Source organism: Nocardia sp. NPDC051052, assembly GCF_044456045.1.
In the GTDB taxonomy this organism is placed as follows: domain Bacteria; phylum Actinomycetota; class Actinomycetes; order Mycobacteriales; family Mycobacteriaceae; genus Nocardia.
On record NZ_JBITFL010000003.1, the window covers coordinates 54,860 to 164,406 of the forward strand.

120 protein-coding genes, 5 tRNA genes and 2 pseudogenes (2 of these 127 running past the window's edge) are annotated in these 109,547 nt (G+C 67.3%); 44 read left to right on the forward strand and 83 right to left on the reverse strand.

The features are described from left to right. Positions 1-318 carry the 3' portion of a SixA phosphatase family protein gene (locus ACIBCN_RS10365; RefSeq protein ID WP_396991242.1) on the forward strand. Its footprint begins 174 nt before the window's first position, so 318 of the gene's 492 nt are visible here — the last part of the coding sequence; its start codon lies off the left edge, out of view; its stop codon occupies positions 316-318. An 8-nt stretch (positions 319-326) separates the two neighbouring features. Here the strand turns inward: ACIBCN_RS10365 and ACIBCN_RS10370 are convergent, their stop codons facing one another. Then, positions 327-530 (reverse strand): hypothetical protein, encoded by a 204-nt coding sequence (locus ACIBCN_RS10370; protein WP_396991243.1) that lies wholly within the window; start codon positions 528-530, stop codon positions 327-329. A gap of 58 nt (positions 531-588) precedes the next feature. On the opposite strand from ACIBCN_RS10370, the gene ACIBCN_RS10375 reads away from it, so the two are divergent. Then, positions 589-957, forward strand: coding sequence for a glyoxalase superfamily protein (locus ACIBCN_RS10375; RefSeq protein ID WP_396991244.1), 369 nt, complete (start codon positions 589-591; stop codon positions 955-957). A gap of 74 nt (positions 958-1,031) precedes the next feature. Here the strand turns inward: ACIBCN_RS10375 and ACIBCN_RS10380 are convergent, their stop codons facing one another. Continuing rightward, positions 1,032-1,619, reverse strand: coding sequence for a Uma2 family endonuclease (locus ACIBCN_RS10380; RefSeq protein WP_396991245.1), 588 nt, complete (start codon positions 1,617-1,619; stop codon positions 1,032-1,034). Between the two features lie 161 nt (positions 1,620-1,780). On the opposite strand from ACIBCN_RS10380, the gene ACIBCN_RS10385 reads away from it, so the two are divergent. From ACIBCN_RS10385 to ACIBCN_RS10395, 3 genes are read left to right on the forward strand one after another with little or no spacing between them, the layout of a single operon-like run. Next, entirely contained in the window at positions 1,781-2,236 is a 456-nt protein-coding gene (locus ACIBCN_RS10385) for a MerR family transcriptional regulator (protein ID WP_396991246.1), read from the forward strand. Beyond that, positions 2,233-3,240: an aldo/keto reductase gene (locus ACIBCN_RS10390; RefSeq protein WP_396991247.1), complete on the forward strand. Its 1,008-nt coding sequence runs from the start codon at positions 2,233-2,235 to the stop codon at positions 3,238-3,240. The genes ACIBCN_RS10385 and ACIBCN_RS10390 overlap by 4 nt, the downstream gene beginning before the upstream one ends. Positions 3,241-3,269: 29 nt before the next feature. Further along, positions 3,270-3,560 carry a putative quinol monooxygenase gene (locus tag ACIBCN_RS10395; RefSeq protein ID WP_396991248.1) on the forward strand — a complete coding sequence of 97 codons (291 nt, stop codon included), beginning with the start codon at positions 3,270-3,272 and terminating at the stop codon, positions 3,558-3,560. Positions 3,561-3,636: 76 nt separating this feature from the next. On the opposite strand, the gene ACIBCN_RS10400 is transcribed toward ACIBCN_RS10395, so the two are convergent. After that, a complete protein-coding gene (locus tag ACIBCN_RS10400) occupies positions 3,637-3,807 on the reverse strand; it encodes a hypothetical protein (protein WP_375912535.1) in 171 nt (56 codons plus the stop codon). Positions 3,808-3,980: 173 nt separating this feature from the next. On the opposite strand from ACIBCN_RS10400, the pseudogene ACIBCN_RS10405 reads away from it, so the two are divergent. The 3 genes and pseudogenes from ACIBCN_RS10405 to ACIBCN_RS10415 all read left to right on the forward strand — a co-directional run. Then, positions 3,981-4,454 (forward strand): annotated as a pseudogene (locus tag ACIBCN_RS10405) (carboxymuconolactone decarboxylase family protein); the annotation flags it as partial. 9 nt (positions 4,455-4,463) lie between these two features. Beyond that, a complete protein-coding gene (locus ACIBCN_RS10410; protein ID WP_396991855.1) occupies positions 4,464-4,775 on the forward strand; it encodes a GNAT family N-acetyltransferase in 312 nt (103 codons plus the stop codon). A gap of 73 nt (positions 4,776-4,848) precedes the next feature. Continuing rightward, positions 4,849-5,835, forward strand: a complete 987-nt coding sequence (locus ACIBCN_RS10415; RefSeq protein WP_396991249.1) for a pirin family protein — start codon at positions 4,849-4,851, stop codon at positions 5,833-5,835. 12 nt (positions 5,836-5,847) lie between these two features. On the opposite strand, the gene ACIBCN_RS10420 is transcribed toward ACIBCN_RS10415, so the two are convergent. After that, a complete protein-coding gene (locus ACIBCN_RS10420; protein WP_396991250.1) occupies positions 5,848-6,219 on the reverse strand; it encodes a VOC family protein in 372 nt (123 codons plus the stop codon). Between the two features lie 84 nt (positions 6,220-6,303). Between ACIBCN_RS10420 and ACIBCN_RS10425 the strand changes: the two genes are divergently transcribed. Together ACIBCN_RS10425 and ACIBCN_RS10430 are read left to right on the forward strand one after the other, a co-directional pair. After that, on the forward strand, positions 6,304-6,774 hold the full coding sequence (locus ACIBCN_RS10425) for a MarR family winged helix-turn-helix transcriptional regulator (RefSeq protein ID WP_396991251.1): 471 nt from the start codon (positions 6,304-6,306) through the stop codon (positions 6,772-6,774). 101 nt (positions 6,775-6,875) lie between these two features. Further along, positions 6,876-7,505: a hypothetical protein gene (locus ACIBCN_RS10430; protein WP_396991252.1), complete on the forward strand. Its 630-nt coding sequence runs from the start codon at positions 6,876-6,878 to the stop codon at positions 7,503-7,505. 152 nt (positions 7,506-7,657) lie between these two features. Here the strand turns inward: ACIBCN_RS10430 and ACIBCN_RS10435 are convergent, their stop codons facing one another. Continuing rightward, a complete protein-coding gene (locus tag ACIBCN_RS10435; RefSeq protein WP_396991253.1) occupies positions 7,658-8,542 on the reverse strand; it encodes a helix-turn-helix transcriptional regulator in 885 nt (294 codons plus the stop codon). A 100-nt stretch (positions 8,543-8,642) separates the two neighbouring features. Between ACIBCN_RS10435 and ACIBCN_RS10440 the strand changes: the two genes are divergently transcribed. Next, positions 8,643-9,653 carry an aldo/keto reductase gene (locus ACIBCN_RS10440; protein WP_396991254.1) on the forward strand — a complete coding sequence of 337 codons (1,011 nt, stop codon included), beginning with the start codon at positions 8,643-8,645 and terminating at the stop codon, positions 9,651-9,653. Positions 9,654-9,692: 39 nt separating this feature from the next. Here ACIBCN_RS10440 and ACIBCN_RS10445 read toward each other — a convergent pair whose 3' ends face one another. The 5 genes from ACIBCN_RS10445 to ACIBCN_RS10465 all read right to left on the reverse strand — a co-directional run bounded on the left by ACIBCN_RS10445 (position 9,693) and on the right by ACIBCN_RS10465 (position 13,052). Next, the gene (locus ACIBCN_RS10445; protein ID WP_396991255.1) at positions 9,693-10,160 is read right to left on the reverse strand and encodes a PaaI family thioesterase; all 468 of its coding nucleotides are present in this window, start codon (positions 10,158-10,160) and stop codon (positions 9,693-9,695) included. Between the two features lie 252 nt (positions 10,161-10,412). Then, positions 10,413-10,488 (reverse strand) — tRNA-Glu (locus ACIBCN_RS10450). 262 nt (positions 10,489-10,750) lie between these two features. Next, complete coding sequence (locus ACIBCN_RS10455) at positions 10,751-11,815, reverse strand: glycerophosphodiester phosphodiesterase family protein (protein ID WP_396991256.1); 1,065 nt, start codon at positions 11,813-11,815, stop codon at positions 10,751-10,753. A gap of 49 nt (positions 11,816-11,864) precedes the next feature. After that, a complete protein-coding gene (locus tag ACIBCN_RS10460; protein ID WP_396991257.1) occupies positions 11,865-12,008 on the reverse strand; it encodes a hypothetical protein in 144 nt (47 codons plus the stop codon). 9 nt (positions 12,009-12,017) lie between these two features. Then, entirely contained in the window at positions 12,018-13,052 is a 1,035-nt protein-coding gene (locus ACIBCN_RS10465; protein WP_396991258.1) for an alpha/beta fold hydrolase, read from the reverse strand. A gap of 224 nt (positions 13,053-13,276) precedes the next feature. On the opposite strand from ACIBCN_RS10465, the gene ACIBCN_RS10470 reads away from it, so the two are divergent. Further along, positions 13,277-13,477, forward strand: a complete 201-nt coding sequence (locus ACIBCN_RS10470) for a hypothetical protein (protein ID WP_396991259.1) — start codon at positions 13,277-13,279, stop codon at positions 13,475-13,477. 72 nt (positions 13,478-13,549) lie between these two features. Here the strand turns inward: ACIBCN_RS10470 and ACIBCN_RS10475 are convergent, their stop codons facing one another. The 15 genes from ACIBCN_RS10475 to rplJ all read right to left on the reverse strand — a co-directional run bounded on the left by ACIBCN_RS10475 (position 13,550) and on the right by rplJ (position 34,168). Then, positions 13,550-17,503, reverse strand: coding sequence for a DNA-directed RNA polymerase subunit beta' (locus ACIBCN_RS10475; RefSeq protein ID WP_396991260.1), 3,954 nt, complete (start codon positions 17,501-17,503; stop codon positions 13,550-13,552). A 142-nt stretch (positions 17,504-17,645) separates the two neighbouring features. Continuing rightward, entirely contained in the window at positions 17,646-21,152 is a 3,507-nt protein-coding gene (locus tag ACIBCN_RS10480; RefSeq protein ID WP_396991261.1) for a DNA-directed RNA polymerase subunit beta, read from the reverse strand. A gap of 387 nt (positions 21,153-21,539) precedes the next feature. Beyond that, complete coding sequence (locus ACIBCN_RS10485; RefSeq protein ID WP_396991262.1) at positions 21,540-22,259, reverse strand: hypothetical protein; 720 nt, start codon at positions 22,257-22,259, stop codon at positions 21,540-21,542. A gap of 11 nt (positions 22,260-22,270) precedes the next feature. Further along, the gene (locus tag ACIBCN_RS10490) at positions 22,271-22,990 is read right to left on the reverse strand and encodes a hypothetical protein (RefSeq protein WP_396991263.1); all 720 of its coding nucleotides are present in this window, start codon (positions 22,988-22,990) and stop codon (positions 22,271-22,273) included. A 29-nt stretch (positions 22,991-23,019) separates the two neighbouring features. Then, on the reverse strand, positions 23,020-24,261 hold the full coding sequence (locus ACIBCN_RS10495; RefSeq protein ID WP_396991264.1) for an MCE family protein: 1,242 nt from the start codon (positions 24,259-24,261) through the stop codon (positions 23,020-23,022). Then, positions 24,258-25,451: an MCE family protein gene (locus tag ACIBCN_RS10500; RefSeq protein WP_396991856.1), complete on the reverse strand. Its 1,194-nt coding sequence runs from the start codon at positions 25,449-25,451 to the stop codon at positions 24,258-24,260. Before ACIBCN_RS10500 ends, ACIBCN_RS10495 begins: the two co-directional genes overlap by 4 nt. A gap of 41 nt (positions 25,452-25,492) precedes the next feature. Next, entirely contained in the window at positions 25,493-26,746 is a 1,254-nt protein-coding gene (locus ACIBCN_RS10505; RefSeq protein ID WP_396991265.1) for an MCE family protein, read from the reverse strand. A gap of 1 nt (position 26,747) precedes the next feature. Then, on the reverse strand, positions 26,748-27,758 hold the full coding sequence (locus ACIBCN_RS10510) for an MCE family protein (protein ID WP_396991266.1): 1,011 nt from the start codon (positions 27,756-27,758) through the stop codon (positions 26,748-26,750). Further along, positions 27,758-28,834 (reverse strand): MCE family protein, encoded by a 1,077-nt coding sequence (locus ACIBCN_RS10515; RefSeq protein WP_396991267.1) that lies wholly within the window; start codon positions 28,832-28,834, stop codon positions 27,758-27,760. The genes ACIBCN_RS10510 and ACIBCN_RS10515 overlap by 1 nt, the downstream gene beginning before the upstream one ends. Continuing rightward, complete coding sequence (locus ACIBCN_RS10520; protein ID WP_396991268.1) at positions 28,831-30,183, reverse strand: MCE family protein; 1,353 nt, start codon at positions 30,181-30,183, stop codon at positions 28,831-28,833. The genes ACIBCN_RS10515 and ACIBCN_RS10520 overlap by 4 nt, the downstream gene beginning before the upstream one ends. Continuing rightward, entirely contained in the window at positions 30,180-30,944 is a 765-nt protein-coding gene (locus ACIBCN_RS10525) for an ABC transporter permease (protein ID WP_396991857.1), read from the reverse strand. Before ACIBCN_RS10525 ends, ACIBCN_RS10520 begins: the two co-directional genes overlap by 4 nt. 105 nt (positions 30,945-31,049) lie before the next feature. Then, complete coding sequence (locus ACIBCN_RS10530; protein WP_150399750.1) at positions 31,050-31,844, reverse strand: ABC transporter permease; 795 nt, start codon at positions 31,842-31,844, stop codon at positions 31,050-31,052. A gap of 11 nt (positions 31,845-31,855) precedes the next feature. Further along, positions 31,856-32,932 carry an ABC transporter ATP-binding protein gene (locus ACIBCN_RS10535; RefSeq protein WP_396991269.1) on the reverse strand — a complete coding sequence of 359 codons (1,077 nt, stop codon included), beginning with the start codon at positions 32,930-32,932 and terminating at the stop codon, positions 31,856-31,858. 241 nt (positions 32,933-33,173) lie between these two features. Continuing rightward, positions 33,174-33,554 carry a 50S ribosomal protein L7/L12 gene (gene rplL / locus ACIBCN_RS10540; protein WP_396991270.1) on the reverse strand — a complete coding sequence of 127 codons (381 nt, stop codon included), beginning with the start codon at positions 33,552-33,554 and terminating at the stop codon, positions 33,174-33,176. A gap of 65 nt (positions 33,555-33,619) precedes the next feature. Further along, positions 33,620-34,168 (reverse strand): 50S ribosomal protein L10, encoded by a 549-nt coding sequence (gene rplJ, locus ACIBCN_RS10545; RefSeq protein WP_396991271.1) that lies wholly within the window; start codon positions 34,166-34,168, stop codon positions 33,620-33,622. Positions 34,169-34,579: 411 nt separating this feature from the next. Between rplJ and ACIBCN_RS10550 the strand changes: the two genes are divergently transcribed. Further along, on the forward strand, positions 34,580-36,202 hold the full coding sequence (locus ACIBCN_RS10550) for an MFS transporter (RefSeq protein WP_396991272.1): 1,623 nt from the start codon (positions 34,580-34,582) through the stop codon (positions 36,200-36,202). 52 nt (positions 36,203-36,254) lie between these two features. Here ACIBCN_RS10550 and ACIBCN_RS10555 read toward each other — a convergent pair whose 3' ends face one another. The 11 genes from ACIBCN_RS10555 to ACIBCN_RS10605 all read right to left on the reverse strand — a co-directional run bounded on the left by ACIBCN_RS10555 (position 36,255) and on the right by ACIBCN_RS10605 (position 42,009). Next, complete coding sequence (locus ACIBCN_RS10555) at positions 36,255-36,785, reverse strand: NADPH-dependent FMN reductase (RefSeq protein WP_396991273.1); 531 nt, start codon at positions 36,783-36,785, stop codon at positions 36,255-36,257. 105 nt (positions 36,786-36,890) lie between these two features. Continuing rightward, a complete protein-coding gene (rplA, locus tag ACIBCN_RS10560) occupies positions 36,891-37,607 on the reverse strand; it encodes a 50S ribosomal protein L1 (RefSeq protein WP_396991274.1) in 717 nt (238 codons plus the stop codon). 82 nt (positions 37,608-37,689) lie between these two features. After that, on the reverse strand, positions 37,690-38,124 hold the full coding sequence (rplK, locus tag ACIBCN_RS10565) for a 50S ribosomal protein L11 (protein ID WP_396991275.1): 435 nt from the start codon (positions 38,122-38,124) through the stop codon (positions 37,690-37,692). A gap of 96 nt (positions 38,125-38,220) precedes the next feature. Then, entirely contained in the window at positions 38,221-39,054 is an 834-nt protein-coding gene (nusG, locus tag ACIBCN_RS10570; RefSeq protein WP_396991858.1) for a transcription termination/antitermination protein NusG, read from the reverse strand. A gap of 187 nt (positions 39,055-39,241) precedes the next feature. Next, positions 39,242-39,490 carry a preprotein translocase subunit SecE gene (gene secE, locus ACIBCN_RS10575; protein WP_396991276.1) on the reverse strand — a complete coding sequence of 83 codons (249 nt, stop codon included), beginning with the start codon at positions 39,488-39,490 and terminating at the stop codon, positions 39,242-39,244. 203 nt (positions 39,491-39,693) lie between these two features. Continuing rightward, positions 39,694-39,766: transfer RNA gene (locus tag ACIBCN_RS10580), tRNA-Trp, on the reverse strand. Between the two features lie 246 nt (positions 39,767-40,012). Further along, entirely contained in the window at positions 40,013-41,071 is a 1,059-nt protein-coding gene (locus ACIBCN_RS10585; RefSeq protein WP_396991859.1) for a fused (3R)-hydroxyacyl-ACP dehydratase subunits HadA/HadB, read from the reverse strand. A 188-nt stretch (positions 41,072-41,259) separates the two neighbouring features. Then, positions 41,260-41,430 carry a 50S ribosomal protein L33 gene (rpmG, locus tag ACIBCN_RS10590; protein ID WP_014988500.1) on the reverse strand — a complete coding sequence of 57 codons (171 nt, stop codon included), beginning with the start codon at positions 41,428-41,430 and terminating at the stop codon, positions 41,260-41,262. A 41-nt stretch (positions 41,431-41,471) separates the two neighbouring features. Continuing rightward, a tRNA-Met gene (locus tag ACIBCN_RS10595) sits at positions 41,472-41,547 on the reverse strand. A 90-nt stretch (positions 41,548-41,637) separates the two neighbouring features. Next, positions 41,638-41,710: transfer RNA gene (locus tag ACIBCN_RS10600), tRNA-Thr, on the reverse strand. A gap of 216 nt (positions 41,711-41,926) precedes the next feature. Then, positions 41,927-42,009, reverse strand: a tRNA-Tyr gene (locus ACIBCN_RS10605). A gap of 166 nt (positions 42,010-42,175) precedes the next feature. On the opposite strand from ACIBCN_RS10605, the gene ACIBCN_RS10610 reads away from it, so the two are divergent. Both ACIBCN_RS10610 and ACIBCN_RS10615 read left to right on the forward strand, forming a co-directional pair. After that, the gene (locus tag ACIBCN_RS10610) at positions 42,176-42,667 is read left to right on the forward strand and encodes a YajQ family cyclic di-GMP-binding protein (protein WP_357385561.1); all 492 of its coding nucleotides are present in this window, start codon (positions 42,176-42,178) and stop codon (positions 42,665-42,667) included. 19 nt (positions 42,668-42,686) lie between these two features. Then, the gene (locus tag ACIBCN_RS10615) at positions 42,687-43,178 is read left to right on the forward strand and encodes a MarR family transcriptional regulator (RefSeq protein ID WP_396991277.1); all 492 of its coding nucleotides are present in this window, start codon (positions 42,687-42,689) and stop codon (positions 43,176-43,178) included. On the opposite strand, the gene htpX is transcribed toward ACIBCN_RS10615, so the two are convergent. Then, positions 43,175-44,047: a zinc metalloprotease HtpX gene (gene htpX, locus ACIBCN_RS10620; RefSeq protein ID WP_396991278.1), complete on the reverse strand. Its 873-nt coding sequence runs from the start codon at positions 44,045-44,047 to the stop codon at positions 43,175-43,177. The genes ACIBCN_RS10615 and htpX overlap by 4 nt on opposite strands. A gap of 203 nt (positions 44,048-44,250) precedes the next feature. Further along, positions 44,251-45,273: a polyprenyl synthetase family protein gene (locus tag ACIBCN_RS10625; RefSeq protein ID WP_396991279.1), complete on the reverse strand. Its 1,023-nt coding sequence runs from the start codon at positions 45,271-45,273 to the stop codon at positions 44,251-44,253. Between the two features lie 194 nt (positions 45,274-45,467). Between ACIBCN_RS10625 and ACIBCN_RS10630 the strand changes: the two genes are divergently transcribed. The 3 genes and pseudogenes from ACIBCN_RS10630 (at position 45,468) to ACIBCN_RS10640 (ending at position 47,272) form a co-directional block, all read left to right on the forward strand. Further along, entirely contained in the window at positions 45,468-46,733 is a 1,266-nt protein-coding gene (locus tag ACIBCN_RS10630) for a geranylgeranyl reductase family protein (RefSeq protein WP_396991280.1), read from the forward strand. Between the two features lie 85 nt (positions 46,734-46,818). Further along, positions 46,819-46,980, forward strand: a pseudogene (locus ACIBCN_RS10635) (AraC family transcriptional regulator); the annotation flags it as partial. Further along, positions 46,937-47,272 carry a VOC family protein gene (locus tag ACIBCN_RS10640; protein ID WP_396991281.1) on the forward strand — a complete coding sequence of 112 codons (336 nt, stop codon included), beginning with the start codon at positions 46,937-46,939 and terminating at the stop codon, positions 47,270-47,272. The pseudogene ACIBCN_RS10635 and the gene ACIBCN_RS10640, both read left to right, overlap by 44 nt. Before the next feature lie 51 nt (positions 47,273-47,323). Here the strand turns inward: ACIBCN_RS10640 and ACIBCN_RS10645 are convergent, their stop codons facing one another. Further along, a complete protein-coding gene (locus tag ACIBCN_RS10645) occupies positions 47,324-47,830 on the reverse strand; it encodes a DUF2505 domain-containing protein (RefSeq protein ID WP_396991282.1) in 507 nt (168 codons plus the stop codon). Here ACIBCN_RS10645 and ACIBCN_RS10650 point away from each other — a divergent pair. Next, positions 47,829-48,323 carry a DUF3592 domain-containing protein gene (locus ACIBCN_RS10650; protein WP_396991283.1) on the forward strand — a complete coding sequence of 165 codons (495 nt, stop codon included), beginning with the start codon at positions 47,829-47,831 and terminating at the stop codon, positions 48,321-48,323. The genes ACIBCN_RS10645 and ACIBCN_RS10650 overlap by 2 nt on opposite strands. A gap of 1 nt (position 48,324) precedes the next feature. On the opposite strand, the gene ACIBCN_RS10655 is transcribed toward ACIBCN_RS10650, so the two are convergent. After that, complete coding sequence (locus ACIBCN_RS10655) at positions 48,325-48,690, reverse strand: cupin domain-containing protein (protein ID WP_396991284.1); 366 nt, start codon at positions 48,688-48,690, stop codon at positions 48,325-48,327. Positions 48,691-48,746: 56 nt separating this feature from the next. On the opposite strand from ACIBCN_RS10655, the gene ACIBCN_RS10660 reads away from it, so the two are divergent. The 4 genes from ACIBCN_RS10660 to ACIBCN_RS10675 all read left to right on the forward strand — a co-directional run bounded on the left by ACIBCN_RS10660 (position 48,747) and on the right by ACIBCN_RS10675 (position 55,601). Beyond that, complete coding sequence (locus ACIBCN_RS10660) at positions 48,747-49,214, forward strand: MarR family winged helix-turn-helix transcriptional regulator (RefSeq protein ID WP_396991285.1); 468 nt, start codon at positions 48,747-48,749, stop codon at positions 49,212-49,214. Positions 49,215-49,306: 92 nt separating this feature from the next. Further along, positions 49,307-50,446 carry a glycosyltransferase family 4 protein gene (locus ACIBCN_RS10665; RefSeq protein WP_396991286.1) on the forward strand — a complete coding sequence of 380 codons (1,140 nt, stop codon included), beginning with the start codon at positions 49,307-49,309 and terminating at the stop codon, positions 50,444-50,446. Positions 50,447-50,590: 144 nt separating this feature from the next. Continuing rightward, positions 50,591-51,301, forward strand: a complete 711-nt coding sequence (locus ACIBCN_RS10670; protein ID WP_396991287.1) for a demethylmenaquinone methyltransferase — start codon at positions 50,591-50,593, stop codon at positions 51,299-51,301. A gap of 112 nt (positions 51,302-51,413) precedes the next feature. Further along, positions 51,414-55,601 carry a molybdopterin-dependent oxidoreductase gene (locus ACIBCN_RS10675; RefSeq protein ID WP_396991288.1) on the forward strand — a complete coding sequence of 1,396 codons (4,188 nt, stop codon included), beginning with the start codon at positions 51,414-51,416 and terminating at the stop codon, positions 55,599-55,601. 62 nt (positions 55,602-55,663) lie between these two features. On the opposite strand, the gene ACIBCN_RS10680 is transcribed toward ACIBCN_RS10675, so the two are convergent. Continuing rightward, positions 55,664-56,698, reverse strand: coding sequence for an aldo/keto reductase (locus ACIBCN_RS10680; protein WP_396991289.1), 1,035 nt, complete (start codon positions 56,696-56,698; stop codon positions 55,664-55,666). Between the two features lie 82 nt (positions 56,699-56,780). Between ACIBCN_RS10680 and ACIBCN_RS10685 the strand changes: the two genes are divergently transcribed. Beyond that, a complete protein-coding gene (locus ACIBCN_RS10685; RefSeq protein ID WP_396991290.1) occupies positions 56,781-57,398 on the forward strand; it encodes a TetR-like C-terminal domain-containing protein in 618 nt (205 codons plus the stop codon). Here the strand turns inward: ACIBCN_RS10685 and ACIBCN_RS10690 are convergent. Further along, a complete protein-coding gene (locus tag ACIBCN_RS10690; RefSeq protein ID WP_396991291.1) occupies positions 57,395-57,973 on the reverse strand; it encodes a TIGR03086 family metal-binding protein in 579 nt (192 codons plus the stop codon). The genes ACIBCN_RS10685 and ACIBCN_RS10690 overlap by 4 nt on opposite strands. Positions 57,974-58,004: 31 nt before the next feature. On the opposite strand from ACIBCN_RS10690, the gene ACIBCN_RS10695 reads away from it, so the two are divergent. The 3 genes from ACIBCN_RS10695 to ACIBCN_RS10705 all read left to right on the forward strand — a co-directional run bounded on the left by ACIBCN_RS10695 (position 58,005) and on the right by ACIBCN_RS10705 (position 58,769). Beyond that, positions 58,005-58,130 (forward strand): hypothetical protein, encoded by a 126-nt coding sequence (locus tag ACIBCN_RS10695; protein ID WP_396991292.1) that lies wholly within the window; start codon positions 58,005-58,007, stop codon positions 58,128-58,130. 35 nt (positions 58,131-58,165) lie between these two features. After that, entirely contained in the window at positions 58,166-58,402 is a 237-nt protein-coding gene (locus ACIBCN_RS10700) for a hypothetical protein (RefSeq protein WP_396991293.1), read from the forward strand. 133 nt (positions 58,403-58,535) lie between these two features. After that, positions 58,536-58,769 carry a hypothetical protein gene (locus ACIBCN_RS10705; RefSeq protein ID WP_396991294.1) on the forward strand — a complete coding sequence of 78 codons (234 nt, stop codon included), beginning with the start codon at positions 58,536-58,538 and terminating at the stop codon, positions 58,767-58,769. Between the two features lie 34 nt (positions 58,770-58,803). Here ACIBCN_RS10705 and menD read toward each other — a convergent pair whose 3' ends face one another. The 3 genes from menD to ACIBCN_RS10720 all read right to left on the reverse strand — a co-directional run bounded on the left by menD (position 58,804) and on the right by ACIBCN_RS10720 (position 61,929). Further along, on the reverse strand, positions 58,804-60,447 hold the full coding sequence (menD, locus tag ACIBCN_RS10710; RefSeq protein WP_396991295.1) for a 2-succinyl-5-enolpyruvyl-6-hydroxy-3-cyclohexene-1-carboxylic-acid synthase: 1,644 nt from the start codon (positions 60,445-60,447) through the stop codon (positions 58,804-58,806). A gap of 293 nt (positions 60,448-60,740) precedes the next feature. Next, on the reverse strand, positions 60,741-61,187 hold the full coding sequence (locus tag ACIBCN_RS10715) for a DUF6918 family protein (protein ID WP_396991860.1): 447 nt from the start codon (positions 61,185-61,187) through the stop codon (positions 60,741-60,743). Between the two features lie 85 nt (positions 61,188-61,272). Beyond that, complete coding sequence (locus ACIBCN_RS10720; protein ID WP_396991296.1) at positions 61,273-61,929, reverse strand: PaaI family thioesterase; 657 nt, start codon at positions 61,927-61,929, stop codon at positions 61,273-61,275. A 94-nt stretch (positions 61,930-62,023) separates the two neighbouring features. On the opposite strand from ACIBCN_RS10720, the gene ACIBCN_RS10725 reads away from it, so the two are divergent. The 5 genes from ACIBCN_RS10725 (at position 62,024) to ACIBCN_RS10745 (ending at position 66,831) form a co-directional block, all read left to right on the forward strand. Further along, positions 62,024-62,917 (forward strand): 1,4-dihydroxy-2-naphthoyl-CoA synthase, encoded by an 894-nt coding sequence (locus tag ACIBCN_RS10725; RefSeq protein WP_396991297.1) that lies wholly within the window; start codon positions 62,024-62,026, stop codon positions 62,915-62,917. A gap of 1 nt (position 62,918) precedes the next feature. Further along, entirely contained in the window at positions 62,919-63,311 is a 393-nt protein-coding gene (locus ACIBCN_RS10730; protein WP_396991298.1) for a VOC family protein, read from the forward strand. 491 nt (positions 63,312-63,802) lie between these two features. Further along, positions 63,803-64,936, forward strand: a complete 1,134-nt coding sequence (gene menE / locus ACIBCN_RS10735; RefSeq protein WP_396991861.1) for an o-succinylbenzoate--CoA ligase — start codon at positions 63,803-63,805, stop codon at positions 64,934-64,936. A 78-nt stretch (positions 64,937-65,014) separates the two neighbouring features. Continuing rightward, entirely contained in the window at positions 65,015-65,998 is a 984-nt protein-coding gene (locus ACIBCN_RS10740) for an ATP-binding cassette domain-containing protein (RefSeq protein WP_396991299.1), read from the forward strand. Then, positions 65,995-66,831: an ABC transporter permease gene (locus ACIBCN_RS10745; RefSeq protein WP_396991300.1), complete on the forward strand. Its 837-nt coding sequence runs from the start codon at positions 65,995-65,997 to the stop codon at positions 66,829-66,831. Before ACIBCN_RS10740 ends, ACIBCN_RS10745 begins: the two co-directional genes overlap by 4 nt. 127 nt (positions 66,832-66,958) lie before the next feature. Here the strand turns inward: ACIBCN_RS10745 and ACIBCN_RS10750 are convergent, their stop codons facing one another. Next, a complete protein-coding gene (locus ACIBCN_RS10750) occupies positions 66,959-70,375 on the reverse strand; it encodes a BTAD domain-containing putative transcriptional regulator (RefSeq protein WP_396991301.1) in 3,417 nt (1,138 codons plus the stop codon). A gap of 45 nt (positions 70,376-70,420) precedes the next feature. Between ACIBCN_RS10750 and ACIBCN_RS10755 the strand changes: the two genes are divergently transcribed. Continuing rightward, the gene (locus ACIBCN_RS10755) at positions 70,421-70,888 is read left to right on the forward strand and encodes an SRPBCC family protein (protein WP_396991302.1); all 468 of its coding nucleotides are present in this window, start codon (positions 70,421-70,423) and stop codon (positions 70,886-70,888) included. A gap of 72 nt (positions 70,889-70,960) precedes the next feature. Next, a complete protein-coding gene (locus ACIBCN_RS10760; protein WP_396991303.1) occupies positions 70,961-71,830 on the forward strand; it encodes a 1,4-dihydroxy-2-naphthoate polyprenyltransferase in 870 nt (289 codons plus the stop codon). A 137-nt stretch (positions 71,831-71,967) separates the two neighbouring features. On the opposite strand, the gene ACIBCN_RS10765 is transcribed toward ACIBCN_RS10760, so the two are convergent. From ACIBCN_RS10765 to ACIBCN_RS10785, 5 genes are all read right to left on the reverse strand, one after another. Continuing rightward, positions 71,968-72,351, reverse strand: coding sequence for a phage holin family protein (locus ACIBCN_RS10765; RefSeq protein ID WP_396991304.1), 384 nt, complete (start codon positions 72,349-72,351; stop codon positions 71,968-71,970). A gap of 187 nt (positions 72,352-72,538) precedes the next feature. Beyond that, complete coding sequence (locus ACIBCN_RS10770; protein ID WP_396991305.1) at positions 72,539-73,132, reverse strand: Clp protease N-terminal domain-containing protein; 594 nt, start codon at positions 73,130-73,132, stop codon at positions 72,539-72,541. After that, complete coding sequence (locus ACIBCN_RS10775; RefSeq protein ID WP_396991306.1) at positions 73,132-73,353, reverse strand: helix-turn-helix domain-containing protein; 222 nt, start codon at positions 73,351-73,353, stop codon at positions 73,132-73,134. Before ACIBCN_RS10775 ends, ACIBCN_RS10770 begins: the two co-directional genes overlap by 1 nt. Before the next feature lie 148 nt (positions 73,354-73,501). Continuing rightward, entirely contained in the window at positions 73,502-74,587 is a 1,086-nt protein-coding gene (locus tag ACIBCN_RS10780) for a PLP-dependent cysteine synthase family protein (protein ID WP_396991307.1), read from the reverse strand. Continuing rightward, complete coding sequence (locus ACIBCN_RS10785) at positions 74,584-74,937, reverse strand: DUF4229 domain-containing protein (protein WP_396991308.1); 354 nt, start codon at positions 74,935-74,937, stop codon at positions 74,584-74,586. Before ACIBCN_RS10785 ends, ACIBCN_RS10780 begins: the two co-directional genes overlap by 4 nt. A 183-nt stretch (positions 74,938-75,120) precedes the next feature. Between ACIBCN_RS10785 and ACIBCN_RS10790 the strand changes: the two genes are divergently transcribed. Both ACIBCN_RS10790 and ACIBCN_RS10795 read left to right on the forward strand, forming a co-directional pair. Further along, on the forward strand, positions 75,121-75,330 hold the full coding sequence (locus tag ACIBCN_RS10790; RefSeq protein ID WP_040739417.1) for a BldC family transcriptional regulator: 210 nt from the start codon (positions 75,121-75,123) through the stop codon (positions 75,328-75,330). A gap of 118 nt (positions 75,331-75,448) precedes the next feature. Further along, positions 75,449-75,658, forward strand: coding sequence for a hypothetical protein (locus tag ACIBCN_RS10795; protein ID WP_396991309.1), 210 nt, complete (start codon positions 75,449-75,451; stop codon positions 75,656-75,658). Between the two features lie 28 nt (positions 75,659-75,686). Here the strand turns inward: ACIBCN_RS10795 and ACIBCN_RS10800 are convergent, their stop codons facing one another. From ACIBCN_RS10800 to ACIBCN_RS10810, 3 genes are all read right to left on the reverse strand, one after another. Then, the gene (locus tag ACIBCN_RS10800; protein ID WP_396991310.1) at positions 75,687-75,899 is read right to left on the reverse strand and encodes a hypothetical protein; all 213 of its coding nucleotides are present in this window, start codon (positions 75,897-75,899) and stop codon (positions 75,687-75,689) included. A 223-nt stretch (positions 75,900-76,122) separates the two neighbouring features. Then, on the reverse strand, positions 76,123-76,671 hold the full coding sequence (locus tag ACIBCN_RS10805) for a hypothetical protein (protein WP_396991311.1): 549 nt from the start codon (positions 76,669-76,671) through the stop codon (positions 76,123-76,125). A 242-nt stretch (positions 76,672-76,913) separates the two neighbouring features. Beyond that, entirely contained in the window at positions 76,914-77,201 is a 288-nt protein-coding gene (locus tag ACIBCN_RS10810) for a hypothetical protein (protein WP_396991312.1), read from the reverse strand. A 309-nt stretch (positions 77,202-77,510) separates the two neighbouring features. Here ACIBCN_RS10810 and ACIBCN_RS10815 point away from each other — a divergent pair, with 309 nt between their 5' ends. Next, positions 77,511-77,687, forward strand: a complete 177-nt coding sequence (locus tag ACIBCN_RS10815; protein ID WP_396991313.1) for a hypothetical protein — start codon at positions 77,511-77,513, stop codon at positions 77,685-77,687. A 25-nt stretch (positions 77,688-77,712) separates the two neighbouring features. Here ACIBCN_RS10815 and ccsB read toward each other — a convergent pair whose 3' ends face one another. The 7 genes from ccsB to hemL all read right to left on the reverse strand — a co-directional run bounded on the left by ccsB (position 77,713) and on the right by hemL (position 84,437). Next, positions 77,713-78,696: a c-type cytochrome biogenesis protein CcsB gene (gene ccsB, locus ACIBCN_RS10820; RefSeq protein WP_396991314.1), complete on the reverse strand. Its 984-nt coding sequence runs from the start codon at positions 78,694-78,696 to the stop codon at positions 77,713-77,715. A gap of 2 nt (positions 78,697-78,698) precedes the next feature. Then, the gene (locus ACIBCN_RS10825) at positions 78,699-80,360 is read right to left on the reverse strand and encodes a cytochrome c biogenesis protein ResB (protein ID WP_396991315.1); all 1,662 of its coding nucleotides are present in this window, start codon (positions 80,358-80,360) and stop codon (positions 78,699-78,701) included. Next, positions 80,357-81,199 (reverse strand): cytochrome c biogenesis CcdA family protein, encoded by an 843-nt coding sequence (locus tag ACIBCN_RS10830; protein ID WP_396991862.1) that lies wholly within the window; start codon positions 81,197-81,199, stop codon positions 80,357-80,359. The genes ACIBCN_RS10825 and ACIBCN_RS10830 overlap by 4 nt, the downstream gene beginning before the upstream one ends. A 28-nt stretch (positions 81,200-81,227) precedes the next feature. Beyond that, on the reverse strand, positions 81,228-81,479 hold the full coding sequence (locus ACIBCN_RS10835) for a hypothetical protein (protein ID WP_396991316.1): 252 nt from the start codon (positions 81,477-81,479) through the stop codon (positions 81,228-81,230). Beyond that, on the reverse strand, positions 81,476-82,117 hold the full coding sequence (locus ACIBCN_RS10840; RefSeq protein WP_396991317.1) for a TlpA disulfide reductase family protein: 642 nt from the start codon (positions 82,115-82,117) through the stop codon (positions 81,476-81,478). Before ACIBCN_RS10840 ends, ACIBCN_RS10835 begins: the two co-directional genes overlap by 4 nt. Then, a complete protein-coding gene (locus ACIBCN_RS10845) occupies positions 82,114-82,764 on the reverse strand; it encodes a histidine phosphatase family protein (protein WP_396991863.1) in 651 nt (216 codons plus the stop codon). Before ACIBCN_RS10845 ends, ACIBCN_RS10840 begins: the two co-directional genes overlap by 4 nt. Before the next feature lie 335 nt (positions 82,765-83,099). Then, complete coding sequence (gene hemL, locus ACIBCN_RS10850) at positions 83,100-84,437, reverse strand: glutamate-1-semialdehyde 2,1-aminomutase (protein WP_396991318.1); 1,338 nt, start codon at positions 84,435-84,437, stop codon at positions 83,100-83,102. 164 nt (positions 84,438-84,601) lie between these two features. Between hemL and ACIBCN_RS10855 the strand changes: the two genes are divergently transcribed. Then, positions 84,602-84,985: a hypothetical protein gene (locus ACIBCN_RS10855; RefSeq protein WP_396991319.1), complete on the forward strand. Its 384-nt coding sequence runs from the start codon at positions 84,602-84,604 to the stop codon at positions 84,983-84,985. Positions 84,986-84,992: 7 nt separating this feature from the next. Here ACIBCN_RS10855 and ACIBCN_RS10860 read toward each other — a convergent pair whose 3' ends face one another. The 6 genes from ACIBCN_RS10860 to hemB form a co-directional block, all read right to left on the reverse strand. Then, positions 84,993-85,235 carry a hypothetical protein gene (locus tag ACIBCN_RS10860; RefSeq protein ID WP_396991320.1) on the reverse strand — a complete coding sequence of 81 codons (243 nt, stop codon included), beginning with the start codon at positions 85,233-85,235 and terminating at the stop codon, positions 84,993-84,995. Between the two features lie 180 nt (positions 85,236-85,415). Then, the gene (locus tag ACIBCN_RS10865; RefSeq protein ID WP_396991321.1) at positions 85,416-85,655 is read right to left on the reverse strand and encodes a hypothetical protein; all 240 of its coding nucleotides are present in this window, start codon (positions 85,653-85,655) and stop codon (positions 85,416-85,418) included. 59 nt (positions 85,656-85,714) lie between these two features. Continuing rightward, positions 85,715-85,963 (reverse strand): hypothetical protein, encoded by a 249-nt coding sequence (locus tag ACIBCN_RS10870; RefSeq protein WP_396991322.1) that lies wholly within the window; start codon positions 85,961-85,963, stop codon positions 85,715-85,717. After that, positions 85,960-86,502, reverse strand: a complete 543-nt coding sequence (locus ACIBCN_RS10875; RefSeq protein WP_396991323.1) for a hypothetical protein — start codon at positions 86,500-86,502, stop codon at positions 85,960-85,962. The genes ACIBCN_RS10870 and ACIBCN_RS10875 overlap by 4 nt, the downstream gene beginning before the upstream one ends. Before the next feature lie 306 nt (positions 86,503-86,808). Then, positions 86,809-87,345: a hypothetical protein gene (locus tag ACIBCN_RS10880; RefSeq protein WP_396991324.1), complete on the reverse strand. Its 537-nt coding sequence runs from the start codon at positions 87,343-87,345 to the stop codon at positions 86,809-86,811. Next, positions 87,342-88,319: a porphobilinogen synthase gene (gene hemB / locus ACIBCN_RS10885; RefSeq protein ID WP_396991325.1), complete on the reverse strand. Its 978-nt coding sequence runs from the start codon at positions 88,317-88,319 to the stop codon at positions 87,342-87,344. The genes ACIBCN_RS10880 and hemB overlap by 4 nt, the downstream gene beginning before the upstream one ends. A 245-nt stretch (positions 88,320-88,564) precedes the next feature. Between hemB and ACIBCN_RS10890 the strand changes: the two genes are divergently transcribed. The 3 genes from ACIBCN_RS10890 (at position 88,565) to ACIBCN_RS10900 (ending at position 90,869) form a co-directional block, all read left to right on the forward strand. After that, the gene (locus ACIBCN_RS10890; protein WP_396991326.1) at positions 88,565-89,350 is read left to right on the forward strand and encodes a hypothetical protein; all 786 of its coding nucleotides are present in this window, start codon (positions 88,565-88,567) and stop codon (positions 89,348-89,350) included. Between the two features lie 10 nt (positions 89,351-89,360). Next, a complete protein-coding gene (locus ACIBCN_RS10895; protein WP_396991327.1) occupies positions 89,361-90,443 on the forward strand; it encodes a tetratricopeptide repeat protein in 1,083 nt (360 codons plus the stop codon). 156 nt (positions 90,444-90,599) lie between these two features. Then, positions 90,600-90,869 (forward strand): hypothetical protein, encoded by a 270-nt coding sequence (locus ACIBCN_RS10900; RefSeq protein ID WP_396991328.1) that lies wholly within the window; start codon positions 90,600-90,602, stop codon positions 90,867-90,869. A gap of 67 nt (positions 90,870-90,936) precedes the next feature. Here the strand turns inward: ACIBCN_RS10900 and ACIBCN_RS10905 are convergent, their stop codons facing one another. The 6 genes from ACIBCN_RS10905 to ACIBCN_RS10930 form a co-directional block, all read right to left on the reverse strand. Next, positions 90,937-91,170 (reverse strand): hypothetical protein, encoded by a 234-nt coding sequence (locus tag ACIBCN_RS10905; protein ID WP_396991329.1) that lies wholly within the window; start codon positions 91,168-91,170, stop codon positions 90,937-90,939. Positions 91,171-91,381: 211 nt separating this feature from the next. After that, positions 91,382-92,947: a uroporphyrinogen-III synthase gene (locus ACIBCN_RS10910; RefSeq protein WP_379291175.1), complete on the reverse strand. Its 1,566-nt coding sequence runs from the start codon at positions 92,945-92,947 to the stop codon at positions 91,382-91,384. Next, positions 92,944-94,023: a hydroxymethylbilane synthase gene (gene hemC, locus ACIBCN_RS10915; RefSeq protein ID WP_396991330.1), complete on the reverse strand. Its 1,080-nt coding sequence runs from the start codon at positions 94,021-94,023 to the stop codon at positions 92,944-92,946. The genes ACIBCN_RS10910 and hemC overlap by 4 nt, the downstream gene beginning before the upstream one ends. Before the next feature lie 49 nt (positions 94,024-94,072). Further along, positions 94,073-95,512 (reverse strand): glutamyl-tRNA reductase, encoded by a 1,440-nt coding sequence (locus ACIBCN_RS10920; protein ID WP_396991331.1) that lies wholly within the window; start codon positions 95,510-95,512, stop codon positions 94,073-94,075. After that, a complete protein-coding gene (locus ACIBCN_RS10925) occupies positions 95,509-96,369 on the reverse strand; it encodes a redox-sensing transcriptional repressor Rex (protein WP_396991332.1) in 861 nt (286 codons plus the stop codon). Before ACIBCN_RS10925 ends, ACIBCN_RS10920 begins: the two co-directional genes overlap by 4 nt. Before the next feature lie 406 nt (positions 96,370-96,775). Further along, entirely contained in the window at positions 96,776-97,036 is a 261-nt protein-coding gene (locus tag ACIBCN_RS10930) for a glutaredoxin family protein (RefSeq protein ID WP_396991333.1), read from the reverse strand. 129 nt (positions 97,037-97,165) lie between these two features. On the opposite strand from ACIBCN_RS10930, the gene ACIBCN_RS10935 reads away from it, so the two are divergent. Then, positions 97,166-98,176 carry an HAD family hydrolase gene (locus ACIBCN_RS10935; RefSeq protein WP_396991864.1) on the forward strand — a complete coding sequence of 337 codons (1,011 nt, stop codon included), beginning with the start codon at positions 97,166-97,168 and terminating at the stop codon, positions 98,174-98,176. Positions 98,177-98,458: 282 nt separating this feature from the next. Here the strand turns inward: ACIBCN_RS10935 and ACIBCN_RS10940 are convergent, their stop codons facing one another. The 9 genes from ACIBCN_RS10940 to ACIBCN_RS10980 form a co-directional block, all read right to left on the reverse strand. Continuing rightward, positions 98,459-99,484, reverse strand: a complete 1,026-nt coding sequence (locus ACIBCN_RS10940) for a lysophospholipid acyltransferase family protein (RefSeq protein ID WP_396991334.1) — start codon at positions 99,482-99,484, stop codon at positions 98,459-98,461. After that, complete coding sequence (locus ACIBCN_RS10945) at positions 99,481-100,554, reverse strand: NAD-dependent epimerase/dehydratase family protein (protein ID WP_396991335.1); 1,074 nt, start codon at positions 100,552-100,554, stop codon at positions 99,481-99,483. The genes ACIBCN_RS10940 and ACIBCN_RS10945 overlap by 4 nt, the downstream gene beginning before the upstream one ends. A 174-nt stretch (positions 100,555-100,728) precedes the next feature. Continuing rightward, positions 100,729-100,830: a 30S ribosomal protein bS22 gene (locus ACIBCN_RS10950; protein WP_003402602.1), complete on the reverse strand. Its 102-nt coding sequence runs from the start codon at positions 100,828-100,830 to the stop codon at positions 100,729-100,731. 263 nt (positions 100,831-101,093) lie between these two features. Beyond that, complete coding sequence (locus ACIBCN_RS10955; RefSeq protein WP_014988570.1) at positions 101,094-101,279, reverse strand: helix-turn-helix domain-containing protein; 186 nt, start codon at positions 101,277-101,279, stop codon at positions 101,094-101,096. Positions 101,280-101,613: 334 nt separating this feature from the next. Further along, positions 101,614-102,471: a pyrroline-5-carboxylate reductase gene (gene proC, locus ACIBCN_RS10960; RefSeq protein ID WP_396991336.1), complete on the reverse strand. Its 858-nt coding sequence runs from the start codon at positions 102,469-102,471 to the stop codon at positions 101,614-101,616. A 183-nt stretch (positions 102,472-102,654) separates the two neighbouring features. After that, on the reverse strand, positions 102,655-103,536 hold the full coding sequence (locus tag ACIBCN_RS10965) for a thioesterase family protein (protein ID WP_396991337.1): 882 nt from the start codon (positions 103,534-103,536) through the stop codon (positions 102,655-102,657). 266 nt (positions 103,537-103,802) lie between these two features. After that, positions 103,803-104,669 carry a sugar phosphate isomerase/epimerase family protein gene (locus ACIBCN_RS10970; protein ID WP_396991865.1) on the reverse strand — a complete coding sequence of 289 codons (867 nt, stop codon included), beginning with the start codon at positions 104,667-104,669 and terminating at the stop codon, positions 103,803-103,805. Positions 104,670-104,797: 128 nt separating this feature from the next. After that, entirely contained in the window at positions 104,798-106,342 is a 1,545-nt protein-coding gene (locus ACIBCN_RS10975) for a hypothetical protein (RefSeq protein ID WP_396991338.1), read from the reverse strand. A 37-nt stretch (positions 106,343-106,379) separates the two neighbouring features. Further along, the gene (locus ACIBCN_RS10980) at positions 106,380-107,414 is read right to left on the reverse strand and encodes a hypothetical protein (protein WP_396991339.1); all 1,035 of its coding nucleotides are present in this window, start codon (positions 107,412-107,414) and stop codon (positions 106,380-106,382) included. 143 nt (positions 107,415-107,557) lie between these two features. Here ACIBCN_RS10980 and ACIBCN_RS10985 point away from each other — a divergent pair, with 143 nt between their 5' ends. Together ACIBCN_RS10985 and ACIBCN_RS10990 are read left to right on the forward strand one after the other, a co-directional pair. Next, a complete protein-coding gene (locus ACIBCN_RS10985) occupies positions 107,558-108,355 on the forward strand; it encodes a hypothetical protein (protein WP_396991866.1) in 798 nt (265 codons plus the stop codon). 79 nt (positions 108,356-108,434) lie between these two features. Next, entirely contained in the window at positions 108,435-108,767 is a 333-nt protein-coding gene (locus tag ACIBCN_RS10990; protein ID WP_396991340.1) for a hypothetical protein, read from the forward strand. Between the two features lie 206 nt (positions 108,768-108,973). Here the strand turns inward: ACIBCN_RS10990 and ACIBCN_RS10995 are convergent, their stop codons facing one another. Then, positions 108,974-109,547: the 3' portion of a response regulator transcription factor gene (locus ACIBCN_RS10995; protein ID WP_069160635.1), read on the reverse strand. The gene runs 116 nt beyond the window's last position; only the last 574 of its 690 coding nucleotides appear in the window; its start codon lies off the right edge, out of view; its stop codon occupies positions 108,974-108,976.

Consider the following 109,547-nt stretch of genomic DNA (forward strand, 5'->3'; position numbering starts at 1 on the left):
ACCAGGGAAACGCTGGCGGCCACCGGTATCGACGCGCCGGTGGTCTACGAGGCGGGGATCTACGAGGCCTCCCCGCAAAGCCTCATCGAGCTGGTGCAGCTCAGCGACGACGACGTGTCGACGCTGCTGGTGATCGGGCACGCGCCCGGAATGCCGTGGACGGCATGGGAGTTGGCGAGCAATCGGAGTTCGACGCCCGCTGTCGAGCTCAGCCGCAAGTTCCCCACCTCGGCGCTGGCCGTGCTGGAATTCGACCGGCCATGGACGCAGGTCGATCCGGGAACCGGTGAGCTGGTGCGTTTCCACATCCCCCGCTGAGCGGCCGGTCAGTTCAGCAACTTGCCGCCGACCACCACGACCACGCCGAGGACGACCAGCAGCACGAACGCGGCGAACCCGCCGAGCAGCCACCACACGACGGCGAGAGCGAGCACCACCGGTGCCACCGCGATGGCGGTGATCACCGGGCTTTCCTTGACCGTTGCCAGGGCCGAGCGGGCCCTGATCCGGTTGACGTCCTTACCAGGCATGTCCCCAGGGTAGGCCGGAAGGCCGGACTTTGTCGGTGACCGATGAGATGCTCGGGCGATGGATTGGAAAATCGAGCTCATCGCGATTCCCGTGACCGACGTCGATCGCGCGAAGGACTTCTACACCAAGATCGGATTCAACGCGGATCACGACCACCGGGTCACCGAGAACCTGCGATTCGTGCAGCTCACACCGCCCGGGTCCGGGTGCTCGATCTGCATCGGCGAGGGGATCACCGAAGCCGCGCCGGGAAGCGTGCGCGGGATGCAGATCGTGGTTTCCAGCGCCGAGGACGCGTACAAGGAGCTGGTGGCTGCCGGGGTGGACGCGACGCCGGTGGAGACGCTCGACTGGGGCAAGTTCACGTACTTCGCCGACCCGGATGGGAATCGGTGGGCGATACAGGAATTGCCGAAGTACAACTGAGCGTGGGGTTTTGATCCAAAGCGACGGTACGATTCCCTTCCAGGGCTAGCAGCGGCGTCCTCCGACGACGCTGTTCAGTCCAATTGGTCCAACTGATCCAAATGGATGGTCAGCGGGCACGGCGAGGTGGTCATGAACACGTCGGTCACCTCGCCGTCGTCGACGTAGCCGAGTTCTTCGGTCAGCCGGAACGCCGCCAAACTGAGCGGCGGATTCAGGTCGATGATCCAGTAGTGCGGTATTCCAGCGTCGGCGTACTCGCTGCGCTTCGTGACGTAATCCGTTCGCCGGGAGCCCGGCGAGACGATTTCGACGACAAGACGGGCAGCGTGCGCTCGCAGAATCCCACCTTCGGAACGGACTCGTTTGCGCTCGCTCCGTTCGACCACAACTAGATCCGGCCGACGGACCGTGGCGGGCCCATCCTCAGGTACCAACTGCAGGTTGAGGTCGACATCGGGCACGGCGACCAAGTCAGGTGGAAGCTGAGGTTTCACCTGGACATAGAGATCGCCACTGACAATGTTGTGGTCCGGCGTGGGCGACGGCGAAATATTGAGTACCCCCTCTTGCAGCTCCCTACGGCAACGCTCGTCGTCTTCTCCGAGCGCCATGTAGTCGGCAATCGTCAGCAGCTGCCCTGGCTCCGGAAGTGCCGTCACCCTCGCTCCTCAGCTCGTCCCACCCCTGGTCAGCTCCCAGTGTCCCACGCAAGGTACACAGTCGGCCGGAACCCGACGACGGTTTCTGCGTACATTGGACTTGCTTGGAGTGCACTCCAGGTGAGTAGCGTCGACGGGGTTCTATGAGAAAGGCGAGTGTCGTGGGTGAAGCCGCATTGCAGGGGCGAGGTAGCGACTGGGAACTTCCTCGGTTTTCGATCGGGGAGGTGGCCGAGCGGTCGGGGCTCAGCCGGGACACGCTGCGCTGGTACGAGCGGATCGGACTGATGGATTACATCGGCCGGGACCATGCCGGTAAGCGGCGGTTCAGCAATCGGGACCTGGAATGGCTCGCGTTGATCGGCCGGCTGCGCACCACGGGAATGTCGGTGGCGGACATGGTCCGCTACGCCGAGCTGGTGCGTGCCGGGGAATCGACGTTCCCCGAGCGGCTGGCGATGTTCCGCAATACCCGCGCCGAGGTGCTCGCCAAGATCGATGAACTTCAGCAGACCGTGGCCGTATTGGATTACAAGATCGACATCTACGAGGGCAAGGCACAGCTCGCCCGCCCGGCCACGATCACGGTGCGTGACACTGAAGGGATCACCGTATGACGACCGCCGAAAAATTGCCGACGACCACACTGGGCGCCAACGGCATCGAGGTGAGCGTGCAGGGCCTGGGCTGCATGGGGATCAGCGAGTTCTACGGGAGCTCCGACTTCACCGAGTCACGGGCGACGCTGGACCGGGCGCTGGAACTGGGCGTCACGCTGTTCGACACCGCCGACGTTTACGGCGCGGGGCACAACGAGGAGTTCCTCAGCGAGTTCGTGCGGGCCAACCGCGACCGGGTGGTGCTGGCCACCAAGTTCGGCATCGTCCGCAAGGCCGACGACCCGGCCTACCGCGGCATCGACAACACGGCGGATTACATCCGCAAGGCGGTGGAGGGCAGTCTGCGCAGGCTCGGCATCGACACCATCGACCTGTACTACATGCACCGGCGCAGTCCGCAGGTGCCGATCGAGGACACCGTCGGCGTGCTGGCAGAGCTGTTGCAGCAGGGCAAGATTCGCGCGATCGGCCTGTCCGAGGTGACCGGGCCCGAGCTGCGCGCGGCGCAGGCCGTGCATCCGATCGCGGCCGTGCAGTCCGAATGGTCGATCTTCTCCAGGGATGTCGAGCAGACCGTGGTGCCCACCGCGTCCGAGCTCGGCGTGACCTTTGTGCCGTACTCGCCGCTCGGCCGTGGCTTCCTGACCGGCGCGGTCCCGACCCTCGCGGAAGGCGATGTGCGGCGGTCGTTTCCGCGCTTCGCCGAGGACAACGCGGCCCGTAACGCCGAGCTGCTCGCTCCGCTGCGCGCCATCGCCGAGGCGCACGGCGGTACCCTGGCACAGGTCGCGCTGGCCTGGCTGCACGCACAGGCCCGGGTGCGCGACCTGTCGGTGGTTCCGATTCCCGGTACCCGCAGCAGGACTCGGCTCGCCGAGAATGTCGCGGCCGCGACCATCGAGCTGACCGCCGACGAACTGGCGACGCTGGAGCCGATCGCGGACCAGGTGGCCGGGAACCGGGCCGCGGACCTGTCTTTCGTCTCCGCGGGCCGGGAATAGCAAGCACCACAACAGATCAGGAGTTCACCGTGTCCACGCTGACGCTCAATGTCCGCTTCACCGCGAAGCAAGGTCACGAAGCCGAGTTGCACGAGGTGTTGCGGAACATGATCGAGCCGACCATCGCCGAGAAAGGTTGCCTCGGTTATGAGTTGTACCTGCACCCGACCGATCCGAGCCGGGTGGTGCTGCTGGAGGAATGGGTCGACGCCGACGCCTTGGCGGCACACTTCGAGACCCCGCATCTGAAGCAGTGCGCCGCGGCACTGGACCAGATCCTGGTCGAGCCGTTCCAGCTGCGGCGCTTCACCGAGATCTAGGCACAACCAGACGGCCCCGGCGACCCGGGTTCGGATCGCCGGGGCCGCGTTGTCTCGATCGCCGGGCCGCGCTGTGTCAGTGAAACGTTCGCCCGCCGAGCGAGGCGCTGATGATCGCGGGCGGGGTCCACCCGACCATGAGGTTCGCCCGCTCCTGGGGCGTGAGATCCTGCCTGGCCCAGATTCGGTGCGCGCTGCGGCGGCAGGCGGCGACCAGGGTGGGGGCGGTGCGGTTGCGGAACCTCATGACGTTTCTCCTTCGCTGAACCCTCAATATTTGTCCGGTTCAGCGGGCCGGGCGAGAGGCGGCGAACGATCTCTACGAGTTCTGTATGCCGGTGTAAATGAACCCGGACCTCAGTCCGTTTGAACGTGCCCCTGCCGGGCACCCGGTGCCGCGGGCTACTAACATCCAGTGGAGTGAAGCCCGATGTACCGCATGACCGCGTCTGGATCGACAAGCAGACGCCCACCGCATTCCGCGCACTGAGCACGGTCGCGAGCGAAGTACGCGCCGCGGGCGCCGCTGTCGGCTTGGATCGCAAACTCATCGAGCTGATCAATGTGCGGGTTTCCCAGATCAACGGCTGCGCCTTCTGCCTGGACACGCACCAGCGCGCCGCGCTCGCCGCCGGGAACACCGACCAGGAACTCGCCGTGCTGCCCGCCTGGCGGCGCACCGAGCTGTATTCGCCGATGGAACAGGCCGCGCTCGCGCTGGCCGAAATCACCGCCACGCTGCCCGACGAGCACACGATGGAACGTGAGTACGCTTTCGCTCGCAAATATCTGACCGACGACCAGCTGTCCGTCATCGTCTGGGCCGCCACCACGATCGGCGCGTTCAATCGCGTGTCGATACTCAGCAGACATCCGGTACACGCACCGAAGGAGAAGTCGACCATGACCGCAGCCGCCTCGGAATCCAAGGTTGTCCGCAACGACGAGAAGCACCGGTACGAGGTGTTCTACGGCGGCGATCTCGCCGGGTTCGCCGAGTACGAGGAGCGCGACGACGAGATGGTGTTCACGCACACCGAGGTCGACGGCGCGTTCTCCGGCAAGGGGCTCGGCAGCACGTTGGCCAAGCACGCGGTCGAGGATGTGGTCGAGCGCGGCCGGGTGATCCGGCCGCTGTGCCCGTTCATCAAGGCTTACCTGGAGAAGCACCCGCAGTACGACGCGCATGTCATCGGTAAGGGCGTCAAGAGGTGAGTGAGCGCAGCGAGCGAACCAACAACACAGCGTCTGCAGGAACGGCGGAGCCGAGCGCCAGCGAGGCGCAGTCGTGAGTGATCTCGATCCACATCCCGCGGAGGCGCTGTGCGAGCCCGCGCCCGGTCCCGGCCGGGTCGCCGAGCTGTACCCGTCGCGTGAGGTACCACTCGGCGGCGTGCGTGGCGTTTTCGTGGAACGGGTGCTGCCGCAACGGGATCTGCCGACCGTCGGGGCGTGGTGCTTCCTCGATCACTTCGGATCGCCGACGGTGACCGATACCGGCGCGTCGCCGGATATCGATCCGCACCCGCACATCGGGCTGCAGACGGTGACCTGGCCGTTCGACGGCCGGATCCGGCATCGCGACTCGGTCGGCTCGGACGTGCAGATCGAGCCGGGTCAGCTGAATCTGATGACCTCGGGACGCGGCATCGCGCATTCCGAGTACGGCGTGGCCGGCGCGCACACCGGGCACGGCCTGCAGCTGTGGATCGCCTTGCCCGGCAACAAAACCGGGATCGACCCGCACTTCGAGCAGCATCGCGAGTTGCCGGAGTATCAGGCGCCAGGACTTCGAGCCATCGTGCTGATCGGCTCGCTGGCCGGAGTCACCTCGCCCGCCACCGCCTACACGCCGATCGTCGGGGCGGATGTGCGGCTGGCACCGGGCGAGGTCACCCTCCCGCTGGAGCGCGGGTTCGAGCACGCGCTGATGGTGATCGAGGGCGAGGTGACCGTCGATGGCACCTCGCTGACCGCCGGACCGCTGCTGTACCTCGGCACCGATCGCGACGAGGTCGTGCTGACCAGTACGGCCGGTGCGCATTTCGCGTTGATCGGCGGCGAGCCGTTCGGCGAGGAACTGGTGATGTGGTGGAATTTCGTCGGCCGCAGCCATGACGAGATCGTGGCGGCCCGAAACGATTGGGAGAACCACGATCTCGGCCGTTTCGCCGACATCGCGGGCCATCCGCCCGAGCAGCGCATCCCGGCCCCGCCGCTGCCCGGCCTGCACCTCAAGCCTCGCAAACGCCGAATCGGTACGGCCAGAACCTGATCCGTCGTTGGACTAGGGGACCGCGGTGAACAGCTCGTAGCTGTGACCGTCGGGCGCGTGCACGTAGACACCGCGGCCGCCGCCGAGATGATTGACGGCTCGGTCCCACCCGTACTGCGGGCCCGAGCCGTAATCGACACCGGGCCACTGCGCCAGTCGCGCCAGCACCCCGTCGAAGGTCTCGTCGTCGACGAGAAATCCGTAGTGGCCCGGTTCGACCTGCCCGCGGTCGTCGAAATCGAGGGTGAGGTCGGCATTGACCTGGACCGGCGCGAAGGGGCCGCTCGGCGCGCCCACCGTCAGTCCCAGCAATTCGGCGAAAAACGTTGCGGCGGTGTGCCGGTCCGCCGCGGGCACGATCGTGTGATTCAAGACTATGGTCACGACTACCTCCTAGAAGCATGCGATACACATACAAATATACATGCGGATCGCATGTGATTGCTAGCGGCGGGTTAGGCTGGCACCATGAGCAGACGGGCGACCGCCAGGCCTGGGACCGCCGCCGACGGCGGGCCCGCACTGTTTCGGCTGGTCCGCTTCTGGTCCCGGCGCTGGATCAACCGGACGTCCGCGGACCTGCCCGACGCACTGCGGCACGCCCAGCACGTCCAGGTGGTCGAGGCGGTGGCCGCCACCGTCGAGCAAGGCGCCGAGGCCACCATCACCTCGGTGGCCCATCAACTCGGACTCGACCATTCGGGGGCGAGCCGGATGGTGCGCGATGCCACGGCGGCAGGCCACCTCTCGCGCGCCGAGTCCGAACACGACCGGCGCCGAACAGCATTGGCGCTGACGGCCAGCGGCGAGCGTCTGCTCGCGGACGCCCGCGACTGGCAGCGGCAGGTCTTCATCGAACTCACCGCCGACTGGGACGAGCTCGACCGGCAGCGGTTCGCCGGGTACCTGCGCAGGTTGAGCGGCGAACTGCAGCTCTGAGCCGAGTTGCGTTGTGCCCGAACGACAGGCGCCGCCCGGCCGCGCCTGATACTGTCGCCGACTAACACACTGCGCAGGGGCAGCGCTACCGAAAGAGCACGATGAGAGTTTCCAGAATCTCCGCGACGGCACTGCTGGCCCTGGTGGCCACCGTCATCAGCACGAGCGCCACACACGCGGATCCCGCCACCACCCCCGACACCGCGCTCGACGTGCGCGGATCCTTCGCCGAAATCGCCTACCAGGTCGCGGCATCCGAGGATCGGCGCGCCGCGGTGACGACGATCCAGGACGGCCAGTTCGACCTGATCCACGACGGCCGGGTGGTCACACTGACCGATCACGCCGGAAACGTGGTCGCCGCCCTGCCGATGGCGTTGCGGGTCGGCGACAAACGGGTGGCGCTGAACCCGGTCATCGAGGAGGCGGGCCACCGCCTCACCCTCGTCCCCGACCACATGTCGCAGGCGCCGTTGCGCGAGGTGGCCGGTCAGGAACGTTTCTTCGCCGAGGTCGAGAAGGCCATGCCGATCGTGTTGGCGGGCGCGGGAATCGGCGCCGGGATCGGCTTCGTACTCGGCTTTCCGCTCGGCCTGTTCGTCATCGACTTCATCACGGTGCCGATCACCACGGTGCTCGGTGCCGCGATCGGTGCCGCGGCCGGACTCGCGATGGCCGGTGGCCAGCCCGCGATCGACGCGGCACTCGACTACGTCTCCGGCGCACCCTGATCCGGCACTGGCGGCGCGGGCGCAAGCACCACACGAATTCGCGGAGCGGTGGTGGGTTGCCGCGCTCGTCGCCTATCTCACCGCTGGCCTCCAGCATCGACGGCGGCGCGATCAAGATCGCGTGACTTCGTGCCCGCGGCAGGGGCTGCCACTCACCCCGCGGCGGAGGGGCGGTGCGCGCGATCCTCGACTTCGCCGGTGGAACCCAAGGTTTGCGTGCCGATGACCCGCAGTAGATCCAGCTTCTCGGCGGCATCCGTGCCGGGACGCGGGAGGTAGACCAGCAGGCGCTGGGCGGCGTTCGGGGTGAGCAGCGTTTCGCAGATCGTGTCGATCAGGCCGACCTGAGGGTGCTGGATCCGTTTGGTATCCGAAAGGCGTACCGCCACTTCGTGTTCGTCCCAGAGGCGATCGAATTCCGCGTTCTCCGAACGCAACTTGCCGATGAACTCGGCGACATCGGCGTCGCCCGATCGGCGGGCCGCGGTCGCGCGGAGATCCGCGACGTGCTTGCGGCCCAGACGATCCCAGTCCTCCTCGGGGAAGATCGCACGTGACCCGATGTCGGTGAACCAGCGGTAGGCGTAGTAGCGATCCCAGCCGCGACGATTACCGTGGTCGCCGACCAGCAGGGTGTGCATGCGGTTCTGCACCAGCACCTCGCCGAGGTCGGTGATCACGGTGGCCGCGGTGTCGTCCAGCTTGGCCAGCAGATGCATCAATCCAGGACCGACGTGCTTGTCGCCGAGTTCGCGTCCCGGCGCCGCGTGGTCGCACAGATGGTAGAGGTGGTCGCGTTCGTCGCTGCTGAAGCGCAGCGCGCGGGCCAGCGACGCGAGCACCTGGGTGGACGGCCGCGGCCCGCGCGACTGTTCCAGCCGGGTGTAGTAGTCCGTGGACATGCCCGCTAGCAGCGCTACCTCGTCTCGACGAAGGCCGGGGGTGCGACGCCGGACACCCGGCGGCAAACCTACCTCCGCGGGCGTCAGCTGCTCACGACGGCGACGCAGGAAGTCGGCTAGCTCGGTGCGATCCATACCTCTACTGTCCCCCGGAACGGGCCGCGCAGCCAGGGATCGGGAATCCCTTGATAAGCAATCTCTGCCGCGATCCGTGCCGGCGGGTCAGGCTTATCTCATGACGACATCGAAGATTCCCACAGTTCAGCTCGGCCGGACCGGGCCGGACGTCAGCCGCATCGGCCTCGGCGCGATGGGTATGTCCGGCATGTACGGCGCCGCGGACGACGCCGAATCCACCGCCACCATCCACGCCGCGCTCGATGCAGGCGCGAACCTCATCGACACCGGCGACTTCTACGGGGCCGGGCACAACGAGCTACTGATCGGCAACGCGATCGCCGGACGCCCTCGCGAGGACGTGCTGCTCAGCGTGAAGTTCGGCGCGCTGCGCGGACCCGGCGGCACCTGGGGCGGCGTGGACAACCGGCCCGAGGCCTTGCGCAACTTCCTCGTGTACAGCATGCAGCGGCTCGGCGTCGACTACGTCGACATCTACCGGCCGGCCAGGCTCGACCCGAACGTCCCGATCGAGGACACCGTCGGCGCGATCGGCGAGCTGATCGAGGCGGGGTATGTCCGGCACATCGGGTTGTCCGAGGTCGGCGCCGACACCATCCGCCGGGCCGCGGCCGTGCATCCGATCGCCGACCTGCAGATCGAGTACTCGCTGGTCTCGCGCGGCATCGAGGCCGAGATTCTGCCGTTGTGCCGCGAACTCGGCATCGGCATCACCGCGTACGGCGTGTTGTCACGTGGGCTGCTGAGCAGCTCGGTTCAGGCCGGAACCACGTTCGCCGCCACCGATTTCCGTGCGCACAGCCCACGATTCCAGGGCGAAAACCTCAGCCAGAACCTGAAATTGGTCGACGCGCTGGCCGAAATCGCCGCGGGCAAGGATGTTTCGGTCGCCCAGCTCGCCATCGCCTGGGTGCTGACCCGTGGCACGGATATCGTGCCGATCATCGGCGCCCGGCGGCGCGAGCGCTGGGCCGAAGCCACAGGCGCACTGGATGTCTCGCTGACCGGGGCCGAGTTGGCCACCATCGAGGCCGCGGTGCCCGCCGATCAGATCGCCGGTGAGCGCTACGCCACCGCGCAGATGGCGATGCTCGACAGCGAGCGCTGAGCTGGCCGGTGCGCTCGTCTTCCGAGCGCACCGCGATCCCTACCTGCGTGGCCGGATGACCGCGGTGAATGTCGCTGCCGCCACCGACTTTCCGGTGCCGTCGGTGATGTTCACTGGCACTTCCAGTTCGATCGGTGTGCGGGCCGCGATATCCGCCCGGACCTGCTGCAGGATGTCCCCGGAGACCTCGGACGTCGCGAGATAGGGCCCCGCATCGCCTTTCGCGCGCGCTCGATACTCGATCCGCCCATCCCTGGCCACGATGAAGGTCTCCCCCATCAGGTCCACGATGCCCGAGACCGACGCGCCCATCGCCGCGGTCTCGGCCAGGCCGAACAACACCGCCGCGTGCAGATCGCCGTTGTGGTTCAGATGCTCGGCTCGCGGCGCCATCCGCACCACATTCCGGCCGGCATCGAACTCCACCCCTTCGATCCCGGTGTACTGGATGAAGCCCAGCTTCTGGAACCCAGCCATCACCAACTCCCCCATGGCCGCGCTGTCCATCGCATCTCCCACCGCATAACTGAAACGTGTTCTATTTACTTACCCTGTGGAGTGCGGGTTGTCCATGCGGAGGGGCCGCACGACGTGCTCGGTGGCGGAAAGTTGAGGTGTCGATCCCCATCTCACTCCCGTGAGACCAGCCGTTTTCGAAACGGTGACGGACGCCGGTCCGCGTAACTTTCCCGGATAGTGCTGGTTGCCTTTCCACCGTGACCCCGGCGCGAATCGAACCCGCAGCCCGAGGCCTTGGCGTGACGCAGATCGGAATCGAACCGACTTGGTACCTGAATGAAAGTCAGGGTGCCCATGCCAACAGGGCAACTGCGCCTTGGATTCAGTGCGAAACGAAAAAGGGCCGCTCCGTAGGGATTCCCCGGATGCGGCCCGTGTGGCTCGGCTTTATGCCCGTACTCACCAATCGGGACGTTCACCCGTCGACACGCAACTGGATTCCTCAGTCGTCGCGAATTCACGCTGCACCAGCGATGATTCGAGGTGGCTGATCATGTCCGTTACCTTTCGTCGTTCTCGATTAGTCGACGGTAACACCGCCGCCGCGACCATCGAAACCGATTATTCCAGTGACGCGATCAGGGCCGGTGATATGCCTTCGGCAGCTGATAACCGCGTTCGGCGAGAATGGCGCGCAGCAGATCCGGGCGATTGGTGATGAGGCCGTCCACGCCGAGGTCGATCAGCGCGGTCATGGTTGCCCGGTCGTCGACCGTCCATGGCACCACCCGCATTCCACGCTGATGGGCGGCTTGGACCAGATCACCGGTGGTGAAGGGTTGATAGCCGGAATCTTCGATGCTGCCGTCCTGCGGATCGCCGTGCACCGGCGAGACCGCGTCGGCACCGAACGACGCCGCGGCGCTGACGAATTTCTCCTGGAGCGAGCCGGGGAAGTCATCGATGTCGATGCCGCCCAACCACGGTGACGCACCGGGCTGGCCTTCCTGCAGGAATTGTTGCCCATTGGTCAAGGCGACGAGCGGCAATTCCGGCGCGACCTCACGCATGCGCATCAGGGAACCCCAGTCGAAACTTTGGATGGTGACCTGATTTTCGAGATGCGCGCGCCGCACTTCCGCGGCAATCACCTGTACGAATTGCTCGCGTGGCGCGGTTTGTTCCGGCGCTCCCGCTTCGACCTTGGACTCGACGTTCAGCATGACCTCATCGGCGTGATAAGCGTGCACGAGGTCGAAAACCTCAGAGAGCAAAGGCATTCGGGCGCCCGGCACCGTGCGCTGCTCCGGAAATGCGGCCAACCGTTTCGATCCGCAGTCGATGGTGCGAACCTGAGCCAATGTCAGGTCGCGAATGAACCTGGTACCCGGCACATAGGGAAACTTCGGATCGCCGGGAAAGGCGGGTGCGGTGTCGACGCACTTGTCCGGACTCGGATCACGGTCGTGGGTGACCACCGGATACCCGTCCTCGGTGATCTGCACGTCCAGCTCGAGTGTGCGCACGCCGAGCTCGAGCGCGTTCGTGAACGAGGCCAGCGTGTTCTCCACCACCAGGGCCGCCCCACCCCGATGCGCCTGCAGATCGAACTGCGCGGGTGGCCCGTCCGCCGACGCGGCACCCGCGTTCAGGACACCGCCGAGCAGGATCGCCGCGACGCCCACCGCATACGTTCTGCGCATGCCTCCATTGTGACGGCCGCCGCCGACGCGGCGGTGACGCCTGAATGAATCAATGACGGTTTGTGTCGATGCGCTTGGCTTCGGGTCGTCCGGTTCGGTCCTCGCCTCGGTCGCGCAGGTCGTCCCAGACCGCGAGGACGACGATGCCGATGAGGAACACTGCGCCGAGTGCGACAACGAGTGTGTAGTTCACGGCCCGAAATCAGGCCAGGCCACCGGGTTTGCTTAGTAGATCGGCTAGGGCGGCGTCGATGAACCGGGTGTCCTCGGGATTCGTGCCGTGGCCGGCGAAGTGGCCCCAAATGCCGGGTATCACACGGAGTTCGGCGCCGGGGATGTGCGAGACGGCCCAGGCCTCGTCCTCCGGCGGGAAGTAGAGGTCCTTCTCGGCGGGCAGCACCAGGGCGGTGGCCTTGATCGATGCGAGGGCGGCCTCGGTGTCACCGCCGAAGCCGGGTGTGCGGCCGACGTCGCCGTGCTGCCAGGTCCAGATCATGGCGAGCAGGTTGTTCGGGTCGCGGCCGTCGAGGAAGAAGCCCTCCCAGAAGCCGATGAGGAAATCCTCGAGGGAGGTGTAACCGAGCGTCTCGTACTCCTGCTGCCAGTAGAAGGCCTGGGAGAAGCCCCAGCCCGCGTAAACCCTTGCCATGGCGCGCAATCCGGTGGTCGGCCAGTTCTCGCCGTACCAGCCGCCCGCGAAAGCCGAGTCGGCGGTCAGCGCCGCCTTGACGCCCTCCAGGAAAACCTTGTTGTGCGGGCTGGTTCGCGCGGAACCGCAGAACGGGGCGATCCGCTCGACCATCTCCGGATGACTCACCGCCCACTGGTAGGTCTGTCCGGCGCCCATCGACCAGCCGGTCACCAAGGCGAGCCGCTCGATGCCGAATTTCTCTGTCACCAAACGGTATTGCGCCGCCACCTGGTCGTAGACGGTGATGTCGGGGAAGCGCGCGCGATCGTAGGGCTGGAGGGTGTTGCTCGGCGAGCTGGATAGGCCGTTGCCGAGCATGTTCGGCACGATGATGAAGTATTCGGCCGGATCGAGCGCCATCCCCGCGCCGATCAGCCACTCGTTGTCCCAATGTCGCCCCGAGTACCACGTCGGATAGACGATGGCATTGCTCTTCTCGGCGTTGAGCTCACCGTAGGTGGCGTACGCCAGGAAGGCACCGCGCAGCGTGGCACCATGCTGCGTGGTGAAGTCACCGAGATCGAAGATCTGGTGGTACTCGGACATGAAGTGTCTCGCTTTCGCAACGGGCGGAACAGGATTCGGCAGGCCCAAGCCGCGCTAGCGCACCACCGACCAAACTCCTTCAATTGAAAATATTCTGGCAGAAATCAATCGCCCCAAAGTAAATTTCCCATCACTCTTTCCACACCCCGAACAGACGGGGCGCTTGCCCAAGCCGAACGGCACGCATCATTCCCCTAGCTGATCAGCGAGCGACGCCCCTTCGGGTGTCCCGCAACACGTGGAACGTGGACACGCTGTTCGTGCTGACCGAGAGCCTGGACCAGGCAAGACAACTGGCACGGGTGGCGGACGAAGAGCGTTGGCTGGCAGACGAAGTGATCGTGCAGGACAACGCGGACGAGATGGGTGCCGCTCTCGGAAGTTGGCCATACACCGGGGGTGTGCTGACGGCCTGGTGGGATTAGCGCCTCGGCGGATACGCAAACGGCCCCCGCTCCGAGGGGAGCGGGGGCCGGATGTTCTTGCGCGGTACCGGGTTAGCGGTAGTCGCTGAAACCGTAGTCGTCGAGCGGGACTGCGGCGCCGGTGGTTTGGCCGAAGCTGTCCGGGCTGTAGTAGGTGTCGTCGTAGGACGGCACCGCGTACGCGGCGGCACGGGCTTCTTCGGTCGGCTGCACCGTGATGTTGCGGTAGCGGTTGATACCGGTACCGGCCGGGATCAGCTTGCCGATGATCACGTTCTCCTTGAGGCCGATGAGCTTGTCGGAGCGGCAGTTGATCGCCGCGTCCGTCAGGACTCGAGTGGTCTCCTGGAAGGACGCCGCCGACAGCCACGAATCCGTCGCGAGCGACGCCTTCGTGATACCCATCAGCACCGGGCGACCCGCCGCGGGCTCATTGCCCTCGGCGACGACGCGACGGTTGGATGCCTCGAACTCGGAACGCTCGGTGAGCGAACCGGGCAGGAACTCCGTGGCACCCGAATCGATGATCGTCACGCGACGCAGCATCTGGCGCACGATGACCTCGATGTGCTTGTCATGGATCGACACACCCTGCGAGCGGTAGACCTCCTGGACCTCGTGGACCAGGTGGATCTGCACCTGACGGGGACCCATGATGCGCAGCACCTCGTGCGGATCCGCCGCGCCTTCCAGCAGCTGCTGGCCGACCTCGACGTGGTCACCATCGGAGAGCAGACGCTCGGAGCCGTCGTCGTGCTTGAAGACACGCAGACGCTGACGCTTCGAGAGCTTGTCGTAGACAACCTCTTCACCACCGTCATCCGGGATGATGGTGATCTTGTAGAAGCGGTCGTCGTCTTCCATCCGCACGCGGCCACTGACCTCGGCGATCGGCGCCTTGCCCTTCGGCACGCGGGCCTCGAACAGCTCCTGCACCCGCGGCAGACCGCCGGTGATGTCATCGCCCGCGACACCACCCTGGTGGAAGGTACGCATGGTCAGCTGGGTGCCGGGCTCACCGATGGACTGCGCGGCGACAATACCGACGGCCTCACCGATATCGACCAGCTTGCCGGTGGCCATCGAACGGCCGTAGCAGGTGGCGCAGACACCGGTACCGGTGGTGCAGGTCAGCACGGAGCGGACCCGAACCTCGGTGATGCCTGCCCCGAGCAGCGCGTCGATGGCCGGGTCGCCGAGGTCGGCGCCCTTACCGATGACGAGGTTGCCCTTGGCGTCCACCGCGTCCGAAGCGAGCGTGCGAGCGTACGCGGAGGTTTCCACGTGCGCGTCGCGGATGAGCGAACCATCCGCCTGCTTGTCGGCGATGTGCACGATGATGCCGCGCTCGGTGGCGCAATCGTGCTCGCGCACGATCACGTCCTGCGAGACGTCCACCAGACGACGGGTCAGGTAACCCGAGTCGGCGGTACGCAGCGCGGTATCGGCCAGACCCTTACGAGCACCGTGGGTGTTGATGAAGTACTCGAGCACGGTCAGGCCCTCACGGAACGAGGACTTGATCGGGCGCGGGATGAACTCACCCTTCGGGTTCGTCACCAGACCCTTCATACCGGCGAGGGTACGAGTCTGGGTGAAGTTACCCGTGGCGCCCGACTCGACGATCGTGATGATCGGGTTGTCCGGCGGGTAGTGCGCACGCAGTGCGGTACCGACCTCTTCGGTCGCCTCCTGCCAGATCTTGACCAGGGCGTTGTTGCGCTCCTGGTGATCGAGCGCACCACGCTGGTACTTCTTCTCGATCTGATCGGCAAGCGCCTCGTAGCGCTCCATGATCTCGGTCTTCTCCGGCGGCACGAGCACGTCGGACATGGAGACCGTCACGCCGGAACGGGTGGCCCAGTAGAAGCCCGCGTCCTTCAGCTTGTCGACGGTCTGCGCGACCACGATCATCGGGTAGCGCTCGGCCAGATCGTTGATGATCGTCGCCTGACGCTTCTTCGGCATCTGCTCGTTGATGAACGCGTAGTCCGCCGGGAGCAGCTCGTTGAACAGCACGCGACCAAGGGTGGTCTCGGCGATCCACGCGTCGCCACGGTTCCAGCCCTCCGGGAACAGCTTCGCCTCGATCTCCTTCGGCGGGCGCTGGTGGATGAGCCGGACCTTGATCAGCGAACGCACGGTGAGCTCACCGCGGTCCACCGCCATCTGTGCCTCGGCGGGCGAGGAGTAGGCGCCGAACTCGGCCCTGTCCTTGCCTGCGGCCTTGTACTCGCCCTTCGCACCCTCTTGCAGGCGGGTCAGGTAGTACAGGCCGGTCACCATGTCGAGTCGCGGCATGGCGAGCGGTCGACCGGAGGCCGGCGACAGGATGTTGTTCGAGGACAGCATCAGGATGCGAGCCTCGGCCTGCGCCTCCGCGGACAGCGGAAGGTGCACGGCCATCTGGTCACCGTCGAAGTCGGCGTTGAACGCTTCACAGACGAGCGGGTGCAGCTGGATCGCCTTACCCTCGACGAGCTGCGGCTCGAACGCCTGAATGCCGAGGCGGTGCAGGGTGGGCGCGCGGTTCAGCAGCACCGGGTGCTCGGCGATGACCTCTTCGAGGACATCCCACACCTGGGGGCGCTGACGCTCGACCATCCGCTTGGCGGACTTGATGTTCTGCGCGTGGTTCAGGTCGACCAGACGCTTCATCACGAACGGCTTGAACAGCTCCAGCGCCATCAGCTTGGGCAGACCACACTGGTGCAGCTTGAGCTGCGGGCCGACGACAATAACGGAGCGACCGGAGTAATCCACGCGCTTGCCGAGCAGGTTCTGACGGAAACGACCCTGCTTGCCCTTGAGCAGATCGCTCAGCGACTTCAGCGGGCGGTTACCCGGTCCGGTGACCGGACGGCCACGACGGCCGTTGTCGAACAGCGCGTCGACGGACTCCTGCAGCATCCGCTTCTCGTTGTTGACGATGATCTCGGGCGCGCCGAGGTCGATCAGTCGCTTGAGGCGGTTGTTGCGGTTGATCACGCGGCGGTACAGGTCGTTCAGGTCGGAGGTGGCGAACCGGCCACCGTCGAGCTGAACCATCGGGCGCAGCTCCGGCGGGATCACCGGAACGGCGTCGAGCACCATGCCCATCGGCGAGTTGCCGTTGGTCTGGAAGGCCGCGACGACCTTGAGCCGCTTGAGCGCGCGCAGCTTCTTCTGGCCCTTGCCGCTGCGGATGGTCTCCCGCAGGTTCTCGGCCTCGGCGTCGATGTCGAAGTTCTCCATCAGCTTCTGGATGGACTCCGCACCCATGGCGCCGGTGAAGTACTCGCCGTAGCGGTCGATCAGCTCGCGGTAGAGGATCTCGTCCACGATGAGCTGCTTGGTGGCCAGCTTGGTGAAGGTGGTCCAGATCTCGTCGAGCCGGTCCAGCTCACGCTGGGACCGGTCACGGAGCTGGCGCATCTCCCGCTCGCCGCCGTCCTTGACCTTGCGGCGCACGTCGGACTTGGCACCCTCGGCCTCGAGCTCGGCCAGGTCGGCCTCGAGCTTCTGGGCGCGGGCCTCGAGGTCGGCGTCGCGCTGATCGGCGACCGCCTTCTTCTCGACCTCCATCTCGGCTTCGAGCGTGCTGAGCTCGTTGTGGCGCAGCTCGTCGTCGACACCGACGATGACGTAGGCGGCGAAGTAGATGATCTTTTCCAGATCCTTCGGCGCCAGGTCGAGCAGGTACCCGAGGCGCGAAGGCACGCCCTTGAAGTACCAGATGTGGGTAACCGGTGCGGCCAGCTCGATGTGGCCCATCCGCTCACGACGCACCTTGGCGCGAGTCACCTCGACGCCACAGCGCTCACAGATGATGCCCTTGAAGCGGACACGCTTGTACTTGCCGCAGTAGCACTCCCAGTCCCGGGTGGGGCCGAAGATCTTCTCGCAGAAGAGTCCGTCCTTCTCCGGCTTGAGGGTGCGGTAGTTGATGGTCTCCGGCTTCTTCACCTCGCCGAAAGACCACTGGCGGATGTCGTCGGCGGAGGCAAGGCCGATCCGGAGTTCATCGAAGAAGTTGACGTCTAGCACGTAACTTCACCTTTCACGGAGCTTGCGGAGTGAAAATTCAACTTCACTGCCCCTATTCGGGTCGAATTCGAGCAAAAAGTTCACTAGTTGGTGGAACGCGGGGCCGGATGTCGTTGGAAACCAACGACATCCGGCCGGCCGCCTAGTTCGCCAGATCGTCGACGGTGGCCGCTTCGTTCCTGGACAGGTTGATGCCCAGGTTCGCCGCGGCGCGCTCCAGATCCTCGTCGTCGCCGTCGCGCATCTCGATCGCCGCGCCGTCCGAAGACAGCACCTCGACGTTGAGGCACAGTGACTGGAGTTCCTTGAGGAGCACCTTGAACGACTCCGGAATGCCCGGCTCCGGAATGTTCTCGCCCTTGACGATCGCCTCGTAGACCTTCACGCGGCCGACAACGTCATCGGACTTGATGGTGAGCAGCTCCTGCAGCGTGTAGGCAGCGCCGTACGCCTGCATGGCCCAGCACTCCATTTCGCCGAAGCGCTGACCACCGAACTGTGCCTTACCACCGAGCGGCTGCTGGGTGATCATCGAGTACGGACCGGTCGAACGGGCGTGGATCTTGTCGTCGACCAAGTGGTGCAGCTTCAGGATGTACATGTAGCCGACTGCCACCGGGTACGGGAACGGCTCGCCGGAGCGGCCGTCGAGCAAAGTGGCCTTGCCGTTGTCGTCGACCATGCGGTCACCATCGCGGTTCGGCAGGGTCGAGGCGAGCAGACCGGTCAGCTCCTCCTCGCGGGCGCCGTCGAACACCGGGGTGGCGATGTTCGAGTCGGACGGTGCCGCCAGCATCTCCTCCGGCAGCGCCTTGGCCCAGTCGGGACGGGTCCCGTCCGCACCTGTACCGACATCCCAGCCCGCCTTGCCGATCCACCCGAGGTGGGTCTCCAAGATCTGGCCGATGTTCATTCGACGCGGCACACCGTGGGTGTTCAGGATGATGTCGACCGCGGTGCCGTCCGGCATGAACGGCATGTCCTCGGTCGGCAGGATCTTGCCGATAACGCCCTTGTTGCCGTGGCGACCGGCGAGCTTGTCGCCGTCCTGGATCTTGCGCTTCTGCGCCACGTACACGCGCACCAGCTCATTGACACCGGGAGGCAGGTCGTCGTCGTCCTCACGCGAGAACACGCGGATGCCGATGACCTTGCCGGACTCACCGTGCGGCACCTTCAGCGAGGTGTCGCGCACTTCGCGCGCCTTCTCACCGAAGATCGCGCGGAGCAACCGCTCCTCCGGGGTCAGCTCGGTCTCACCCTTCGGGGTGACCTTGCCGACCAGGATGTCGCCGTCGCGGACCTCGGCACCGATGCGCACGATGCCGCGCTCGTCGAGGTCGGCGAGGACCTCGTCGGAGACGTTCGGGATGTCCCGAGTGATCTCTTCGGCACCGAGCTTGGTGTCGCGGGCGTCGATCTCGTGCTCTTCGATGTGGATCGAGGTGAGTACGTCCTCTTCCACGAGGCGCTGCGACAGGATGATCGCGTCCTCGTAGTTGTGGCCTTCCCACGGCATGATCGCGACGAGCAGGTTCTTGCCCAGCGCCATCTCACCGTTCTCGGTGCACGGGCCGTCGGCAAGCACCTGGCCGACCTCGACCCGCTGGCTCTCGTCCACAATCGGCCGCTGGTTCGCGCAGGTGCCCTGGTTGGAGCGGGCGAACTTGCGCATCCGGTAGCTCTTGCGAGTCCCGTCGTCGGCCATCACGGTGACGTAGTCGGCGGAGACCTCCTCGACTACACCCGCCTTCTCGTTCACCACGACATCGCCGGCGTCGACGGCGGCGCGCAGCTCCATGCCGGTGCCAACCAGGGGGGCCTCGGAGCGGATCAGCGGGACAGCCTGACGCTGCATGTTCGCACCCATCAGGGCGCGGTTGGCGTCGTCGTGCTCGAGGAACGGGATCATGGCCGTCGCGACCGACACCATCTGGCGCGGTGAGACATCCATGTAGTCGACCTCGTCGGCGGCGACGAGCTCGTTCTCCTCGTTGCCGCGGCGGCAGAGCACCCGGTCCTCGAGGAAGCGACCGTCGGCGTCGACCGGCGAGTTGGCCTGGGCACGAACGTGCCTGTCCTCCTCGTCGGCGGTCAGGTACTTGACCTCGTCGGTTACCCGGCCGTCGATCACCTTGCGGTACGGCGTCTCGATGAAGCCGAACGGGTTGACCCGCGCGTACACCGACAGCGAACCGATCAGGCCGATGTTCGGGCCTTCCGGGGTCTCGATCGGGCACATGCGGCCGTAGTGCGAGGTATGCACGTCGCGGACTTCCAGACCGGCGCGCTCACGGGACAGACCACCCGGGCCAAGAGCCGACAGGCGGCGCTTGTGGGTGAGACCCGACAGCGGGTTGTTCTGGTCCATGAACTGCGACAGCTGCGAAGTTCCGAAGAACTCCTTGATCGCCGCGACGACCGGGCGGATGTTGATCAGGGTCTGCGGCGTGATCGCCTCGACGTCCTGAGTCGTCATCCGCTCGCGGACCACGCGCTCCATGCGCGACAGGCCGACCCGGATCTGGTTCTGGATCAGCTCGCCGACGGTGCGCAGGCGACGGTTACCGAAGTGGTCGATGTCGTCGACGTCGACCGGTACCTCTTCGCCGCCGGGAGCGGTCATCACGCGATCACCCGCGTGCAAACGCACCAGGTACTCGATCGTGCTGACGATGTCTTCCTTGGTGAGCACCGATCCGGTGACCTGCTCGCCGAGGTGGATACCCAGCTTCTTGTTGATCTTGTAGCGGCCGACGCGCGCCAAGTCGTAGCGCTTCTCCTTGAAGAACAAGTTCTCCAGCAGGGTCTGCGCGGACTCCTTGGTCGGCGGCTCGCCCGGACGCAGCTTGCGGTAGATGTCCAGCAGCGCCTCGTCCTGACCGGCGGTGTTGTCCTTCTCCAGCGTCGACATCATGATCTCGGAGAAGCCGAAACGCTCGACGATCTCGTCGTTCGTCCAACCGAGCGCCTTCAGCAGCACGGTGACCGGCTGGCGACGCTTGCGGTCGATGCGGACACCAACGGTGTCGCGCTTATCGATGTCGAACTCCAGCCACGCACCACGCGACGGAATGACGCGCACGCTGTGCAGGTCCTTCTCGGTGGTCTTGTCGACGGAGTGGTCGAAGTAGACACCCGGCGAACGAACCAGCTGCGAGACGACGACGCGCTCGGTGCCGTTGATGATGAACGTGCCCTTGTCGGTCATCATCGGGAAATCTCCCATGAAGACCGTCTGGCTCTTGATCTCACCGGTGTTGTTGTTGATGAACTCCGCGGTGACGAACAACGGCGCCGCGTAGGTCATGTCCTTGTCTTTGCACTCGTCGATGGAGGCCTTGACCTCTTCGAACCGAGGGTCAGAGAAAGACAGGGACATCGAGCCGGAGAAGTCCTCGATCGGCGAAAGCTCCTCGAGCACCTCCTCGAGTCCCCCGACTAGCCCGACATCGCCGCGAAGGGCGACCTTTTCACGCCATGACGGCGAACCGATCAACCATGCAAATGAGTCCGTCTGTAGATCGAGAAGTCCGGGCACCTCCAAGGGTTCACGGATCTTCGCGAAAGACACCCGCAATGGGGCTCCGGGGATTCCGGCAACTGCCTTGGTCTGGGTGGAGACTGCCAAGATGCGTCCTTCCAGCACCTCACGCGCGCCGCGTGGTGGTCCGCGACCGTCGCTTGTCTGCTACGAATTCCGCTGATTACAACCCGAACGAAACCCGAACAGGCAACAACAGAAGTAACACCGGAAGGTGGAACTTACGTGTGCAAATCGAGGTATGGACAGGAGGCAGCCAGCGCAACGTCCAACCGTACACCAACCGTCACGGGGGTGTCAACCTACCACCCGTGCGCACATTCACGTGGCTGGCGCGCCGTGTCCGAATCGCTGGCTGCGTCGGGGACGACGGGGCGTAATGGAGCCACTGTGACAGCTGCCGCTGTTGTGAATAGCGTGACGGCTCGGGCGAAACTCGTCAAGTGGCGGCACCGACCAGGGCCCGGTGAGATCCCCTGGGCCGGTAGACGATCACTGGTCGACGATGTCGCTGGCCAGCCAGCGATCGCCCACCTTCTGCATGTGCAGCACGATCGGACCCGCGACACTCTGCTGCGCGGCGCCGTTCTTGGTGGCGCTGACGACCAGGTTGACGAGCAGCTCGGCCCGATCGTCGGTGAGCAAAGTCACAGCGATCGGATCGGCCTTGGCATCGGCGCTGGTCTGGGCCTGTTTTACCGCGGAGATGGTGGTGTCGGCGTACTTGTCCAGATCGGCCAGCATCTTGCCGGTGAGCACCTGCTTGGCGGTGTCGCGGTAGCCGTCGATGTTCTTCACGTCGTAGGCGTAGACGGTCTTCAACGCGTGCTCGGCGGCCGCCCGCACCTCCTCGGTAGCCTTGTTGTCGACGTACGCCTTGTTCGACTCGTCGACGCCGGGGCGCGACGCGGCGACGGCCGCGAATCCGCCGAGCAGCAACGCGGCGATCAGCAGGGCGGCGATGAGCGACCAGAACGAACGACCCGATTTCGAGCTACCGGAACCGCGGAAGAGCTGCTTCCGGCCGCCCACCCGCTTCTGCTGTTCGGGACGCTTGTCGTCCTGTTTCGGACGCGACGCGGCGGGCCGGGTGCTGCCCGTCACCCGCGGCTTGCGGGCCGGCGTGCTGCGCGGCGCGGCGGCACGGGACTGCTGTTCACCGGCCGGACGGCGCTTGGAGGTGACCCGGTTGATCGGCTTACGAGAGGTCATGGCTGGTTCTCCTACGATCCCGGCTTGGGCGCGGCGGGCGGCTGGTCGGCGGGCGGCGCCTGCGGGGTCTGCGCCTGGCCACCACTCAGCAGCACCGGCTGGCTCAGCGAGGAGATCTGCTCGGCCTTCCAGACGTCGCCGGTCTTGGTCACGTCGACGTTCCAGGTGTAGCGGTAGTCGGCGGGCGGCTTGTCCTTGGGCAGCTCGGTCACCTGCAGCACGACCAGGGCGGAGGCCTTGTCGTTCTCACTGTTCAGCGTGGTGAGCGCGGAGCCGAGCACCTTGGATTTCATGCCGACGCCGGACTGCTTAGCCAGCGTCTCGGCCTGATCCTTGTTCTTGTCGGCGGACTCGAGCAGCGAACCGGTCATCGAGGACCGGGCCAGCGCCAGCGAGCCCGGCACGTCGTCGAGATTCATCGAGGTCATGTTGAGCGCGGCCTGGCGGGCGGCGTCGAGCGCGGTGTCGCGGGCATCGCCGCGCGGGGCATCGCTGACGGCCGAGCGCACCCAGCCCGCGCCGAACCAGACGGCGGCGACGAGGGCGACGACCAGCGCGACCGAGGACGCGACCAGTGCGACGGTGCGGATGACCCCGGTGCCACCAGGTGCCTCGGCCGCACGATCGGCCCGAGCGCCGGCAACCACCTCGGACTGCACCGCGCCGTCAGCGGGGTCCGGTGATTCCTGCGGCTCGGTCGAGTCGAGCTGCTTCGTTAAATCTGAGGTCACGCCAGACACCCTAACGTCGTCGTTCCTGGTCACCGCTTCGGCGTAACTCCCATCAGGGTTGCCATCTGCACGGCGATCGGATTCAGGTTCAGCCGCTCCGGGTCGGTCTTGGGGGTCGAATCCCAAGGCTGCACCACGTTCGGATCGGCGAGGCCGGCCCGCTCGCCGCCGCGCACCGCACTCGGATTACCTTGCGGCGCAAGGCACTTCGCGTCCTTGTTGAACGGGAACTCATCGCGGGTGTCGTCGAAGTCGGGGTTCTGCGCCTTCATCTGCTCGAGCGTCCGCTGCGTTCCCTCGTAGCCGACGGTACAGGCAGGCGGGTTGTTGGCCTCGAGCACGAGACCGAAGTGCGTGGTGCCGTCGCCGGGGGCGGTGGACGAGCCACCGATCGACAACTGCGGCAGGAACTGCAGCAGCGGACGGATCGCGTAGAACTTGGGCGAGATGGCCAGCAGCAGTTGCCGCAGGTTGCCGAAGTCCTGGGTGAGCGCGCCACCGCTCTCCCGCAGCAGCGCGTCGATCTGCTGGCCCGCGTCGGTGCCGGTGCCGATCAGCCTGCGAATGTCCGGGTCGCTGGAGCGCAGCTGGGCGGTGAGCTTGTCCAGGCCGTCGCTGAACTCGCGGATGGCGCCGGACTGCTCGGCCTGGGTGCCGAGCACCACCTTGCTGTCGCGGATCAACTGAATGGTCTGCGGCAGCGTCTCGTTGAACGTGGTGGTGAACTTGTTCAGCGAATCGACGAAGACCTGCAGGTCGTCACCCTTGCCGTCGAACGCCTTGCCGAGCTCGCGCACGGTGGTGTTCAACGCGGCAAGGTCGACCGAGCGGGTGAAGGTATCCACGCTGGCGACCAGCTGCTCCACCGGCACCGGCGTGGTCGCCGAGGTGATCAGCGAACCGTCGTGCAGATAGGGCGCGGTATCGGTGTCCGGCTGCAGGTCGACGAATTGCTCGCCGATCGCGGAACGGTTGGCCACCACGGCTTTCGCGGTCGCGGGGATCTTCGGCGAGCCCGAATCGATGACGAGGTGCAGCAGCACGCCGTCGCCGGTGAGTTCCAGCTCGCCGACCCGGCCGACCGGAACGCCGCGGTAAGTCACCTCGGCGCCCTTGTAGATGCCGCCGGTCTGCGCCGCCTGCACCTTCACCTCGTATTGGTCGAGGCCGAGCATGTGGTCGAGCCGAATGTACTTGGCACCGACGAAGACAACGCCGACCACCGCGATGATGACGAACATGACCAGCTGCCAGCGGACCAGCTTGCTCATCGGGTACCACCCACTCCGAGTTGCTCCAGAATCGCCCCCACCGGGTTCGGTGGCACGCCTGGCGCGGGCGGCTGCGCCATGTTCGGCGGCAGCGGCAGGATCGACACCGTCGGCCACCCGGGCCGCGGACCGTTGCCGTTGTAGTACGGGTTGGTCGGGTTCACCGGCACCCCGGGACCGAGCGGCGGGGTGTACACCGGATCCGGTTTACCGACACCGAGATTGCTCAGCGTGACACCGATCTGCTGGTCCACCGACAGCCAGGTGTTCACCGACCCACCGAACGTCGACTCGAGCGTGGAGTCGGGGAACGGATAGGTCGGGATCAGCGGCAACGCGGTGATCAGGTCCGGCGCGGCCTTGCCGAGCTCCTGCAGCGTCGGGCGCAGCGAGGTCAGATCGCGGATGAGGTCGTCCTTCGAGTGATCGAGCACGTCGAAACCGGCCTGCCCGACCCGATCCAGCTGGCTGAGCAGCCCCACCAGCTGCGGGCGCTGCTCTTCCAGGATCTTCACACCCTGCGGCAGTTCGTCGAGGATCTTGCCGATCTGCACGGTCTGCTGGCTCACCCGGCTGCTCAGCACATCGAGACCGTCGAGGGCCCTTGTGATGTCGTCGACCTGATCGTCGAGGCCCTTGATCAGGATGTTGGCCTGATCGAGCAGCGAACGCACCCGATCCTCGCGACCGCCGATGGTCTTGTTCAGCTCGGTGACGATCGGCTGCAGCTGCGCGACGCCGCCGCCGTTGAGCAGCAACGACATCGCGCCGAGCACCTGCTCGATCTCGGTGGCGTGCCTGGTGTGGTCGACCGGGATCACCGCACCGTCGATCAGCTTCTTCGGGTCCGGATCGGTGGCGGGCTTGGACAGCTCGATGAACTTCTCGCCGAGCAGATTCGACTGGCGCACCTCGGCGCGCGCGTTCGTCGGCAGGTCGACCGAGGAGTTCACCACGGCCCGCACGGTCGCGGTCCACTGGTCCTTGCCGATCTTGATCTCCTCGACCCGGCCCACCGGCAGACCCTCGACCTTCACCGCGGACTGCGGCACCAGGTCGAGCACGTCGTCGAACTGGATGTCGATGCGCATCGGGTGGTCGCCGACGTCGGCGCCACCGGGCAGCGGGACGCTGTAGATGCCGTCGGACGCGCATGAGGTGACCAGGGCCGCGGCCAAGCCGACGGCCATGGCGACGCCGAGACCGCGTGTGACGGAACGGATTCGGCTACTCACCGCGCACCTCCCTGGGACGGCGGAGTCCGGTCCGACGGCACCCCGGGCACGGTGCCCGGCACCGGAGCCCGCTGCTCGTTCTCCCCGCTGAGGACGCCGAACGGCAGGACCAGCGTCGGCGTCTTCACCCCGGCGGTGATCTGGTCGGAGATCTCCTTGCAGTGGTCGAGGATCGGCCGCATCTGCCTGCCGAGCGCGTCGAACTGCGGATCACCCGGCCGCAGCTTGGACACGTCGATCAGCTTGCACATCACCCCGAACGGGTCCTGCAGGTCGGTGAAGTTGGCGCGCATGTCGAGGGTGCCGGATTCGGCGTTGTGGATGTTGATCAGGTTGCTGAGCGCCAGCGGCAGCACCGGAAGCGCGGCGGCCAGATCGTCGCGCTGATCGGACAGCGTCTTGGTGAGCGTGACCAGGCCCTCGGCATTGCTGGCGATCAGGTCACGGTTGTTGTCGATGAACCGGGCGACGTCACCCAGCGCGACCGACAGCAGATTCAGCGCGGCACCGAGGTCGCTGCGTTCGCTGGCCAGGAAGCCGGAGAGATCGGCGAGCTGGGTGTTGAACTGGCGCACCTGCGTGTCGTTCTTGGCCAGCATGGCGACGAAGCTCTGCAGATTCTTGACGGTGTCGAAGATGTCGCCGCGCGCGTCGGACAGGTACTTGGCGGCCTTGGACAGCTGGGTGAGGCTGTTGGCCAGCGCCTCGCCGTTGCCGTCCAGGTTCGCCGCGCCGGTGCGCACGAGCTCGTTGACCGCGCCCTCTTTGTTGGCGCCGTTGGGGCCCAACGCATCCGAGAGCTCGGTGATGCTCTTGTACAGCTGGTCCACCTCGACCGGGGTCACCGTGTGGTCGCGTGGAATGGTCGCGGTGCGCGGCATTTTCGGACCGCCGGTGTAGACCGGGGTCAGCTGGATGTAGCGGTCGGACACGATCGAGGGCGTGATCTGCGCGGCCCGTGCGTCCGCGGGCACGTCGAACGAGCGATCGACGCTCATCACGATCTTGACCTGATCGCCTTGCGGCTCCACCGAATCCACCCTGCCGACCGGAACACCGAGCACCCGCACGTCCGAGCCCTCGTAGATGCCGACCGAACGATCGAAGTAGGCGGTGATCTTGGTGGTGGTCAGTCGATCGAAGGTCCACCACAGCACCCCGGCGGCGACCAGCGCCACCACCGCGACGAGCGCGATGGTGATCTTGGTGCCGCGCCCGGAATTCCGTAGCCCCTGCAGCCGGCCCGCCATGTCAGTTACCTCCCATGTTGCGGATCGGCGGACGAGCACCGGGGATATCCGGCAGCGCGGGCGGGATCAGGTTGACGATCACCGCGTCGAACCAGCGACCGGTGCCGAGCACGCTGGCGTAGATCCCGTAGAACGGCGCCGCCAGCTCCAAGGTCTTGGAGATGTTCTGCTGGTTGGCATTCAGCAGATCGATCGAGCCGCGCAGGTTCTTCAACGCGGGGCCGATCTGCTCCTCGTTGTCGTGCACCAGCGCGGTGAGCTCCGCGGCCACCGTCTTGGCGCCGGAAAGCAGCTGCGCGATCGACTGCTGGCGGATGTTGAGCTCGGCGAGCAGCTGGCCGCCGTTGGCGAGCAACCGCTCGAACTCGGCGTTGCGGTCGGCGAGCACCTTGGTGGTCTGCCTGGTCGCGGCGAACAGCTTCTTCAGCTCCTCGTCGCGCTTGGCCAGCGTCTCCGACAGGCGGGCGACGCCGTCGATCGAGCCGCGCAGCTCCGGCGGCGTGGTCGAGAACGCGTCGGAGAGCACCCGCATGCTGGTGGCCAGCTGCGCGGTGTCGATCTGGTCGATGTTCTTCGCCGCGTCGGTGAACGCGTCTACCACGTCATACGGAGCGACGGTGCGCGACAACGGAATCCGGGTGGACGGGTCGGCCGCGCGGGACCCCTTCGGGTCCAGTGCCAGGTACTTCTGGCCGAGCACGGTCTTGATCTGGATCGAGGCGGTGGTCTCGCTGCCGATCCAGGCGTCCTGGGTGCGGAAGTCGACGAGCACCTTGGGACCGTCGAGGCGCACGTCGGAGACCGAACCGACCTTCACGCCCGCGATGCGGACCTCGTTGCCCTTCTTCAGGCCCGCGGCCTCGGAGAATTCGGCGGTGTACTTGGTGCCCGCGCCGATGATCGGCAGCCGGTCCAGGAAAAACGCCGACACCGTCACCAGCAGCACCATCACCAGGCCGAGCACACCCATGAAGACGGGACTGCGGCGTCCGAGCAGAATCCGGTCGTCCATCAGCGGGCCTTCCCGGAGCAGCGCGGCGCGGCGTTGGTGTATATCGGCTGGTTGATCGTCGGTAGCCCGGCGGGCAGGTTCAGGTTCGGCGCATCCGCCGTGCCCGGCCCGACGACGATGTCGATACCGCACAGATAGAACTGGAACCAGGAGCCATAACTGCCTACCCGGCCGAGCTTTTCCATCTTGATCGGCAGGTTGCGCAGGACGTCGTTCATATCGTCCTTGCGTTCGTTGATGGTGCCGGTGAGCTGGCTCAGGCCGGCGATCGAACCCTGCAGCGTCGGGCGCACCGGAACGAGCAGGTCGGCGGTGGCCGAGGCCAGGTTGCCGAGCGAGGTCACCGAGCGGCCGATCGTGTCGCGTTCCGCGGACAGCCCGCTGACGAGCGCCTCGGTATTGACGATGAGCTGGTTGAACTGGTCGTCGCGCTGGTTGACCGTGTCGAGCACGGCGGTCAGGTTGCGCACCAGCTCACCGATCACCGCGTCCTTGTCCGCGATCTTGTTGGTCAGGCTCGCGGTGGTTGCCACCAGATCGTGAATGGTGCCCTGCTCGCCCTGGAACACCTGGATGATCTCGAAGGAGAGCTTGTTCACGTCGTCGGCGGTCAGCGTGCGGAACAGCGGGCGGAAGCCGTTGAACAGGGTGGTCAGGTTGAGCGCGGGGTTGGTGCGCTCCAGCGGGATGGTGCCGCCCGCGTTGAGCTTGCGGCCCTGCTCACCGGTGCCCTGCTCGAGCGCGATGTAGCGCTGGCCGACCAGGTTGCGGTAGCGGATGCTCGCGGTGGTCGAGGCGGGCAGCCAATTGCGGTCGGTGAGTTCGAAACTCACCTCGGCGAGGCGCTTGTCCACGATCGCGATATTGGTGACCTTGCCGATCCGGACACCGGCGACGCGCACCTCGTCGCCCTTGTTCAGCGAGGTGACATCGGCGAAGCGAGCCTTGAACTTGGTGCCGTCACCGCTGTAATTGGCGATGGACAGCGCGAGCACCGTTGTCGCGAAAATCGTCACGACGACGAAGATGACCAGCTTGGCGAGTGGGCCGCCGAGGCCACGCAGCTGCTGTTTCATCGCACGCTCACCTCGCTACCGCGGAACGCGGGCGCACCGGCCCTGGTTACCCAGCCGGGCACCTGGTCGGGCGAAACACCCTGGGCGGCACCGTAGATCGCGCCGAGTGACTGCTGCTCCATCGGCGAGCCCGCGATCGTCGCGACATTGCTCGCCGGGTAGACGCCGAACTGCGGCGGCGACAGCTTGCCCGTTTCCAGATCGCCGGGGTTGCGGCTCGGTACGGCGTAGGAGCCGTCGTTGTTCGCGCCGCCGGTGTACTGACCGGGGTCGACACCGAGCGGCTTCTCCGGAATACACCACGGCCCACGATCATCCAGCCACCGCGGCTCGTCCTGGTTCGGCAGGTACTTGCCACGCGGGTTGGTCAACTCGATGGTCACCCGGGTGCCCGGGTTCTTGGTGCCCTTGCCGAGGATCTCGTCGATGCGCGGCCTTTGCAGGGCGAAGTTCGCCATCACACACGGGAAGGTGGGCGAGTAGGTGGCCAGCTGCTCGAGCAGCGGACGCGAGTCGGCGGACAGGTCGATGATGTTGTCCCGGTTGGCAACCAGGAAGTCGGCGGTGTTCGACGACGCCGGCGTCAGCACGGCGTACAGCGAATCGATGTCGAAGCGCCGTTGCACGATGGTCGCGTTGGTGGTTCGCAGGTTGTCCAGCGCGTTCACCAGCTGCGGTGCGGCGTCGGCGTAGGTGGCGGCCACCTCGGCGAAGCTGCGCAGGTCCTGCTGCAGGTCCGGCAGCACGCCGTTGACCTGACGGAAGATGTTGTCCAGCTTGTCCACGCTCTCGCCGAGCGCGAGGCCCTGACCGGACAGCGCCTGGGACAGCGCGCCGAGGGTGGACGCCAAGTCCTGCGGTGGAATTGCCTGCAGCAGCGGCATCAAATCGTCGAGCAGCTTGCTCAGCTCGATCGCGTTACCGCTCTGATCCTGCTGCAGCGTCACGCCGTTGGTCAGGTGCGTCGCGCTGCGGTCGGCGGGGATCACCAGGTCCACGTACCGCTCGCCGAACAGCGTCTTGGGCAGCAGCCGCGCCGTCACGTTGGCCGGGATCTGATCGGCCTTGTCCGGCTGGATGGCGAGGTTCAGCGTCACCTTGCCGTTGTCGGAGTGGCTGGACCGCACATCGCCGACGGTGATGCCGCGCACCTTCACGTCCGCGTTCTTGGTGAGCGCGTTGCCGACGCTGTCGGTGATCAGCGCGACGTCGACCGTCTTCACGAACTGCTTGTTGTAGATCGCGATAGTCGTCGCGAGAAACAGCGCGACCACCACGAAGAACGCGATGCCGAGGACGCGGATGCGCAGCTTCTCGGTAGAGCGCCAGGCCTGCACGCCGCGAGTCATCCCGCCACCCGCACCGTCGTGGTGGTTCCCCAAATGGCCAGGCTGAGGAAGAAATCGAGCACGTTCACCAGCACGATCGCGGCACGCACCGCGCGCCCGACGGCGACGCCGACACCGGCCGGCCCGCCGGTGGCGTGGAAGCCGTAGTAGCAGTGCACCATGATGATCACGAACGCGAACACCAGCACCTTGACGAACGAATAGAGCACGTCTTCAGGTGGTAGGAACAGGCTGAAGTAGTGGTCGTAGGACCCGCTGGATTGCCCGTTGAACCAGATGCTGATCATCCGCGACGCCAGGAACGTGCCGAGCAGGCCGACGATGTAGAGCGGGATCACCGCGAGGAAGCCGGCGATCACCCGGGTGGTGACCAGGAACGGCACGCCGGGCACCGCCATCACCTCGAGCGCGTCGATCTCCTCGGAGATCCGCATGGCGCCGAGCTGCGCGGTGAAACCACAGCCCACCGTCGCCGACAGCGCCAAAGCGGCCACCAGCGGCGCGATTTCGCGGGTGTTGATGTAGGCGGTGAGGAAACCGGTGAGCACGGAGCTACCCAGCGCGTCCAGCGCCTTGAAGCCCTGCAGGCCGACGACGACGCCGACCGAGCCGGACATGAACACGATGACGCCGATGGTGCCGCCGATCACCGCGAGCGCGCCGCTGCCGAAGGTCACCTCGGCGAGCAGCCGCATGACCTCCTTGCGGTAATGCACCGCGGTGCGCGGGATCCAGGCGATGGTGCGCGAGTAGAACGACATCTGCTCGCCGGCCCGATCGATCACCTTCAGCGGTGAGCGCACGATACTTCCCGCCCGGCGAAGCGATTTGGCGAGAGTGGGGTTGCGGTACTGGGTGGCCACCGGTCAGGCGCCCTTGGCGGGGACGACCTGCAGGTACACCAGGGTGAGAATGAGGTTCACGAAGAACAGCACCAAGAACGTGATCACCACGGACTGGTTCACCGCTTCACCAACTCCCTTCGGGCCACCCTTGGGGTGCAAACCCTTATATGCGGCGATCACACCGGCTATCAGACCGAACACCAGCGCTTTGAACTCGCCGATCCACAGGTCCGGCAGCTGCGCGAGGGCGGAGAACGACGCGAGATACGCGCCGGGCGTGCCGCCCTGCAGCAGCACGTTGAAGAAGTAGCCGCCCGCGATACCGACCACCGAGACCAGGCCGTTCAGCAGCAGCGCGACCACCGTCATGCCGAGCACGCGCGGCACCACCAGCTTGTGCACCGGATCGACGCCGAGTACCTCCAGCGCGTCGATCTCCTCACGGATGGTGCGCGAGCCGAGGTCGGCGGCGACCGCCGAACCGGCCGCACCCGCGATGATCAGCGCCGTGACGATCGGCGCCGCCTGCTGCACGGTGGCGAGCACACTTGTTGCGCCGGTGAAGGATTCGGCACCGAGCTGTTTGATCAACGAACCGGTCTGCAGCGCGACGACCGCGCCGAAGGGAATAGCGACGAGTGCGCTGGGCAGGATCGAGACACTCGCGATGAACCACGACTGCTCGATGAACTCCCGCCACTCGAACGGCCGGCGAAACGTCTTGCGCAGCACATCTACGAACAGCGCAAAGATGTTGCCGGCCTGGCCAAACCCCGACTCCAGTGGAGTCCGCAATCGCGCCAGGGAGGAATTCACGATCGCAGATGTTACCCGTTAGTTGTGTTGTGTACAGCGGTGGTCTCGTACGCGCCGCCCTGGTAACCACCCTGGTCGCTGTTGTTGTACGCGAGCACCTGCGTCTCATCGTTCTGATCAAGTGATTCGCGAATCGCGGTCTGGGCCGCGTGCGGCAGGGTGTGCATGATCTCGCGGACCCGCTCCTTGCGGCGGTTCACGGCCTGACGCACCGGCATACCGGGGGTCGCCTGCATCTGCGGAATGATGCCCTCGACCTCTTCGGCACCACCGTGGTGGTGGCCACCGTCGAACATCGCCTGCTCGCGCGCCATCTGGGCCTCGTCCTTCTCCTCGGACATGCCGATCGGGCCCTGCATGCGTCCGTTGAGGAACTGCTTGACCACGGGCTCGTCAGAGGTCAGCAGCACCTCGCGCGGGCCGAACATGACCAGCTGGCGGCGGAACATCATGCCGATGTTGTCGGGCACGGTGCGGGCCAGGTTGATGTTGTGCGTGACGATCAGGATGGTGGCATCGATCTGCGCGTTGATGTCGATCAGCAGCTGGCTGATGTAGGCGGTGCGCACCGGGTCGAGGCCGGAGTCCGGCTCGTCGACGAGGATGATCTGCGGGTCGAGCACGAGAGCGCGGGCCAGCCCGGCGCGCTTGCGCATACCGCCGGAGATCTCACCGGGCAGCTTGCCTTCGGCCCCGAGCAGACCGGTCAGCTCCAGCTTCTCCATGACGATCTTGCGAATGTCGGATTCCGACTTCTTCGTGTGCTCACGAAGGGGGAACGCGACATTGTCGAAGAGGTTCATCGAGCCGAACAGCGCGCCGTCCTGGAACAGCACGCCGAAGAGCTTGCGGATCTCGTAGAGGTCCTTGTTGGAGCAGGTGGTGATATCGGTGTCGCCGACGTAGATCGAGCCGCGCTCCGGGCGCAGCAGGCCGATCAGCGACTTCAGGAAGACGGACTTGCCGGTACCCGACGGGCCAAGCAATGCGCTGACCTCGCCGGTCGGCAAGGTCAGGGAGACATCCTGCCAAATTCGCTGGGATCCGAAAGACTTGGTAATACCTTCGGTTCTGACCTCGACGCCCACGCCAACCTCCACAATTTCTCAGCGAGCTGCCCACCAGCTAACCGCGTGCTCGGTAGCGCGGTGTGTCACGTCACAGTGGGTCGGGCCACTGTATCCCAAGAGCAAGACGGGGCACACCCCTACCTGACTGAAGAGTAACCCCGTTTCATTCGCTATTTCCGGATTGTTGGCGCAGGTCGCCACAAATAGCAAACGGGCGGCCCCCAAAGAGGGGACCGCCCGTCGGCGATTCGGTCGGGAATTACTTGACCGAGACCTTGGCGCCGGCGTCTTCCAGCTTCGCCTTGGCAGCCTCGGCGGCATCCTTGGCAACCTTCTCCAGGATGGCCTTCGGCGCGCCCTCGACGAGGTCCTTGGCTTCCTTCAGGCCCAGGCCGGAGACGATCTCGCGGACCACCTTGATGACCTGGATCTTCTTGTCGCCCGCACCCTCGAGGATGACGTCGAACTCGTCCTGCTCTTCGACGGCCTCGGCGGCCGCACCCGGGCCGGCCGGACCGGCGACGGCGACCGGAGCAGCGGCGGTGACCTCGAACTTCTCTTCGAACTTCTTGACGAAGTCCGACAGCTCGAGCAGGGTCATGCTGCCGAAGGTCTCCAGCAGTTCTTCAACGTTGGCCATGATGTTGTTCCTTTCGGTAGTTATTCGCTATGAGGGCGACGCGCACGCGAATCACCCGTACGGGGTTATTCAGCGGCGGTAGCGGTTTCGCCACCGGCTTCGGCCTGCTTCTTCTCCAGCAGCGCGGCGGCAAGGCGAGCCACCTGCGACGCGGGAGCGTTGAACAGGCCCGCGGCCTTCGCCATGTTGCCCTTCATCGCACCGGCCAGCTTGGCCAGCAGGACCTCGCGGGACTCCAGGTCGGCGATCTTCTCGACCTCGGACACGGACAGCGGTGCGCCGTCCATGTAGCCGCCCTTGATGATGAGCGCCTTGTTGTCCTTCGCGAAGGTCTTCAGGGTCTTCGCCGCGGTAACCGGCTCGCCACTGATGAAGGTGATCGCGGTCGGTCCGACGAACAGCTCGTCGAGGCCTTCCACGCCAGCTTCCGCGGCAGCGCGCTTGACCAGGGTGTTCTTGGCGACGGAGTACGTGGCTTCGGCGCCCAGCGCACGTCGCAGTTCGGTGAGCTTGCCCACCGACAGGCCACGGTATTCCGTGACAACGGTGGCAGTGGAGCTCTTGAACTGCTCCGCGATCTCCGCGACCGCAGTGACCTTCTCGGGTTTTGCCATACTTCGCCTCCTCTCTGATGGTCGGTTCGAAACGGACTACCGATCAGGGGTTGGCGACAAAACAAACGCCCCGGACGCAAGGCGTTCCGGGGCGCACACATAACTGACGGCCTCGGTTCTCCCTGCGTGGGCCGCCAGCACTGTCGCCGGACCTTCGACCGAGCCCATGCGGGCTCGACGACCAACGGTCTTCGGTAGAACGGATTGGGTAGGAATCGAACTAGTCGATAACTGTTGTCCAATGTACCTGGACCACCCCCCATCTGCCAAAACGGGGTGGGGCTGAGGCGAATTGGGACCCTTCGGCGGTCAAAGTGACGTGTCGCACATCACAGTCGGCCCGTCGATGTGGCCGAGATCGCCGCTCGAAGGTGTTACCAACGGTGACAGTTACTGTTTGACTGCTGAACTATGGCAACCTCCATAGTCGATCCACCGGTGCTGCTGGAACGACGTAACCAGCGCTTTCTCGCCTTGGCCGTGATCTGCCTCGCCGAGCTGCTAGTCGTCCTGGACAACACCATCGTGAACGTCGCACTGCCCTCGATCGGGGTACAGCTGCGCACCGGCGTCAGCGGCCTGCAATGGGTCGTCGACGCGTACACCCTCACCTTCGCGGGCTTGTTGCTCGCGTTCGGCAATCTGGGCGACCGCCTCGGCCGCCGCCGGGTCATGATGATCGGTCTGGCCGGCGTCGGCGCCATGTCGGTGGCGGGCGCGCTGTCCGGTTCGATGGGCGGCGTGATCGCCGCACGCGCCGCGATGGGCGTGTTCGCCGCCGCCGTCTTCCCCGCGACACTCGCCCTGATCATCAACATCTTCCACGACAAACGCGAACGGGCCCTTGCCATCGCGGCGTGGACCGCGATGGCGGGCTTCGCCATCGCGATCGGCCCGATCTCCGGTGGCTGGCTGCTGGCGCACTTCACCTGGCACTCGGTCTTCTGGATCAATGTGCCGCTGGCACTTGTCGCGCTCGTCGCCACCCTGCTCTGGGTGCCCGAATCACGCTCCACCCAGGTCGGCAGGCTCGATCTGCCTGGCATCGGCCTGTCCATCGCCGGCATCACGCTGGTGGTCTGGTCCATCATCGAGGCACCGCGGTTCGGCTGGCTGTCCACGACAACGCTGGGCACCGGCGCGCTCGGCATTTTCCTGCTTGCCGCGTTCATCGTCTGGGAATTGCGTACTGCCGCACCAATTCTCGATATGACACTGTTCCGCAATCGGCGATTCTCCATGCCCGCCTTGTCGATTGCGATCTGCTACTTCTCGATGTTCGGTTTCCTTTTCCTCATCACCCAGTATTTCCAGGGCGTGCGGGAATACACGCCGCTCGAATTCGGTATCGCCTCACTGCCTTTCGCGTTCTCGGTGGCGATCGGCGCACCGATTGCCACGTTGCTTGCGCAGCGATTCGGGCCGACTCCGGTCATCGTGATCGGCCTGTTGAGCACCGGACTCGGGCTGTATCTCGGCGGCCAGGTGACGGTGGACAGCCCCTATGTCACCGACGTACTGCCCGCCATGGTGTTCATGGCACTCGGCGTCGGCATCGTCCAGGGACCGGCGACCGAATCGATCATGGGAGCGCTACCGCTCAACGAGGCGGGCGCCGGATCCGCGGTCAACGACACCACCCGGGAGATCGGCGGCACCCTCGGCGTCGCGGTGCTCGGCTCGATCGTGGCGTCGTATTACACGACCAGGATCGGTCCGCGCATCGACGCGCTGCCCGCCAACTTGATGAGCGAGAACGAAAAGGGATTGGTGAAGTCCAGCCCGCTCAGCGTGCTGGAAATCCGCAAGCGCCCGCTCCCCCCGTTCTTCGAGAGCCAGCGGGAAAACCTCATCGTCGCCATGAAAACGGCCGCGCTGCAGGGCTCGCACACCGCATCGCTGGTCGCGGCGGCCGCGGTGGTGGTGTGCGCGGTGGTAGTGGCGATGTTCCTGCCCTGGGGTGTGCCGGAAGGCGAGTCGGTGTTGCTCGGCTGGCGGAAAGAAGCTGAGCCACAAGAGGATTCGGTCGGCTGACTGAGCTCGATTGCTGAGGCCGGGACCCGGATGGTCCCGGCCTTTGCCTGAGTCAGGCTGATGCTCTGGCCGCCAGCTTGTTCAATGCTTCGGTTGCGCCGCTGCGGAATTCAGCGGAGGTGACCAGTCCGTCCGGCCCGACGTCGTCGCGGCCGACCGGCAGCCGGGCGCAGTCGTCGGGAGCTACGTCCGCACCCACGTACCCGAGGACGAGTGCCAGCGTGGCGGCGGCCCCTTCACCACGGCCTAGTGCGGCCACGTTGATCCAGGCGGTCGGCTTCTCATAAAGATCGGCATTGCCGACGGTCCAGTCGAGCAGGTTCTTCAGGCTGCCGGGCAGCGTGCCCGCGTACTCCGGGGTGCAGAACAGCACCGCGTCGGCCTGCGAAAGCTGTTCGCGCAGTGCGAGAACCGACGGATGTCCGGTGCCGTCGTCGTCCGGGTTGAAGGCGGGCAGCTCGGCGAGACCGTCGAAGCACCGCGCGTCCACGCCGTCGGCGGCGAGCGTTTGGACCGTGCGCAAGGCCGCGGAATTGGTCGAAGCACCGCGGGTGCTTCCGGAGATGAGCAGGACAACCGTCACGTCAGGGCCAACGATGCCGAGCCCAGAATTAGTCCGATCCCCTAAACGCGTCGGGGCGGGAACGCGATTCGCGTTCCCGCCCCGGCGGACGTGCTCAGGTGCTACTTAAGACGCATCCTCGTCGAGGAGGTTGCGGGTGCGGTTCGGGTCCACCGGGATGCCCGGTCCGGTGTTCGTCGAAACCGTCACCTTCTTGACGTAGCGGCCCTTGGCGGTCGACGGCTTCACACGCAGGATCTCCTCCAGCGCGGCGCCGTAGTTCTCCACCAGCGCGGCTTCGGCGAAGGAGGCCTTGCCGATGACGAAGTGCAGGTTGGCCTGCTTGTCGACGCGGAAGTTGATCTTTCCGCCCTTGATCTCGTTGACGGCCTTGGTCACGTCGTTGGTGACCGTGCCCGTCTTCGGGTTCGGCATCAGGCCACGCGGTCCGAGGACACGCGCGATCCGGCCGACCTTGGCCATCTGGTCCGGGGTGGCGATCGCGGCGTCGAAATCGAGCCAGCCACCCTGGATCCGCTCGATCAGGTCCTCGGCGCCGACCGCGTCCGCACCGGCGGCCTCGGCCTCGGCGGCCTTCTCGCCGGCCGCGAACACGATGACGCGGGCGGTCTTACCGGTGCCGTGCGGCAGGTTGACCGTGCCACGAACCATCTGGTCCGCCTTGCGGGGATCGACGCCGAGACGAACGGCGACCTCTACGGTCGCGTCGGTCTTGGTGGTCGCGGTCTCCTTGGCCAGCCGCGCGGCGGCGAGCGGGGAGTACAGCGCGTCGCGATCGACCTTCTCGGCCGCGGCGAGATACGCCTTGCTTCGTTTTGCCATGATTCTCTGTCCTTAGTTTCTGGTTTCAGCCGTGGTTATCGGGCCTGGCCGGCCCTCCCACCTGGAGCGCAAGTGCGGCCGATCAGCCTTCGACGGTGATACCCATCGAACGCGCGGTACCGGCGATGATCTTCGCGGCCTGATCGATGTCAGTGGCGTTCAGATCTTCGGCCTTGGTCTTGGCGATCTCCCGGACCTGGTCCATGGTGATCTTCGCGACCTTGGTCTTGTGCGGCTCAGCCGAACCCTTCTGCACACCGGCGGCCTTGAGCAGCAGCCGAGCGGCGGGCGGGGTCTTCAGCTTGAAGTCGAACGAGCGATCCTCGTAGACCGAGATCTCGACCGGGATGACGTTGCCACGCTGCGACTCGGTCGCGGCGTTGTACGCCTTGCAGAACTCCATGATGTTCACGCCGTGCTGACCGAGCGCGGGACCCACCGGAGGGGCAGGGTTCGCCTGGCCGGCCTGGATCTGAAGCTTGATGATCCCGGCGAGCTTCTTCTTCTTGGGGGGCATCTTTCTTTCCTAGGTGTCTGTTTTCCTTGCTCTTTGCAAGTCCTGGTGAATCAACCCGTGGTCCGGGCCGATTCATTCCGTCGAGGACGGAACGTCTTAGATCTTCGCGACCTGGGTGAAGCCGAGCTCCACCGGGGTCTCGCGACCGAAGATCGACACGAGCACCTTGAGCTTCTGCTGCTCGGCGTTGACCTCGGAGATGCTGGCGGGCAGCGTCGCGAACGGGCCGTCCATCACGGTCACCGACTCGCCGACCTCGAAGTCGACCTCGATGGTCGGCTTGGACACCGACTCGGTGGCGGAATCGCCCGAACCCGCGCCGCCGGCGGCAGGCGCCTTCTTCTGCTGGGCGGCGGGCACGAGGAACTTCACCACGTCATCGATGGACAGCGGCGACGGACGCGAGGTGGCACCGACGAATCCGGTGACACCGGGGGTGTTGCGCACCGCGCCCCACGACTCGTCGTTGAGTTCCATCCGGACCAGGATGTAGCCGGGCAGCACCTTGCGGTTGACATTCTTGCGCTGGCCGTTCTTGATCTCGGTGACCTCTTCGGTCGGCACCTCGACCTGGAAGATGTACTCCTCCAGGTCCAGGTTCTGCACGCGGGTCTCGAGGTTGGCCTTCACCTTGTTCTCGTAACCGGCGTACGAGTGGATGACGTACCAGTCGCCGGGGGCACGACGCAGCGCGGACTTCATCTCGGCGACCGGGTCGGCGGGCTCTTCGTCGATCGGAGCGGCTTCGGCAGCGGCGTCCTCGTCGGTCTCCGCCTCGGCGGCCTTGGAGTCGGCAGCACCCTCGGAGTCCACGTCCTCAGAGTCCACGTCCTCGGAGCCTTCGACGGTCGCGGCGTCTTCGGTCGTGGGATCCACCACCGCGTCCTCGACCGGGAACTCTTCGTTTGTGTCGTTCTCCGGGGTGCTCACTGGGGCACTCGCTTCCTGTGTCGTCACGTACATCCTCTGCGTGCGGGGCTTGGCGCGCGGCGGGAACTACTCCACCCTGGTCCGCCCCGGGGATCGGCCGGCGGCTGACCCTTTCGAGCGACCTGCAAGCAGTCGCAAGCTGACCCTTTCGAGCGACCTGCAAGCAGTCGCAAGCGTCGGCGTTCTATCAGCCGAACAGCCAGTTGACACCCTTGATGAACGCCACATCCAACCCGCTGATGAACGCGACCATGAAAATCACGAACACCAGAACAACGCTCGTATAGGTGACCATCTGCTTCCGGTTGGGCCAGATCACCTTGCGCAGTTCCGCGACTACTTCACGCAGGAACTTGATCAAACGCTTGAACGGATTACGCGTTCCGCGTTCGGCCCGATCGGTCTTGGCTGCCTTGCGCGACGCGGGTCGATCCAACGTGGCGATCGAACCTGTGTCGGACGACGCATTCCGAGTCCGCCGAGCGGTCCGCTTGCCACTAGGACGAGCTGATCCGGCGGTGTCATCGCCATCGTCGGTCGCATGTGCGCCCAGGCGATCTTCCCGCTCGCTCACGTCGATCCTTTCGTCGCTGGCATGCTGATCCTTTCGAGCGACCTGCAAACAGTCGCTACGCAAGGCAGGGGCGACAGGACTTGAACCTGCAACCTGCGGTTTTGGAGACCGCTGCTCTGCCAGTTGAGCTACGCCCCTTCGGTTGGATCCGTGTTGGCCATCCAACCACTGTTCGGTATTCAGTTGTTCAGCTCTGGTGTCACACAACACGCGCGCTACTCCGGCAGTTGCCGGCCCCTCGGCGAATCCTCGCGGATTCGCTTGGAACCAGCCCTACAGAGCAGCGCGCAGCGGCTGGTGACCCCAGAAACCTGAGTGTACGTTACCTCCCGCGTCGTTAGCCAATCAGGGTCAGTCGACCAGGTCAGGCCGACCGCGACCGCCTCAGGCCAATTGGACGGTTGCCGTCGCGCGCCCGAAGATCTTGCGCCCCGCCGACTTCGCCACGATGGCGATGACCGCGGTCCGCGTCTCCGGATCCACGGACTTCACCTTACCGGTGTACTCGATCTCGGCGGCCTCATCCGTCCCCACATAGACCGGGCTGGTGAAGCGGACGTTGTATTCCTTGACCGCGCCGGGATCGCCGACCCAGGAGGTGACGAAACCGCCGCCGAGGCCCATGGTGAGCATGCCGTGCGCGACCACGTCTTCCAGGTCGACGAGCTTGACGACCTCGTCGCTCCAGTGGATCGGGTTGGCATCGCCGGAGACGCCCGCGTAGTTCACCAGATCGCCGCGGGTCAGCCGGACGATGCGGGCAGGCAACTCGTCGCCGGCCGCGATGTCGTCGAAGCTGATGGCGCGCTTGCTCGGCGCGATCTCGGGCGCCTTGGCGGCGACCACGGGGGCGGGTGCGTTGGCGCGCGGGCGATGATCCGGTGCGTCTTCGCCGATGCCGTGCATCAGCACGTTGCGGACCACGTCGTTGAGGTTCGGGTCGATCTCGCCGCCGCTGCGGCCGATCAGCGTGGTGTAGGTGGTGAGCACCAGCTCGTCGTTCTGCGCGGTGACGATGTTCTTGGTGACGATGATGTCGCCGCCGAAGGCCTGCCGGAACGAGTGCAGGTAGACGTCGCAGACCAGCTGGTCGCCGACCTTGATCGGCCGGTGGAATTCCAGGATCTGGTCGGTCTGCAGGATCTGGCTCAGGTCGTAGCCGGTGACAATCTGCTCGAAGAGCTTGCGCTGGGCCAGAATGCCGACCAGGGAGATGAAGGTCAACGGCGCGAGCAGGCCGTCGTAGCCGTACTCCTGCGCCAGGTCTTCGTCCCAGTGCACCGGGTGGTAGTCCTGCACAGCGCGCGCGTATTCGCGTACCTTCTCGCGGCCGACCTCGTAGTAGTCGTCGACGCGGTAGTGGTGACCAACCATCGAGGCCGCGTGTGCCGCGGGGTCGAAGGTCTCGACCGCCTGAACCGCTTCGTCTGTACCGGTGTTGATTGTCACGGGTGGACTGTACCTATCTGACCCCGTATCCGGAGCCGGCGGAGCGTCTACTACCGCGCTACTCGACCGAGAAATGCGTCAGGGCCGGACAAACGTCCGGCCCTCGCACTGTCACGATCCAGATTGCCGAGAGCGTTCAGGCTCTCGACGCCGATCCACGCGGCAGCATCACGCGTGGCGGACTAGCGGGATTCTTTATGTCCCCGGTGCGTGCCACAGTTCGGGCAGAACTTCTTGAGCTCCAGCCGATCCGGGTCGTTGCGCCGGTTCTTCTTGGTGATGTAGTTGCGGTGCTTGCACTGCTCGCAGGCCAAGGTGATCTTTGGCCGGACATCGGTGGACTTCGCGGCCACGATATTCCTTCTTTCGGGTCAACCAGTTGGTCTGATCGGTTTGGTAGCGATGGCCGGACTTGAACCGGCGACACAACGATTATGAGTCGTTTGCTCTACCGACTGAGCTACACCGCCACGGGGTCGCATTGCTGTAGTGCCGCGCCCGGCCCCACCGTAGTGAGAACTATGTGCGATGCCGAGTCGGTCACCACCGGCAATCCGGCGAGCCCCCTAACGGAATCGAACCGTTGACCTTTTCCTTACCATGGAAACGCTCTACCGACTGAGCTAAGGGGGCATGACTACTTTCGCACCAGGCTCCAAACACCCGACCCCGGCGCGGCGAAGTCTTGAACGAGGTTACACACCCAAGGGTCAGAGCTCCAAACCGGGTGGTCAGAAGCCTTTTTCGCGGGGCTCGTCCGGTACCTCGGTTGCCGATGGCCGACGCCGGGCCCTGCCAACGGAAAAGCCCCTGTGGATCGAAGGGTTCTCGATCCACAGGGGCTTCGGGTGGCAGATGTAGGATTCGAACCTACGTAGGCTTTCGCCGACGGATTTACAGTCCGCTCCCATTGGCCGCTCGGGCAATCTGCCGTCGCGCTCTCGGCGCGAAAAGCAGAATACATCCAACCCCGGCCCGTTATGCAAACCGGCTGGCCATCGGCCATGCGGCGGGACTACGGTCGCGCTCCGGGGTACAACTAACGTGACCGATCAACCGGTCGAGCGAGCCGTTGGACCGTCAGGACAGGAGCGAAGTGTGGCCGATTCGTCATTCGATGTCGTCAGCAAGGTCGAACGTCAGGAGGTCGACAACGCCCTGCATCAGGCGGAGAAGGAGCTGACCACCCGCTACGACTTCCGAAACACCGGCGCGGCCATCGAGTGGTCCGGCGAGGACAAGATCGTGCTGACGGCCGAGGCCGAGGAGCGGGTCAAGGCGGCGCTGGATGTGTTCAAGGAGAAGCTGATTCGCCGCGACATTTCGCTCAAGGCGTTCGACGCGGGCGAGCCGGTGGCCTCCGGCAAGACCTACAAGATCACCGGAACGCTGGTGCAGGGCATCGACACCGAGCACGCGAAGAAGATCACCAAGAAGATCCGCGACGAGGGCCCCAAGGGCGTGAAGGCGCAGATCCAGGGTGAGGAACTGCGGGTGAGCAGCAAGAAGCGCGACGACCTGCAGGCCGTCATCTCGCTGCTGAAGGGCGAGGATTTCGGCATCGCCCTGCAGTTCGTCAACTACCGATAGCAGCTCGCGAGTACCGGCGATGTCGACCGAACAGCAGCGGGCGGGCCTCGGCGTCGACGAGGGGATTCGCACCCTGCTGCTGCTCATGCCACGGGTTGTCGGGCGCGCCAAGCGATTACGGGTCCCGGACGCACTCCGGGAATTCGCGCTCGCGCCCCGGCACCTTTCGCTGCTGGCGATCCTGGTTTTCGAGGGGCCGCAGACGGTGAACGAGCTCGCCGCGCGACTGGAGGTCGCGCCGACAACGGTGAGCCTGATGGTGAGCGAACTGAGTCGTGACGGGCTGCTCGACCGCACCGCCGACGACCGCGACCGCCGCCGCACCATCGTGGGAATCGCTGCGGCACATACGGATTCGATCAACGAATGGCTCGGCGGCAGTGCGCGCGCGTGGCGCGAAGTGCTGGCGCCGTTGACGCCGGAACAGCGCGCACTGTTCGTCGACACGTTCCGCGCGTTCGAAGAGCGGCTGGCCCGAGACGCCACACCCGACAGCGGAGCGGCGGGCTAGCGCCGCGGCCCGCCTGCCATTTCCTCCAGGCGAGCGATGCGCTCGGCCATCGGCGGATGGGTGGAGAACCAGCGGGCGGCACGCTCGCCCGTGCGGAACGGGTTGGCGATCATGAGATGCGACTGGGCGGTCAATTGCGGCTCAGGCGGCAAGGGGGCGGCCTGCACGCCGCGCTCCAGCTTGCGCAGCGCCGAGGCGAGGGCGAGCGGGTCGCCGGTGAGTTCGGCGCCGGACTGGTCCGCCTGGAATTCGCGGGAGCGGGACACGGCCAGCTTGATCAGGCTCGCGGCGATCGGGCCGAGCAGCGAGACGAGCAGCACGCCGATGATGTTCGGGCCGCCACCATTACGGTTGCCGCCGAACGCCGAGGCGAAGTAAGCCAGGTTGGCCAGTCCGGAGATGACCGCGGCGAGCGCGCCTGCGACCGAGGAGATCAGGATGTCGCGGTTGTAGACGTGTGATAGCTCGTGGCCGAGCACCGCGCGTAGCTCTCGCTCGTCCAGAATTTGCAGGATGCCGCTGGTACAGCAGACCGCCGCGTGCCGTGGACTGCGGCCGGTGGCGAAGGCGTTGGGCGCGTTGGTGGGGCTGATGTAGAGCCGAGGCATCGGCTGACGCGCGGCGGTCGCCAGTTCACGCACGATCCGGTAGATCACCGGCGCTTCCAGCTCGCTGACCGGCTGTGCGTGCATGGCCTTCAACGCGAGCTTGTCGCTGTTGAAGTACGCGTACGCGTTCATGCCGACGGCGAACACGATGGCGATGATCAGGATCATCGGGCTGCGGAACAGCGCACCGGCGAACACGATCAACGCCGACAAGCCGACCATCAGACCGAACGTCTTGAATCCGTTCGCATACCCGTGCATGTCCGCCTCTCCGAGTCTTTTGGCCAGACTTGGGTGCCACGAAACCACCGTTGGCGCCCGGCGGCCGGTAGCGCGGCGAGTTAGCCCGTACCCGGCGAGTTACCCATGTGCTTCAGAAATCAGTTGTCGCACTACCGCCGTCGTCCAACCGACTGCATTACACCAGGTCAACGATAAGAGGCGAGCAAAGGTTCCGGCTCGAGTCAGCCGACCCGCTCGATCGTGTAGCGAACCAGGTGTTCGAGGGCGTCGTTGGCCGGTCCGGCGGGCAGCGCGGCGAGTTCGGCGTGCGCGATATCGGCGTAGCCCTGGAGCTTCTCCTTGGCCAGCACCATGCCGCGCGAGCGGGACAGCAGGTCGAGCGCCTCCTCCACCTCCGCGTCGGTGTGCAGCGGGTGGGCGAGCAGCTTGCGCAGTCGGTCGCCCTCGGCGCCCTCGTCGCGCAGCGCGTACAGCACCGGCAGCGTGTGCACGCCCTCGCGCAGGTCGGTGCCAGGGGTCTTGCCGGACTGCTCGGCGGCCGAGGAGATGTCGATGATGTCGTCGGAGATCTGGAATGCGGTGCCGACCGCGTCGCCGAGCCGGGCCAGTCGCTCCACGTGCTCGGTGTTCGCGCCGGAGAAGGTGCCGCCGAATCGGCCGGCGGCCGCGATGAGCGAGCCGGTCTTCTCCCAGACGACGCGCAGATAGTGCTCGACCGGGTCCTGGGATTCGCGGGCGCCCATGGTCTCGCGCATCTGGCCGGTGACCAGTTCGGCGAAGGTTTCGGCGATGATCCGGACGGCGTCGGGACCGAGGGTCGACGTCAGCCGGGAGGCGTGCGCGAACAGATAATCGCCCGCCAGGATCGCGATGTTGTTGCCCCAGCGGGAATTCACGCTCGGGGCGCCGCGGCGCATGGTGGCCTCGTCCATCACGTCGTCGTGGTAGAGCGTCGCCAGGTGCACGAGCTCGACGACGGTGCCCGCGGTGATTAGCGCGGGATCGGTCGGGCGCGGACCGAGCTGGCCGGTGAGGATGGTGAACAGCGGACGGAAGCGCTTGCCGCCGGCCTTGGCCAGGTGCAGCGCCGCCTCCTGCAGGAATTCCTCGCCGTCGGACAGCTCGGTGACCAGGAGCTTCTCGACCTCTTCCAGGCCGTTGCGCACGGTTGCCGCGAGCTCGACGTCGACGAGGTCGACCCCGGCAACCACCGTGCTCTCGTCCTTCACAGCCGATGTGCTCATTTCTTCTCCCACCGATCCGTCCGACCCCACGATAGAGAACCTAGCGTGTCCCCAGCCGATGGCCCATGAACACCATCACTATGCGGTGTATCAGACACTTTTGCACGCCGTTGTCCGCGCGCCTCGCCGCGCCGCGTCGCCGCGGACGCGCCCGCCGTCGACACGAACAAGATTGCCCTGCAAGTATTGAGGTCATGGGTTCACCGGAAGTCACCCCCGCGGGCGGGGACGCGCTGCCCACCAGGGCCGAGGTGCTCGTCGTCGGTGCGGGTCCGGCCGGTTCGGCGGCCGCGGCATGGGCCGCGCGGGCAGGCCGCGACGTGCTGCTGCTCGACTCCGCCGTCTTTCCCAGGGACAAGACCTGCGGCGATGGGCTGACCCCGCGCGCGACGGCCGAGCTGGAACACCTCGGCCTCGGCGAGTGGCTGCGCGCGCACACCGTGAACCACGGCCTCCGGATGACCGGCTTCGGCAGGGAGGCCCTGCTGCCCTGGCCCGCCGGTTCCTTCCCGACCTACGGAAGTGCCGTTCCCCGAACCGAACTCGACGACAAGCTGCGCGAGACCGCGATGAAGTCCGGCGCGCGGATGATCGACGGCACCAAGGTGGTCGATCTCACCCGCGACGGTGACCGGGTCACGGGTGTGATCGTGCGGACAGCCGAGGGTACGCACGCCATCGAGTGCGCGACGCTGGTCGTCGCCGACGGCGTGCGCTCGCCGATCGGACGGCTGCTCGGCCGCACCTGGCACCGGCAGTACGCGTACGGCACGGCGGCCCGCGCCTACATCAAGTCCGGCCGCAGCGACGATCAGTGGATCACCTCGCATCTCGAACTGCGCGACGCCGACGATGTGCTGGTGCCCGGCTACGGCTGGGTGTTTCCGCTCGGCAACGGCGAGGTCAATATCGGGGTCGGTTCGCTGGCCACCGAGAAACGCCCGTCGCACATCGCGTTGAAGCCGCTGCTAGAGCACTACACCAAGCTGCGCTTCGACGAGTGGGAGTTCGAGGGCTCGTTGCGCGCGGTGGCCTCGGCGCTGTTGCCGATGGGCGGCGCGGTGTCGAATGTGGCGGGACGCAATTGGGTGCTGGTCGGCGACGCCGCGGGTTGTGTGAATCCGTTGAACGGCGAGGGCATCGACTACGGCCTGGAGGGCGGGCACCTGCTGGCCGGGCTGCTCGACGAGCCGGACCTCACCCGGGTGTGGCCCGAACTGCTGCGCGCGAAGTACGGCCGCACCTTCTCGGTGGCGCGCCGGATTGCCGGGCTGGCCACCCATCCGCGGCTGGTGCCGGCCGGCGGGCCGCCGGTGATGCGGTCGAAGTACTTGCAGCGCACGGCGGTTCGGGTGATGGGCAACCTGGTCACCGACGAGGACGTCGACCTGACCGCGCGGGCGTGGCGGGCCGCGGGGCGGATGTCGATGCGCACCGACGAGCTTCCCCCCTTCTCCTGACATCCGGACCTGCGGTTTCGCGAGCTCGGCCAGCGGGACGCTGATCCTTGCTTGCCCACGTGACGACGGGTTCTCCAACTATGGGCTGGTCGGCTACAGCAGCCTCGGTTCGTTCAGCAGCGAATTCCGTCAGCTGGTCGGCGTCACGCCCTCGGAATATCAAGCCGAGTTCGCCGACGGGGCTCCGCGCATTCCCGGCTGCTATGTGTTCATGCACGGCCTCAGCGACCGCAAGCGCGAGGTCTGAGATCGCGCAATTTCGGAGCAGCCACCGGGCGCGGCACGCCCATAGCCTGGTCGCAGACGACAACCTGGCCGACGCCATCCGCCGCGCACTCGCCAACGGCACGCACGGCGCGCTCGGCCTGCGCACCGAGAACTGCCAGAAGACCTTCGAGGAACTCACCGCGAAGGGCGTCGAGTTCATTCAGCCGCCCACCGAGCGGCCCTACGGCACCGAGGCGATCATCCGGGACAACTCCGGGAACTGGCTGGTGCTGGTGGAGCGGAAGGAGTACTCCCCCGTGGATTTCGAATAGCCGAGGCCCCGTCGTTCCGGCGGACACCGGAACGACGGGGCGGGACGTGGATCAGGCAGTCGCCTGTGCGGCGACCCACTCCTCGACGAACGTGCGCTCGCTGTTGAGCACCCGATGATGCAGCTGCTCGGCGAGCGGCTCGATGGCGCCGCCGACCATCGGCACCTTGACCTGCACGGTGCCGACCACCTCGATCTCGGAGCCCTCCGCGGTCGAACGCATTTCGTAGGTACCCGACATCTCGGTGTTGATGCCGGTGGTCGCGCCTTCGAAGGTGCCCTTGGCGATCTCGCCGACCAGGCCCTGCCAGTTGTCGGTGCGGGCGAGCGTGAGCTGGCTCTTGAGCACCTTGCTCACGACGCTGGGAATCTTGTCCTCTGAGGCCTTTTCGGTCATGTGGACGCGAATGGTGCCGTCGCCCTCGGGATGCGAAAGGTCCACGGTCGCGGTCTCGGCGTCGGCGAAACGCGCCTGCCAGACCTTGTCGTCGGTAACTGCCCGGTGAAGATCTTCGACCGGGATGCGGTAAGGCACGGTGAAGCTGAATTTTCGGGACATGCGCGACACCGTAGCCGAGGTGGTCGGTAGCCTTGTTGCGGTGTTGGAAACCACCCAGTCTGATCGGCGGTCGCTCCGCCTGCGGCGGGCCAGGATCGGCGTGCTCACGGCTGCGACGGTGGTCAGTGTGCTCGTCGTGCTGCTGGTGTTCGCCGCCTGGCGCAACGACTACCTGATCAGCTCGGACAAGGGTGTGGCCAGCGCCGAGGTGCTCTCCGCCGGCCGGCTGCGCTCGGCGGTCATGTACGTGACGCCGGACGGGGAGACACACAATCCGAAGGTCGGCGTGCTGTATCCGACCAATCTCACCGCGGGCGAGCGGATCCGGGTCGAATACAACCGTGCCGACCCCGATCTGGTGCGGGTGGAGGGACGCGATGTCCGCGTCGCCATTCCCCCCGCCCTGTCGGTGATCGTGGTGGTGTGGCTGGTCGCCCTGCCGACATTGTGGCTGCTGGCCCGGCTCAGCAGACGACGTCCGAAATCCAGCTGAACTACTGCGCCCAGGGCGGCGACATCCGGCTGCCGTCCGGCATGACGGCCTCGAAGCCCGCGGCGATCGCGATGAACGCCTCGGCCGGTTCGTCGCCGGGATTGCCTACCGCGATGGGGCTGCCCGCAGGCACAACGACGACGTCGCCCGCCTCCAGGAGTTGCCCGCTGACGTCGAGTGTTCCGGCGACAACCATGAATATCTCGTCGCGATCGAGCACGTGTGCGCCGTCCGGTTGGTGCCGCGGCGTGACGGTGAGCCGCCAGGTACAGACCTCGGCCGAGCCGCGGGTCGGCGAAGCCATGGCGGTGAACTGAGCGCCGGGCACCTCGAAACGGGGTGCGTCGGCGGCTTTGATGACGAGCATGTCACTCCTAGATAGACAAGTAAGCTTGTTCAAGTTGGCTTGTCTATCATGGCAATATGACGGCAGCATCGCAAGACCTGGATTTCGGCATCCTGCTCGGCCTGGGTTACCAGGAGTTCGTGCGCGAGCTCCGAGAAACCGTGACGGCGCAGGGATTCGAGGACACCGGCCGTTCCGACGGGTACGTGCTGCGCTCGCTGGCTGGCAGGCCGATGAACATCAGCGAACTGGCCGAGCGCCTGGAGATCACCAAGCAGGGCGCGGCCCAGATCGTCGACGACATGCAGCGACGCGGCTACCTCGAACGGCGCGACGACCCGAACGATCGACGGGCCAAGCTGCTGTACCCGACCGCGCGGGGCACCGAGCTGCTCAGTACCGCGAAGAAGTTCCATCGCCGCTACGAGCAACGCCTGATCCGTGCCCACGGCGCCGAGGCCGTCGCCGCGCTGCGCACCCTGCTCGGCGCGATCGCCACCGAGGAAGGCATGGCCGATCCGCGGTTCCACGCTTTCGGCATGTGAACCGCCGATCGGCCCGAGGTGTTCGCTCGATCTTTAGGTGTCCTTCACGCGTGTGTGACGACACGGCGCGCTGCGGCGGCCACCCTGAGAGGGTGCGTGTAGCGATCGTTGCGGAGTCGTTTCTGCCGAATATGAACGGTGTCGTCAACTCGGTGCTGCGGGTGGTCGACCACTTGGACCGGCACGGCCACGACGCGCTGATCATCGCGCCGGACACCCCGCGCGGGCTACCGCCCGCCGCGCGCTGGCACGACCGATTCCGGGTGCACCGGGTGCCCGCGGTGATGGTGCCGAAGATCAGTTCGCTGCCGGTGGGGCTGCCGCAGCCCGGCATCGTCTCGGCCATCGAGGATTTCGACGCGGACGTGGTGCATCTGGCCTCGCCGTTCCTGCTCGGCGCCGGCGGCCTCGCGGCGGCGATGCGGCTGGACCTGCCGACGGTGGCGGTGTACCAGACCGACGTCGCCGGATTCGCCAAGAGTTACGGGCTGGCGCTGGCCAGCCGGGCGGCCTGGGCCTGGACGCGACGCATCCACGAGGGCGCGACCAGGACGCTGGCGCCGTCCCGGGCGGCCGCGGAAGACCTGGCGCAGCACGGCATTCCGCGGGTGCATCGCTGGGGCCGTGGCGTGGACATCGCCCGGTTCAACCCGGCCGCGCGCCGCACCGAACTGCGGGATTCCTGGCTCGACGGCGACAAGCTGGTGGTCGGCTTCGTCGGACGACTCGCGCCGGAGAAGCACGTCGAGCGGCTCGCGGTGCTCGGCAACGACCCGGACATCCAGCTGGTGATCGTCGGAGACGGGCCGGAGCGGGACCGGCTCGCGCGGATGATGCCGACCGCCGTGTTCACCGGCGAGCTGGGCGGCGAGGTCCTTGCGCAGGCGTACGCGAGCCTGGACGTGATGGTGCACGCGGGCGAGCACGAAACCTTCTGCCAGGGCGTGCAGGAGGCCATGGCCTGCGGCATCCCGGTGATCGGCCCGGACGCGGGCGGACCGCGCGACCTGATCGCGCACTGCCGCAACGGCTATCTGCTCCCGGTCGACCGTTTCACCGAACTCCTGCCGAGTGCCGTTGCGGCACTGCATGATCCGGTGCTGCGGGCCCGATTCGCCGGTGCCGCACGCAAATCGGTGCTGCACCGCACCTGGCCCGCGATCTGCACCGAGCTGATGGGGCACTACGCGGACGTGACCGGTACCCGAATGCGGCTTCCGCATACGGCCTGACCCGCGATCGGCAGGCCACGACCGGCCTCGTGTAAACATGGGTAACTCGTCGGGTACGCCCGGAAAACGCGGGGCATCCGACGCAAGACCTGTACGCGAACCAGGAGGCTCCGACTTGTATGGCCTGAATACGCGGAGAGGCGGATGAGCGTGGCTGAAACGGAATCCACCAGGGCCTCGTTGGACAAGCAGCCGCATGAGGTTGCGTCGATGTTCGATGGTGTCGCGAAACGGTACGACCTGACCAACACGGTGATCTCCGGTGGTCAGGATCGCTACTGGCGCTGGTCGGTGCGCAAGGCATTGGCGCCACGGCCGGGCGAGCGGGTGCTCGACCTCGCGGCGGGCACCGGGGTGTCCACCCTCGATCTGGCGAAGTCCGGCGCCTGGTGCCTGGCCGCCGACTTCTCCCAGGGCATGCTCGCGGCCGGTAAGTACCGCAAGGTGCCGATGGTCGCGGCCGACGCGATGGCGCTGCCGTTCGCCGACGAGTCGTTCGACGCGGTGACCATTTCCTACGGGCTGCGTAATGTCGCCGATCCGGACGCCGCGCTGCGCGAGATGCTGCGGGTCACCAAGCCGGGCGGCCGGCTGGTCATCGCCGAGTTCTCCACGCCGATCGTGCCCGGCTTCCGCACGGTGTACATGGAATACCTGATGAAGGCGCTGCCGAAAGTGGCCCGCGCGGTCAGCAGCAATCCCGACGCGTATGTCTATCTCGCCGAATCGATTCGGGCCTGGCCGAACCAGCGGCAGCTGGCATTGCGGATCGCGGGCGCCGGGTGGTCCTCGGTGAAGTGGCGCAATCTGACCGGCGGGATCGTCGCGTTGCATCGCGCGTACAAGCTCGGATAACAGCGATCTCCGTCACACCTCACCGGCCACTTTTCCGCTGGAGAGGGTCATTGTCACACGTCGATAACGCGGGGTAAACCCGCCGCAATCGGCGATGGCCATGATCGGGGGCATGGTGGACGCAGGCACGACACCCGCGGACCGCACCGCGCGGACGGCATGCTCGTACTGTGGCGTCGGTTGCGGCATCACGGTGCAGACCCGTGCGGGCGCCGACGGGGCGCCGGTCATCGCCAAGGTCAGCGGCGACAAGTTGCATCCCGCGAACGCGGGCAGGCTGTGCACCAAGGGCGCCACCCACCTGGAACTGATGCGGACGCCCGGTCGGATGGCGACGGCGTACCGGCGGCCCGAGCGCGGTCGGGAGCCGATCCCGGTGCCGGTCGACGACGCCGTGCGCGAGGCGGCCGACCGGCTGCGCGCGATCCTGGACGAGCACGGACCCGACGCGATCGCGATGTACGTCTCCGGGCAGATGTCGCTCGAGGCGCAATACCTGGCGACCAAGCTGGCCAAGGGCTACCTGCGGACCGTGCACATCGAGGCCAACTCCCGGCTGTGCATGGCGAGCGCGGGCACCGGATACAAGCAATCGCTCGGCGCCGATGGTCCGCCCGGCTCCTATGACGACTTCGAACATGCCGACCTGTTCTTCGTGATCGGCGCGAACATGGCCGACTGCCACCCGATCCTGTACCTGCGCATGGCCGATCGGCGCAAGGCGGGTGCGAGGCTGATCGTGGTCGACCCGCGGCGCACCGACACCGCGGCCCGCGCCGACCTGTTCCTGCAGATCGCGCCGGGCACCGATCTGGCGCTGCTGAACGGCCTGCTGCACCTGCTCGTCGAAAACGGTGACATCGACCGGGATTTCATCGCCGAGCACACCGAGGGCTGGGACGGGATGGCCGAGTTCCTCGGCGACTACCCGCCCGCGAAGGTCGCCGAGATCACCGGACTGGCCGAGGCCGATATCCGTACTGCCGCACAGTGGATCGGCGAGGCGGGCGAGTGGATGTCGCTGTGGACGATGGGCCTCAATCAGTCCACCCACGGCACCTGGAATACCAACGCGCTCTGCAATCTGCACCTGGCCACCGGCGCGATCGGCCGCGTCGGCAGCGGGCCGTTCTCGCTGACCGGGCAGCCGAATGCGATGGGCGGGCGGGAAATGGGCTACATGGGCCCGGGCCTGCCCGGTCAGCGCAGCGTGCTCTCCCCCGCCGACCGCACCTTCGTCGAGACCGCGTGGGGACTCGAGCCCGGCACGGTACGTAGCGAAGTGGGGCCGGGCACCGTCGAGATGTTTCGGGAACTGGCCGCCGGAAAGATCAAGGCCGCCTGGATCATCTGCACGAATCCCGTTGCCACCGTGGCCAATCGCAAGACGGTGCTCGATGGGCTGGAGACCGCCGAGTTGGTGATCGCCCAGGATGCTTACACCGAGACCGCCACCAACGCCTATGCCGACCTGCTGCTGCCCGCCACGCTGTGGGCCGAAGCCGATGCGGTGATGGTGAATTCGGAGCGCAATGTCACGTTGCTGCAGCGTTCCGTCGATCCGATGGGTGACGCCCGCCCGGATTGGCTGCTGATCGCTCAGGTCGCCACGGCGATGGGTTTCGCCGGCTTCGAGTTCGGCTCCAGCGCCGAGGTTTTCGCCGAGATCAAGCAGTTCGCCAACCCGGCCACCGGATATGACCTGCGCGGCATGGATTTCGAGCGGCTCAGGGAAGGCCCGATGCAGTGGCCGTGTCCCGACGGCGAGCGCTCGCGTAATCCGATTCGGTATGTCAATGATGGCGTCAGCCAGCACCTGCACGTCGACGCGGACGGTCAGCAGCCGCGGCTTGCGTTCGCCACGCCGAGCCGGCGGGCGGTGTTCTGGCCGCGTCCGCACCTTCCGCCTGCGGAAATGCCCGATGACGACTTCCCCTTCCTGCTCAATACCGGTCGGCTGCAACATCAATGGCACACCATGACCAAGACCGGGAAGATCGACAAGCTGAACAAGATCACCGGGCAGCCGTTCGTCGAGGTGCACCCGGCCGACGCGGAACGGCTCGGACTGCGGGCGGGTGATCAACTCGAAATCGCGTCGCGGCGTGGGCGGGCCGTGCTGCCGGTGCAGATCAGCGACCGGGTGCGGCCGGGCGACTGTTTCGCGCCGTTCCACTGGAACGACGAGCACGGTGAGTATCTGACGATCAACGCGGTCACCAACGACGCCGTCGATCCGGCCTCGCTGCAACCGGAGTTCAAGGCGTGCGCGGTCTCGCTGCGCCGGGTAGCCGTGCCGGAGGCCGATCCGCCGGAAGCGCCTTCGGTGCCGACGCCCGCACAGGCCACGGCACACCCGCTGGCCGCCGCGTTCGGGCTGGCCGCGGCCGCGACCCCGATGCTCACCGAGACCGAGCGGATCTATCTCAGCGGGTATCTGGCGGCGCTACAGGCGATTCCGGTGATCGGGCTGCCCGTACTGCCGGCCGCCGCGCCGATGTCGGCGCAGAGCAGGTTGTGGGTCGATGGCGTGCTGGCCGGGATGTACTCCCGCGCTGCCACCGCCGCCGCTGACGCGGCGCCCGCGCACCCGGTGACCGTGCTGTGGGCATCACAGACCGGGTCCGCGGAGGAACTCGCCGCGACCGTGGCAGCGCGGCTGGCCGAATGTGGTTTCGCGCCAAGGCTGGTCGACATGGACTCGTGCGCGGTCGACGGGCTGACCGGTGATGTGCTGGTGATCAGCAGCACATTCGGCGACGGCGGCCCGCCGGACAACGGTGCCGACTTCTGGAACCGGCTCGACGACACCGCGATTCAGCTCACCGGCATGCGCTACGCGGTGTTCGCGCTCGGCGACTCGTCCTATGACGACTTCTGCGGGCACGGCCGCAAATTGGATGAGAAGTTCGCCGAATACGGTGCGACGCGGCTGCTTCCGCGCGTCGACAGCGAACCCGATTTCCAGGACCCCGCCGAGCGCTGGCTCGACTCGATCGTGGCGGTACTCGGCGAGACGATGGCAGGTGCCGCGCCGGACGATGATCCGCGCCCACCGCCGAACGGCTCGGCGGCAGGCCGGGCAGCCCGCAGCGGCACCATGACGGCCGTGCTCACCCGGGCCGCCGCCCCCGCCCCGGGACGGACCCGCCGGGAGATCGCCCCGTTCACTCGGCAGACGCCGGTACCGGCGCCGCTGGTGCGCAACGAATCGCTCACCCTCGGCGGCTCGGCGAAAGAGGTGCGGCAGTTCGGCTTCGACCTACGTGACCTCGAAGCCGACTACGAGGTAGGTGATTCGCTCGGCGTCTGGCCGACCAACGACACAGTGCTCGTGCACGAATGGCTCGCCACCACCGGGCTGGACGGGCGCCGCGTCATCGAGGTCGACGATCGAGAACTGCCGCTGTCCGAGGCGTTGCGCACGCACTACGACATCAGCAAGGTGAGCAACGACCTGCTCACCTTTATCGCGGACCGCAATCCGAACATCCGGCTGGCCAAGCTGCTACGCCGGGACAATCGCAACGAGCTCGACAACTACCTGTGGGATCGCCAGGCGGTGGACGTGCTGCGCGATTTCCCGGTGCGGGCCGATCTGGTCGACTGGCTCGGCACGCTGAAAAAGCTGCAGCCGCGCCAATATTCGATCTCGTCGAGCCCGCTGGTCAGCCCCGACGAGGTGCAGCTGACCGTCGGCATCGTGCGCTACGGCGATCCCGCCGCCACCGGATCGGCGGCCCGGCGCGGCGGCGTCTGCTCAACCTTCCTGGCCGACCGGGCGGGCACCGACCCCACCGTGGTGCCGATCTTCCTGCAGCGCGCACCGCATTTCCGCCCGCCGGCCGACCCGACGGCACCGATGATCATGGTGGGGCCGGGCACCGGTATCGCGCCGTTCCGCGGCTTCCTGCACGAGCGCCGAGAACTCGGCTGCACCGGGCGCAACTGGCTGTTCTTCGGCGAACAGCACGCGGCCCGAAACTTCTACTACCGCACCGAACTCGAAGACATGTTCCGCTCCGGCTTCCTAACCCGACTGGACCTGGCCTTCTCCCGCGACCAACGCGAGCGAATCTACGTGCAGCACCGGATGATCGAACACGGCGCCGAACTCTGGTCCTGGCTCGCCGACGGCGCCCACCTTTACATCTGCGGCGACGCGACCCGGATGGCCAAGGACGTGGACGATGCCCTGCTCCGCATCGCCCGCGTCCACGGCAACCTGGACGAAGCAGGCGCCCTGGCCTTCCGCAAACAACTCATCACCCAAAAACGCTACGTTCGCGACGTCTACTGATCCGTGATCGATCGGGGTGAGCCTGCGGCACACAGGGTTCCAGCGCGCCGGACCGAAGCGGTCTACACCGCTGGCGGGTTGAGGCGCGCGAAGTCCGGCAGGCGGTAGTACGGGTAGTAGGGATAGGGCGGGGTGGTGGCGCCGGCTTTGTCGAGGCGCGCGACCTGGTCGGCGGTGAGTTCCCAGCCGACGGCGCCGAGGTTCTGGCGCAGCTGGTCCTCGTTGCGGGCGCCGACGATGACGGTGGCGACGGTGGGGCGGCGCAGCAGCCAGTTGAGGGCGATCTGCGGCACGGTTTTGCCGGTTTCGGCGGCGAGTTCGTCCAGCACATCGACCACGTCGTAGAGCTTCTCGTCGTCGACCGGCGGGCCGGCCTCGGCGGTCTGGTGCAGGCGGCTGCCCGCCGGAAGGGGTTGGCCGCGGCGGATTTTGCCGGTCAGCCTGCCCCAGCCGAGCGGGCTCCAGACCACGGCGCCGACGCCCTGATCCTGGCCGAGCGGCATGAGTTCCCACTCGTAGTCGCGGCCGACCAGCGAGTAGTACACCTGGTGCGCGACATAGCGGGTCAAGCCGTGCTTGTCGGCGGCGGCAAGGGATTTCATCAGCTGCCAACCGGCGAAGTTGGAGGCACCGAGATAGCGGATCTTGCCCGCGCGGACCAGATCATCCAGTGCGGCAACAACTTCCTCGACCGGGGTACCCGCGTCGAAGGCGTGCAGCTGGAACAGGTCGAGGTAGTCGGTGCCGAGCCTGCGCAACGAGGCCTCCACCGCCCCGATGAGCCGAGCCCGCCCGGAACCGGCCTGCGTCGGGCTCGGCCCGGTGGGCAGCGACGCCTTGGTGGAGATGAGCAGCTGATCGCGCCTGCCCTTGATGGCGGCGCCGAGCACCTCCTCCGAGGCGCCGTCGGAGTAGACGTCGGCGGTGTCGAACATGGTCACGCCCGCCTCCAGGCTGATGTCGACCAGCCGCCGTGCCTGCTCGGCATCGGTGTCACCCCAGGCGCTGAATAGCTCGCCGCGTCCGCCGAACGTGCCCGCGCCGAAGCTCAGGGCCGGAACGAGCAGACCTGATGCGCCGAGCCGCCGATACTCCATGTTGACTCCTAAAGGGTCTATAGTTCCGTTAACGCGTCAAACAGTACACCCGTTCAACACTAAATGAAACTGGAGACCCATTATGACTGGAGACGACGCGGTCCCCGGCTCGGTTCGCCCCGGTGGACGCACCGCGCGGGTCCGCGAGGCCGTGCTGCAGGTCGCCGGTGACCTGCTGGCCGAGCGCGGGTTCGCCCACCTCGACCTCGCCGAGGTCGCCGCCGCCGCGGCGGTCGGCAAGACCACCGTCTATCGGCGCTGGCGCACTCCCACCGGCCTGGTCACCGACCTTTTGGTCGACATGGCCGAACAGTCCGTGCCGCGCGCCGACACCGGATCACTGCTCGGCGACCTCACCGCCAACGCCCGCCTGGTCGCCGAGACGCTGACGGATCCGCGCCAGGGCAAGCTCTTTCAAGCCGTCATCGCCGCTGCCACCTGCGACGAGTCCGCCGCCGCCGCGCTGCGTCGCTTCTACGATGTCCGCCTCGCCGAATGGGCACCCTGCGTCGAACGCGCCATCGAACGCGGCGAGGCGCCCGCGGGCACCGATGCGCGCGCCGTGCTGTCGGCGGTATCCGCCCCGCTGTACTACCGCCTGCTGGCCAGCGGCGATCCGATCGATGAGCACGCCGCGACCTCGGCCGCCCGCGCCGCCGTGAACGCCGTCACCGCAGGCACGTTCGCTACGCCGAGTTAAGCCGTCCAGTCGGCGCTGCGGCCGGTGAGCGCGAGCACGCGATCGAGGGCGGAGGCCTCGGTGGGGACCTCGAGCACCGGGCCGAAGAGGCCGGGGGTGCCCGCGGTCGGGGTTTCGCGGAGCAGGTCGAGCAGGATGGCGAGGTCGGCCGCGGTGGCGGTGAACGGCTGGCCGGTGGCCTTGGCCAGATCCCAGCCGTGGATGACGATTTCGTCCAGCGCGATCCTGGCCATCACCGGCGCCTGCTCGCTGACGCCGCCAGCTTCGGTCACGCCGTCCCAGGCGTCCGGCGCACGCCAGGCACTGACGAGCGCCTTCAGCTGCGCGGGGATGCGGGTGCGCCAATCGCCGGGCAGCGCGCGTTCCGCCCCGATGGACGGCGCGACCGACCCGCCGACGGCCTCCTTGGTCGCGGCCTGCCGAAACGCCTCGGTCAGGTCGACGACGTGCGCGAGCAGGTCGCGCACCGTGGTGTCGGCGCACGGCGAATCGGCGCCGAGCTGATCGTCGGTGATGCGGCAGACCACGGTCTCGAGTGCGGTGGCCGCCGGTTCGAAATCGAATTCCTGGTTCATCAGTTCTCCTGGGCACGCTGGATGTCTCTCGATGTGCAGACGACGCGACGCGGCGGGATTCATCGGTGCGCCGCCCGCGCGCTTCGCCGGACGAATTCGCCTGCCTGCCGCCGCCGTCCAACGGCCCGCGCGACCCCGCACCGCGACCAAGTCGTGACAGCGAAAAGCGCTGGAAAAGAGGACAATTGGTGGATGAAGGGTGATCGAGTGGAGATCGTCGTCGACTTCGGTGACGGGTCTCGAAATTATGAAGTGGTAGCCACCCGCGCGGGCCGGCGAGTCGACGTGCGCATCGCGCGCGGCGTCGTGGAAGTCACCGAGGTAACCCGGACCGGCACGCCGGTGCGGACCGCGCGGTTCATGGCCGCCCGCACGCTGGCCTTGGTCGAATATCCCGCCGACGGAACCGGGGCGCTCGACGGCGAATAGCCGGACGCCACGGGGTTGCTCGCGCACCGCGCCTGGCGCATGCTCGACAGTGCGTGAACTGTTGTCCGCCTCGATTACGGCGCGCCATGACGGGGTACGCCCGCTATCGAAGCCACTGCGGAGAGGAGCACCCATGACCAATCGCAGCACGTCCGCCGACATCTACGCGGTTCCGGAAGCCGACCTCGCCGAGCAGTCGATCCCCGCGTATCCGAACGACACCGGTTACCTGGACGAAGGACCCGATCAGGACGGCGGCGTCGATCAGGAGATTGCCGAGACCCTCGACGCGGGACGCGCCGATCCGGCCGATGTGATCGAACAGTCGATCACGGTCCCTCTCGACGACGAACCAGATCCCGCCTGACCGCCCCGAAAACGGGTGCGGCACACGGACTCCGCTACGGCGAGATCTTGGCACGCACCGCCGCGTGCAACTCGCGCAAGCTGGAGCGCTCGGTAGCCACTTCCAGCACCCGGGTGCCATGCGCGTTTCCGGTCAGTTCGACCGCCAACTGCTCGGGGTCGACCTGCTTGTGCGGGATCCGGTAAGCCGCACACAGCGCGGCCAGGTCCATCCCGTGCGGCGTGCCGAAGACGCGCTCGAAGACACCCGCGTACTGCGGATCGCCCTGCTCGAGCAGCTCGAAGATGCCGCCACCGTCGTCGTTGGCCACCACGATGGTCAGATCGGCGGGCCGCGGCTCGCCGGGACCGATCAGCAGGCCGGACGCGTCGTGCAGGAACGTCAGGTCACCGATCAGCGCGACCGTGCGGCCCTCGTGCCGCAGCGCGGCTCCGACGGCGGTGGATACCGTGCCGTCGATGCCGGCGACACCGCGGTTCGACAACACCCTGATGCCAGGGCGCGGATGCGACACCAACGCCGCGTCCCGCACCGGATTGGACGCGCCGAGCACGAGCTGATCGCCATCACGCAGCGCGTTCATCACGACCGCCGCCACGTGCAGCCCGGTCGGCTTCGGGTGATGGTCGAGTTCCTCGCGCACCACCTGATTCGCCTTCGCGTCGAGTTCGCGGCAGTAGGCCAGCCACTCCGGCCGGGGCGCGCCGGTGGTGACCGCCCTGGTTCCGGTGCCGAGCACATTGCCGGAGACATCGGGCCAGCGCGGCCCCGTGGTGAGCGCGTAGACCCGAACAGCCGGGTCGGCAAGGACTTTGGACACCTGGCGATGCAGGGTCGGGCGCCCGGTGATGATGGCCTGGCGCGGTTTCAGCAGCGGCAGCGCCAGCGGATGCAGCGCGGGGCCGTGCAGCTGCGCGGTGGGTTCCGCGACGGTGGGCAGGTCGGCCAGCTCCGGCCGCAGCCCGGCGCCGTGCCCGGAGATGACCACCGTGTCGGGGGTGAGATCGAGATCGAGCGGCACGTCCAGCGTGGCGTACTGGGTCTTGGTCCACGCCTGGTCGTCCGTGCGCCCGCCCGGCGCCAGTTCGCCCGGCGCGAGGTCGGGCACCAGCGGCTCGCGCAGCGGAATGTCGAAGTGCACCGGACCGGCGTTGCCGGAGCGGGTGCCGCGGGCGGCCGCGAGCACCCGGCACACGGCCGAGCGCCACTGGCTGTTCTGATGCCCGTACTCCGCGCAGTCGGCGGTCAACGCCTCCGCCTCGGCCAGGCCGAGGCTGATGGTGGCGCGGACCTGGCTACCGAACAGCCCGAGCTGCTCCACCGTCTGATTCGCGCCGGAACCGAGCATCTCGTACGGCCGGTTGGCACTGAGCACGACCAGCGGAATGCGCGCGTAATTGGCCTCCAGCACGGCCGGGCCGAGATTGGCCACCGCGGTACCCGACGTCATCACCACGGGCACCGGGAGGCGGCTGGCCACCGACAATCCGATCGCCAGAAAGCCCGCGGTCCGCTCGTCGATGCGCATATGCAGCCGCAGCCGGCCTGCCGCGTCGGCGGCCTGCAGCGCGAAGGCCAGCGGGGCGTTGCGCGAGCCGGGGCACAGAACGACGTCGCGCACCCCTCCACGCGCGAGTTCGTCCACCACGACCTGCGCTTGTGCTGTAGACGGGTTCACGTCTCCAGCCTCTCAGACAGTAGGGGCCGCGTCTCCGTCACCCTGCTCACACCGAAAGCTCCACCCTCGAGTGCCATTCAGCGATGCTATCGACGATCCCGCTGTCCGGACCGAATCCGCCCCTCGGTAGTACCCCCGGTTTCGAGCGAAGCGAGACCGAGCATTGATCGTTTGCGGCCCGGCTCGCGGCCGAGCGGCCGATGCGATTGCGACGTAGTCGCGAGCATCGGTCGCTCGGCCGCGAGCCATCAAGGGGCCGTGAACACGCAGCGCCGCAGGCGCTGCAATTCAACTCAAGCGTGCTTCTGAATCAGGTCGCCGACGCGCGGCAGCGCCTCGATGACATTCTTCTTCGCCGACGAACGCATCGACGAGTAGACCTTCTTCAGCGCCGGCCGGGTGGACGCGTCGGCGCGGGCGTCGGTGACCGACAGGAGTGCCTCGGCGACCTGGTCGGACTTGGCGACCAGCAGATCGCCGAACTTTCCCGACGCTCCCGATGCGGTGAATTCCTGCCAGAACGGGTCCAGCTGCGCAACGAGCTTGGGCGCCAACGACTCCAGCCCATCAGGCACGATCGAGGGGCTGATCTTCTTGACCGCCGCGTACCCACCCTTCACAGCCAGGCCGGACGCACCACCCTTGTCCGAGACCTCGGCATCAAGAACCTCGACGGCATCGGCAAGAAAAGCCGGGCGCTTGGCGTCGTCGAGCAGGGATTCAGACAGTGCTGCAACCACTTTCAGGTCCTCCGGAATAGGTTTCGATGAACGAGCAGGCGCAACTATACGCATCCTCGCGCGACTGGTCGCGACACTCACCGGCTCAAGGCTGCCACGGCAGCAATTGCACCATCAATCCTTCACAATCGGCGAGCACATTGCCCTGCTCATCGAGCAATTCGGCGGTGATGAAGGTCTTGCGCCCCTCGGTGCGATCGACACGACCCCGCACCGTCAATGGTGTCTCGAGCGGAGTGATCTTGCGATAGTTCACATGCAGATACGCGGTGCGACTGATCGGCCGTCCGGCGTAGTGCACGATCATGCCGAGCAGATCGTCGAACAGCAGCGGCAGCACGCCACCGTGCGCCGCGCCGTTGCCGCCGAGATGGAAGCGGCGGAACTCGCCGGTCATCCGGATGCCGTCCGGGCCCGCCTCGGCCACCTGCCACGGCAACAGCAAAAGACTGCCACGGCCGGGCAATTCGACGGCGCGGCCCGCTGGTCCCTGGAGCTCCGGTGCGCGGTAGGGCTCGAGCAGCGCGATGAGTTGGTGAGCCTGATCGAGTGCGGCACCGAAGACCTCGTCGGGCGCGTCCACCGACACCGCGAGATCCTGCAGCGTCCGCATCGCCTCGACGAACGGGCCGAAGTTGCGCCCGATCTTCGCGCGGGACACCTTCGGGAATCCCCCGTGCTTCTCGTACCGGGATTCGTCCACCGCGCTGCGGTCGATAACCGGTTTCACTCGATCTTTCATATATGCACGGTAACGCCTGATTTTACACCGTCAAGTGAGGGCGCTTCCGCACGCCGCTCAGGCCGGGTCAGAGCCGAGGGCAATAATCACTGGGGTGACGTTCAATCCGAAGTTGTGGCGACCCGTCCCCGGGTTCGAGAATCTGACCGATATCACCTACCACCGGCACATCGAACAGGGCACCGTCCGTGTCGCTTTCGATCGTCCCGAGGTGCGCAATGCGTTTCGCCCGCATACGGTCGACGAACTCTATCGGGCGCTCGACCACGCGCGGATGACCTCCGACGTCGGCGCGGTGCTGCTCACCGGCAACGGCCCGAGCGAGAAGGACGGCGGCTGGGCCTTCTGCTCCGGCGGCGATCAGCGCATCCGCGGCCGCAACGGCTACCAGTACGCCAGCGGCGACACCGCGGATACCGTCGACCAGGCCCGCGCGGGCCGGTTGCACATCCTCGAGGTGCAGCGACTCATCCGGTTCATGCCGAAGGTGGTCATCGCGCTGGTGAACGGCTGGGCCGCGGGCGGCGGGCACAGCCTGCACGTGGTCTGCGACCTCACCCTGGCCAGCCGCGAGCACGCCCGCTTCAAGCAGACCGACGCCGACGTCGGCAGCTTCGACGGCGGTTACGGCAGCGCCTATCTGGCGAAAATGGTCGGCCAGAAATTCGCCCGCGAGATCTTCTTCCTCGGCCGCCCGTACACCGCCGAGGAGATGCACCAGATGGGCGCGGTGAACAAGGTCGTCGATCATGCCGAGCTGGAAGACGCCGCGCTGGACTGGACCGCCGACATCAACGGCAAATCCCCGCAGGCGCAACGAATGTTGAAGTACGCGTTCAACCTGCTCGACGACGGACTGGTCGGCCAGCAGCTGTTCGCGGGCGAGGCGACCCGAATGGCCTACATGACCGACGAGGCCGTCGAGGGCCGCGACGCGTTCCTGGAGAAGCGCAAGCCCGACTGGACCCCCTACCCCTGGTATTTCTGACATGGACATCCTCAGCAGCCGAATCATTCTGCGGCCGGCCGACTACCCGCGCACGCTCGAGTTCTATCGCGACGGGCTCGGGCTGGCCATCGCGCGGGAGTATCCGGGCGGCACGGTTTTCTTCGCTGGACAGTCGCTGGTCGAGGTGGCCGCGCACGGCGGATCGGGTCGGGCGTCCGCGTTCGAGGGTGCCCTCTGGCTCCAGGTGCGCGACGCCTCGGACGCCGCGGCCGAGCTCGCGCTGAAGGGCATCGCCATCGATCGGCCGCCCGTTCAGGAGCCATGGGGACTCATCGAAATGTGGGTGAAAGACCCCGACGGGGTGCCGATCGTGCTGGTCGAGATACCGCCGGATCATCCGATCCGCCGAGATTCGCGCAGGTCAGCGGACTGACCTTACGTTCGTCCGTGCAGTCGGCCCGCGGACCCGAGTTGCCAAGGGCCGCCACGGCGAGGACGATAACGCTCGGATGGCCCCCGACCGCCGATGTCCGGCCCGGCCTCCGTGCGTAACCCGTCCGACGAGTGAATCGCAGTCTCGATGCCTGGCGTACCTGAGCCCCATTTCCCGGGGGCGGCCGCACCTGTCTCCCGCCGCCCCAGCAAACCGACCACCCGTTCCGCGTTCGGCGACGCGGACATGACACGATCGCTACCGTGAGCGAGCGCAGTGGGCGAGCCGTAGGCACAGCACCTCTGGGAACGATGGGGCCGAGCGCCGACGAGGTGCAGCGGTGAGCGTCCCGCGAACGACGGAACCTAGCGTCAGCGAGGTGGAGTCGTGAGGGAGCGGAGCGAGCGAACCAACAACGCAGCGCCTCGGCGAACGACGGAACCGAGCGTTAGCGAGGTGGAGTCGTGAGTCGCACTCTTCGCACACTGCCCATGCCCACCGGTTCCGGTGCGGGCGAGGTGCTTCCCCATCTGCGAGAAGCGTTGGAGGGCAACGGGCCCGCGTGGCTGCCGATCCCGACCAGCGATCGCCGTGAGGCCCGGCGGCTCAGTGACGCGCTCGCCCCCGGCGAGACCATTGATGACGATGTCGCACTCGTAGTGACCACCTCCGGCACCACCGGCGTGCCCAAGGGCGCGATGCTCAGCGCCGCCGCGCTGCGCGCCAGTGGCACCGCCACGCACGACCGCCTCGGCGGCCCGGGCAGCTGGCTGCTGGCTCTGCCGACGCATCACATCGCAGGCATCCAGGTCCTGCTGCGCAGCATCCTGGCGGGCACCCAACCGACCATCCTCGACGTGTCGGGCGGATTCCTGCCCGAGGCGCTGGCGGGTGCCGTCGCAGGCATGCGCGGCGACCGGCGCTACACCGCGCTGGTGCCGACCCAGCTGATCAAGGCACTCGACGCACCCGTCGCCGCGGCCGCGCTTGCCCAATTGGACGGCGTCCTGGTCGGCGGCGCGGCCACCCCGGTCCCGGTGTACGAGCGCGCGAAAGCGGCCGGTATCAACGTCGTTCGCACCTACGGCATGAGCGAGACCTGCGGCGGCTGCGTGTACGACGGCATCCCGCTGGACGGCACGCGGATCCGCATCGAGGACGGCCGGGTACTGCTCGGCGGCGCGATGATCGCCTCCGGCTACCGCGGCCAACCGGACAACCCCGCCTTCGCCGAGCCCGGCTGGTTCCGCACCGAGGACGCGGGCACCTTCGACAACGGCAAGCTGAGCATCACCGGACGACTCGACGAGGCCATCATGACCGGCGGCCTCCTGGTGATCCCCCAGGTCGTCGAGGCCGTGCTGATGAACCACCCGGCCATCCGCGAATGCGTGGTGCTCGGGCTACCGGACGAACGCCTCGGCCAGCGCGTCGCGGTCGTGGTGGTCCCCGCTCCCGGCGCCGTGCCGACCCTCGACGAATTGCGCGAACACGTGATCGCCGAACTGGATACCATCGCCGCCCCGCGCGAGCTCACCCTGGTCGGCGAGATCCCCATGCGCGGCCCCGGCAAGCCCGACCGCACCAAGCTTCGCGAAAGCCTGCTCGCCGACTCGACCCGCTGACGCCTGCGCCGACGGCGCAAGCGACCACGTCATCGGCGTGCAAGGGCGGTGCAAGAAGTGGGCCGCACAGTCTTACCCATGACTTCTTTCACACCCACTTCAGCACTCGCCGTCGAGGCGGACGGGCTGGTCAAGGTGTTCGGGGAACAGCGCGCCGTCGATGGTGTGAGCCTGGCGGTACCGCAAGGCTCGGTGTACGGTGTGCTCGGACCGAACGGGGCCGGCAAGACCACGACCATCAAGATGCTGGCCACGCTGCTTCGGCTGGACGGCGGCAGCGCTCGCATCTTCGGCCACGATGTGGTCGCCGAACCGACGGCTGTGCGGTCGCTGGTCGGCGTCACCGGGCAGTACGCCTCGGTCGACGAGGACCTGTCCGCCACCGAAAACCTGATCCTGTTCTCCCGCCTGCTCGGCCTCAGCCGGATCGATGCCCGGCGCAAGGCCGCCGACCTGCTCGAGGAGTTCGACCTCGTCGAGGCGGCGACCAAGCCGCTCAAGAACTTCTCCGGCGGCATGCGGCGCAGGCTCGACCTGGCCGCCAGCCTGATCGCGACCCCGCCGCTGCTGTTCCTCGACGAGCCGACCACCGGCCTCGATCCGCGCACCCGCGCCCAGATGTGGGAGACCATCCGCAGGCTGGTTCGCGAGGGCGCCACGGTGCTGCTCACCACGCAGTACCTGGATGAGGCCGATCAGCTGGCCGACCGCATCGCGGTGATCGACCACGGCAAGGTGATCGCCGACGGCACCGCCGACGAGCTCAAGGCCTCGGTCGGCGGCTCGTCACTGCACCTGACCCTGACCGACCGGGATCAGCTGGGCGAGGCTCGCCGCATCGTCAGCGAGTTCCTCAGCGTCGACGCCGTCATCACGCCGGAGGCCGGGCGGCTCACCGCGCCGCTGCAGGATGCCGGGCTGACCGCCGATCTGCTGATTCGCCTGCGCGAGCGGCAGATCGGCATCGACGAGATCACCGTCAGCAAGCCGAGCCTCGACGAAGTCTTCCTCACCATCACCGGCCGTCCGGCCGACGACGACACCGAACGGAGCGCGGCATGACCACTATTACCGCACCGACCACGCCGCGGCGCGCGGCACCCGACAACATTCCCGAGGTCAGCAACCACATCAGCCTGCGCAGGTCGATCGAGACCTCGTTCACCATGGCCTACCGCGGCCTGCTGAAGATCAAGCACAATCCGGAACAGCTGTTCGATGTGACGATTCAGCCGATCCTGTTCACCGCGTTGTTCGCCTACATCTTCGGTGGCTCGATCGGCGGGTCCGTGCACGATTACCTGCCGATCCTCATTCCCGGCATCCTGGTGCAGACGGTGATCCTGACCTCGGTCGTCACCGGAACCCAGCTGCGCGAGGACATGGACAAGGGTGTCTTCGATCGGTTCAAATCCCTGCCGATCGCCCGCATTTCGGCCCTGTGCGGTGCGCTTATCGCCGACATGGTGCGGTACACCATCGCGACGGTGCTCACCGTCATAGTCGGGCTGGCCCTCGGTTACCGCCCCGGCGGCGGTTTCGCCGGCGTGGTCGCCGCCGGACTGGTGATCATCGTGTGCTCGTTCGCGGTCAGCTGGATCTGGGCGCTCGTCGGTGTCACCGGCAAGAGTGCCTCTGGCGTGCAAGGCATTTCGATGATGATCATGTTCCCGCTGACGTTCATGTCCGGCGCGCTGGCACCGGTGAGCAAGATGCCGGGCTGGCTGCAGGGCCTGAACCACGCGAACCCCGTGTACTACATGGTGAACGCGTGCCAGGACCTGATGAACGGCAACGCCTACGGCGGCGATCTGGTCTGGTCGCTGGTCGGCTCGGTCGTGGTGATCGCCATCTTCGCCCCGCTGGCCGTCAAGGCCTACATGCGCCGGGCATAACAACCGAAAACCGATGAGGGACAACGCAACGCCGGTCGACCATGAGTCGCCCGGCTTTGCGTCGTATGCGGACAAGGAAGTCGGCGCACAGTCACCGAACGGGTGGCAGGCACTGCGGATTCGCCGCTCAGAGCGTGCCCTGCAACTCCCCAAGGATCTGCATGATCCGGTCGACCGAATCGCGCCGGCGCATGCGCCCCACCTTCGCCCTGGCCTCGGCCAACACGTCCGCACCGAGCAGCTCGTCGACCAATTCGGCGTGCGTGGACCAGCGCATCGACGGAAAGTCCTGACGGCAGAAGGCATTCGGCGCCAACGCGAACAGTTCCAGCGCGCGGGCCCGTTCCTGCCCGGCGGCGATCAGGTACGACCCGACCGCGGCGGCGACCGCGCCGACCTGCGGCAGATCCTGAAACTGGGCCATCGTCGGCAACACCAGATCGACCAGGTCCTTGACGAGCTCGCCGCCGGTATCGACCGCACCGTGCAGTACGCGCGCGTCCAATACGGCGGCAGCGAGCATCAGCCCGCTCGGCCCCGGATTCGCGTCGTTGCCCGGCCAGCCGGACAGGTCCAACGCCCGTTGATAGCGGTCGAGACCGCCCTCGATATCGCCCTCGGCGAGCGCCGCCTCGGCGGAGCTCTGCATGATCGTGGCAAGCAGATGATTCTTCCCGCCCACCGAGCCGTCGAGGTGCGGTGATCCGAACGCGAACGCCAATTCGTGCCGGGCTTCCGTCAGACGCCCGGCGCCGAGCAGCGACGCGACCAGCATGGCCCGGGTCTCGACGGTGTCCTCGTACGCCCCCAACCGCTGCAGCATGCCGAGTGCGCGGCGGTAGTGTTCGACGGCCTTCTCGTACTCGGCGATCTGGCCGTACACCTGGCCGAGGTGCCTGCACACCATGGCCACACTCCAGACATTGTTGTCGCCGACCATGTCGAGCGAGCGGACCGCGTCCACGGTCGAACCCCGCACGTCGCCGAGGTTCTCCTTGATGTTCGCGCGCAGCAGCAATGCGGTGGACCGGGTTTCGAGATCCTTCGACCGAATAGAATTCGCGATCAACCGGGCCAGCCCCCTGCCGTCGGAGCGGGTCAACACGACGCGGCCGACGAAGCGGTTGACGGCGCTGAGATCGGTTCTGTCGCGCAGCAATCGGCGGACCCTGGTGCGTAGCCGCGCGAGATCACGCGCGTCGGCCCGGCTGAAGACCATGTGCAGGAACATCGTCTGATAGCTCATCAACACCAGGTCGCCGGCCGGCGCGTCCGGCCCGGAATCGGCCGGGTGGAGTTCGGCGATCCGAGGCGCCCAGGCAACCACCTCCAGGTGCGAACCGCGCAGCACCCACAGCATGGAGATCACCGGGAACACCGTGTACGCGGTAGCGGCATCGCGCCGCTCGACCGCATAGCGCAGTGCCGCAAGCAGATTGTCCAGCTCGGTGGCCACCGAAAGGGCCAGCTCCACCTGATCGCCGATGAGGTAGCGAGTCGCGGCGGCGGCGGAATACCGCTTGGCCCACAGCATCAACCGTTCGGCCATCAGGTCGGACTCGGCCGGACAACCGGCCAGCTGTTCATCGCCGTACTCCCGCACCGTTTCCAGCATGCGATATCGGGTGCCGAGAACCTCGTCGTCGAGCATGGTGAGCAGCGACTGGTTCACCAGACCGTCGACCGCCGCCGCGACGTCGTCCACCTCCGGCCCGCTGACCACCGCCTCGGCGGCGGACAGCGTGAAACCCGCTGGGAATCGGGACAATCGGCGCAGCGCCACCTGCTGCGGGGCGTCCAGCAGATTCCAGCTCCAGTCGATCACCGCGTGCAAGGTGCGGTGGCGTTCCGGCGAACTGCGATCACCGTGGCGCAGCAGCGCGAACCGGTCCGCCAGCCGCAGACTGATCTCCTCGACGCTCATCACCCGGACCCGCGCTGCGGCGAGCTCGATGGCCAGGGGCAGGCCGTCGAGGGTGTGGCACAGCTGCGCGACGATCTCGGGATCGAGCCGGACGCCGGGACGCACCGCCCTGGCGCGCGTCGCGAACAGTTCGGTCGCGGGCGATCCGGCCGCGTCGATGGTCAACGGCGGCAACGGGTATACCGCTTCGGCGGTGATCATCAGCGGCGCGCGGCTGGTGGTCAGCACGGTCAGCAAATCCGCGAAGCCGATCAAATCGGCGACCACCGCCGCGGTGGCATCGAGCAGATGCTCACAGTTGTCGAGGATGAGCATCATCGGTCGCGCGGCTATCGCGTTGCGCAGGCGCCGCCAGCTCGCCGCTACGACCTCACGATTCCGCAAGGCCGACGAGCCGAACAACACGTCGCTCAGACCGAGCGCCGCGCTGATCGCGGCCTGGATCTCGTGGACGACGTCGGTATCGTCCGCCCGGATCGATGCCAGCTCCACCAACACCACCGAGCGGGTGCGGGCTATTCGCGCGCCGACCTCGTTGGCGACGCGGGTCTTGCCGGACCCGCCGGGGCCGAGCACCGTGACCACCCGCGACGTGCGCAGCAGTTCGTCGAGCACGGTCAGATCGGCCTCGCGGCCGAGCAATGCGTTGGGCGCGGCGCGCAGGCCGATCGCCGCGGGCATGACGAAATCCGTGGCCAGGTCGGGCGACGTGGCACCGTTTCCGGACGAGGTTGCCGGGTCGCGGGTCTGCGGAGCTATCACCGCCGCAGCGGTGTGGCCGAGCGAATCTCCGCGCAAGATCGCGGTATTCAGCTCGACCAGCGCCGGTCCCGGATCCGCGCCGAGTTGCTCGGCCAGCCCGGTCCGGAAGGCGGCGAAGGACTCCAGCGCCTCGTTGGGGCGGCCCGCCACGGCGAGCAACCGCATCAGGGTGAGTTGCGCGGGCTCGTCCAGCGGGTTGCGGGCGGCCCCGAACCGGGCGATCCGCAGCGCGCCGTCGAGGTCGCCGGTCGACTCGCGCGCCGCCAGCTCGACCGCGTCCAGTTCGGTCAGCCAGCTCGTCGCCATGGCGTCCAGCGCGTCGGCGACCTCGCCGGGCGGCAGATCCGCGCCCGGCTCGCCGCGCCACAGCGCCCGCGCCCGCGCGACCGCGTCGAGACAGCCCGCGTCGTCACCGGCGCTGCGGCAGTCGCGGGCCAGCCGGGTCAGTTCGGCGACCCGGGTGAGATCCACCTGGTCCGCGCGCAAGGTCAGTCGGTAACCGGCCGGGCCGATCTCCAGCGCGCCGTCGGGCAGCGCGGATCGCAGCCGGGACACCTGGGTGTGCAGCGCGTTCATCGGCGCACGCGGCGGCTGCTCGCCCCACACGTCGTCGATCAGGGACTGGGCGCTGCGGCTGCGGCCGGGGCGCAGAGCCAAGGCGGCGAGCAGCAGGCGGGAGCGAGCCCCGGGCAACGCGGTCAGCACGCCGTCCCGGCGCAGCGCGATCTCGCCCAGCAGGGCGACCACGACTGGTTCACCTGCGGGCGCCCGCAACGTATGACCGCGGCCATTCGGGCCGCTCTGATCCGACAACATTCCGTGGTAATCGTAGGTGAGTGGCGCCGTCTGAGCCGACATGGTTTTTTACCCCATCTCCCGTGGTCGGTCGCCTACGCTGTTCGCATGGCTGAGTTCGAAGTGGTCCGGCAGGCCGTGATCTCGGCCGAGCCGTCGCGTATTCACAGGCTGATCGGCAACCTGCGGGAGTGGACGAAGTGGTCTCCCTGGGAAGACGTCGACCCGCAATTGCAGCGCACCTACACCGGCCCGGAGGCCGGGATCGGCGCCAAGTACGCCTGGATCGGCAACCGTAAGGCCGGTGCGGGCAGCATGGAGGTCGTCGCGAGCGCCGATCGCGAGATCGGCATCCAGCTGGTCTTCGAGAAGCCGTGGAAGGCCACCAATCAGGTTCTGTTCGAGCTGAACCCGACCGAGTCCGGTGCCACCGAGGTGGTCTGGCGGATGACCGGGGAACAGCAGGGCCTGATGAAGGTGCTGTCCAAGGTCTTGCCGACCGACAAGATCGTCGGCAAGGACTTCGAGAAGGGGCTCGCGCGGTTGAAGGCCGTCGCCGAGGCCAACGGGGGCTGAGCGCCCCGCTCCAGCGCTGCTGAGCGCCGACTCCGCGCGGCTATTGTCCGACTGCGACACTATGCTGCGGAGATGGCTACTGCAGCGCAATGGATCGAGGGCGCGCGTCCACGCACCCTGCCGAACGCAATCGCCCCTGTCCTGGCAGGCACCGGCGCCGCCGCTTCCCTCGACGGCGCCGTGTGGTGGAAAGCCGTTCTCGCGCTGCTGGTTTCGCTGGCCCTGATCATCGGCGTCAACTTCGCCAACGACTACTCCGACGGCATTCGCGGCACCGACGATGTGCGGGTCGGCCCGGTGCGGCTGGTCGGGCAGAAACTGGCCTCGGCCGCCGCGGTACGCACTGCGGCGATGCTGAGCCTCGGCATCGCCGCGGTGGTCGGCCTGATCCTGGCCGCGACCACGGCATGGTGGTTGTTGCTCGTCGGCGTCGCCTGCCTGGCCGGCGCATGGTTCTACACCGGCGGCAGTAAGCCCTACGGCTACAGCGGCTTCGGCGAGATCGCGGTGTTCGTGTTCTTCGGCCTGGTCGGCGTGCTCGGCACCGAGTTCGTGCAGGCGGAAAAGGTCGACTGGGCCGGTGTGGTGCTCGCGGTCTCGGTCGGCGCCTTCTCCAGCGCGGTGCTGGTCGCGAACAATCTGCGCGATATCCCCACCGACTCGCAGTCCGGAAAGGTCACCCTCGCAGTCAAACTCGGCGACCCGAGGACCAGGACGCTGCAGCTGGCGCTGCTCGCCGTCCCGTTCCTCGGCACGCTGCTGCTGGTCGCGCGCACCCCGTTCGCGTTGGTCGGCCTGCTCGCCATTCCGCTCGCGGTGCGCGCCAACGCCCCGGTCCGGTCCGGTAGGGGCGGCCTGGAACTCATTCCGGCACTGCGCGATTCCGGCCTGGCGATGCTCGCCTGGTCGGCCCTGACCGCCCTGGCCATCAGCTTCGTGTGAGCTCGCTGACCGAGCAACCGACCTGGCAAGAACATAGGTAACTCGTCGGGTACCGGCTGATCCAGCCCCGTCCGCCGCCGGACGCCAGCGCCGATCTCCCGACGCCGATGTCTGGCCTGAACACTCGGAGCGGCGGACTAGTCCTCGTCGGGGACCAGGATGCCGAGCACCCAGTTGACGATCGAGACGATCAGGCCGCCGATCACCGCGGCCCAGAAGCCGTCGACGCGCAGGCCGTAGTCGGTGGTCTCGGTGATCTTGGCGGTCAGCCACAGCATGAGCGCGTTGATCACCAGCAGGAACAGGCCGAGCGTAACGATCACCAGCGGCAGCGACAGCAGCTTGACGATCGGCTTGACCAGCGCGTTCACCACCGTGAACACGGCGGCGACGGCCAGCACCACGAGGACCTTCCCGACATTGCCGTTGTCCGCCGGACTGATGATGTCGATCTTGTCGACCCAGGCGGCGGCCAGCCAGATGGCCACCCCGTTGATGATCAACCGAATCAGAAGCTGCATGCGCCCATGCTAAAGCGAGTGCCTCGCCTGCGCTCGGCCCGGCGCGGCTAACGACGGACTTCGTCCGGCTGCGCATTTTATGCGACCAGGCGGACATGTGTCGTCTCGAAACGCAATTCGCGGCGGTAGCGCGGTGCCCGAGCGGCGAACGTCGTAGATCCGGCACGACGACACATGTCCAACCCGCTCAGGCCGCGCTATCGAGCAGCGCGTGCACCTTGGGCCGCAGATCGTGGATGTGACCCGGGCCGCCGAACAGGCCGACGGTGGTCTGATTGGGTGCGCGCAGGATGCCGAGCAGCACGTGCCCGGATTCGATGGTCTTGTCCTTGCGCGCCACCGCCTCCCGCAGGGCCAGCTCGAGCACCTTCTTCGAGTCCCGCGTGAACGGGATGTGGCCGACGGTGACGCCGCGGCCCCACCCGAACGGACCGCGCCGCCCGTCCGGAATCGGACGGTCGAGCGCGTCCGCGCCGAAGGTGGCCTGCAATGACTCGCGCACGGCGTCGAGGTCGATGCCGATCGAGCGCAATGCCTCGGCGTCCTCCGCCCCCAGCGGTTCGCTCGCCGGCGGTTCGTCCTGTTGCGCCGCAAGCGCGCTCATCACGCTCTCGTGTGTGACACCCGCCTCGGCCAGTAGCGCCTTCAACTCGTCTTCGCCCTGCGACAGCAGGCCGAGCAGCACGTGCTCGATCTCGATATTCGGCGCGCGCAGTTCCCGCGCGTCTTCTTGGGCCATCACGATGGCCGACCTCGCCGACTTGGTGAACCGTTCGAACATCAGCGGTTCCCCCCTCTCCGGTTGTGCTTCTGATGGGCTGCCTGCTTGCTGACCTCGAGCGCCTCCGCGATCGCCTGCCAGGACCAACCCTGTTCACGGGCATTGGCCACCTGGATGGCTTCCAGACGTTCGAGCAGCCGCCGCAGGGCGAGTACCGCGCGCAGCCCGACCTTGGGGTCAGGGCTGCCCGCGGCGGCCGCCAGGTTGGTTGCTTCAGTCATGCCGTCAATTTTGATTGACGCACCGGGCAAATGTCAACAAAAATTGACGAGACGATTGTTCGCGGCCAGCGAAGCACGAAGGCCACCTCCGGTCGGGCGCTACGTCCCGAGTGAAGATGGCCTTCGATTGGTCATGCGGCGGACGCGGTCAGCCCGTCCACTCGCCGGTGGCGGCGAACTTGTCGAGGATGGCGGTCGGTTCGACGAGACTCATGCCCTGCGATTCGACCCAGGCGTCATCGAAATATGTTCCGGCATAACGATCTCCGCCGTCACACAGCAGTGTGACCACGCTGCCGCCGCGACCCGCCGCGAGCATTTCGGCGACGATCGCGAACACGCCCCACAGGTTGGTGCCGGTGGAACCGCCCACCCGGCGGCCGAGCACCTTGCTCGCATACCGTGCTGCCGCAATGGATCCCGCGTCGGGCACACCGATCATCCGATCGACCACCTGGCCGACGAACGACGGCTCCACCCGCGGGCGGCCGATTCCCTCGATGCGCGAAGACATTCCGGTCTCGTAGCCCGAGTCGGCGGCCTCGTAGCCGCCGTAGAATGCGGAGTTCTCCGGATCGACCACGGCCAATTTCGTTGCGTGCCTGCGGTATCGGATGTAGCGGCCGATAGTGGCGCTGGTGCCGCCGGTGCCCGCGCCGACCACCACCCAGTCCGGCACCGGATGCGACTCCAAAGTCATTTGCTCGAAGATGGATTCGGCGATGTTGTTGTTGCCGCGCCAGTCGGTGGCGCGCTCGGCGTGGGTGAACTGATCCATGTAGTGGCCGCCGCACTCGGCGGCCAACCGAGCCGCCTCGGTGTACATGTCGGGCGGGCGCCGCACGAAATGGCAACGGCCACCCTGCGCTTCGATCAGCGCGATCTTCTGCGGCGAGGTGCTGGCGGGCATCACCGCGACGAAATCCAGGCCGAGCAGCTTCGCGAAATAGGCCTCGCTCACCGCGGTCGAGCCGGACGACGCCTCGACCACCGTGGTGCCCTCGGTAACCCAGCCGTTGCAGATCGCGTAGAGGAACAGCGATCGGGCAAGCCGATGCTTGAGGCTGCCGGTGATGTGGGTGGACTCGTCCTTCAGGTACAGCTCGATATTCCACGCGGTGGGCAACGGATACCGCAGCAGGTGAGTGTCGGCGCTGCGCTGGGCGTCGGCGTCGATGAGCCGCACCGCGTTGTCCACCCAGTCGCGCGGGGTGCTGCGATCACAGGACTTCACGATGCCCCCTGATTGTCCTCATGGTCTTCGCCGCGCAGCCGGGCGCGGAGTTGAGCCTTGTCGTGGCGGCGTCGCTCGTCCACCACCGCGATGTCCTCGTTGACCCGCACGCGCAGCCGCTTGAACAGCATCAGCGACAGCGGCATGGCGATGATCAGCGCGAACAGGGCGGCGACCACCAGCGGGATGTCCACTTTCACCAACCGCGCGAGCAGCACGATCAGCACCGTGATCACTACGACGAGGGCCAACCTGGCCACTGTGTACAGCCCGAGGTTGCGGGCCAGCCGCTGACCGGCGCCAGTGGTTTGCTGTCCTGGAACACCATCCGGTGGAGTTGCGTCACTCACGTCGCTCAGCCTATGCGAAGCTGTTGCCCGCCCTCAGCGCGCGCCTGTCGCCGAGGTCGGCAGCATATCCGATTTGTCTATTACTTCCCCTTTACCAACAGTAGGTGGTTCGAGTACCTAGGGGTTTCAGTGCAACGATGACGCCATCTGATGAGGGAACTGTCGAGAACGGAGAGGTTTGCTATGAGTGCGATCACCGTCGGCGGCCAGGACACCCTGCTGACACCAGGGCAGGTTGCTGCCATGTTCCACGTCGATCCCAAGACGGTCACCCGCTGGGCCCATGCCGGGCGTCTCGGGTCGTTGCGCACACCGGGCGGACATCGCCGGTTCCGCGAATCAGAGGTAATGCAGCTGCTCAAGTCGCTCACCACCGAGGCGACCGCACGCTGACTGCGGGCCGCGCGGGCCCATCGTGCCGGGGCCCGCGCCCACCCGGCGTACCGATTTCACGTCAGCGGTGTGCGAGAGCTACGCACGGGACTACCCTCATAACCAGGAGGTGAGCGACGTGACGTACCTGTTGGCACTCATCGCGGTCGTGGCAGTCGCGGTGTTGTGCTGGAAAGCGTTCGGCCCCGAGAAGACCGCCGGGCCGTCCGCTACCCACTCGCGTTCACCGCAACGCAAGCGCGTCGTCGGACCGGACGACGACCCCGAGTTTCTCTGGCGGCTATCCCGCCAGCACCGCAACGGAGACACCGACTCCACCGAGCGCTGAGCGCTCGGCCCGGATCCCCTCCCGCGCATTACATCTCACCATCGGCATAGTTGCGTGCGTGCAATCCCTCGCTCGCGCGTAGTCGGTTCGCGAGCATCGCCAGGTAGTGCTGCGCCTCCACGGAGAGCCCGGCCGCCGTTTGCACCAGCTTGCGCAACGTGCCGTCGTTCAACTGCTCGACCAGACTCCCGTCCGCGTCAGCCACCGCAGCCGGGAGATAGGTGAAGTAATCGGAATCCAAGAGCCCGCTCCTCAACCGTCTGTGCGCCGGATCAGCGCATCGCATGTAGACAGGACACGGCGTTTCGCGGAACGGCACGCCGAGCGGCACGTGATCTGCGCCACTGTCTCCGCGCTGGCTATCACGCGAGTAGCTCAGTGACCCCGGACACTTTTTTCGATTCGCGAACCCGGCCGAATCAGTTCCAACTTAAGTTGCGCTAACAATTCAGGGCCGCGCCCCACTACGCCTTATGGAGGCTGCCGGTCCGGGAGGCTGCGGTGTAGGCGATCGTGCCGTCCGGCCGAAGGTGGATCGTCGATGTCGTGCCGTCGGGGCAGTCGGTGCCGGCGGTTCGCCGGGCGGCGAGGGTCAGCTCGGTCTCCGCCACGGTGATGACCCGCTCGATGCTGTCGCAGCGACCACCGGAAGCCTTATCGATCTGCGACGACTGGACGAGTTCCTCGGAGTTCTTGCCGGGCTTGATGATCAGCTCGACGTCGAACGCGCGCTGCCCGTCCTCGGCCACGCCCCGCCAGGCGCCCAGGAAGGCCTGTGGGATGTTCCAGACCGCGGAAACCGGCGTGGTGTCGGCCGAGCGGGTGGTCGTGGTGGTGACCGCACCGCCTGCGCTACCCACATCGCCGTCGTGCGACCGGAGACCGACCACCACCGCGGCCACCACCACGACGACAGCAACGCCCGCAACCACCGCCAGACGCGACCAGAGCGCCCGATTCGGTGGCCGTTCCGCTGGCGCCGAATCATCGTGCGCCGACGAACCCCGGCTCACCCGTCCGAGTGTAATCCGGCGCCCGCCTTAGGGTTTCCCAGTTGGCAATCCGTTCGCGAATCAACCGGAACCTGTTGCGGCCCAATAGCGCCCGCTCAGCCTGCAGGAACGGAAGGACATTCCCCTACGCGGGCGCCGCGGCGAAGGGAACACATCGACCGCGCGGCCACTCTCCGATGCAACCAGCAGAGCGTCGGACCATCCAGTGCCGCAACACTTCTCGCCAATACAGACGGCGTCGGCTAAGGGTCGATGTCTTCGAGTCGTTGCATTGCGTCCTGCACGCGAGTCGTGGCGGCTACGACCTCCGCGGTGTCCTCCACCGCATCCAACGCATCCGATTGGGCCTCGAGTGCAACGCGCAGCACCTCCCGTTGGGCCGCGTTCGTCTGAGCCGTCAACTGCTGGACGGTAATCGGATTGGCCGGCGTTCCAAGGACCGGATCGGCGGCCTGATTCGCGGCAGCGACGATGGCGGCGATCGCCGCCGCTTCCTGGCCGGCATTATTGGGTTCCACGACAGTCTCCAAGCTTCGATCTCCAATCCCAGTATCAAGCCGAATCGACTCGGGCCGAAGGGAAATCGACGAAGGTCGACCGCGCCCGTCACCGAATAACCCGACCGGTCCGCCCGAGTATTCGAAACCAACGTCCGGCGCGCGCCCCCGCCGTGCCGGTATGCCGCAGCAGACAACGCCGCGTCGTCCGCGCCGGCGGCAGGCCGAGCTGCTCGCCGCCGCCAACACCCGGCACAGCGTCCCCGGGACCGGCGACTACCTCGATACAACGGCGATGCCCGTCGCCGGGGTTGACGCGGCGCTACGGGGTATCCAGCGGACATGGGCAACCATCCACAGCGGACGCCGTTCTACGGCATGCTGATGATGCTCACCGCCATGATTACCGGCCTGTGGGTGGGCGATCTGCCATGGCCCGGTTTGCGCGTAGCCGCGTACCTGGCCTTGCTCGCACTTGCCTTGGCCGGGTTCCTGATGACGTTCCGCGACTACTCCTGACGAGCCGCCTTTCATCGCGAACCGCTCAGTTGAGTCCGGCGTAGGAGTGCAGGCCGCTGATCACCATGTTGATGATGAAAAGGTTGAAAAGCATTGCTACGAAGCCGGCGATGTTGATCCAGGCGGCCTTGGTGTCGCGCCAGCCGGAGGTGGCGCGGGCGTGCAGGTAGGCGGCGTAGAGGACCCAGGCGATGAAGGAGCAGGTTTCCTTGGGGTCCCAGCCCCAGAAGCGGCCCCAGGCGGCTTCGGCCCAGATGGCGCCGAGGATGACGCCGGCGCCGAAGAGGGGGAAGCCGATGATGGTGGCTTTGTAGGCGAGGCGGTCGAGGTTGCGGGCGTCGGGGAGGCGGCGGGCGATGGTGCCGAGGATGTTGTTCGACTCTTGCCCTTCGGGCTGGCGGAGCCGGTAGAGGAACAACATGCTGGAGACGCCGGCGAAGAGGAACACGCCGCTGCCGATGCTGACGATGGTGACGTGGATGGGCAGCCAGTAGGACTTCAGCGCGGGGACAACGGGGGCAGCGTCGGCGTAGAGGATGGTGCCCGCGAGGAACAGCAGGATGACGACCGGTATGAGCAGGAAGACCCACATCGAGCGATACCGCTGCTCACGCAGGAACAGCGCGCCCATCACCACCGCGGCCGCGGTGGCCATGGTGACGAACTCGTACATGTTGCCGAGCGGGAACCGATGCGTCGCGAAGCCGCGCAGCACGATCGAGCCGATGTGCAGCGCGATGGCCACGACCAGCGCCGAGAACGCCATGTTGCCGAGGCGCTCGGACATCGACTTGGCCGGCGGCCCGACGACGCGACCCGGCACCGCGGGGTCGCTGGCCGGCCCGCCGACGGCAGTACCGCCAACAGAGATGAGTTCGCGCTCCGCGACCTGACGGCTGCGCGCGGTGGCGTACTGCCAGATCAGCAGCACCAGCACCAGCACGTAGACCACGATCGCGGTCTTGAACGAGAAATCGCTGTAGCGCGCGATGGTCTCGTTGATCGGCATCTTTACTCTCCCGTGGTCTTCGCGTCCGCCGCCGAGCCGGGCTGCGCGTCCAGCAGGCGCGCGCGCAGTCGGTCGAACTCGCTGCCCCAGCCCGCCTGATCGGTCCGAGCCAGCCCGCCCATTTCTACTACGGTGCGTCGTTTGCCCAAGGTACCGGCTGGCTCCTCGGCGGGGTAGACCCGGACCCAGATACGACGCCGCTTCACCAGCAGCGACACCAGCAAACCGAGCATCATGGTCACCGCGCTCACCAGCACCCACTGCTGCGCCGGATCGTGCGACACCTGCAGGTTCGCGAATTCCTGTGCGCCGTCGAAGGTCACCTTGGTGCCGTTGGGCAGGCTGGTCGACTCGCCGGGGCGCAGGTTCACCCTGGCCTCCTTGGCCAGTCGACCCTGCTTGACCTGCTCGGGATCCAGCGCGAACAGCGACTGCGGCTTTCCGGTGTCCAGCCCGGTGTCGCCGCGATAGATGTCGACGGCCACGGCCGGATCGTTCATGGTGGGGAACGACGAGGTGAGCAGGCTGCCGTGGAACAGCGCGGTCGGCGCGAACAGGCCCTCGATGGCGATCTGATTCTTGCGCCGCTCCTCGTCGGTGGCGTACATGCCGCCGGGCGGGTCGATGCGCAGCACGCCGCTGGACAGGAAGGTCCGTGCGTCGTCGGGTCGCCATTGCAGCGACTCGGTGCGGGTCTGCCCGTTCGGGAAGGTGACGGTGAAGGTCGGCGCGAAACCGTGGCCCTGCAGATAGATTCGGTCGCCGGAGACGCGCAGCGGATGGTTCACCTGGATCCGCGTCGAGCGCCAGGTGTTGCTCTGCAGATCGGCGCCGGCCTGGTATTCGATGTTCGAGGTAAACATCTCGGCCTGACCGTTCGCCAGGTAGTCGCCCTTGAAGTCCTTGACCCGCACGCAGATCGGCGCCATGCCGGTGCCGTCGTTGACGTTGCCCGCCTTGAACGAGTCGAAGACGGCGGGCGAGGTGGTGCAGAAGCCGGGGCCGTTGTTCGCGATGACGATGACGTTGCCCTCGTAGCCGAACAGCTTGCCGACCGCGATGGCGACGAGCAGGCAGACCAGCGCGAGGTGGAACACCAGATTGCCGAGCTCACGGGTGTACCCCTTCTCCGCGGCGAGGGTGAGCTCACCGTCGCGGGTGCCGGGCCTGACCTCGGTTCGCCAGCCGCGCAACTCTTTTCGAATCCGCGCGAGCACCTCGTCGGGCGCCTGCTCGGCGCTGCCGGCGTAGTGGTGCGGCAGTCGGGTGAGGTTGCGCGGCGCCCGCACGGGCGCGGTGCGCAACGCGCGGTAGTGGTCGAGGCAGCGCGGCAGGATGCAGCCGACCAGCGAAATGAACAGCAGCACATAGATGGCCGTGAACCAGAAGCTGCTGAACACGTCGAACAGCTCGAAGCGGTCCATCCACGGGCCGAGCGTCGGCCGGTTGGCGATGTACTGATCGACCTTCTGCGCGTTGAGACTTCGCTGCGGCAGCAGCGCGCCGGGAATCGCGCCCAACGCGAGCAGGAACAACAGCACCAGCGCGGTGCGCATGCTGGTGAGCCCACGCCAGGTGTTGCGCACGAAGGCCAAGGCCCGCCCGAACGGGGATTGCCGTGGCACGGGTGCCGGTTCGGTCATCGGTTTTTGTGTCACGGTCATATCGGCAAAGTCACCTCGGAAACGAACGCGTCGCGCACCCAAGCGACGAACTGGTCCCACACCCCGGTGACCAGCGCGGCACCGACCGCGACGAGCAGTAGGCCACCGATGATCTGGATGGTGCGCGAGTTACGCCGCAGCCAGCCGACGCCGCGCAGCGCGCTGGCCGACCCGAACGCGAGGATCACGAACGGCAGGCCGAGCCCCAGGCAGTAGGCGACGATGAGCGCCACCCCGCGCGCGGCCGTGCTGCCGTCGGTGCCCGCGGCCACCGCCATCACGCCGGACAGGGTCGGCCCGAGGCACGGCGTCCAGCCGAGCGCGAAGACGCCGCCGAGCAGCGGCGCGCCCGCGATGCTGGTCAGCCTGCGCGGCTCCATCCTGGTGTCGCGCTGCAGCGCGGGGATCAGGCCGATGAAGACCAGACCCATCAGGATCGTGACCACGCCGCCGATGCGTTGCAGCAGTTCACGATTCACGTTCAGCGTCTGAATGACGCCGAAAACCGTTGCGGTGGCCAGCACGAACACCACGGTGAACCCGGCGACGAACAGTCCCGCCGCACCGGCCACCCGCATCTTGCCCGCGCGCGCGGCCTGTTTGGACGACTCGACGGCAACCGAATTCGGTTGCGCCCCAGCGGCTTGCGCGACCGTGGCGGGCGGCGCCTCAGCACCGACGAGCCCGGCGAGATACGACAGATAGCCCGGCACCAACGGCACCACGCACGGCGAGGCGAAGGACACCAGCCCGGCGAGCAGGCAGGCACCCAACGCAAGCAGCAACGGTCCGGTCGCGGCGGTCTGCTGGAACGAATCCCCTACGGCGGCGAGCACCATCACTCGGCCACCGCTGTCCAGCGGGGACTCACACGCCCTCCCCCTCCGGCGTCTCCTCGGCCGGCTCGGTGTCGCCGCGCAACACGACGCGCTGTTCGGTGGTCTCCTCCGTCGGGTCGAACAGCACGCCGAAGTCGAGCAGCGAGTCCGCCGCTACGCTGCGCGGGACGGTGGCGATGCCCTTCCATCGGTCGTCCACGGCCCAGGCACCGCCGATTCGGCGGGCGCCCTGCCGGGGGCGACAGGCACGCAGGGTACGGGTACGACGATCGCGATTCACTGTGCTTCCTCCGAGGCGAGTTTTTGAACAATCGGTTGCAGATCGTCGGCCAGCAGGGGGCGCAGGAACACCGCGGCGACGCGGTGCTGACGATCCAAGATCAGGGTGGTGGGAATGACACTGGTCGGGAAATTGCCACCGAGGGCGAGCAGGGTGCGCATGGACGGGTCGTAGATGGACGGGTATCCGACCTTGTTGTCTACGACGAAGTCCTGGGCCTTGTCCTGCTGCGGGTCACGGACGTTGATGCCGAGAAAGGCGACGCCGTTGTCTTTCGTTGCCGCATAAACCTTTTCGAGCGCGGGCGACTCCGCGCGGCAGGGTCCGCACCACTGGCCCCACAGGTTGAGTACCACGACTTTGCCCGGGTAATCCTCGACCGAAGTGGTTTTGCCCGCGGTCATCAGATCGGGTCCGGCCAGCTTGCCGATGGTGCCGCGCGAACTCGGCGGGTCGTAGAAGATGTCGGTTTTGCCGCCGGGCGAGACGAATTCGAAGGTGCCGCCCGCGGCCACCGCGTCCTTATCGGCCGCGCAGCCTGCCAGCGCCGCCACCAGGGCGACGCACGCGAGCAGGGCCGGAACGACCCGCCGTGCCGAGGCGGCAGGCGGTGTGACGGACGCGGTGCGCCAAATCATGCGCCGTGTACCGACGGGTCCGAGCCACCGGCGGGCTCGGAGTACACGATGTCGACGAGCGTGTCGCCGTGGTAGACCAGCGAGGTCAGCGACGCCAGTGAGCACTGCCGCTGCCGAGGGTCGTGCCAGAGCCGCTGGCCCTGCAGGAACCGGCGCAGCGTCCAGACCGGCAGCTGATGCGACACCAGCACCGCCTCCCGCCCGGCCGCCTCGACCCGCGCCTTGTTGACCGCGGCCAGCATGCGATGCGCGATCTGCAGGTACGGCTCGCCCCAGGACGGGGTGAACGGGTCGCGCAGCTTCCACCAGTGCCTCGGCTTGCGCAGCGCGCCGTCGCCGACGGAGACTCGCAGGCCCTCGAAGGTGTTGCCCGCCTCGATCAGGTTCTCATCGGTCCGCACGATCAGCTGATGTTGTGCCGCGATCGGTTCCGCGGTTTCCTGGGCCCGCTGCAGCGGCGAGGCGATGACCACGGCGATGTCGTGATCGGCCAGCGCCCGCGCGACGGCACCGGCCTGCGAGCGGCCCGTGACCGACAGGCTGAACCCGGGCAGCCTGCCGTAGAGGATCCCGTTCGGGTTGTGCACCTCACCGTGGCGCAGCACGTGCACGATGGTCTCCACCGGCGCGGTGCCACCGTCGGGCACCCGCCGCTCCTTCGACTTTGCCTCGGAATCCGTTGCGGCGCTGCCGGTTTCCTCGACCGAGGGGATCTGATCGGCCGGACCCGATGCGGCGGCGGCGAATTGCGCGCCCGCGTCGATGACGGTCGAATCGGCGTCGGCATCCACGACCGGCCCGGCACCGAGCCCGGCGAGGGCACCGGCCGCCGGTTCGGCACTCGGCTCCACGGCACCGGACTCCGCGACCGGCGCCGCGCCGAGCCCGGCGACCGACCCCGGCTCGGCGGCGTCGGTACCGCCATCGGCGGCGGAGGCGGCTAGCTCGCGCTTGGCGGTATCAGGTTGATCGTGATCGGAGCTCACGCGCGGGATCCTTCGGGAGTGGCGGCCGCGGCCGCGTGTGCGGCGGCGGGCAGGGCGGCGGCGATGCGGTCGAACGCGTCCTCGTCGAGTGCGGCGGAGACGAACCAGGTCTCGAACGCGCTCGGCGGCGCGTAGACGCCGCCGTCGAGCAGTGCGTGGAAGAAGGCTGGGTAGCGCCAGGTCTGGCTCGCCTTGGCGGCGGCGTAGTCGGTGACCGGGCGTTCGGCGAAGAACACGTTCACCATATTGCCTGCGAATTGCACCTGGTGCTCGACGCCTGCGGCACTGAGCGATTCGCCGAACAGCGCGCCCAGCCGTTGCGCGTTCCGGTCCAGCGCGGCGTACACCGCGTCGTCGGCCGCACGCAGCGTGGCGAGGCCGGCGGCGACCGCGACCGGGTTACCGGAGAGCGTCCCGGCCTGGTAGACCGGGCCGAGCGGAGCCAGGTGGTTCATGATCTCGGTGCGGCCACCGAACGCGGCGGCGGGCAGGCCACCGCTCATCACCTTGCCGAAGGTGTAGAGATCACCGGCGACGCCCTCGTGGCCGAACCAGCCCGCACGGCTCACCCGGAACCCGGTCATCACCTCGTCCATGATGAGCAGCGCGCCGTGGTCGGCGGTCAGCTTGCGCAGCCCCGCGTTGAAACCGGGCAGCGGTGCCACCGTGCCCATGTTGCCCGCGGCCGCCTCGGTGATCACGCACGCGATCGCGCCGGGGTGCGCGGCGAACGCGGCGGCGACGGCGTCGAGGTCGTTGTAGGGCAGCACGATGGTGTCGGCCGCCTGCGCGCCGGTGACACCGGGCGAGGTGGGTAGCCCGAGGGTGGCCACGCCGGAGCCCGCGTCGGCGAGCAGCGCGTCGACGTGGCCGTGGTAGCAGCCGGAAAATTTGATGATCTTGGCGCGACCGGTGTAGCCGCGGGCCAGCCGCACCGCGCTCATGGTGGCCTCGGTGCCGGAGTTCACCAGGCGCACCCGGTCCACCGGGGCGACCCGGTCGATGATGGCCTCGGCCAGTTCGATCTCCGCCTCGGTGGGCGCGCCGAAGGACAGGCCGCCGACCGCGGCTCGCTGCACCGCGTCGACCACGGCGGGATGCGCGTGCCCGAGAATCATCGGGCCCCACGAGCACACCAGGTCGACATACTCGTTGCCGTCGGCGTCGACGAGGGTGTAGCCGTGCGCGGACGCGATGAAACGCGGTGTGCCGCCGACGGAGTTGAAGGCACGCACCGGAGAGTTGACGCCCCCAGGAATCACCGAGCACGCCCGGTCGAAGAGCTGAGCAGAAACCGGCACCGATGCGCTGGTCACGCGCGGAGAAGAACTCACGACCTCCAGTGTCTCAGCCCGACGCGAACGGGTCGACGACAGGGTGTAGTGGGCGTGACCTAGACCGCAACACGCCGGGCCGCTGTTTACGCCGTATTTGATCGCCCCGAGATTGCTGGTGCGTAATCTCGGGCGTCACCATTCATCTGCCCCGGAGGATTTCTATGCGGTTTGCCATGGTCAGTGCTGCTGTTTCCACCGCGCTCGTCGGAGCGGCCGTCGTGTTCGGCGCCGGTACCGCCGCCGCGGTGGAACCGGTCGCGCAGCCCGATCGGATCGGCCTGCAGCTGAGTCATGAGGAGACCAAGTCGATGGCCGACGGACCAATTCCGGCCATAGTCACCATGTTCGTGCCGCTCAACCGGATCGGCGTCGGCCTGAAGGCGGACACCGGGATCTACAAGGACGAGAACGGCGGCGTGCACGCGTCGCTGCGGCAGGCGATCATGGAGGCGGCCAATCATCCTGACGGGACGATCACCCTCTTCGTCAACGCCCCTGGCACCCGCAACGGCCGCGTGCTCGACATGTATCAGAACTGGAACTGAGCGGCGCTCAGCTGTACATGCACGGCGCCTGGGCCGAAATGGTGTGCAGGAAGCACATGAACCCGTTGTACGGGCCCGCGGAGCCGGAATCCGGCACGAGCACCGGTGCGTCGACCTGGCCTACCGCTGCGTCGACCGGGCCCGCGGGCTCGAGCGCGAGTCCGGGATTCGCACCCGCTGGTGCGGAACCGATCCCGATCGCGGCGGTAATCGCCAGTGCGGCACAGACTTTCACAGCAAGCCGGTTCATCAATCCCAATCCTAGGTAGGTACACGAATACGGCCGAAATACTAACGCGGTCTCACCACTGCGCGGCTTTAAGCCAGATTTCAGTGCGCTGCAGTGCCGTTGGCGGCCGAAGGCATCAGCGCAAGACAGTTAGCCCATGCCAGGGAACGTACCCTTGCGCATCCGAAAGCTGTTGTTGCTCTATGTGATACCGATGCACCATAGGGCGAAGCCGGTGGTCACCAGGCAAGCCAGCGGGGCGGGTAGGACGTGCAGCAAGGGCGAGGGTGGGGTCTCGATGAGTACGGGCACCACCGCGGCCGGCGGGGCCGGGGAAACCTCGGCGGGTGCCGCGACCGCCGGGGCCACCGTTGCCGCGCCGATCATGCCGACGGCCGCGGCTCCGAGAAGCGTCCGCTTGACAGTGACTGTGGGTTTCATGGGTGCGATATTCCCGCGATCATCGGGCCGAAACGGGTGTGGCGGCGGTGATCGGATAGTCAGCGGTGCTGGCGAGCGCGCACCACACGGGTGCCCGCATCGATGGCGAACAGGCCGGCGAGCGCGACCAGGACCGCGGCCAGCAGCAACCAGGGCGCGACGTAGCGAGTCGCGACGAATTCCGGTGCCTGGCCGATAGCGGCGAAGGTGGTGGTCTGGATGCCCTGCCGCCAGCTCAGCACCGCCGCGACGAGTCCGAGCACTACCAGGCCGAGTTCGGTGGCGGCCACCGTGGTCCAGGTCCTCAACGGTCCACTCCGTTCTCGCTGTGTTTGTCGTCGGTGTCGGGCGCTGGATCGTCGGCGGGTTCGGGCGCTTGGCCGATGGCCGCGGTCAACGCGGTGCGCAGTGTTCGATGGTCTTTCGCCCAAGCCTGCACCAGGCTGCCATCGGCCAGGCGCAGGCCGATGCCGGTGCGTCGGCGTGGCACGCCGCTCAATTCGCCTAGCGCCCGCGCTTCTTCCCAATCCTCGTCGTCCCAGCAGTCTTCGTCGCGTTCGGGCAGCACGGCGTCGATCGAACTGAGCGGCAGCGTCTCGGTGCCGTCGCGCAGGGTGCTCTCGGTGAGTTCGACGCTGACGTGGCGCTGCCCCGCGATCACCTGCAGCACAACGAACATCCCGATCAGCGAGCCGCAGAAGACGAGGGCGAACCAGTGCACGGAACTACCGGTCGCCAATTCGATCACCAGAATGATCACGCACAGGATGGGCCCGTAGGCCACGGTGCGCCAGCGCGCACCTGGTTCGGCGAAGAGTACGCCGGAGTCGTCACGCCCCTCGGTCACGCGACCGCACCGTGAATCGACAAGGCGGAGGGCAGAATCAGCGAGTGAGACCGGGCCACAGCAGGACGACGATGGTCAAGACACCGAACAAAACCAAGAGGCTCAGCACGGCCAATTCGCGCCGAATGCTCTGCGGCTGTTGGATCACCACTCGCATTGCTGCCTCCGATTCCCCGGAGCCATCTGACTGATTCCCTCACGCAACGCAAGACAACGTCTGACAAACAACTACCGGTTCCCATGTCCACTGTGACAACCCTCACGATACATGCCGACGGTGCCCCGACAAACTTGGGCACGAACCGTTCACCGCCGGCTCACCTGGAAATAAGCGGTGGATTCCGGGCGGTGCGACAAATAGATCGATCCGCCCGCAAGCACCGCCTGCACGATCGCGGCGCCGCCCGCCACCAGCGAGGCCGCGCCGGCCACCGAGCCGAACGCGAACAACGCGCCGACGCCGATCACCACCAGCCACGCGCCGACGACGGTCAACATGGTGCGCGCCCAAAGCTTGCCGCGCGCGAACTGGTGCACGATGAGCAGCGCGAGCACCGCGACGCCGAGCCCGATGAACACCACGACGACGTAGACCAGCGCGACCATCAGCTCGGCGCTGGCCAGGCTGACCTGCGGGTCCTTCTCCCTGGCCTGGTCGAAGACCTGCTTGGCGAAGGTGTGCCGCTGCGACAGCGCGGCCACCACCGACGCGACCAGCTGGACGACGCCGAATCCGATCACGCCCCACCACAATTGGCGCGCGGTACCGACATCCACCGGCATCGGATTCGGTGGCGGCGCCTGCGGTGGCATGGCGCCGAACGGTCCTGGCGGGTTCGTCACGATAACCAGTGAGCGGCCTCGGTCGCCCAGTAGGTGAGCACGATGTCCGCGCCCGCCCGCCGGATGCCCATCAGCGACTCGAGGACGGCACCGCGGCGATCGATCCAGCCGCGCTCGGCGGCGGCCGTGATCATCGCGTACTCGCCGGAGATCTGGTAGGCCGCAACCGGGACCGTCGAGCGGTCGGCGACGTCGCGCAGGATGTCCAGGTAAGGCATGGCCGGCTTGACCATGACGATGTCCGCGCCCTCGGCCAGGTCCAACTCGAGTTCGCGGATCGCCTCGCGGCGGTTCGCCGAATCCTGCTGGTAGCCGCGCCGGTCGCCCTCCAGCGACGAGGCGACGGCCTCACGGAACGGGCCGTAGAACACCGAGGCGTACTTGACGGCGTAGGCGAGGATGCCGGTGTCGGTGCGGCCGACCGCGTCCAGGCCGCGCCGGATCGCGCCGACCTGGCCGTCCATCATGCCGCTGGTGCCGAGCAGGTCGGCGCCCGAGGCGGCCTGGGCCAGCGCCATCTCGACGTAGTGGTGCAGCGTGGCGTCGTTGTCGACGGAACCGTCGGCGGCGAGCACGCCGCAGTGCCCGTGGTCGGTGAACTCGTCGAGACAGGTGTCGGCCATGATCACCGTCGACCCGCCGACCTCGTTGGCCAGCGCCCGCAGGCCGCGGTTCAGGATGCCGTCCGGGTCGCTGGCCTGGCTGCCGGTAGCGTCCTTGTCCTCGTGGCGCGGCACGCCGAACAGCATCAGGCCGCCGACGCCCGCGGTCACCGCCTCGACGGCCGCCTTGCGTAGCGAGTCCATCGAATGCTGGTACACGCCGGGCATCGAGCCGATCTCGCGCGGCTCGTCCAGGCCGTCGGCCACGAACATCGGCAGCACCAATTGCCGTGGCTCGAGGGTGGTTTCGGCTACGAGACGACGCAGCGCGGGGGTACGGCGCAACCGCCGTGGGCGGTCCAATCCGGTCATAACCGCACGATACGCCCGGCGCCGGGAGCTGTCGCGAGCACCCGTCGGCTCGCGCGGAGGGTGCTTCGGCACCGACGCGGCGGAGCTGGACGTTTCGCCACGACGGTAGCCCGACACGGCGGAACAGCATGCACAAAACGACCGAGCGGACCCTGGATCGACAGTAACGGTGTGTGAAATCACACCTGTCGCGCAGGCCGATGGCGCATACTCCGACAGGAGGGCGAGACCCCCTGGGGGACAGCATGACCGAACCGCACACCGAAATCTCGCTGGCCCGAGCCGCCGACTTCGAGTCATGGGTCGCGGTATTGCTCTCGGACTGGTGGCCGGTGCTCACCGGTGGTTTGACCGCACCGGAGACGACACTGCGCGCGTGGCGCGCCGCCGACGGCAGCGGGCAGATCTTTCGCGTCGAGTTCATCGCACGGCAGCTGGCCGAGCCCGAGCTGATGACGGTGGCCCGGCGCGGCTTCGATGACCTCGGCATGGACCCGGACGAGCGGGAGCTGACGCAGAGCCTGGGCAGGCACCTGGTCGGCCACACCGAGGACGCCACCGTGCAGCTGCGGTTCTCCGACACCGCGCACACCATCTTCCTGCGCCTGCAGAGCAGGCCGTGCCAGGTCGCGGTGGCCGCGGGACGGCAACTGAGCGCGCTGCCGGACGCGACGCTGCCGTTCCCGAATACCGCGACCGGGCCGATGGATATCCGGGTCGCCCGCAACAGCGCCCGGCATCTGCTGCATCAGCACAGCGCGCGGTTCGCCATTCCGGCCGATCCGTTCCAGCTCGGTCCGCAGGGGCACGTCTCCGATGTCGGCTGGGCGTTCGTCTTCCCGTGGTCGACCACGTCCTGGTACACCGACGGCACGTCGCCCGTGCTCACCCCGGGCACCAAGGGGCCGATCGTGGTCGTGAAGGACACTGGAGACACCTGGTTGCTCGACAGCCTGAGCAGCTACGAATCGCAACTCGCCGAGTACGCCGACGCCAACGGCTACCGGCACGGCACGCCCGACCCGGCCTGAAAGGTCCGTGATGACAGATCCCGCTCCGGGTGCCCGTCGCCTGTCCGACGGGCGACTGCTGATTCCTTGGCAGGGCAAGCAGCCGGACGGGACCATCGCCAACGGAATGGTCGAGATCGGACCCGACGACGACCGGTTCGCCGAGTGGAGCGCGTCCATTGCCAGCCGCGAGCGCGGCGAGCTACCCGACGACGACCACCCGGTGGATCCGTTCGGCCTGCAGCTGTTCCGCGACCCGCGGCCAGATCCCGCGCCCACCGCGCACGAGCGCAGGCGCGCCACGCTGCGGGCGATCGCCGAGCGCGGCGACATCGGCGCGATGGAGCAGCTCGCGCATCTGCAGCGCGACGCGCACGAGCTGACCGAAGCCGAGCACTGGTTCCGCCGGGCCGCCGAGCGCGGCAGCGCGACCGCGATGGCCGATCTCGGCCTGCTGCTCGGCACGCACGGACGGATCGCCGAGGCGATCCGCTGGCTGGAGTCCGCGATCGCCGCCGGCTGCGCGGGCGCGGACCTGCAACTCGGGTTGCTGCAGTTGGAGCGCGGCAATATCGATGAGGCCGAGCGGTGGCTGCGGCCCGCCGCCGCGGCCGGGTCGCCGGAAGCGTTGTGCAACATGGGCGTTGTCGCCAATCGGCGCGGCAGCAACGACGAGGCCGAGGAGTGGTACGAGCACGCGGCCGACGCCGGAAATCCCACGGCCATGCGAACTTTGGGGCTTTACGTGGCCCGGCGCGGCGATATCGACCGGGCCGTCGAACTGCTCACCGAGGCGGTCCGGCGCGGCCGCACCGACGCGATGGCGATCCTCGGCTCGCTGCATCTCGATCACGGCGACACCGCGGCGGGCGAGCACTGGCTGCGGCGCGGGGCCGAGGCGGGCGATCCCGACTCGATGTTCCACCTGGCCTTGTTCCTGCGTGAACAAGATGTCCATCCCTGCACCGGCGACCTGTCCGAGCCCGGCGTGCTGCGCGCGGCCGCGGCGATCGCCACCGGCCGGACACCGGCCCAGCTGGAAGCCAGGCATCTACTGGAACGCGCCGCCGCACTCGGCCATCCACAGTCACTGAAGCTGCTGCACGACATCTGACGCGCGGCCGCCTGCGGTTCCGATGCCGATTTCGGCTGACCGCCGAGCTGTGTCAAACCCCTTGCGGCCAGCGGTTTTTGTCGGTGCCGTGCGATATAATCGAAACAGTGTTCGAGGGGATTCGCCGAATCCCCGATCGCAACGGGAGGGAAGCCTGTGCCCGCGACGAAGACCGTTCTCATCGATCCCTACACCCCGCTGGAGAAGCAGCGGCTACCCGCGGGACGCCCGCGGTCGTGGTATGTCCGCCACAATCGGAAACTCAAGGCGATGCGCCTGACCATCGCATTGCTGGATTCGGGCGTCTACAACCCGAGCTCCGCCAACAACAAGTGCATCCGGCACACCGCCGAGGTCATCGGCATTCATCCGCCGTCCGACCTCACCTGCACCATGGTGCGCACGCTGCTGCGTAAGCGGTACTGAGGCCACCGACAAGGCAGGGCCGGCGGCGTCCGCGAGCGGATGCCGCCGGCCCCGGCCGTAATGTGCGCTAAGGGGTGCAGATGCTGCCGGCCCCGCCGGACATCGTCTTGAGCAGACAAGCGAACCCGCGCGCGATGGCGGGCAAACCACCCACCGAACCGGTCGAACTGCCCGTCGACCCATCGATGTAGGCGGGTGCGGCGGCCGCCGGAGCCGCCGCGAAAGCCGTAGCGCCGCCGGACAATACGATGACCGCGGTGGCGAACGTTGCCGCGCCGACGTGCACTATCGATCGTTTCATCAAAACCAACTCTCTCTTGTGATCGCGCTAACACGCCAGGCCAAACTAGCCCTGACCACAGGAGGAGAGATGCCCATAATTCTAGGGGCATAGCCATCGATGCGGCACGAAATCCGCTGCTACACAACCGATATCGATGCCATCGCAACACTGTGAACGAAATGCACACTGCCCGTACCGAACTCGGTACGGGCAGTGGGTCTACCGCAAATCAGCGGCTGCGGCGACTCTTCTTCCGCGGCGGCGGGAGCAGGCCCTCGGCGCGCAGCCGGGCGGCATGCTCGGCGAGCGCCTCGACCAACGGGCCGACCTGAGCGACCTCGGGCTGCACATCGACGCGCAGACCGAATTCGATGGCCGTCTCGGCGGTCTTCGGGCCGATGCACGCGACGATGGTGCGGGCGTGCGGCTTGCCCGCGATGCCGACCAGGTTGCGCACCGTGGACGACGAGGTGAACAGGACCGCGTCGAAACCGCCGGTCTTGATCATCTCGCGGGTCTCCGCGGGCGGCGGCGAGGCGCGCACCGTGCGGTAGGCGGTGACATCGTCGATTTCCCAGCCACGATCGCGCAGGCCCTCGGCCAGCGTCTCGGTGGCAATGTCGGCGCGCGGCAACAGGACTCGGTTCACCGGATCGAAAACGTCGTCGTAGGGCGGGAAGTCGGCGAGCAGGCCCTCGGAGGACTGTTCACCGCTCGGCACCAGCTCGGGATTGATGCCGAACGAGCGGACCCGATCCGCCGTAGCCTCACCGACACACGCGATCTTCACACCGGAGAAAGCCCGTGCGTCCAAACCGAACTCGGCGAACTTCTCCCACACCGCGCGCACCGCGTTGGTGGAGGTGAACACCACCCACTGGTAGCGGCCATCGACCAGACCCTTGACCGCACGCTCCATCTGCGCGGGGCTGCGCGGCGGCTCGACCGCGATAGTCGGCACCTCCATCGGAATGGCGCCGTGCGTGACCAGCCGCTCGCTCATCTCGCCCGCCTGGTCCTTGGTGCGCGGCACCAGCACGGTCCAGCCGTACAGCGCGCGCGACTCCCACCAGGACATCTTCGAGCGCGACGCGACCACCTTGCCGATGGTCACCACCAGCGGGCCGACCAGCTCGGAGGCGGCACTGTTCAGCGTGGCCAGGGTGGCCTCGATGGTGCGCTGCTGGCGCGTGGTGCCGCGCACGGTCACCGCGACCGGAGTCTGCGGCGCCATGCCGTGTTCCACCAGGGCGCTAGCGGTTTCGGCCAGGTGGCCCGAGGTCGCGTGCAGCACCAGCGGTCCGGGGGCCGCGGCTAGCGCGGCCCAATCGACCTCGCCGCGCACGTCGGCCTCGGTGTGCCCGGAGCCGAGCGCGATACCCGCGTAGCTCGGCACGGCCGAACCGTTGGGCAGGCCAGGCAGCACCTCGAACACCATGTGCGAGCGGGTGACCGCGTTGACCTCGGCGATCACCGAGTCGGTGGTCAGCGGGTCACCGGCGACGACCCGGACCACGTCGTGGCCGTTGCGGGCCTCGGCGATCAGCGTCTTGGCCACCTCGGCGGGCTCGCCGAGCGCGGGCCGCACGTCTACCGGACGCTCACCGTCCTCGGCAGGCTCGACCGCGGTCCCGATCAGGGCGAGCACACCCTTGTCGACATCGGGATCGGTGAACGCGAGCGTCGCGCGGCCGATCACCTCACGGGCGCGCACAGTGAGCAACGCCGGGTCGCCGGGTCCTGACCCGACGAAAAGGATCCGACCTGGCTGCTTCTTAGTAGCTCGACCGCTCATTGGTTGTTCTCCATTGGGCTGGGTTGGGTGAAGTCGGTGGCGGGCGCATTCACCGCCTGGGTATTCGAACCGGAATCCGGTTCGGGGGCGCTGAGCCCTGGTTCGGCGACGCTGAGTAGTTCGCGCGCGCCCATGTCGAGAAGTTCGCGGGCCAAGGTTCGGCCGAGCTCGTCCGCGTTCGCCGGTGCGCCGACTATCGAGGCACGGACCACATCGGAACCGTCGACGGCCGCCGCGCAACCGCGCAGCGAGAGCTCGTCGAAGATCCGGCCGTCTTCGTCGATGGACTCGACGACCTCCGCGAGCGCGCCGATCGGCGCGGTGCAGCCCGCCTCGAGCTCGGCGAGCAACGCCCGCTCGGCAACGATCGACGCGCGGGTCGCGGCATCATCCAGTGCGGTGAGCGCCTCGATGAGTTCGGTGTCGGTACTGCGGCATTCGACGGCCAGCGCACCCTGGCCCGGCGCGGGCAGCATCTGCACCGGCTCCAACGCCTCGGTCACCGCGTCGAGTCTGCCGATTCTGGCCAGGCCCGCTCTGGCGACCACGACCGCGTCGAGGTCGCCCTCGCTGACCTTGCGCAGGCGAGTGTCCAGGTTGCCGCGCAACGGAACGATGTCCAAGCCGAGACCGAGCGCCCGCAGCTGCGAGGCCCGGCGCGGCGCGGAGGTGCCGACCTTGGCACCCGCTGGCAACTCACCGAGCACCAGCCCGTCGCGGGCGACGAGCGCGTCACGCGGATCCTGCCGGGGCGGGATGGCGGCGATGGTGAAGCGCGGGTCCTGCGCGGTCGGCAGATCCTTGTACGAATGCACCGCGATGTCGATGTTTCCAGCGGCCAGCTCGTCGCGCAGCGCGGAGGTGAACACGCCGACACCGATCTGCGTCACCGGCTCGGACGAGAGATCGCCGAGCGTCTTGACGACGACCAGCTCGGCCTCGTGTCCCGCGGCGACCAGCGCGTCGCGGATGGTGCCCGACTGGGTGAGCGCCAGCAGGCTGCCGCGCGTGCCGATCCGCCACGGCGTGCGCATGCTGGCTGCCGTCACGTTGTCCTCTTCCTGCACGAGTGTCATGCCCGCACCTCACGGGTGCGGGGCGCGGCCATACCGATCCTGTCCGCCGTCATGCCGGCGACCCCTGTTCGTCGCCGCGATGGCTCGCGGTGAAGTCGTCGGCGAGGGCGATGTCGGCGTCGGTGCGCAACATGCCCGCGCGATCGCCGACCGCGGAGATCTCCATCGGCGCGGCAACCGCTTGCGCCGCACCAGGTTTCAGCTCGAACAGCTCGCGCAGCGCCTCGGCGTAGCTGTCGCCGCCCGGCGTGGAGGCGAGCTGCTTGACCCGCACCGTCGGCGCGTGCAGCAGCTTGTCGACCACCCGGCGCACCGTGCGGGCCACCTCGTCGCGCTCCGGATCGGCCAGGCTCGGCAGCCGCGAATCCAGCCGCAGCAGTTCGGCTTCGACCACCTCGGCGGCGCGCTGGCGCAGCGCGGCGACGGTCGGCGTGACCTCGGCCATCCGCTGGCCGGTCAGGTACTTGGCGAGCTCGTCGGCCACGATCGCGCGGGCGGCGGCGGTGTCGTCGGCGGCCGCGCCCGCTGCCGGGTCGCGCTGCAATGTCTCGATGTCGATGACCGTCACGCCGGGCAGCCCGGCGACCGCGTGCTCGACGTCGCGAGGCAGGCCGAGGTCGCAGAACACCAACGGCCGTTCCGTGGTGGCGAATTCGGTGCCGCGCTCACGCTCGGTCAGGGCCCGGTGGGTGTCGGCCAGCGTCACCACGTTGCCGACCGCGCCGGTACACGTGATGACCACGTCGGCGACGGCCATCGCCTCGGTGAGCCGGGACAGCTCCATCGCCTCGGCGGCGACCCCGTAGGTGCCCGCCGTCTCGGCCAGCCGCGCGGCTCGCGCGATGGTGCGGTTCACCACCACGATCCGGCCGATGCCCGCACGCGAAAGATGCGCCACCGCAAGGCCGCCCATCGCACCGGCGCCGACCACCACGGCGGTCCGTCCGGCGAGCGAGCCGACCACCTGCTGCGCCCGATCCAGCGCGACCGACACGACCGATGCGCCGGCCCGGTCGATTCCAGTCTCCGAGTGCACCCGCTTGCCGACCCGCAGCGCGTGCTGGGCCAGCTCGTGCAGGGTGCGCCCGACCGCCTGCTGGGCGTCGGCGGAGGCGTAGGCGCCGCGGATCTGGCTGAGCACCTGCTGCTCGCCGATCACCATCGAGTCCAGCCCGCTGGCCACCGCGAACAGATGCTCGGCGGCGGCCTCGCTGTAGCGAACGTAGGCGTGCTTGGTCAGGTCGGGCAGCGGCAGCCCGGAATGCTTGGTGAGCAGGTCGCCGACCTCGGCGAGTCCGCCGTGGAAGGCGTCTACTACGGCGTAGACCTCGACCCGGTTACAGGTGGAGACGATCATCGCCTCGGAGACGTGGCTCGAGGTCAGCATGCGGTCGATCAGCTTGGGACGGTCGGTGTCGGTGATGGCCACCTTCTCCAGCACCGAAACGGGCGCACTCCGGTGCGAAATCCCGACCAGAAGAACACTCATGGACTGACCACCGATCCCTTGCTGCTTGGCTCCGTTGCCGGGTGCGAGGACGCCGTATGCGCGGCTGCCGAATGCTTGAGGGCCTGATGTACGGCCGAGGTGTGCGCGGTGGGCGCGCGGTGGCTGATCCGGCTCGACGCGGGCCGGGTGGCTCCCGCGCTCGCCGGTACGGCCTCGGATGCGTTGTCCGCGTTACGCACTCGCTCGAACGACAGCATCTGCAGTTCGACGGCGAGATCGACCCGGCGCAGCTCGACGCTGGCGGGCGCGATCAGTTCGCAGGGTGCGAAGCTGAGGATGGACTGCAGCCCGGCCGCGACCAGCCGGTCACAGGCGTCCTGGGCCGCGTCGTCGGGCACGGTGATGACCGCGATGGTCGGGTCGAGCGCGGCGACCGCCTCGGCCAGCCCGGCGACATCGCACACCACCAAACCGGCGACCGGAAGGCCGATCACCTCGGGATGATTGTCGAAGATGCCGACCACGGTGAAGCCACGCCGCTGGAACCCGCCGTAGCCGACCAGGGCCCGGCCGAGATTCCCGGCGCCGACGAGCACCACGCGGTGTCCCTGCGACAGGCCGAGCACATCCTCGATCCTCGTCCTCAGCCTGGCTACGTCATAGCCGACACCCCGTACCCCATTGGGTCCGAGGAAGGAAAGGTCCTTGCGCAATTTCGCGGAATTGACACCCGCCGCGACAGCGAGTTCCTCACTCGATACGATGGCAACACCCTCGTCGGCCAACGTGGCGAGGACCCGGAGATAGGTCGCCAAACGCGCGACGGTGGCCTGCGGGATGTCCTTCTGCAGAGCCCTGCCGGAGACGCCGCCCGGCGCCTCATGCTGCTCTGTCACGTCGTCGGCTCCTCGTTCCGGGCCCGATCGGGTTCCGGTTCATCGCTGACCTCTGGCCCGGGACGGTCCGGTGCCATGGTCGAAGTGTCGGAATGCTGGGTGTCTTTACGCGGTGGGCCCGCAGCCTCGGCAAGCGGGTCCGCGTGCCACCACCGTAACTGCTTGTGCAGCCCTTCACAAAGTCGGTGAAATTGGCCTCATTTTCCGCCGCGACCAGCGCTGCGGCCGAAGCGGATGGTCTTCGCTACCGGTCAGTGCTCGATTTGCGGGCTTTCGCTGCGCCTGCGTGGTGACGCCGCGCTACCCCCTCCGGCGCCGACGCTCAGCCCTCAGTGCTCGATTCGAGGGCGTCGTTGCACCTGCGTGGTGACACCGCGCTGCCTCCTCCTGCGCTGACGCCCAGCCCTCAACGGCCCAGGTCGGCCCGCAACCTGGCCTCGTCCACGTCGAAATAGCTGTGTTCACGACCGTTGAGCAGTACCACCGGCAACCGGTCGCCGAACTCCGCGCGCAGAGCGGGATCGGTGGCGGCGGCCTCGTCGACATCGAGCGTCGCGGGTTCGATGCCGAAATCGGCGCAGATCACGCGCAGCTGATCCAGCGCGGTCGCGCACATGCCGCAGCCCGATCTCGTCAACAGGGTCACCGAATGTGTGGGATTGGTCATGGCGGATATTAAATCCCCTCGCCACGCCCCGATCGGTCTGCCAGGTACTGCGATGACTGTCGGTCGACCCAGTTACTGTGGACGTGGTTCGCGCGACGGGCGGAGGTATCGGTGCCGGAACGATCGAAGGTGGCAAGGGCCGGATTCATCGCGGGACGATTCGGCGAGTTTCCGGCGCGATGGAATCTGGGCGCGATCGGTGAGGGCCTGCAGGATCAGCTCTCCCGCATCCCGCGCAGCCCCTTCGGCCCCAGCGAGGAAGAGCTGCGGGCCAACCTGGCCGGCGAGGCGAGCGCGGACGCCGCATTGTCTTTGCACGACGCGGAATTGGCGCTCGCGGAACCGGATCTCACCGGTCCCGAGGTGCCGCGCGACCTGACCGCGGCCGCCTTCTTCGACGTGGACAACACCATGGTGCAGGGCGCGTCGATCGTGCACTTCGCCCGAGGTCTGGCCGCCCGCAAGTACTTCAAGACCTCCGATCTGGTCGACGTGGCCTGGAAGCAGGTCAAGTTCCGGGTTACCGGCCGGGAGAACAGCTCCGACATGGCCAGCGGCAAGGAGAAGGCACTGGCGTTCATCGCAGGCCGCTCCACCGCCGAGCTCGCCGCGCTCGGCGAGGATATCTACGACGAGATCATCGCCGACAAAATCTGGCCCGGCACAAGGGCTCTCGCGCAGATGCACCTGGACGCGGGCCAGCAGGTCTGGCTGGTCACCGCGACACCGGTCGAGCTGGCCCAGGTGATCGCCAAGCGCCTCGGCCTCACCGGCGCACTGGGCACGGTGGCCGAGAGCGTGGACGGCAAATTCACCGGACGCCTGGTCGGCGACATCCTGCACGGCCTCGGCAAGGCACACGCGGTACGCACGCTGGCAATCCGAGAAGGCTTGAACCTCAAGCGTTGTACCGCCTACTCCGACAGCCACAACGACGTACCGATGCTCTCCCTGGTCGGCACCGCAGTCGCAATCAACCCGGATTCAGACCTCCGAGAGGTGGCAAAGAACCGGAGCTGGGAAATTCGCGACTTCCGCACCGGCCGCAAAGCCGCAAAGATCGGCGTCCCCACGGCATTAGCGCTAGGCGCCGCAGGCGGCGCAGTGGCCGCAGCCGTCACCCGCAAGCGCGACCACTGACCGGCTAGACACCCACCCGGTTCTCGCTGAAAGCGAGGCGAGTTCTATTGCCGCTGAACAATCTCCAACACTGGCCAGGCAACCAAGCGACAGATAGGTTCAGCTCCGCATACTCACGTCGATGCTGCGGTCGATACGCGGCAGGCGCACCCGTCGGCCTGGCGAACGCCGGAAACCAGTGCGGCCGAGGGGTTTACCGACTGGTGCCCGACGTTCGCCGGGACGACGGGGTAGCTGCGGGCTGGTGTTGGGGTGCTCCGTTCGCTGGTGTTTTTGGGCGGGTCAGCCGGTGAAAGGGTTGCGGCGCTTGGTGAGCAGTTTGTAGAGGGTGGACTGGATGGTTTCGCGGACCTGGTCGGTGACCTCGAACATGGTCATCGGGTCGTCGGCGGCCTCCGGCTCGTAGGCGGTGGTCGGGATCGGCGCGCCGAATTCGATGTACCACTTGGACGGTAGCGGCAGCGCGCCGAGCGGGCCGAGCAACGGGAACAGCGGCGTCACCGGGAAGTAGGGCAGGCCGAGCAGGCGCGCGAGCGGTTGCAGGTCGGCCAGCTTCGGGTAGATCTCCTCGGAGCCGACGATGGAGCACGGGATGATCGGCACGCCGGCGCGCACCGCCGCGGCCACGAAACCGCCGCGGCCGAACCGCTGCAGCTTGTAGCGGTCGGCGTACTGCTTGCCGACCCCCTTGAAGCCCTCCGGAAAGACACCGGTGAGCTCGCCGGAGCGCAGCAATCGCTCGGCGTCCTCGCGGCAGGCGAGGGTGTGCCCCGCCTTGCGGGCGAGCGCGCCCAGCAGCGGCGTTTCGAAGATCAGGTCGGCGGCCAGCAGGCGCAGCGCCCGCTGCTTCGGGTGCCGGTCGTGGATGGCCAGCTGCAGCATCAGCCCGTCCAGCGGAATGGTGCCCGCGTGGTTGGCCACGATCAGCGCGCCACCCGCCTCCGGAATGTTCTCCATCCCGCTGACCTGCACCCGGAACCACAGCTCCGACATCGGGCGCAGCGCGGGCAGGATCACCGATTCGAGCAGGTGCTCGTCGAAACCGAACTCGTCCACCTGGTAGTCGCCGGTGATCCGGCGGCGGGCGAAATCGGCGGTCTTGCCGATCTGCTTGCTGACCGCGCCGCGCACCAGGTCCGAGAGCGACTGCGGCGCGGGCGGTTCGGCGGCTGCGAGACGGTCGGTCAACGAGATCACCGAGCTGGGCGCTTCGCCCTGCGCAGGCTCCGGCCAACGCCGGCCGATCGAGCGCGGGCGTGCGTCGTCTTGCGAGTCGTGGAGTTGGATGACTTTCGCTACGTCGTTCATTGCTGTGCTCCCGTACCGGCCCCGAGCAGGCCGAGCAGTTTGTTTTCTGCGGCATCGATCCACGCGGGATCGATTACGGGCCGCAACGCTGCGCCCCCGATGAAGTCGTCGAAGGCCTGCATCGTCGTCCAGCGCGGCGCGAAGCCGAGTTCGGCACGCATCCTGGTGGTGTCGAGGCCACAACCGAAATGGAAATAGTCGAGCTGTTCGCCGGAGAATTCACGCATCACCGTGCCCATCAGCACCCGGCCCGCCGTCCGGAACAGCGCGAACGGCACCGGCAGTTCGATCCGGCCCGCACGCCGCACCGCCTGGGATAGGGCGAGCGCGCCGTCGCCCGCGATGTTGTAGGTGCCCGCGCGGGCGGTGAGCGCGGCGTGCGCGAGCGCCGCGACCGCGTCCTCCTCGTGCAGCAGCTGTAGTCGCGCGTCCCGGCCGAACACCGTCGGCGTGATCGGCGACCGCAGATACTGCATGCCCCGGCTCGCCATCCGAGGTCCGACGATCGGCGCGAAACGCAGAATAGCGGTGGCGATATCCGGCCGCCGCCGCGCGAGGCCGCGGACAAAACCTTCGATGTCGATCATGTCGCGCGCGAACTCGCCGCGTGGCGGCGTGCGTGCGCTCATTTCCTCGGTGAATTTCGCCGGGTCCTTCGCGCTGCAGCCGTACACCGCCGAGGAGGAACGCACCACCACCCTGCGCACCGTCGGCGTCTTCTGGCACACCGCGAGCAGCTGCATCGCGCCGAGCACGTTGAGGTCTTTCATCACCGCGCGCCCGGCCCCGCCCGGCGACCTGGCCAGCACCGCGGTGTGCACCACGGTATCCACCGCGCCACCATCGATCACCTTACGGATCAATGGATTTCGGATGTCCGCGCGCACGAATTCGGCACGGCCCATGCGCCGCCGCAACTCTCGGCTCGGGGTCATCGTGTCGACCGCGATGATGCGGTCGATGTCGGGGTCCTGCGCGAGACGCGCGACCACGTTGCCGCCGAAGAAGCGACTGGCACCGGTCACCAACACGACTTTCGGCGTGTGTCCGTCTCGAGCGTCAGAAGCCACCGCATCCCACCTTGGCAAGCCCCCATTTCACTTATTCCCCGGTTCCTAGGGTAGCCGCTGCGTTCACGGGTTCTGTTGGTATTTACCAGGTTCTAACGATGACTTCAGTCACCTGAAACACGCGAAAAGGCCCGCCACCTGAGGGTGACGGGCCTTCGAGCCGACGCGCAGCGCTTACTTGCCGAGTTTGCGCCGCTGCACACGTGTGCGGCGAAGCAGCTTGCGGTGCTTCTTCTTCGACATGCGCTTGCGGCGCTTCTTGATCACAGAACCCATAGGGTTGTTCCTCGCGTTCTCTCTACTCGGCGCGCACGCTCCACACGTACGCCAACTGACCGGTCGTTCGGCAAGCCTCACGTCCAGTGTCCGCGCCGCCGGGTACCACCGGACACCACAAAGTGATGCCACCGGCGGGCGAACACGAACCGAGGGTCCATCGTACCGGCACGTCCGGTCAGCTTCGAAACCGCCTGATCCAACGCCGCCGGACCAGGTCCGCCGGCGTCCCGCGGCCCGTGGGCCGCGGCCGGATCAGGCGTTCATCCCGCGTCGAAGTAGGACGTCTCCAGATAGTCGTGCACCGCCTTGGCGTGCACCCGGAACGAACGACCCACCCGCACCGCGGGCAACTCACCGGAATGCACTAGCCGGTACACCGTCATCTTGGACACTCGCATCAGGCTCGCCACCTCGGCGACCGTGAGGAACTGAGTGCCGCCGAGCATGGGTTGACCCTGCGACCCGGAACCACCTGGCGTCCGGGAACCAGCCCGGGCACCTGAGGGGCCTGGGCCACTCGAACTTCCTGAGCTACTTGCAGACATCTTGTTAGACATCATTGCACCATTGACCTCCGGCACGCCCGCGCCGCCGGCTTCCCCACCGGCGGAACAGACACGCACGTGCTGCTTGAAGCTTAGCGGGACCAGTGGTGTTACTGCGACGGGAGTGAGAAATCAGCTTTTCCCATTGGGAACCGACCGGTTGCGTGCTTCCGAACGGGTGATGTCCGGCAGACGCATCGGCAGCCCCGATCGCCGGATGCCCGCGGCACCGAGGTCACATCACGCTGCCGACGCCAAGGCCTTCGCTCGTGCCACCTTGTTCGGCGGAGCGTTGCTTCGCGGCGTGCAGCGCTTCCAGGAAGGCCGAACGGACCCCGCCACGCTCGAGCTCGCGCACCGCGGCGGCGGTGGTGCCTGCCGGTGAGGTGACCGCGGCACGCAGCTCCGCCGCGGTCTGGCCGGACTCGTCGAGCAGGGCCGCCGAACCGACCATGGTCTGCACCACCAGCTGGGTGGCCACCTCGCGGGTCAGGCCGAGGCCGACGCCCGCGTCCACCATGGCCTCGACGATCAGGAAGAAGTAGGCGGGCCCGGAGCCGGAGACCGCGGTGACCGCGTCCATCTGCGCCTCGGCGACGGTCACCACCTTGCCGACCGCGCCGAGCACCTCGGTCACCAGCTCGAGCTGCGGCGGCCGCGCGTGCCTGCCCGGCGCGATCACGCTCATGCCCTGACCCACCAGCATCGGAGTGTTCGGCATCACCCGCACCACCGGGAAACCCGCGGGCAACTTCGCCTCCAGCCGCGCGGTCGGCACCCCGGCCGCCAGCGACACCAGGATCTGATCGCGATCGTTGCCGACGCTCGCGTTGTCGCTGAGCGCGGCCTTGCCCAACGCGGTCATCACCGCGTCCACGTCAGCGGGCTTGACCGCGACCACCAAGAGGTCCGCGCCGACCGCGGCGTCGGCCACCGAGTCGGTGACCCGCACCCCGAAACGCTCGGCGATCTGCGCGCCCCGCTCCGGAAACGTCTCGACGACGACCAGGTCCTTCGCCAGCCGCCCGGACTCGAGCAGGCCGGCGAGCAACGCCTCACCTATGCGTCCGCCACCGATAACCGCAATTCGCATATCCGCCTCTCCGCGCCTTTTGCCGATCGTTAGGTACCGCTCTGGTTACATCGCGGGCCGGCGGTCAGGTACCTGGCCCAGCTCTGGGGGTACCCCCGGAGTTACCCAGGTACTGGCCGAATCAGATGTTACGTTCCGTGAAATCGAACCGGCGACGCCAGGCGGGCCGTACGCGCGAACGCCTCAGCGAACCGGTATGAGCGCCAACTGGCGGCTCTGCGCGACAACGGCACCCGTGGAATCCAGGATGAGCTGGTCCTCGTCGAACAGCCGGGCGCCGACCTCGTGCGTGGTCGCGATGATGCGCAGCCAGCCGGGGGCGGGCTTGCGGCGCAGGAAGGTGGTCATCTGAACGGTGGGCGACCAGCCGAATTGGCCCAGGTTGTACGGGACCGGCGGGCTCATGTCCGCGCTCATCATCGCGAAGAACATGGCGACCTCCGGGTCCTGCTGGTCGGCGGGGCGCGGGCGCATCCACAGGCGCAGGCGCGGCTCGGCCGTTTCGCCGTCGAGGAAGCGCGCCCACTCCCGATCGAGGTACAGCTCGGCGGACTGGCCCACGTGCACGACCCGGCCCATCGGCGAGCCGGGCTCGTAGCCGACCGCGTCGGCGGGTGGTTCGACAGGCATGTCGTCGTGCTCGCGCGCGAAACGCGGCGCGGCGTCGTCGAGGAGGCCGAAGGTCAGCGCGGTGCGCACCAGCGTGCGGCCCTGCTGGATCAGGTTCACGTCGGCCAGGCAGATCTGGCGGCCGATCTTGCGGACGTGCACCTCGTATTCGACGTCGCCGGGATCGGGCGCGCCGAGGAAGTCGGAGCTGGCCGCGATCGGGGCCAGCTCGGTCAGGGCCGGATCGGCCGCGCGCAGCCAGCGCAGCCCGGCCGCCGCGCTCGTCGCGACCATGGTGCCGCCGTGCACCTTCTTGCCGATCGTCCAGGACTTGCCGATGTGGCCGAGGTAGCGACCGGTGTCGGGGGCCGTCGCGGGCAGCTCGGTCAGCGCGAGCACCCGGCTGAACGGGGCGTCGGTCTCGCTGACCTGTGCTAGATCCAGCTCCGTCGTCATCGTCACTCCTGTCGTCCATCGGCCGCGCCGGCGATCAGGGTTGCCGGTACGCGACGTTCGTACAGCGTATAACCCTATGGGCACATTCCCGATGGCCGGACGGGCGCGAGATGCGTCACATCGGTGCGGGACGACCAACGCGGAGAAAGTCGCTGTCAGGTCAGCACGGAGATGCTCCGTATCGGCAAAACGATTGCGGTGCATAGCTTTTAATGTCCAGCCAAACATCCGGTTGCCAATGCGCTTGCGAAACAGGGACTTTCGTGTCAGGCGTGGTTGACCGGCATCGGCGCGGGCGCGGTTTGACCGTTCAAATGCAGCCGGGCGAACGCGAGGGTGCGGTACAGCATGGTCGCGCGGTCCTGGGTGGTGCGGGCGTTCTGGGTGTTGATCTCGGCGACGGCCTGACCGGCGAAACCGTTGCGGACCAGGGTGTCACACACCTCGACGCACGGCTGGGTGCCCTCACCGGGCACCAGATGCTCGTCGTGCGCGGCGCCGCGGCCGTCGGCCAGGTGCAGGTGGGCCAGGCCCTGACCCATCCGCGCGGCCAGCGCCAACGGGTCGGCGCCCGCGGTCGCGGTGTGCGACAGATCGAGGGTGTAGTGCTCGAAACCGGTGTCGGTCGGGTCGTAGGACGGACTGAACGCGGTGAGCCCGATGCCGGGCCCTCCGCGCCGCTCTAGCCGCTTGACCGCGCGTTCCCCGCGTCCGAACAGGGTGTCGGCGCGCATCGGGAACATGTTTTCCACCGCGACGACGACCGGGCTGTGCTCCTCGAGCTCGGCGACCTGGGCGGCGAAGTTCTCGGCATAGCGGCGCTGCCAGCGGAACGGCGGATGTACCACGACGGTGTGGGCGCCGAGCGCCTCGGCGGTGCGCACGCTGCGCTCGAGTTTGGCGGCCGGATCCGAGCCCCACACCCGCTGCGAGATCAGCAGGCACGGCGCGTGGATCGCGATCACCGGCACGTCGTACTTGCGGGCGTAGGCCTGCACGGTGGCGATGCTCTGACTGGCTGGTTCGGCCCAGACCATCAATTCGATGCCGTCGTAACCGAGTTCGGCCGCGTACCGGAACGCCGCCTCGGTGTTCTGCGGATAGACCGACGCCGTCGAGAGTCCGACGAGGATCTGTCGCCGATCCGGCGAACCCTCGGCCTCGTCCGGGGCGACCGCGGCGGGCCGGGCCGCCGCGCGGGAGGCGTGGCGCACCCTGGTTTCGTCCGCCTGTCCGATTTTCGCCACTGCCGCTCCCTGCCTCAGTTCGTACTGAGAAGAAAGGCTAGCGGTCCGAGCGTGACGAAGACGCCAACGACGACCGCGATGACCGTGCTGAGCACGTCGTCGGTCCGGCGCAGAATCCGCACCAGCGCGACCAGACCGAGAATCACGATCATCGCCAGGGCCAGCGCCACCCAGGGGAGCATCTCCCACATGCGCTCGAAACCCTTGAACAGCAACATGCCCGCGACGGCCGCGCCGGTGCTCTGACCGCCGAGGATCATCCACTGGCGACGGTTGGCGTCGTCTTCGGCCTTCTTGGTCGCCCGGGCGGCGCGGCGCGGCGAAACCTTGTGGTCGGACTGTTCGTCCTCGTCGAAGTCGTCGAGCTCGTCGTGTTCGGCGTCCAGGTCGACGGGCTCGAAGAAATCGGTCTTGCCGTCGTACATCTCGAGCTCGTCGACCGGGGCGCGCCGCGAGTCGCGTTTCGAGCGGCCGAGCTTGCCACGTCCGCCGGCCGCACGTTCGGCATCGGCGCGTTCAGCCCGCTCGACACCGTCCCTGAGCAGGTCGCCGGCCACCGTCTGGCCGGAAACGAGCTGCTGGTCCTGGCTGGCCAGCGACCACGCGGCGGTGGAGATGCCTTCGACTTCGGGCGGCGGTTCGTGGCGTTGCGGCGCATCGGGTTTGCGTCTTCGCGCCGACCAGGCGGGCAGGCCGCCCTCGGGGGCACCATTGCGCTGCGGGGCTCTCGGCGGCGGTTCGGGCGTCGGCGCCCATGGCGCCGTGGCTCTGGACTCCGGCAGCGGTGCCGGTTCGTCGTAGTCGGTGGCCGACGGCGACCAGGCCGCGGTCGACGGCGCGAGCTCTTCGGCCTCGGCCTCGGCCGCGCGACGCCGGGCGGCTCTGCCGCCGGAGGCGCCGTTGCGGCCGTTCGATCCGTTGCGGTCGGGCAGCGCGCCGCCCGCTCCCCCACGACCGTCGACATCGCGCAGCGGCGGGCGTACCTCGGTGGTGGCGTCGTCGTGTTCGTCCTGCCTGCGGCGCCGCCCGGAACGCGGGGCCTCGTCGGGCATCGGGTCGCTCGCGTACGGATTGGGCGACGGGGCGTAGGAATTCGGCGACGGCGCGTACGGGTTCGGCGACGGGGCATACAGATCGGCGGCCGGGTTGTATCGCGAGTCCGGCATGTCCCGGCCCGGCATCACCCGGTTCGACCGGCCGGGCAGCGGATCGGCCTGCGGCTCGGGCTGGGCGTACGCGGCCAGCGGGTCGTACATCGAGATCGGCCCGGACATGGGCGAATACGCCGCGGGGTCCGGCGCGGGTGGCGCGTATGAGACAGGTTCCGGTGCGGGCGGTTCGTACGCCGGCGGTTGGTAGACCGGCTCGTCCGGCTCCGCGTCGGGCGCGGCGTGCGAGGACTGGCCGCTGCCGATGGCAGGCATGTCACCGGTGAGCTCGGCCACCGAGATCCCGCGGCCACCGCGTCGGCGTCGACCACCGCCCGCCGACGACGCGCCTTGCTGGCCGTTGCGGGCCAGCAGCTCGGCGACCGATAGCTGTTTAGCGTCGTCGCTCATAACCGCACCTCACCGGCGCTGCACACGATTCGCTCTCTCATGACGACACCGTTCCTATCGGCCCCGGTAGCGCGGCCGCACTGCCGGGCCCCTGGCGGTCATTGCTGGCCGCCGGGCCCGGTAAGCGTGTCGCTCGAGGTCCGCCATTCATGTCGGTATCCAGTTTGCGCAGGATCAGTCCTTCTCGCAGCGCCCAGGGACAAATCTCCAGGGATTCCAGCGATAGTGCCCGCATACTCGCCTCCGCGACCAATGCGCCAGCCACCAATTGCTGTGACCGATCGGAACTTACGCCTTCTAATTCTGCACGGTCGGCCGCCGTCATCCGCGAGATGAACGCAATCAGTTGGCGCAGACCTGAGCTGGTGAGTGTACGACGCACCCGAGGGCCCGCCGCCGAGGGTGCCGCTCCGGTCAGCCTGGCCAGCGAACGGAAGGTCTTCGATGTCCCGACGGCCAGATCCGGTTTACCCGTGTCCAGCAGCTGTTTCGCGGGCAGCGCGAGCTCCGCGTCGAGCCAGTCGCGCAGCACGTTGACGCGGCGCTTGCCCGGCGGATCCTCCTTCAGCCACTCCCTGGTCAACCGTCCGGCACCGAGCTGTAGCGACACCGCGAGATCGGGTTCCTCGTCGCCACCGCTGGTCATTTCCAGCGAACCGCCGCCGATGTCCAGATTGAGGATGCGGCCCGCGCTCCAGCCGAACCAGCGGCGCACCGCGAGGAACGTCAGCCTGGCCTCGTCGACCCCGGAGAGCACCTGCAGCGCCACGCCGGTCTGCGCGCGAACACGCGCGAGCACGTCCTCGGAATTGGTCGCCTCGCGCAGCGCGGAGGTGGCGAACGGCATCAGCTCGACGCACTTGGAAGTCTCGGCGATGCTGGCGAATTCGGCGACGGTGGCGATCAGCCGCTGCGCACCGGCCTCGGTGATTCTGCCCTCGTCATCGATGTTTTCCGACAGCCGTAAAGTGGCCTTGGTCGAGCTCATCGGCATGGGGTGACCACCCCGATGCGCGTCCACCACCAGCAGGTGGACGGTATTGCTTCCGACATCGAGTACCCCAAGCCGCACATGAACACGGTACTGGGTGATCCGGTCCTATAGGTTAAGCGACTGAACTGTTAGCGTTCCGAGGTGTGACGGTAGGCGCATCAACCAGCGGCCAGACCCGGCCCCGACCAGCGGGGAAGATCGACCCGAGTCCCGAGGTCGACATGGATTTCCCCCGCGAATGGATCGAGTTCGTCGATCCAGCAAACGACGAGCATCTGATCGTCGCCGATCTGACCTGGCTACTGTCCAGCTGGACGTGCGTGTTCGGCACCCCGGCCTGCCAGGGCATCATCGCCGAACGACCCGATGACGGCTGTTGCTCGCACGGCGCGTTCCTCTCCGACAAGGACGATCGCAAGCGGCTACAGAACGCTGTGAAAATGCTCACAGCCGAGGACTGGCAGCTCATGGGTGAGGCCACGGACGCGACCGGAAAGGTGGTCAAGAAGGGCTACCTGGAGCTCGACGAGTTGGAGGACGAGCCCGCGCTGCGCACCCGGCGCTTCGACGGTGCCTGCATCTTCCTCAACCGGCCCGGCTTCGCGGGCGGCGTCGGCTGTTCGCTGCACAGCATGGCGCTGCGGCGCGGCATCGAACCGCTGGAGGTGAAGCCGGACGTGTGCTGGCAGTTGCCGATCCGGCGCACCCAGGAATGGGTGGACCGGCCCGACGGCGTGCAGATCCTGCGCACCACGGTGACCGAATACGACCGGCGCGGTTGGGGTCCCGGCGGCGAGGACCTGGACTGGTATTGCTCCGGCTCGCCGGACGCCCATGTCGGCACGCGGCCGGTCTGGCAGTCCTACGGCCCGGAACTGAAGGAACTGCTCGGCGCGCCCGCGTACGAGGAACTGGCCAGGCATTGCAAGCGTCGACAAGGCCTCGGGCTCATCGCGATTCACCCGGCGACGGTGCACGCGGATCGGCTGCGTGACAGCGCGAACACCGCGACCTCGTGAGGCCCTCGGAATGCTAGCTTGCACCCCGTTCACCTGGAAGGCATGCGATCTTCACCCGTTTGCGGTTTGATGTGCGGTCATGTCCAAGAAAGTTTTGACCCTGGCCGCCGTCGCACTCGGCGCCGCGCTCTGTCTGCCCGCCGTCGCCAATGCCGAACCGAACGGTGATCCCGCCAAGTACGCCGACTTCACCGCGGACTTCATGCCCGCCAACACCCCCGACGCGATGGGCGCCGCGGCGGCGGGCAAGAACCTGATCATGAGCCCGTACGGCACCTCGCGCACCATCGCGTGCCGCGGCACCACCGCGGCGGACGTGTACGACTGCATGCAGGAAGACGACCTGGGCTGGATCTCGTTGCGCAAGATGGACGTTCCGGGTGTCGGCCCGACGTGGACCTACCTGCCGTAAGACGCAGCAAATAACGGCCGAGGACTTCGCAGCGCCCTCGGCCGTTATTTTATTCTCGGCCTTTGCTTTGCCCGACAACTGATTTCGCGGGCACATGGGTAACTCGCCGGGGACGAGCTAACTGACCCGGCGACCGCACGGCCAGCCGCCCGCGTGCCTGTCGTGGCACCCGAGCCCGGCCTGAATACGCGGAGAGGCGGGAGAGCTTAAGCCTCCAGTTTGTAGCCGAGCCCGCGGACCGTGACCAGATGTTCCGGCTTCGCCGGGTCCGCCTCGATCTTCGAACGCAGCCGCTTCACGTGCACGTCAAGGGTTTTCGTGTCGCCGACGTAGTCGGCACCCCAGACGCGATCGATCAGCTGCCCGCGGGTGAGCACCCGGCCGGAGTTGCGCAGCAGGTATTCGAGCAGGTCGAATTCCTTGAGCGGCAAGGTAACCGGCTTGCCGTTCACCAGCACGGTGTGGCGGTCCACGTCCATCCGGACGGGGCCGGCTTCCAGCACGCCACTTTCATTTGTGCCGTCCAACTCGTCGCCCGCGCCGCGGCGCAGCACGGCCCTGATGCGCGCGATCAGCTCGCGCGCCGAGTATGGCTTCGTCACGTAGTCGTCGGCGCCGAGCTCCAGCCCGACCACCTTGTCGATCTCGCTGTCCCTTGCCGTCACCATGATCACCGGCACGCCGCTGCGGGTACGCAGCTGCTTGCACACGTCCGTGCCGCTCATGCCTGGCAGCATGAGATCGAGCAGCACGATGTCCGCACCGGACCGATCGAACTCG

What these genes read in the sequence shown, in the direction of transcription:
- ACIBCN_RS10370 (WP_396991243.1), bottom strand. Translation starts at nt 530, where the DNA reads ATGCCTGGTAAGGACGTCAACCGGATCAGGGCCCGCTCGGCCCTGGCA.
- ACIBCN_RS10375 (WP_396991244.1), top strand. Translation starts at nt 589, where the DNA reads ATGGATTGGAAAATCGAGCTCATCGCGATTCCCGTGACCGACGTCGAT.
- ACIBCN_RS10390 (WP_396991247.1), top strand. Translation starts at nt 2,233, where the DNA reads ATGACGACCGCCGAAAAATTGCCGACGACCACACTGGGCGCCAACGGC.
- ACIBCN_RS10400 (WP_375912535.1), bottom strand. Translation starts at nt 3,807, where the DNA reads ATGAGGTTCCGCAACCGCACCGCCCCCACCCTGGTCGCCGCCTGCCGC.
- ACIBCN_RS10410 (WP_396991855.1), top strand. Translation starts at nt 4,464, where the DNA reads ATGACCGCAGCCGCCTCGGAATCCAAGGTTGTCCGCAACGACGAGAAG.
- ACIBCN_RS10425 (WP_396991251.1), top strand. Translation starts at nt 6,304, where the DNA reads ATGAGCAGACGGGCGACCGCCAGGCCTGGGACCGCCGCCGACGGCGGG.
- ACIBCN_RS10430 (WP_396991252.1), top strand. Translation starts at nt 6,876, where the DNA reads ATGAGAGTTTCCAGAATCTCCGCGACGGCACTGCTGGCCCTGGTGGCC.
- ACIBCN_RS10435 (WP_396991253.1), bottom strand. Translation starts at nt 8,542, where the DNA reads ATGGATCGCACCGAGCTAGCCGACTTCCTGCGTCGCCGTCGTGAGCAG.
- ACIBCN_RS10440 (WP_396991254.1), top strand. Translation starts at nt 8,643, where the DNA reads ATGACGACATCGAAGATTCCCACAGTTCAGCTCGGCCGGACCGGGCCG.
- ACIBCN_RS10445 (WP_396991255.1), bottom strand. Translation starts at nt 10,160, where the DNA reads ATGGACAGCGCGGCCATGGGGGAGTTGGTGATGGCTGGGTTCCAGAAG.
- ACIBCN_RS10455 (WP_396991256.1), bottom strand. Translation starts at nt 11,815, where the DNA reads ATGCGCAGAACGTATGCGGTGGGCGTCGCGGCGATCCTGCTCGGCGGT.
- ACIBCN_RS10465 (WP_396991258.1), bottom strand. Translation starts at nt 13,052, where the DNA reads ATGTCCGAGTACCACCAGATCTTCGATCTCGGTGACTTCACCACGCAG.
- ACIBCN_RS10485 (WP_396991262.1), bottom strand. Translation starts at nt 22,259, where the DNA reads ATGACCTCTCGTAAGCCGATCAACCGGGTCACCTCCAAGCGCCGTCCG.
- ACIBCN_RS10495 (WP_396991264.1), bottom strand. Translation starts at nt 24,261, where the DNA reads ATGAGCAAGCTGGTCCGCTGGCAGCTGGTCATGTTCGTCATCATCGCG.
- ACIBCN_RS10500 (WP_396991856.1), bottom strand. Translation starts at nt 25,451, where the DNA reads ATGGCCGTCGGCTTGGCCGCGGCCCTGGTCACCTCATGCGCGTCCGAC.
- ACIBCN_RS10505 (WP_396991265.1), bottom strand. Translation starts at nt 26,746, where the DNA reads ATGGCGGGCCGGCTGCAGGGGCTACGGAATTCCGGGCGCGGCACCAAG.
- ACIBCN_RS10510 (WP_396991266.1), bottom strand. Translation starts at nt 27,758, where the DNA reads ATGGACGACCGGATTCTGCTCGGACGCCGCAGTCCCGTCTTCATGGGT.
- ACIBCN_RS10515 (WP_396991267.1), bottom strand. Translation starts at nt 28,834, where the DNA reads ATGAAACAGCAGCTGCGTGGCCTCGGCGGCCCACTCGCCAAGCTGGTC.
- ACIBCN_RS10520 (WP_396991268.1), bottom strand. Translation starts at nt 30,183, where the DNA reads ATGACTCGCGGCGTGCAGGCCTGGCGCTCTACCGAGAAGCTGCGCATC.
- ACIBCN_RS10525 (WP_396991857.1), bottom strand. Translation starts at nt 30,944, where the DNA reads ATGTCGTTCTACTCGCGCACCATCGCCTGGATCCCGCGCACCGCGGTG.
- rplL (WP_396991270.1), bottom strand. Translation starts at nt 33,554, where the DNA reads ATGGCCAACGTTGAAGAACTGCTGGAGACCTTCGGCAGCATGACCCTG.
- rplJ (WP_396991271.1), bottom strand. Translation starts at nt 34,168, where the DNA reads ATGGCAAAACCCGAGAAGGTCACTGCGGTCGCGGAGATCGCGGAGCAG.
- ACIBCN_RS10550 (WP_396991272.1), top strand. Translation starts at nt 34,580, where the DNA reads ATGGCAACCTCCATAGTCGATCCACCGGTGCTGCTGGAACGACGTAAC.
- rplA (WP_396991274.1), bottom strand. Translation starts at nt 37,607, where the DNA reads ATGGCAAAACGAAGCAAGGCGTATCTCGCCGCGGCCGAGAAGGTCGAT.
- rplK (WP_396991275.1), bottom strand. Translation starts at nt 38,124, where the DNA reads ATGCCCCCCAAGAAGAAGAAGCTCGCCGGGATCATCAAGCTTCAGATC.
- ACIBCN_RS10615 (WP_396991277.1), top strand. Translation starts at nt 42,687, where the DNA reads ATGTCGACCGAACAGCAGCGGGCGGGCCTCGGCGTCGACGAGGGGATT.
- htpX (WP_396991278.1), bottom strand. Translation starts at nt 44,047, where the DNA reads ATGCACGGGTATGCGAACGGATTCAAGACGTTCGGTCTGATGGTCGGC.
- ACIBCN_RS10625 (WP_396991279.1), bottom strand. Translation starts at nt 45,273, where the DNA reads ATGAGCACATCGGCTGTGAAGGACGAGAGCACGGTGGTTGCCGGGGTC.
- ACIBCN_RS10630 (WP_396991280.1), top strand. Translation starts at nt 45,468, where the DNA reads ATGGGTTCACCGGAAGTCACCCCCGCGGGCGGGGACGCGCTGCCCACC.
- ACIBCN_RS10640 (WP_396991281.1), top strand. Translation starts at nt 46,937, where the DNA reads ATGTGTTCATGCACGGCCTCAGCGACCGCAAGCGCGAGGTCTGAGATC.
- ACIBCN_RS10650 (WP_396991283.1), top strand. Translation starts at nt 47,829, where the DNA reads ATGCGCGACACCGTAGCCGAGGTGGTCGGTAGCCTTGTTGCGGTGTTG.
- ACIBCN_RS10645 (WP_396991282.1), bottom strand. Translation starts at nt 47,830, where the DNA reads ATGTCCCGAAAATTCAGCTTCACCGTGCCTTACCGCATCCCGGTCGAA.
- ACIBCN_RS10655 (WP_396991284.1), bottom strand. Translation starts at nt 48,690, where the DNA reads ATGCTCGTCATCAAAGCCGCCGACGCACCCCGTTTCGAGGTGCCCGGC.
- ACIBCN_RS10660 (WP_396991285.1), top strand. Translation starts at nt 48,747, where the DNA reads ATGACGGCAGCATCGCAAGACCTGGATTTCGGCATCCTGCTCGGCCTG.
- ACIBCN_RS10670 (WP_396991287.1), top strand. Translation starts at nt 50,591, where the DNA reads ATGAGCGTGGCTGAAACGGAATCCACCAGGGCCTCGTTGGACAAGCAG.
- ACIBCN_RS10675 (WP_396991288.1), top strand. Translation starts at nt 51,414, where the DNA reads ATGGTGGACGCAGGCACGACACCCGCGGACCGCACCGCGCGGACGGCA.
- ACIBCN_RS10680 (WP_396991289.1), bottom strand. Translation starts at nt 56,698, where the DNA reads ATGGAGTATCGGCGGCTCGGCGCATCAGGTCTGCTCGTTCCGGCCCTG.
- ACIBCN_RS10685 (WP_396991290.1), top strand. Translation starts at nt 56,781, where the DNA reads ATGACTGGAGACGACGCGGTCCCCGGCTCGGTTCGCCCCGGTGGACGC.
- ACIBCN_RS10690 (WP_396991291.1), bottom strand. Translation starts at nt 57,973, where the DNA reads ATGAACCAGGAATTCGATTTCGAACCGGCGGCCACCGCACTCGAGACC.
- ACIBCN_RS10695 (WP_396991292.1), top strand. Translation starts at nt 58,005, where the DNA reads ATGTGCAGACGACGCGACGCGGCGGGATTCATCGGTGCGCCGCCCGCG.
- ACIBCN_RS10700 (WP_396991293.1), top strand. Translation starts at nt 58,166, where the DNA reads ATGAAGGGTGATCGAGTGGAGATCGTCGTCGACTTCGGTGACGGGTCT.
- ACIBCN_RS10705 (WP_396991294.1), top strand. Translation starts at nt 58,536, where the DNA reads ATGACCAATCGCAGCACGTCCGCCGACATCTACGCGGTTCCGGAAGCC.
- ACIBCN_RS10720 (WP_396991296.1), bottom strand. Translation starts at nt 61,929, where the DNA reads ATGAAAGATCGAGTGAAACCGGTTATCGACCGCAGCGCGGTGGACGAA.
- ACIBCN_RS10730 (WP_396991298.1), top strand. Translation starts at nt 62,919, where the DNA reads ATGGACATCCTCAGCAGCCGAATCATTCTGCGGCCGGCCGACTACCCG.
- menE (WP_396991861.1), top strand. Translation starts at nt 63,803, where the DNA reads ATGCCCACCGGTTCCGGTGCGGGCGAGGTGCTTCCCCATCTGCGAGAA.
- ACIBCN_RS10740 (WP_396991299.1), top strand. Translation starts at nt 65,015, where the DNA reads ATGACTTCTTTCACACCCACTTCAGCACTCGCCGTCGAGGCGGACGGG.
- ACIBCN_RS10745 (WP_396991300.1), top strand. Translation starts at nt 65,995, where the DNA reads ATGACCACTATTACCGCACCGACCACGCCGCGGCGCGCGGCACCCGAC.
- ACIBCN_RS10750 (WP_396991301.1), bottom strand. Translation starts at nt 70,375, where the DNA reads ATGTCGGCTCAGACGGCGCCACTCACCTACGATTACCACGGAATGTTG.
- ACIBCN_RS10755 (WP_396991302.1), top strand. Translation starts at nt 70,421, where the DNA reads ATGGCTGAGTTCGAAGTGGTCCGGCAGGCCGTGATCTCGGCCGAGCCG.
- ACIBCN_RS10760 (WP_396991303.1), top strand. Translation starts at nt 70,961, where the DNA reads ATGGCTACTGCAGCGCAATGGATCGAGGGCGCGCGTCCACGCACCCTG.
- ACIBCN_RS10765 (WP_396991304.1), bottom strand. Translation starts at nt 72,351, where the DNA reads ATGCAGCTTCTGATTCGGTTGATCATCAACGGGGTGGCCATCTGGCTG.
- ACIBCN_RS10770 (WP_396991305.1), bottom strand. Translation starts at nt 73,132, where the DNA reads ATGTTCGAACGGTTCACCAAGTCGGCGAGGTCGGCCATCGTGATGGCC.
- ACIBCN_RS10775 (WP_396991306.1), bottom strand. Translation starts at nt 73,353, where the DNA reads ATGACTGAAGCAACCAACCTGGCGGCCGCCGCGGGCAGCCCTGACCCC.
- ACIBCN_RS10790 (WP_040739417.1), top strand. Translation starts at nt 75,121, where the DNA reads ATGAGTGCGATCACCGTCGGCGGCCAGGACACCCTGCTGACACCAGGG.
- ACIBCN_RS10815 (WP_396991313.1), top strand. Translation starts at nt 77,511, where the DNA reads ATGGGCAACCATCCACAGCGGACGCCGTTCTACGGCATGCTGATGATG.
- ccsB (WP_396991314.1), bottom strand. Translation starts at nt 78,696, where the DNA reads ATGCCGATCAACGAGACCATCGCGCGCTACAGCGATTTCTCGTTCAAG.
- ACIBCN_RS10825 (WP_396991315.1), bottom strand. Translation starts at nt 80,360, where the DNA reads ATGACCGTGACACAAAAACCGATGACCGAACCGGCACCCGTGCCACGG.
- ACIBCN_RS10830 (WP_396991862.1), bottom strand. Translation starts at nt 81,199, where the DNA reads ATGGTGCTCGCCGCCGTAGGGGATTCGTTCCAGCAGACCGCCGCGACC.
- ACIBCN_RS10840 (WP_396991317.1), bottom strand. Translation starts at nt 82,117, where the DNA reads ATGATTTGGCGCACCGCGTCCGTCACACCGCCTGCCGCCTCGGCACGG.
- ACIBCN_RS10855 (WP_396991319.1), top strand. Translation starts at nt 84,602, where the DNA reads ATGCGGTTTGCCATGGTCAGTGCTGCTGTTTCCACCGCGCTCGTCGGA.
- ACIBCN_RS10860 (WP_396991320.1), bottom strand. Translation starts at nt 85,235, where the DNA reads ATGAACCGGCTTGCTGTGAAAGTCTGTGCCGCACTGGCGATTACCGCC.
- ACIBCN_RS10865 (WP_396991321.1), bottom strand. Translation starts at nt 85,655, where the DNA reads ATGAAACCCACAGTCACTGTCAAGCGGACGCTTCTCGGAGCCGCGGCC.
- hemB (WP_396991325.1), bottom strand. Translation starts at nt 88,319, where the DNA reads ATGACCGGATTGGACCGCCCACGGCGGTTGCGCCGTACCCCCGCGCTG.
- ACIBCN_RS10890 (WP_396991326.1), top strand. Translation starts at nt 88,565, where the DNA reads ATGACCGAACCGCACACCGAAATCTCGCTGGCCCGAGCCGCCGACTTC.
- ACIBCN_RS10895 (WP_396991327.1), top strand. Translation starts at nt 89,361, where the DNA reads ATGACAGATCCCGCTCCGGGTGCCCGTCGCCTGTCCGACGGGCGACTG.
- ACIBCN_RS10905 (WP_396991329.1), bottom strand. Translation starts at nt 91,170, where the DNA reads ATGAAACGATCGATAGTGCACGTCGGCGCGGCAACGTTCGCCACCGCG.
- ACIBCN_RS10910 (WP_379291175.1), bottom strand. Translation starts at nt 92,947, where the DNA reads ATGAGCGGTCGAGCTACTAAGAAGCAGCCAGGTCGGATCCTTTTCGTC.
- hemC (WP_396991330.1), bottom strand. Translation starts at nt 94,023, where the DNA reads ATGACACTCGTGCAGGAAGAGGACAACGTGACGGCAGCCAGCATGCGC.
- ACIBCN_RS10920 (WP_396991331.1), bottom strand. Translation starts at nt 95,512, where the DNA reads ATGAGTGTTCTTCTGGTCGGGATTTCGCACCGGAGTGCGCCCGTTTCG.
- ACIBCN_RS10930 (WP_396991333.1), bottom strand. Translation starts at nt 97,036, where the DNA reads ATGACCAATCCCACACATTCGGTGACCCTGTTGACGAGATCGGGCTGC.
- ACIBCN_RS10940 (WP_396991334.1), bottom strand. Translation starts at nt 99,484, where the DNA reads ATGAACGACGTAGCGAAAGTCATCCAACTCCACGACTCGCAAGACGAC.
- ACIBCN_RS10950 (WP_003402602.1), bottom strand. Translation starts at nt 100,830, where the DNA reads ATGGGTTCTGTGATCAAGAAGCGCCGCAAGCGCATGTCGAAGAAGAAG.
- ACIBCN_RS10955 (WP_014988570.1), bottom strand. Translation starts at nt 101,279, where the DNA reads ATGCTCGGCGGCACTCAGTTCCTCACGGTCGCCGAGGTGGCGAGCCTG.
- proC (WP_396991336.1), bottom strand. Translation starts at nt 102,471, where the DNA reads ATGCGAATTGCGGTTATCGGTGGCGGACGCATAGGTGAGGCGTTGCTC.
- ACIBCN_RS10965 (WP_396991337.1), bottom strand. Translation starts at nt 103,536, where the DNA reads ATGACGACGGAGCTGGATCTAGCACAGGTCAGCGAGACCGACGCCCCG.
- ACIBCN_RS10975 (WP_396991338.1), bottom strand. Translation starts at nt 106,342, where the DNA reads ATGAGCGACGACGCTAAACAGCTATCGGTCGCCGAGCTGCTGGCCCGC.
- ACIBCN_RS10985 (WP_396991866.1), top strand. Translation starts at nt 107,558, where the DNA reads ATGGATTTCCCCCGCGAATGGATCGAGTTCGTCGATCCAGCAAACGAC.
- ACIBCN_RS10990 (WP_396991340.1), top strand. Translation starts at nt 108,435, where the DNA reads ATGTCCAAGAAAGTTTTGACCCTGGCCGCCGTCGCACTCGGCGCCGCG.